Consider the following 87,297-nt stretch of genomic DNA (forward strand, 5'->3'; position numbering starts at 1 on the left):
TCGTGCAGCGCGAGGTGCAGGACGTCGCGCAGTACGCCGAGCTGTGGCTCAGGGACGCCGGGGACCACCGCGAGGACCGGGTGGAGTACCAGTCGCGGTACGACGCGTGGCTGGACGAGTTCGAGGCGCGCAAGGTCAGGGCGGTCGGCTTCGGCTGGATCACCCTGCGCCGCACCGGCGCGGCCGAGCCCTCGGTCACCGTGGAGGAGTGGCCGCACCCGGTCGAGCAGCCTCTCGGGGACACCATCCGCGAGCACTTCGCACGCGTCGACCACCTGCGCGCGCACGACGACGCGTCCCTGCTGGAGGGGCACTTCCGGCTGGCCGCCGAGGTCGTCCAGGAGCAGGTCGGGCTGCCCGGCGCCGAGGACCCCGAGCATGTGGTGCTCCGTCAGAACCGTGGCATGCGGCGGGCGACGAAGGTGGACACCGTCGGCGCGGGCTTCGCCGGTGTGTGCGACGGCTCGCTGAGCGCGGGCGTCATCCTGGACGCCATCGCCCAGCTCGTCGGCGAGGACCCGGTGGTGCTGCGGGACCGCACGCCCGCGCAGATCCGGCTGCTGGTGGAGCAGGGCTTCCTGGAACCGGTGGGCTGAGCCGCCGGTCGCGGGGTACGGCGGCTGATCCGACTGTCGTACCCCACGTACCCGGAGCGGTGGACGGCCGCCCGGATCATCGTCGTATGCCGGGGGCACGGCCCGGAACGGCAAAAAGGCCGGAAAACGACGTGTGCCGCCCGGACGGCGGCAGAGGGGGCTCCGGCCGGCCCCCGTCGTTCACTCCGAAGTCGCTCTGACGTTCTCCTGGCGTGGCAGCCTCGCCGCGCTGGAAGAGGGCGGGCCGCGCCGAGGGCGCGGGAGGGGTGGACGGATCATGGAAAGCGTGCCGGCGGTGTTCGCGGGAGCGGTGTTCGCGCTGTTCGGAGGGGCTCTGATGGTGTGGACCGGGGTGCGGGTGAGCCGCGCCGAGCCGGTCGCCGTGGGTGTCGGGCGGATCACCTCGGCGGTGCTCGCGGGGGTCGCCGCGCTCGTCTCGCTCGGGCTGGCCGCGTACTGCCTGACGCGTCCCTGACCGGGGCGGCCGGGCCGGCGCGGCGGCGGGCGGAGCGGAGGGCTCCGGGCGTGGGGTCCGCGACCGGCGGGTACTCCGGGCGGCAGGAATGGCGGTAGTCGGGTTACCGTTCGAGTGGCCGTTGTGGGCTTTTCCCGTTTGACACGGGGGCGGGATGTACCGTCACACTCCGCAGCGTCACACCAGCCACAGCACGCCGCGACCCCAGGGACGAGCGCCTGGGGAGGAACCCAAGCGCCGACCGGAGAGAAGAGCGAAGTTGTCCCCGACCAGCGAGACCGCACAGGGCGGCCGCCGACTCGTCATCGTCGAGTCCCCTGCCAAGGCGAAGACGATCAAGGGCTACCTCGGCCCCGGATACGTAGTCGAGGCGAGCGTCGGGCACATCCGCGACCTTCCCAGCGGCGCCGCGGAGGTGCCGGAGAAGTACACCGGTGAGGTCCGCCGCCTCGGTGTGGACGTGGAACACGACTTCGCGCCGATCTATGTCATCAACGCGGACAAGAAGGCGCAGGTCAAGAAGCTCCGGGACCTGATGAAGGACTCCGACGAGCTCTTCCTCGCCACCGATGAGGACCGCGAGGGCGAGGCCATCGCCTGGCACCTCCAGGAGGTCCTCAAGCCGAAGATCCCCGTCAAGCGGATGGTCTTCCACGAGATCACCAAGGACGCGATCCGTGAGGCCGTCGCCAACCCGCGCGAACTGAACAAGAAGCTGGTCGACGCCCAGGAGACCCGCCGCATCCTCGACCGCCTCTACGGCTACGAGGTCTCGCCGGTCCTGTGGAAGAAGGTCATGCCGAAGCTGTCGGCGGGCCGCGTCCAGTCCGTCGCCACCCGGCTCATCGTCGAGCGCGAGCGTGAGCGCATCGCCTTCCGCTCCGCCGAGTACTGGGACCTGACCGGCACCTTCGCCACCGGCCGCGCGGGCGACACCTCGGACCCGTCGTCCCTGGTCGCCCGGCTCCAGACGGTCGACGGCCGCCGCGTCGCCCAGGGCCGCGACTTCGACTCCCTCGGGCAGCTCAAGAGCGCGAACACCCTGCACCTCGACGAGGGAGCCGCCCGCGCGCTCGCCGCCGCCCTGGAGACCACGCGGTTCTCCGTGCGCTCGGTCGAGTCCAAGCCGTACCGCCGCTCGCCGTACGCCCCGTTCCGTACGACGACCCTCCAGCAGGAGGCCAGCCGCAAGCTCGGCTTCGGCGCGAAGGCGACCATGCAGGTCGCCCAGAAGCTGTACGAGAACGGCTACATCACCTACATGCGTACGGACTCCACGACGCTGAGCGAGACGGCCATCGGCGCCGCCCGCGCCCAGGTCACGCAGCTGTACGGCGCCGACTACCTCCCGCCGCAGCCGCGCTCCTACGCCGGCAAGGTCAAGAACGCGCAGGAGGCGCACGAGGCGATCCGCCCCTCCGGTGACCGCTTCCGCACGCCCGCCGAGACCGGTCTGACCGGCGACCAGTTCAAGCTGTACGAGCTGATCTGGAAGCGCACCGTCGCCTCCCAGATGAAGGACGCGACCGGCAACAGCGTCACCGTCAAGATCGGCGGCACCTCCGCCGACGGCCGGGACGTCGAGTTCAGCGCCTCCGGCAAGACGATCACCTTCCACGGCTTCCTGAAGGCCTACGTCGAGGGTGCCGACGACCCGAACGCCGAGCTGGACGACCGCGAGCGCCGGCTGCCCCAGGTCTCCGAGGGCGACCCGCTGGCGGCCGACCAGATCACGGTCGACGGCCACGCCACCAAGGCCCCGGCCCGTTACACCGAGGCGTCCCTGGTCAAGGAGCTGGAGGAGCGGGAGATCGGCCGCCCGTCGACGTACGCGTCGATCATCGGCACGATCCTGGACCGCGGCTACGTCTTCAAGAAGGGCACGGCCCTGGTGCCGTCCTTCCTGTCCTTCGCCGTGGTCAACCTGCTGGAGAAGCACTTCGGCCGGCTCGTCGACTACGACTTCACCGCCCGTATGGAGGACGACCTCGACCGCATCGCGCGCGGCGAGGCCCAGTCCGTGCCGTGGCTCAAGCGCTTCTACTTCGGCGAGGGCCTGGACACCGGTGCCGCCGCGGACGCGGGCAACGGTGACGGCGACCACCTCGGCGGCCTGAAGGAACTGGTCACCGACCTGGGCGCGATCGACGCCCGCGAGGTCTCCTCCTTCCCGGTCGGCGACGGCATCGTGCTGCGCGTCGGCCGCTACGGCCCGTACATCGAGCGCGGCGAGAAGGACACCGAGCAGCACCAGCGCGCCGACGTCCCCGAGGACCTGGCGCCGGACGAGCTGACCGTCGAGCTGGCCGAGGAACTGCTGGCCAAGCCCAGCGGTGACTTCGAGCTGGGCCCCGACCCGGTCACCGGCCACCAGATCGTCGCCAAGGACGGCCGCTACGGCCCCTACGTCACCGAGGTGCTCCCCGAGGGCACCCCGAAGACCGGCAAGAACGCGGTCAAGCCGCGCACGGCGTCCCTCTTCAAGTCCATGTCGCTCGACACGGTCACCCTCGAGGACGCCCTGAAGCTGATGTCGCTGCCCCGCGTGGTCGGCACCGACGCCGAGGGCGTGGAGATCACCGCGCAGAACGGCCGCTACGGCCCGTACCTGAAGAAGGGCACGGACTCGCGCTCGCTCACGGCGGAGGAGCAGCTCTTCACGATCACGCTGGAGGAGGCGCTGGCGATCTACGCCCAGCCCAAGCAGCGTGGCCGGGCCGCCGCCAAGCCGCCGCTGAAGGAGCTGGGCGAGGACCCGGTCTCCGGCAAGCCGGTCGTGGTCAAGGACGGCCGCTTCGGTCCGTACGTCACCGACGGGGAGACCAACGCCACTCTGCGCTCCGGCGACAGTGTGGAGGAGATCACTCCGGAGCGCGGCTTCGAGCTGCTCGCCGAGAAGCGGGCGAAGGGGCCCGCCAAGAAGACGGCGAAGAAGGCCACCGCCAAGAAGACGGCTCCCGCGAAGAAGACCGCCGCGAAGAAGACGGCGGCCAAGAAGACGACGGCGGCCGCCAAGAAGACCACGGCGAAGAAGACGACCGCGAAGAAGACCACGGCGGCGAAGGCGGCGGGCTCCGGCTCGGAGGACTGACCCCCGCCTCGCGCGGCCTCGCGCTTCCGCGTTTGCGAACACCCCGGTACCGGCCCTGGTACCGGGGTGTTCGCGCTCCGGCGTGCGCCCCTTAGGGGATCGGGGGGCGAGGACCGGGGAAGGGGTGGGGACAAGGGGGGCATGGGTGTGGGTGGCTGCGGATAGGCTGAACGCATGACGCGAGCCGAGCAGCCAACGGCCCCCCAACCAGCACCGGACGACGCATTGGTCGCGGATTCCCGCGAACGCGCCGTCCGTTCACTGCTGCGCCGCCCCGACCTGCGCCGCCTGTGGAGCGCGCAGCTCGTGAGCGGTGTCGGTGACGCCCTCGCGCTGCTCGTGCTGGTGGTCCTCGTCCTCCAGACGGCCGTCGCCGAGGCATCCTTCGGCGGTGGCTACCGCGGCGCGGCGTTCGCAGTGGCGACGGTCTTCGGCGCGCGTGTGCTGGCCACCGTGCTCTTCGGCGCCGTGCTGCTGGGCCCGCTGACCACGCTCACCTCCCAGGACGGCCCGCTCGACCGGCGCTGGACCATGGTCGGCGCCGACGGCGTGCGCGCGGCGCTGCTGATCGTGGCGCCCCTGTGGATCGACTGGACGCCGGACAACGCCCTGACCGTCCTGCTCGCCACCGCCTTCGTCACCGGTATGGCCGAGCGGCTGTGGACGGTGTGCAGGGAGAGCGCGGCCCCCGCGCTGCTGCCCACCCCGCCCCCCGAGGGCGCCTCGGTGCGGCCGCTCCCGGACCACCTGGACGCGCTGCGCCGTCTGTCGCTGCGCACCGGTTTCGTCGCGCTGCCGCTGGCCGCCGCCGTGCTGGTCACCGCCTCCCTGTTCAACAACCTGCTGGGCACCGGCATCGCCTGGTTCGACCAGCACCACGCGGCCCTCGCGGCCTACGTCGCCGCCGGTCTGTTCGCCGCGTCCGTGTCCGTGCTGACAGCCCTGAAGCTGCCCGGCACGCGCACCCCGCGCCCGCGTTCGCCGCTGGAGGGCCTGCGCCGCCCGCGCACCGGCACCGGCGTCGACAAGGGCCGCACGGGCGCCGTGCTGCTGCTGGTCGTGGCCTGCGCCGCCGTGGCCGGGGCCATCTCCGCCGCCGTCGCGGTGTGCGTGCTGCACGCCTCCGACCTGGGCGGCGGCCCGGTCCTGTACGGCCTGCTGGTGCTGGGCCTGACCGGCGGTGTGGGCGTCGGCATCCGCACCGCGCCCGCGCTGCTGCCCTCGCTGTCCCGGCGCAGGCTGCTCGCGCTGGCCATCGCGCTCACCGGCATCGCCCTGCTGGCCGCCGGCCTCGTCCCGGACGTCACGACCGTCCTGCTGATCCTGACCCTGGCCGGTGTCGGCGCCGGCATCTCCGCCAACACCGGGCACGCCCTGCTCGACCAGGAGACCGAGGACTCCCGCCGCGCACGTGTCACCGAGCACCTGCACGCGGTCGTCCGGGTCTTCATGGCGCTCGGCGCCCTGATCGCCCCCGTCGTCGCCGGTCTCATCGGCCGCCACCGCCTGGAGAACGGCCGCTTCGTCTTCGCGCACGGCGGCGCCTCCTTCACCCTGATGCTGGTCGGCGCCCTGCTGCTGCCGGTGGCCGTGCTGGTCCTCGCCAAGGTCGACGACCGCTCCGGTATCCCGCTGCGCCAGGACATCAAGGACGCCCTGCTGGGCGGCGACGACCCGGTCACCGCCCCCGCGACGAACGGTTTCTTCATCTCGCTGGAGGGCGGCGACGGCGCCGGCAAGTCCACCCAGGCCGAGGCCCTCGCCGAGTGGATCCGCGCCAAGGGCCACGAGGTCGTGCTGACCCGCGAGCCGGGTGCCACCCCCGTGGGCAAGCGGCTGCGCTCGATCCTGCTGGACGTGTCCGAGGCCGGGCTGTCCCACCGCGCGGAGGCGCTGCTGTACGCCGCCGACCGTGCCGAGCACGTCGACACCGTCGTACGGCCCGCGCTGGAGCGTGGCGCGGTCGTCATCTCGGACCGGTACATCGACTCCTCCGTCGCCTACCAGGGCGCGGGCCGTGACCTGTCGCCGACCGAGATCGCCCGCATCAACCGCTGGGCCACCGGCGGTCTCGTCCCGCATCTGACCGTCCTGCTGGACGTGCCGCCGGAGGTGGCGCGCGAGCGGTTCACCGAGGCGCCGGACCGGCTGGAGTCGGAGCCGGCCGAGTTCCACGCGCGCGTGCGGGCCGGCTTCCTCACCCTCGCCGCCGCCGACCCCGGCCGCTATCTGGTCGTGGACGCGGGCCAGGAGCCCGAAGGCGTCACCACCGTGATCCGGCACCGGCTCGACACCGTGCTGCCGCTCTCCGAGGCCGAGATCCAGGCCCAGGAGGAGGCCCGGAAGAAGGCCGAGGAGGAGGCCCGCCGCAAGGCCGAGCTGGAGGCCGCCCGCAAGGCCGAGGAGGAGCGGGTCGCGCGCGAGCGCGAGGAGCAGCTTGCCCGCCTGCGCGCCGAGGAGGAGGAGCGCAAGCGCCGGGAGCTGGAGGAGGCGCAGCGCCGCGAGGCCGAGCGGCAGGAGGAAGAGGCCCGCCGTCGCGCCGAGGAGGCGCACCGCCGTGCCGAGGAGGAGCGTCAGCGTCTCCTCGCCGAGGAGAAGGCCCGCGCCGAGGAGGAGGTCCGCCGCAGGGCCGAGGAGGAGCGGCGCCGCAAGCAGGCGGAGGAGGAGGCCAGGCAGCGTGCCGAGGCCGAGGCCCTGCGCCTGGAGAAGCAGCGCAAGGCCGAGGACGCGCTGCTGCGCGCCGAGGAGGCCCGCAAGCGCGCGGCCGAGGCCGCCCAGGAGGCCGACACCGCGGCACGCAAGCCGTCCGAGCGGGAGCGCGCCGTCCCGGACGCCCCCGCGTCCCGCGCCGCCGACGACACCGCTGTGCTGCGCCCCGTGCGTGACGGCGGTTCCGAGTCGGAGGTGACGGCCGAGCTGCCGCAGCCGTCCGCCCCCGAGGGCACGGCGGACGAGACGACGCTGCTGCCGAAGTGGTCCGACCGGGCCGCCGACGAGACCGCCGTGCTGCCCCCCGTCGGCTCCGCCGAGGAGACGGCCGTGCTGCCGCCCGTCCGCGACGAGCGGCCCGGGGCGCACGACGTGGAGGACCGCACCCGCGAGATCCCGCAGGTCGGCGCGGACGGCCGGCCGCGCCGCCCGCGGTCCGACTGGGCCGAGGAGACCCCGCTGGACGACCTCCCCTCGCTCGCGGACGAACTCCTCGGGTCGTACGACGAGCAGGACCACGACGACCGGGGCCGCACCGGCCGCGACCGGCGCGGCTGAGACGGCAGGACCAGGGGGCGGTGTCCGCCGGAGCGCTCAGGCGCTCGGGCGGGTGCCGCCCTTCGCCGTGCGGGGCGGGCGCTGTCGGTGCCCGCCCGCACAATGGACGACGGAACACGAAGTGACGGAAAGGGCGGCGTGACCCATGAGCGTCTGGGACGACCTCGTCGGGCAGGAGAAGGTGAGCGCGGTGCTCGAGGCGGCCGCGCGGGACGCCGACGCGCTCGTCACGGCCGCCGCGGCCGGCCAGCCGCCGCCCGAGGCCTCGAAGATGACCCACGCCTGGCTGTTCACCGGCCCGCCGGGCGCGGGCCGCAACCAGGCGGCGCGGGCCTTCGCCGCGGCCCTGCAGTGCGTGAGCCCGGACCGCGCCCTCGGCGGCACACCCGGCTGCGGCTTCTGCGACGGCTGCCACACCGCGCTGCTCGGCACCCACGCGGACGTCTCCTCGGTCGCAGCGGTCGGCGCGGAGATCCTGGTGCGGGACATGCGGGACACGGTCCGCAAGTCGTTCACCAGCCCGGCGAACGGCCGCTGGCAGATCATCCTGGTCGAGGACGCCGAGCGGCTGAACGAGAAGTCGGCCAACGCCGTCCTCAAGGCCGTCGAGGAGCCCGCGCCGCGCACGGTGTGGCTGCTGTGCGCGCCCTCCATCGAGGACGTACTGCCGACCATCCGCTCCCGCTGCCGCCACCTGAACCTGCGTACGCCGCCGGTCGCCGCCGTCGCCGACATGCTGGTGCGGCGCGACGGCGTCGAGCCCGAGGTCGCCGCTTCCGCGGCCCGTGCCACCCAGGGACACGTCGAGCGGGCCCGGCGGCTCGCCACCGACCCGGAGGCCCGCCGCCGCCGCGCCTCGGTGCTGAAGCTGCCGCTGCGGCTGGACGAGGTGGGCGGCTGCCTCAAGGCCGCCCAGGAACTGGTCGACGCCGCCGCCGAGGACGCCAAGCAGCTCGCCGAGGAGATGGACGTCAAGGAGAGCGACGAGCTGAAGGCGGCGCTCGGCGCCGCGCAGGGCGGACGGCTGCCGCGCGGTACGGCGGGTGTGATGAAGGACCTGGAGGACATGCAGAAGCGGCGCCGTACCCGCACCCAGCGCGACAGCCTGGACGTCGCCCTGGCCGACCTCACGGGTTTCTACCGCGACGTGCTCGCCCTCCAGCTCGGCTCCCGCGTGGCCATCGCCAACGAGGACGCCGAGGACGCCCTCCAGCGCATCGCCCAGGCGGCCTCGCCGGAGGCGACCCTGCGCCGTATCGAGGCCATCGCCGCCTGCCGCGACGCCCTCGACCGCAATGTCGCCCCGCTGCTGGCGGTGGAGGCGATGACGATGGCCCTGCGCGCGGGGTGAGTACGGCCCGCACCGGTTGACGCCGGGCTCCCTCGTACGACGCCACGATCGGGACGCACGGCATCCGTGCCGTCGCGCAGGGTTACGCTCGCCCGATGGACACCAGGCAATCCCCGTCGCCCTCGCCCGCCCGGCCGCCCCTCCGGGCGATCTGGACCCCGGCGCGCCGTCCGTCGCGGCCGCGCCCGGCCCGCGTCACGGCCCGGGTGGCCGCGTCCCTGCTCGCGGCGTCTGCGCTGCTGGTGTCCGGCTGCGCCCCCGGCGGCCGGAGCCCGGCGGCGGACGGCACGGTGACGGCCGCGCTGGCCGCGCTGCCGCGCTCGACCCCCTCGGCGCTGTCGCCGTACTACACGCAGAAGCTGAGCTGGCGGAAGTGCGGCGCCCCCGGTTTCGAGTGCGCCACGATCAAGGTGCCGCTCGACTACGACAAGCCCGGCTCGGGCGACATCGAGCTGGCCGTCTCCCGCAAGAAGGCCACCGGCAAGGGGAAGCCGCTCGGCTCCCTGCTGGTGAACCCGGGCGGCCCGGGCGGCTCGGCGATCGGCTACCTCCAGAGCTACGCGGCCATCGGCTACCCCGCCGAGGTGCGCGCCCGCTACGACATGGTCGCCGTGGACCCGCGCGGGGTGGCCCGCAGCGAGCCGGTGGAGTGCCTGGACGGGCGCCAGATGGACGCGTTCACCCAGACGGACATGACCCCGGACGACGCCCGGGAGGTGGACACGCTGGTCGGCGCCGACCGGAAGTTCGCCGAGGCCTGCGGGAAGCACTCCGCACGGCTGCTGCGCCACGTCTCCACCGTCGACGCGGCCCGTGACATGGACGTCCTGCGCGAGCTGCTCGGCGACGACAGGCTGAACTACGTGGGCGCGTCGTACGGCACGTTCCTCGGCGCGACCTACGCCGGTCTGTTCCCGCACCGCACCGGCCGGCTGGTGCTGGACGGCGCCATCGACCCCTCGCTGGACGCCCGGCAGGTGAACCTGGACCAGACGGCGGGCTTCGAGACGGCCTTCCAGGCGTTCGCCGAGGACTGCGTCCAGCAGGCCGACTGCCCCCTGGACGGCAAGGACGCGACGCCCGCGCAGGTCGGCGACCGCCTGGAGAGGTTCTTCCGCGCGCTGGACGCCCACCCGATCCCGGCCGGCGACGCGGACGGCCGGCTGCTGACCGAGTCGCTGGCCACCACCGGCGTGGTCGCGGCGATGTACGACCAGAGCAGCTGGGAACAGCTCCGCGAGGCGCTGAACTCCGCCCTGGACGAGAACGACGGCGCGGGTCTGCTGTCCCTGTCCGACAGCTACTACGAGCGTGACGCCCGCGGTCACTACAGCAACCTGATGATGGCCAACGCGGCCGTGAACTGCCTGGACCTCCCGCCCGCCTTCGAGGGCCCCGAGCAGGCGGCGGGGGCGGTGCCGGAGTTCACGAACGCGTCCCCGGTGTTCGGCCCCAGCCTGGCCTGGGCGTCGCTGAACTGCTCGTACTGGCCGGTGCGGGCCACGGGCGAACCGCACCGCATCGAGGCGAAGGGCGCGGCGCCCATCGTGGTCGTCGGCACCACCCGCGACCCGGCGACCCCCTACCGCTGGGCCCGCTCCCTGGCCGGCCAGCTCTCCTCCGGCCGCCTGCTCACCTACGAGGGCGACGGCCACACCGCCTACGGCCGCGGCAGCTCCTGCGTGGACTCCGCGATCAACACCTACCTCCTCCGCGGCACCCCGCCCGCCGAGGGCAAACGCTGCACCTGACGGGCGCCGAAGCCCCGCCCCCCGTACCGGTCCCGGCCCCGGGGCCGGTACGAACCACTCTCCGAACCTGTGTAGACTTACCGACGTTGCCGATCGCACCCCGGTGCGTCCAACACGCCGCTTTAGCTCAGATGGCCAGAGCAACGCACTCGTAATGCGTAGGTCTCGGGTTCGAATCCCGAAAGCGGCTCCGAGGAGAAACCCCAGGCCGACGGCCTGGGGTTTTCTGTTGCCTGGCACGGACCGACCCGGACCGGCGCAGCGCGGACGAGTCCGGGCGCGGGTCAGTGCGCCAGCTTCAGTCCCGCCACGCACGCGATGATCCCGAGCAGCAGCAGGATCTTGACGGTGCTCGCGGGTTCGCCGTCGAAGAGCATCGCGTAGGCCGCGGTGAGGGCCGCGCCGATGCCGACCCAGACCGCGTAGCCGGTGCTGACGGGGACCGTGCGGAGGGCGAAGGCCAGGCCGGACATGCTGAGCAGCAGGCCGACCACGAAGACCACGGACGGCACCGGGCGGCTGAAGCCCGCCGACTTGCCGAGGGCTGTCGCCCACACCGCTTCCAGCATTCCGGACAGTACGAGCGCGATCCATCCCATGGAGAACTCCCACGCGCCGTCTTGTCGTGTGCTGGGTACGGCGCACCTCGTCCAGGAGCCGATCGAAGCTCTGCCGGCCATGGTCGCACAGACGGTGGGCGCTCACTTCGCGTCCGCGTAGCACTCCACCACGGCCGTGCTGAACGGGAAGCGGACCGGGGTGTCGCCGAAGGTGAGGCGTGCCGCCAGGGCGGACGCTTCCCGGATGGCCGCGGCGACCTGCTCGGCCTCCTCGGCGGGGCAGTGCACGATGACCTCGTCGTGCTGGAAGAACACCAGCTCGGCGGCGAGGTCCGCGCACGCGCGGCGCAGCGCCGCGAGCAGCAGCAGGGTCCAGTCGGCCGCGCTGCCCTGGACGACGAAGTTGCGGGCGAAACGGCCCCGGCCGCGGTCGCCCGGCGTGCCCCCGCCGGACACCTCCTCCTCGCCGAGCGGGATACCCGCCTCCTCCGCCGCGTCCGCACCGGCCACCGGCGGGCAGGTGCGGCCGAGCCAGGTGCGGACCAGCCGGCCCTCCTCGCCCGCGCGGGCCGCCTCGTCGACGTAGGCCACGGCCTTCGGGTAGCGGCGGCGCAGCGCGGCCAGGTTCTTCAGACCGTCGCCCGAGGTCTGGCCGTAGATCGCGCCGAGCACGGCCAGCTTGGCCTGGTCGCGGTCGCCGGAGAAGGCGCGGTCGGAGACGGCCTGGTAGAGGTCGCTCGCCCGCCCGGCCACCTCCATCAGGCCGGGGTCGCGGGAGATCGCCGCCAGCACCCGGGGTTCCATCTGGTCGGCGTCGGCCACCACCAGCCGCCAGCCGGGGTCGGCCACGACCGCGCGCCGGATCACCTTGGGTATCTGCAGCGCGCCCCCGCCGTTGGTGACCCAGCGCCCGGTGACCGTGCCGCCCGCGAGGAACTCGGGACGGAACCGGCCCTCGCGCACCCAGTCCCGCAGCCAGGACCAGCCGTGCGCCACCCAGATCCGGTACAGCCGTTTGTACTCCAGCAGCGGGGCCACGGCCGGATGGTCGAGGGACTGGATCTCCCAGCGGCGGGTGGAGGCGACCTTGATCCCGGCCCGCGCGAAGGCCCTGACCACGTCGGCCGGGAGGTCGGGGCGCACCCGGTGGCCGAAGGCCGCGGACACCTCGTCGGCCAGCTCGGCCAGGCGGCGCGGTTCGCCGCCGCCCGCGTACCGCTCGCCCAGGAGGTCGGTGAGCAGGGCGCGGTGCACGTCCGCGCGCCAGGGCAGTCCCGCGCGGTTCATCTCGGCGGCCACCAGCATGCCCGCCGACTCCGCGCTGGTCAGCAGGCGCATCCGGTCGGGGTGCGCGGTCCGCTCGTGTCTTCGCTGCTGCTCGGCGTAGACCGCGAGCAGGTCGGTCAGCGGCATCCGGGTTCCGGACGGCTCGAACAGCGAGGGCTGGCCGCCGGGGTCCGCCGCGCGCTGCGGCGGGTCGGGCGGCACGGGGCCGCCCCGGAGACGGGCCAGGGCGGCGGCGGCCGAGCGTGGTTCGCCGTACCGTCCCTCGTGGCCCAGGAGCAGGGTCTCGGCGTCCTCGATGTCGTAGCACCGCTCCACTCGCACCCCCGTGGCGAGCAGTCGCGGGTAGACCTCGGCGGTCGACCTCCACACCCAGCGTCCGGTCTCCGGGCGGCTCCGCACCGCCTGGGCGAGATCGCTCTCGCGCCGGACCGGACCGGCGGGCAACCCGTCCCGGCCGAGTGGGGCGACGTCCACGCCACCGTCCTCGGCCGGGGCGAGGGCCCACCGGTCGGTCATGCGTTTGAGTGTGGCAGGGGGGTCTGACAACGGACCCGGACCGAGGCTCCGCCGCGCGGGGGCAGCTATCCCGCTTGTCAGCCCTCCCGTTCCTCGTCGTCAGGGTGAGTGGCGGCCTCCTGGGCCGCGCCGGCGGCCTTCTTCTGCTCCAGGAGCAGCGCGAGCACACGGTTCACGTACTCCTCGGTGCCCTCCTTGGTGATGCCGAGACCGCTGAGGACGCCCTCGCCGTTCTCCTGCTCCAGCAGGGCCAGCAGGATGTGCTCGGTGCCGATGTAGTTGTGCCCGAGCCGGAGCGCCTCGCGGAAGGTGAGCTCCAGGGCCTTCTTGGCCTCGGGACCGTAGGGGACCAGGTCGGGGGTGGTTCCGGTGGCCGCGGGGAGCGCGGCGGTCGCGGCCTGCCGTACGGCTTCGGCCTCGACGCCCTGCGCGGCCATCGCCTTGACCGCGAGGCCCTCCGGCTCGGCCAGCAGGCCGATCACCAGGTGCTCGGGGCGGCCCTCGGCGTTGCGCGCGGTCACCGCCGCGTTGTGGGCCGCCATGACGACGTTGCGGGCGCGGGGGGTGTAGCGGCTGAAGCCCTGATTGGGGTCGAGGTCGGCCGACTCCTTGGAGACGAACCGCTTCTGCGCCGCCTGCCGGGTCACGCCCATGCTCTTGCCGATGTCGGTCCAGGACGCGCCCGAGCGGCGGGCCTGGTCCACGAAGTGTCCGATGAGGTGGTCCGCCACGTCGCCCAGGTGGTCCGCGGCGATCACCGCGTCCTGGAGCTGTTCGAGGGGCTCGGCGTGGGCGGTCTTGATGGCCTCGATGAGATCGTCGAGGCGTACGGATGCCGTGATGTTCGGGTTGCTCGCCATGTGACAACCGTAGGTTGACAGTCGAGGGGTGTCAACTGATGGTTGACAGTGAATTCCGGCCCGGCGTCAGAAGTGAATTCCGGCCCGGCGTCAGAAGGGAGAAACGGCCGACCGGGCCGCCCGCCGCCAGGACTGTCCACAGGCTGTGGACGACTTTCGCCGAGCGTCGGCGGCCCGTGGCACGATCGACCACGTGACCAGCACTGCCAGCACCGTCGAACGCGCCTTCGCGGCCGCTCTCTACGACGACACCGACCCGGGACTCGACACCGGCGCGTCCCTGCTCGCCGCCGACCCCGCGTCCGACGCCGAGCTGACGCGGCGCGGTGAGGAGTTCCTGGCCACCGCCTGGCAGCGCGGGTGGCAGCCCGCCGACGTGGTCCGGCTGGTGCGCCGGGAGCTGGAGGACGATCACCTCGGTCTCACCGCCGCGCTGATCCGCGCCCAGGCGGGCCGCGACCGGCCGCGTGGCCCCCGCTGGACCGCTCAGCTCGACTCCCTCGCCGACCTGCCGGACGCGCGCGCCACCGACCGCTTCTCGCACGCCACCACCACGCTGGAGCTGTACCGGCTGCTGCTGCGGCTGCCCGCGCTGGAGCCGCTGGAGGAGCCCCGCCGGCCCGCCGGACCGGGCACGTCCCGCACGCTGGGCCGTATCCGCGCCCTGCTCGCCAAGGCCGAGCGCACCGGGTATCCGGAGGAGGCCGAGGCGCTCACCGCAAAGGCGCAGGAGCTGATGGCCCGGCACAGTGTCGACGAGGCGCTGCTCGCCGCCTCCGCCCCGGCGCCGGACGCGCCCGGCGCCTGCCGGATAGGCGTCGAGCCGCCGTACGAGCAGGCCAAGGCCGTCCTGCTGGACGCGGTCGCCCGCGCCAACCACTGCCGCGCGGTGTGGAACGAACCGTTCGGCTTCTCCACGGTCGTCGGGTTCGAGGCCGACCTGGAGGCGGTCGAGCTGCTGCACACCTCGCTGCTGGTGCAGGCCACGCACGCCATGGCCAAGGCGGAGGCGGCCCAGCGGGCCGGGGGGCGCAAGCGGACCAAGACCTTCAGGCAGTCCTTCCTCGCGGCCTACGCCCACCGGGTCGGCGACCGGCTCGCGGCCGCCGCCGAGAGCCAGGTCAGCGAGGACCTGCTGCCGGTGCTGGTCACCCGCGAGGCCGCCGTCACCGACCGGATGGACAGCATGTTCCCGCAGACCACCACCACCCGGCTGCGCGGCATCAGCGACGAGGCCGGGTGGACGGAAGGAGCGCGGGCGGCGGACGAGGCCCAGGTCAGATCCCGCCCGAGGCTCCCGTGAGCCCCGCGCCGCCCCGGCTGCCCCCAAGAAAAGAGGGAGCTGGTCGCCAGAAAGGAGGGAGTTAGTCGCCGACCTGCTGGAAGGCGCTCACCGACGCGTCCAGGCCGTCCGCGCCCTTGGCCGCGACCGGGCCGAACTTCCAGGGGAAGCTCTTGGAGTCCCCGCCGCCCGGCAGGGTGACCTCCAAGGTGCTCGCCTTCATGGCCTTGGCGTCGCCGTCCGCGCCGCGCACGTAAGAGATGGTGAAGGTCGCCGAGGCGCCCTTGGCCAGCTTCAGCGTCTGCGCCTGGGCGCCCTCGCTCACCGGCAGCTTCACCGACCGGTCGCCCTGGTGCAGGGTGACGCCGGGGAAGTGGTCCAGGGTGCAGGGGGCGCTCTGGTTGGTGATGCTGACGGGCACCTCGCCGCTGTCGCCCGCCGCGGGGGCCACGCTCGCCGAACCGACCTCCAGGGCGACCGCGCCGGTCGCGCAGCCCGAACCGGTCTTGCTCTTGGCGCCGTCCGTACCGCCGCTGTCGCCGTCGGAGCAGGCGGTCAGGGCGAGGGCGGCAACGAGAGCGGTGAGGGTGAGCGGAATGACGCGGCGCATGTACTGATCCCATCGAGGTCGTGACGTCTCCCCGCATCATGGCGCCTCGGCGGGCGGCGCGGGCACGCACCCCCGCCGATTCACCACTTCAGGCGGTGCGATGGCGCGGGCGGAGCCGGGGGAGCGGCGCGGGCGGCGGGTCTACGACGGCTGGAGAGCCGTGGGCAGCCCGGTGGGCAGCTTGCCGCCTTCCGCCCTGGTGTACGACTCCGACCCGGCACCGCCCTTCCAGGTCACCTTCAGCGACTCGGCGCCGACCGAGTCGACCGTGCCCTCGGCCCGGCTGTCGTCGCCGCCCTGACAGGTGAGCCTGATCACGCCCTTGCCCGCCTGCTCGGCCGCCGTGCCGCTGCACACCGTGCCGCCGGTGACGAAGAGGCCCGCCTGCTTCCCGGTGATCACCAGAGCGACGATCTTGCCGCCGCCGGTGGTGACCCAGCTCCCCTGGAGCGGATCGGACGCAGAGGACCCCGAGGTGCCCGCGTCGCCGCCGGAGTCCGCCGAGCCGGAGGGGGCCGGGGCCGAGGTGCTCGTGGCCGGCGGGCCGTCCGGCGAACTGTCGCCGCCGCACGCCGTCACGGTCAGCGCGAGCGCGCTCACCAGCCCCGCCGCCGCAGCGGCCCGAACTCTTGCGGTCGCCGTCGTCACGTCAAGCTCCCAACCAGTAGCCGGTCGCCCCGCCGGCCGTGCGCGAGGCCCCCCTGAGCCGGAGGTCCGCAGCAAGTTACCAGCCGTTACCCGGGGGAAGCCGGGACACCGGGGAACAAGGACGGCCCCGTTCGCCGCTCCGCCCTGAGCCGGGAGGTTCCGATCCGGACTACCTGGCGCGGAAGCGCGGGCGTGGGGCGCGTTCGCGCATGCCCGGAGCCGCATCGGGGCAGACGCGTCAACACCGCACGCCCCGGGGCCCGGGTAAAGCGGACGTCAAACCTGTAACCGCGGGAACACCCGCCGTGCACGTGCATCTGCCCATTCATCTGCACATGAACAAGGTTATGATCCGGGTCGATCGACCTGTGCGACATCGATCAGTACGACATCGACCAGAGCATCCATGGCCACATCAGACAGTGCACAGCGGGGAGCGACCTGTGGACCGCTACGTTGACAGCGTGTACGGGGGGTACGACGTGTACAACGGCATGGCTGCCACGCAGTTGGACGGCGTGGCCTGGCAGAAGAGCCGCCACAGCAACTCCCAGGGTTCCTGCGTGGAGTTCGCGCGGCTGCCCGGCGGCGAGGTCGCCGTACGCAACTCGCGCTTCCCGGACGGTCCCGCGCTCGTCTACACCCGCGCGGAGATCGAGGCGATGCTCCTCGGCATCAAGGACGGCGAGTTCGACCACCTCATCGTCGGCTGACCCGAAGGGCGGCGGCTCGGGCGGCGGTTTCTGGCAACGATGTCAACGGCCGTGCCCGGCAGGCGGGTTCCGGACTATCGGCCGGCGCTCTCCAGCCGGAACAGCGCCCACACCAGCTTTCCGCGGACGTCGCCCGGGACCGGGTGCCAGCCCCAGCCGTCCGCGAAGGACTCCACCAGCAGCAGCCCCCGCCCCGACTCGGCGGAGAAGTCGTCCTCCGTCTCGCGCGGTACCGGCGTCTCCTCGCTGGGGTCGCGCACCGCGCACACCAGCCGCTCCGGCCAGCGCAGCAGGTGCAGCCGGACCGGCGAGCCGTGTCCGGGGCCGGTCCGCGGTTCCTCGGGCAGGGCGTGGCGCAGGGCGTTGGTGACGAGTTCGGAGACCACGAGGGCGATGTCGTCGAAGCGGTCGCCGACGTCCCAGGGTTCGAGGGTGGACCGGGTGAAGCGCCGCGCCTCGCCGACCGCCTCGTAGCGGGCGGGCAGGGCGCAGGAGGCCGCTTCGCACACGGCCGAGGGGTCCAGTGGCGGAAGGCCCTGCCGTAACGGCTTGAGCATGGTCGATCCATTCGTCCCCATGCGAGGCACTCCCGGAATTCGCGGTCGTTGCGAGGCAGCGGTGGCGCGGCACCATGGTTTCGGATGCGCACAGCAGATGCAAGGGCAGATGCACGTGCACGCGGCCGAAATCGCCCCTCGCGTACCGCTTCTTGGCCATTTTTTCCGCCATCGGGGCGCGGTCGGCCGCCAATGGTCGTGACCTGTGGTGGGCAGAAACGGTTCAGCTCTTTCCGTTTCCGTAACCGTACGAGTACTGCTTGAAGTGTTTTAGTGGCAGACTCAGGCACTTGAGGACGGTTGGGGAGGCTGACGAACGTGAGCGCGGGAGAGCCCGGATCGGTGGTGCGGCGGATGCTGCTCGGCTCGCAACTCAGGCGGCTGCGTGAGGCTCGGGGGATCACACGCGAGGCGGCGGGTTACTCGATCCGCGCCTCCGAATCGAAGATCAGCCGGATGGAGCTGGGCCGGGTGAGCTTCAAGACCAGAGACGTGGAAGACCTGTTGACGCTCTACGGCGTCGACGACGAGGCGGAGCGCGAGTCCCTTCTCTCCCTCGCCCGGGAGGCCAACGTGGCGGGCTGGTGGCACAGTTACTCGGACGTGCTGCCCAGCTGGTTCCCCACCTATGTGGGTCTGGAGGGTGCCGCGCACCTGATCCGGGTCTACGAGGTGCAGTTCGTGCACGGCCTGCTCCAGACCGAGGGGTACGCCCGCGCGGTGGTCCGGCGCGGGATGCGCGGCGCGAGCGCGGAGGACGTGGAACGCCGGGTCGCCCTGCGGCTGGAGCGGCAGAAGCACCTGCTCGGCGAGCACGCGCCCGAGTTCCACATCGTGCTCGACGAGGCCGCCCTGCACCGCCCGTACGGCGACCGCGAGGTCATGCGCGGGCAGCTCCGGCACCTCGTCGAGGTCTCCGAGCGGCCCAACGTGCGGCTCCAGGTCATGCCGTTCGACTTCGGCGGCCACTCGGGCGAGAGCGGTGCCTTCACCCTGCTCAGCTTCCCCGAATCGGACCTGTCCGACGTGGTCTACCTGGAGCAGCTCACCAGCGCGCTCTACCTGGACAAGCGCGAGGACGTCGCCCAGTACGAGCACGCCCTCAAGGAGCTCCAGCAGGACAGCCCCGGTCCCGAGGAGAGCCGCGCGCTCATCGAGAGGATCGCTCAACGCGTCTGATGAGCAAGTGAGTTGAGGAGTGACGGACTCCTCGGCCGCCATGGCTCACCAGTACGATGGCCCGTGATCAGCACCTGGCGTGACTCAGCCGTACGCTCACGATTGAGGGATCACATGGCGGCCTTTTTCAGCGACCTCGCCCAGCAGTACATCGACGGCGAATGGCGGCCGGGCACCGGCTCCTGGGACGTCATCGACTTCAACCCCTACGACGACGAGAAGCTGGCCTCCATCACCGTGGCCTCGGTCGACGAGGTGGACGAGGCGTACCGGGCCGCCGAACGCGCGCAGCGGGAGTGGGCGCGCACCAGCCCCTACACGCGCCGCGCGGTGTTCGAGCGGGCCCTCGCGCTGCTTCAGGAGCGCGAGGAGGAGATCGCCGGGCTGATCGTCGCGGAGCTGGGCGGAACCCGGGTGAAGGCCGGCTTCGAGATCCACCTCGCCAAGGAGTTCCTGCGCGAGTCGGTGCACCTGGCGCTGCGCCCCGAGGGCCGCATCCTGCCCTCCCCGGCGGACGGCAAGGAGAACCGCCTCTACCGGGTCCCGGTCGGCGTGGTGGGCGTGATCAGCCCCTTCAACTTCCCCTTCCTGCTCTCCCTGAAGTCGGTCGCCCCGGCGCTGGCGCTCGGCAACGGCGTGGTCCTCAAGCCGCACCAGAACACCCCGATCGCGGGCGGCACCCTCATCGGCAAGCTCTTCGAGGACGCGGGCCTGCCCGGCGGGCTGCTCAACGTGGTCGTCACCGACATCGCCGAGATCGGGGACGCCTTCATCGAGCACCCGGTGCCCCGGGTCATCTCCTTCACCGGCTCCGACGGCACCGGCCGGCACGTCGCCACCGTGTGCGCGGCGCACTTCAAGCGCGCGGTGCTCGAACTCGGCGGCAACAGCGCCCTGGTGGTGCTGGACGACGCCGACATCGACTACGCGGTGGACGCGGCCGTCTTCAGCCGGTTCGTGCACCAGGGGCAGGTCTGCATGGCCGCCAACCGGGTGCTGGTGGACCGCTCCGTCGAGCGGGAGTTCACCGAGAAGTTCGTCGCCAAGGTCCGCTCGCTGCCGGTCGGTGACCCGAGCGACCCCCGTACCGTCATCGGCCCGGTCATCAACTCCACCCAGGCGAACGCACTTTCCCAGGTGGTCGAGCAGGCGCTCGCCGAGGGCGGTACGGCCCTGGTGCACGGCTCGGTGAAGGGCAACCTGGTCGCGCCCAGCGTGCTGACCGGGGTGCCGGAGGGGTCGGAGCTGCTGCGGCAGGAGGTCTTCGGGCCGGTGGTCTTCCTCGTGCCGTTCGACGGCGAGGAGGAGGCGGTCCGTCTCGTCAACGACACCCCGTACGGCCTCAGCGGGGCCGTGCACACCGCCGACATCGAGCGCGGGGTGGCCTTCGCCCAGCGGATCGACACCGGGATGTTCCACGTCAACGACGGGACCGTGCACGACGAGCCGATCGTCCCCTTCGGCGGGGAGAAGCACTCCGGCATCGGCCGGCTGAACGGCGAGACGACGCTGGAGGCGTTCACCACCACCAAGTGGATCTCGGTGCAGCACGGCCGCAGCGGCTTCCCCTTCTGAGCCCGTCGCTGGGGCGCTTCCGGGCCGCCTCTGAGCCGCTTCCGGGCCGCGCGGGAGATCCCTCCGGGTGACTTCCGATGTCACGGGCCATTGAGGACAGCATCTGACCTCGATGGCCCGTAGCGTCGTCGGGGCCGGGATGAACCGGACCGGCGGTACGTCAGGAGAGGTGGACGGTCATGGTCACTCATGTGGGAGCCGAGGCGCCGGGGGACGAGCGCGGGGCGCTGCTGGCCTTCCTGGAGGAGCAGCGCGGGGGCATCCGCCGGGCCCTGCTGGGCGTGACGGAGGAGCAGGCGCGGACCCGGCCCAGCGCCAGCGAACTGTCGCTGGGCGGACTGCTGAAGCACGTCGCCGAGATGGAGCAGACCTGGCAGGCGCGAGCCCGCCAGGAGCCGCCGGCGGTGCACCGGGACGAGTCGAACTGGAGCGAGTGTTTCCGGCTCACCGACGACGAGACGGTCGCCGGGCAGCTCGCGTACTGGGAGCAGGTCGCGGCCGGGACGGAGGAGCTGATCCGCTCCGCGCCCAGCCTGGACGACACCTTCCCGCTGCCCCAGGCCCCCTGGTTCCCGCCGGAGGGCCGGGTCTCGCTGCGCTGGGTCGCTCTGCACCTGATCCGCGAGACGGCCCGGCACGCCGGGCACGCCGACATCATCCGGGAGTCCCTGGACGGGAAGACGGCGTTCGAACTGGTCGCGCTGGAACAGCAGCAGTCCGCGTCATAGGGGCTTTCAGTGGTGGAACCCCGTGGCCGCGTCCTTCTCGCCGCTCGGCCCCTGCTGGCGGCGCAGGCCGGGCAGGGCGCGGGTGAGGTCGGCGAGGAAGAGGTCGGCCAGGTCGTGGGAGAAGCCGTTGCGGCACACCACCCGCAGCACGGACAGGTCCTCCCGGTCGGCCGGGAAGGTGTACGCGGGCACCAGCCAGCCCGCCTCCCGCAGCCGCCGGGAGACGTCGAACACGTCGTACGCGGTGACGTGGCCGGCGGTGGTGAAGGCGAAGACCGGCAGCTCGTCGCCCCGCGTCAGCAGGCGGAAGTCGCCGAGTTCCTCGATCTTCGCCGCCAGGTAGGTCGCCACGTCCCGGGTGGAGCGCTGCACCGCGCGGAAGCCCTCGCGGCCCAGGCGCAGGAACGTGTAGTACTGGGCCGCGACCTGGGCGCCGGGGCGGGAGAAGTTCAGCGCGAAGGTCGGCATGTCGCCGCCCAGGTAGTTGACGCGGAACACCAGCTCCTCGGGCAGGGCCTCCTTGTCCCGCCACAGGGCCCAGCCGACGCCGGGGTAGACCAGGCCGTACTTGTGGCCCGAGGTGTTGATCGAGGCCACGCGCGGCAGCCGGAAGTCCCAGACGAGGTCCTCGTCCAGGAAGGGGGCGATCATCGCGCCCGAGGCGCCGTCCACGTGCACGGGGACGTCGAGGCCGGTGCGTTCCTGGAGGGCGTCCAGCTCGGCGCACAGCTCGGCGACGGGCTCGTAGGAGCCGTCGAAGGTGGAGCCGAGGACGCCGACGACGCCGATGGTGTTCTCGTCGCACAGCGCGGCCGCCGCGCGGGGGTCGAGGTGGAAGCGGTCGCCCTCCATGGGGACCAGCCGGGGTTCCACCTCCCAGAAGTCGCAGAACTTCTCCCAGCAGACCTGGACGTTGACGCCCATCACCAGGTTCGGGCGGGCCCCGGGGTAGCGGTCGGCGTTCCGCTTGGTCCAGCGGCGCTTGAGCGCCATCCCGGCGAGCATGCACGCCTCGCTGGAGCCGGTGGTGGAGCAGCCGATCACGGCCGAGGGGTCGGGGGCGTTCCACAGGTCGGCGAGGATCGCCACGCAGCGCCGCTCCAGCTCGGCGGTGCGCGGGTACTCGTCCTTGTCGATCATGTTCTTGTCCAGGCACTCCGACATCAGCACCCTGGCCTGCGGCTCCATCCAGGTGGTGACGAAGGTGGCCAGGTTCAGCCGGGCGTTGCCGTCGAGCATCAGCTCGTCGTGCACCACCTGGTAGGCCGTGTCCGGGGCCAGCGGGACGTCCGGCAGGCGGTGGGTGGGCGGGGCCTCGGTCATCCCGCAGACGGGGTCGGCGCCCCCGAAGAACGGGTTGACGGATATACGGCGTTCCCCGTGCTTGCCGGAACCTCTGTGCAGCGCCATGGGCCATGCCTCCATCAGGGGGAGTTCGGTGGGAATCCGGAAGGAATTCAGCGGAGCGGGGTCCCGTCCGGGCGCAGCTGCATCTGCGGCCGTCCGGTCACCAGCAGCCACGCGGGCAGCGAGCCGATGCACAGCAGGGTGATGACCGCGGGCGAGGAGACCAGTACGGCGGCGGTGAACAGGCTCACCCAGCCCTGCCGGGTGATCGCCAGCAGCATCCCCAGCACGCCCGCGGCCACCCCGACCGACGGGTGCACGGCGGGGACCAGCGCGTGCGCGCACAGACCGAGCGCGGCCCCGATGAACACGGACGGGAAGATCCGGCCGCCCCGGAACCCGCACGAGGCCGCCACCACCAGCGCCGCCAGCTTCACCACCGCCATCACCGCGAACTGGCCCGCCGACCAGCCGTCGGGGTCCCGCGCCAGCTCCCCGACCTCGGTGAGCCCCTTGAACAGCGTCAGGTGGCCGCCCGCGGCCGCCAGCGCGCCCAGTACGAGCCCGCCCGCCGGAAGCATCAGCATCGGGTGCCGCAGCCGGCCGAAGGCCCGGTGGACGTAAGGGAAGACGTAGACCCCGCACATGCCGAGCAGCGCGGCCGCCGGGGCGATCACCAGTGCCGCCACGATGTCGCCCCACCGGGCGTGGCCGAAGGGCGGCAGCCCCAGGTCGAAGGTGGGCCGTGCCACCAGGGTGGTCGTGACGGCGCCGCACGCGGCGGCGGTCAGCGGGGCGAAGAGGTTGTCCCAGAGCCGTCCGCGCAAGGGGCGTCCGGCCAGGGCCTCGGATATCACCAGCGCCGCCGCGACCGGTGTGCCGAACAGCGCCCCGATCGTGCCCGCCTCGGCGAGCACCGGCCACAGCGAGTCCGGCGTCCTCGGCACCAGCTTCTGCCCGAGCCACATGGCGAGGCCGACGTTGACCGCGATGATCGGGTTCTCCGGGCCGAGGCTGGGGCCGCCCGCCAGCATCAGCCCGACCGCCAGCACCAGACCGGGCAGCACCACCGGCGGCAGCACCGGCGCGTTCAGGCCGAGGGTGGCCGGGTCGGGCCCGGCGTGGCCGGGGACCTTCCACACCACCAGGCCGACCGCCACACCGGTGGCGAAGAGCATCACGAACATCCACAGCACCGAGTACCGGCCCACCCCCAGCGCGTCCGGCAGCGGCCCCCACAGCACGTGCTGGAGCTTTTCGGCGGCCGTGCTCACCCCGACGAAGACGAGGCTGGCGGCGATCCCCACCGTCACGGCGGGCAGGATCAGCGGCAGCAGCGCGCGTGCCGGGGCCGTGGGAGCGGTCGGAGGCGGCTGCCGCGCGGTGTCCTGGGCCACGGGCTCACCATAAGCGGACAAGTCGGACGCAACATCCCGTAGGAGAATCCTTCTTGCACCTCACCCGGCGTGAGGGCGCAGCGTGGACCCCGAACCGGCGGCGCACCCCCGCGCCCCGGACGACAAGGAGCGAGAACGTTGAGCCACTCCGTGGGACAGGTCGCGGGGTTCGCCGGGATCACGGTGCGCACCCTGCACCACTACGACGAGATCGGCCTGCTCGTGCCCGGCGGGCGCACGCACGCCGGGCACCGGCGCTACACGGACGCCGACCTCGACCGGCTCCAGCAGATCCTGTTCTACCGCGAGCTCGGTTTCCCGCTCGACGAGGTCGCCGCCCTGCTCGACGACCCGGACGCGGACCCGCGCGCCCACCTGCGCCGGCAGCACGAACTGCTGACCGCCCGGATCGAGAGGCTGAGCCGGATGGCGGCGGCCGTGGAACACGCCATGGAGGCACGCACGATGGGCATCGACCTCACCCCCGAGGAGCGCTTCGAGGTCTTCGGGGACCACGACCCCGAGACCCACGCCGAGGAGACCGAGCGCCGCTGGGGCGGCACCGCGGCGTACGCGGAGTCCCAGCGCCGCGCCGCCCGCTACACCAAGGCCGACTGGCAGCGGATGCGCGCCGAGTCCGACGACTGGAACGCGCGTTACGCCGCCCTGGTGGCCGACGGCACCCCGCCGGGCGACGGGGCGGCCATGGACCTCGCCGAGGAGCACCGGCGGCACATCGGCGCCTGGTTCTACAAGTGCCCGTACGCCATGCACCGCTGTCTGGGTGAGATGTACGTCGCCGACGCCCGCTTCACCGCGTACTACGACGCTCTCGGCCCCGGTGTCGCCGCCCATCTGAACGCGGCCATCGCCGCCAACGCCGACCGGCACGAGGCGTAGGGGCAGGGCGGCGCCGGTCCTGGCTCACTCGCGGGCCAGGACCACCGCCGTGCCGTAGGCGCACACCTCGGTGCCCAGGTCGGCCGCCTCGGTGACGTCGAAGCGGAAGGCCACCACCGCGTTGGCGCCACGCGCGCGTGCCTGCTCCACCAGGCGCTCCATGGCCTGGTTGCGGGTCTGCACCAGGGTCTTGGTGAGCCCCTTCAGCTCGCCGCCGATCATCGATTTCAGCCCGGCGCCGATCTGGCTGCCGAGGTGGCGCGACCTGACGGTGAGGCCGAAGACCTCGCCGAGCACCCGCTCCACCCGGCGTCCGGGCACGTCGTTCGCCGTCACCACCAGTACGTCCGGCTCGGGCCCCTGGCCGCCGCCGTAGTCGTCGAGTCCCATGGCTCACAGCTTTGCCCCGCTCGCCCCGCAGTGCATTCTGGGACGGCCGGTGGAACCTGGGCCGGTCGCGACGCGTTGATAGTTTGGGCGGCCGCACATGGACGCCGTAGCCGCCCTCTTCCCCCCTCAGGAGCCCGGACCCGTGATGACACTCGCCCTCGGCCCGAGCTGGCTCGATCCCAACTACCTGCTGCAGACGTACAGCATCTGGGGTCTGCTGCTCATCGTCTTCGCCGAGTCCGGCCTGCTCATCGGCTTCTTCCTGCCGGGTGACTCGCTGCTGTTCACGGCCGGTCTGCTGATCACCTCCGGACAGCTCGACTTCCCGCTGTGGGGGGCCATCGCGCTCATCTGCCTCGCCGCGATCCTCGGCGACCAGGCGGGCTACATGTTCGGCAAGAAGGTCGGCCCGTCCCTCTTCAACCGGCCCGACTCGCGCCTGTTCAAGCAGGAGAACGTCACCAAGGCGCACGAGTTCTTCGAGAAGTACGGCCCCAAGTCCCTGGTCCTGGCCCGCTTCGTGCCCATCGTGCGCACCTTCACGCCGATCATCGCGGGCGTCAGCGGCATGCGGTACCGCTCGTTCCTGACCTTCAACATCATCGGCGGCGTCCTGTGGGGCGCCGGGGTGACGCTCCTCGGCTCCTGGCTCGGCAACATCGGCATCGTCAAGGACAACATCGAGGCGATGCTCATCCTCATCGTCCTCATCTCGGTGGTGCCGCTGATCATCGAGTTCCTGCGGGCCCGGGGCAAGAACAAGCGCGCGGAGCGGCAGGACGACGCCCAGCGGGCCCCGTACGAGCACCAGCAGGCCCCGGTGATGGACGACTCCACCACCCAGCTGCGCCGCATCGAGCCCGAGCAGCCCTACGGCCAGCAGCAGTACGGCCAGCGGCCCGCCCCGCAGCAGCAGCCCCACCCCCAGCAGCACTGGCAGCAGGGCTACGACCAGCCCGGCCACGACCAGGGCTACGGCGACCAGGGCCAGGGCTACGGGCAGCAGCAGGACCCGTACTACGGCCAGCAGCCCCAGCAGCCGGGTTACGACGGCTACGGACGGCCGCAGCAGCCGCAGCAGCACTACCCCTACGGGTACGACCAGGGGCAGGGCCGCTAGAAGCCCCTGGTCCGCTTGGCCGCCCTGCGCTTCCCGGCGGAGCCGATGCGCAGGGTGAGCCGGGAGATCTCCGCACCCAGGTTCACCCCGATGGCGATGGCCATGGCCAGCGACACGGCCTTGGCCAGCGACACCAGCCCCTTGTCGACCTCGCTCTGCGCGATGGACAGCAGACCGAAGTACGTGGCCGAACCGGGCAGCAGCGGGCCGATCGCGGCCGTGGTGAACGGCAGCGCGGACGCGAACTGATACCGCGACAGCAGCTGCCCGAACAGGCCCACCAGACCGGCCGCCACCGCCGTGGACGCCACCGGCGAGATGCCCGCCGTGTAGTGCAGCGCGCCGTACACCGACCAGGCGACACCGCCGTTGAGCGTCACCCACAGCACGGTGGAGCGCTCCTGCTGGAGCAGCACCGCGAAGGTCAGCGACAGCACCATGGACGCCAGGATCTGCAGCACCGGCCGGGATTGGATGTTCATCAGCGCGTCCGGGTTCAGTTCGCCGCCGATCTGCACGCCGAAGTACAGGATCGTCAGCACGCCGATGACGATGCCGACGAAGAAGTACATGACCTCCAGCAGCCGCGCGGAGGCGGTGATGTAGAAGCCCGTCAGACCGTCCTGCACGCCCGCCACCAGCGCCCGTCCGGGCAGCAGCGCGAAGAGTCCACCGGTGATCACCGCGGACGCCTTCACGTCGACGTGGGCCAGCGAGAACGCCACCCCGATCGCGGCGGGCGGCATCGCCGCCACCGTGAACTGGTAGAACTCCGGCAGGCCGCGCCCCGCGCACAGCCACGCCAGCCGGTCGCCGAGCATCGCGCCCAGCGCCGCCGCGATGAACACGATCACGTCACCGCCGACCAGCACCGAGGCCGCACCGGCCAGCAGCCCGCTGGCCAGGGTCAGCGCCCAGCCGGGGTAGGGGTGCCGGTTGCGCCGCATCTCCGCCAGCCGGCCGTACGCCTCCTCCAGGGAGACCTGCGTCTCGGCGTCCGTGAGGTCGTCCACCAGCCGGAAGACGGCCGCCAGGCGGGTGTAGTCGGTGCCGCGCCTGCGGACCGTCCGGGAGGCCGTCACCGGGTCCTCCACCAGCGAGGGCTGGTGGGTGATCGACAGCAGGGTGAAGGTCACCGTCGGCTCGCAGCGGTCCAGCCCGTAGGACCGGCACACCGCGAACATCGCGGCCTCCACGTCCTCGGCGCCCTCGCCGCCCGCGAGCAGCAGCTCGCCGATACGCAGGGTCAGGTCGAGCACGCGCGGGACCGCGGGGCCCTCGTCCTCGGAACGCACCACCGGTTCCAGGGCCGGACGGTCCGCCACCGGCATGCGCAGCATCGTGCGCATCCGGTCCTGCCAGGGCGCGTCCGTGATCAGCGTGATCATCGGGACGCCCGTGGCGGGGGTGAAGGCGGACGGCGCGTCCTTGACGCTGTACGTGCGCGGCATGTTGAACGCCGAGCCCTCCGGCTCGGCCTCCGCCTGCGCCGCCTCCAGCCCCTTGGGCATGGCGAACTCGGACGTCGTCTCCGCCTCGCCGCTTCCCCGCGCGACGGCGAGCCCCTCCGGAATGGCGAACTCGGAGGTGATCTCCGGGTCGTAAGTGGCCCGCGCCTCGTCCGACCGGGGCTTGCGGTCCTCCGCCTCCGACACCTTGCACCGCTCCCTGAACGACACGTTCCGATTACGCCTCAGTATGCGCGTGAAAGCGCGAGCGGGCCGCACCACCCCCTCCGGGATGGCACGGCCCGCTCAGTGCTGGAACGGCAGGTCAGTGACCGCCCTGCTCCTCCAGGCGCTTGTAAGAGCGCTCGATCTCCGCCTCGGCCTCCTGGCGGCCCACCCAGTTGGCGCCCTCGACCGACTTGCCCGGCTCCAGGTCCTTGTAGACCTCGAAGAAGTGCTGGATCTCCAGGCGGTCGAACTCCGACACGTGGTGGATGTCGCGCAGGTGCTCCACCCGCGGGTCCGTCGCCGGGACGCACAGCAGCTTGTCGTCGCCGCCGGCCTCGTCCGTCATGCGGAACATGCCGATGGCGCGGCACTTGATGAGGCAGCCCGGGAACGTCGGCTCGTCAAGGATGACAAGCGCGTCCAGCGGGTCGCCGTCCTCGCCGAGCGTGTTCTCGACGAATCCGTAGTCGGTCGGGTAGGCGGTCGAGGTGAAGAGGCGACGGTCCAGGCGGATCCGACCGGTCTCGTGGTCCACCTCGTACTTGTTCCGCGAACCCTTCGGGATCTCGATCGTGACGTCGAACTCCACCGGTGGCTCCTCCATGATCAGCGCATAGTTCTGGTGGTTAAGTGTCCCTCACGCAGGTGTGTGGATGCGAAAGGGGCTGGTGGTAGTGCCGGAGCTGGGACCTTTGCGGTCCGTCGGACCGCGTGTGAAGCGGCTCACGGACGCCCTACGACCGAGTCTGGCGCACGCGGCGGCCGTCGTGAAACCGCGTCTCGCGCGGTTGACGGACGCCGGGCGGCCGGGACCCGGCCGATCCGGTCCCAGGCCCCTGCGGACCTGGTACTTCACCGCCTCGGCGGCCACCGCCGGACTGGCGCTGGCCGTCGGCGCCGTGGCCGTGGCCGGCCCGTTCGACGGCGCGGGTCAGCGTACGGCCGAGCGGGACCGCGCGGCCGCCCTCACGCTCGCACGTGGCGCAGATCACGACGGCGGAAGGGGTACGAGCGGCGTCCGTGCCGTCCCGAGCGCCCCGCCCGTGCTGCGCGAGCTCGGCGGCGCCGCGGAGCCCGTGAAGTCCGGGAAGATCCCGCCGAGCGGCATCGCGGGCGTCCTGGACCCCCTGCTGGCCGACCCCGCCCTCGGCTCCGGGCAGGCGGCGGCCGTCGTCGACGTCGCCACCGGCGCCCGCGTCTACGGCGCCCGCTCCGGCCAGGCGTTCACCCCCGCCTCCACCACCAAGATCGCCACCGCCGTGGCCGCGCTGTCCGCCCTCGGCCCCGACCACCGCCTCAGCACCCGCACCGCGTTCGAACCCGACACCGGTGAACTGGTCCTGGTCGGCGGCGGCGACCCCACCCTCACCGCGCACAAGGCGAGCGGCGGCTGGGCGAGCCTGCGCACCCTGGCCGCCGGCACCGCCGCCGCCCTGCACGAGCGCGGCGTGGAGAAGGTCAAGCTCTCCTACGACACCACGCTCTACTCCGGCCCCGCCCTGCACCCCATCGGCGTCAACGACAACCTCGCCGTCGTCAGCGCCCTCACCGCCGACGAGGGCCGCGCCGACGACTCCGACAGCGGCCCCGCCGCCCGCGTGGCCGACCCGGCCGCCGAGGCCGCCCGGAGCTTCGCCGGCTTCCTGAAGGACGCCGGGATCACCACCACACCGCCCGGCCCTTCCAAGGCCACCGGCCGCGCGACGACCCTCGCCGCCGTCTCCTCGCCCCCGTTGTCCGACGTGGTCGAGCGGATGCTCACCAACAGCGACAACGACATCGCCGAGGGCCTGGCCCGCCAGACCGCCCTCGCCTCGGGGCAGCCCGGCAGCTTCGCGGGCGGCGCCAAGGCCATCGGCAACCGGCTGACCAAGCTCGGACTGCCGATGCGCGGCGCCTCCTTCCACGACGGCAGCGGCCTGAACCGCGAGGACCGGCTCACCGCCGACCTCCTGACCTCCCTGCTTGCCACCGCCGCCGACCCGGCCCGCCCGGGACTGCGCCCCGTCCTCACCGGACTGCCCGTCGGCGGGTTCACCGGCACCCTCGCCGAGCGCTACGCCGACGGCGGCGCGGCCGGCATCATCCGCGCCAAGACCGGCACCCTGACCGGCGTCAACTCCCTGGCCGGCACGGTCGTCACCAAGGACGGCCGCCTGCTGGCCTTCGCCTTCCTCGCCTCGGGCACCACCGACCCCCAGTCGGCCCAGTCCGCGCTGGACCACACGGCCACCACCCTGGCCGACTGCGGCTGCGCGTAGGAGGGTTCCGCAGGGTTCCGTTCCGGGCGCGGACCCTCCCGGACACCGGCCGCCGGGGCCGTCCCGCCCGTCCCGCGGAGCACCGCGCACGGACTGCCCGGACGGGCGGGGCTCACGTACGGTTGACGCATGACGAGCTTCGGTGGCACCGCTTCTCAGGGGATGGTCGACTGGAACCTCGCGGCGGCGACCGCGACGCGGCTCGTGCGGCCGGGTCCCGAGATCAGCCGGGAGGAGGCGCGGGAGGTCGTCGCCGAACTGCGCCGCCACGCCAAGGCCTCGGAGGAACACGTCCGGGGCTTCACTCGTATGGGGACCGAGGACATCCACGACACCCCCGTGCTGGTCGTCGACCGGCCCGGCTGGGTGCGGGCCAACGTCGCGGGCTTCCGTGAACTGCTGAAGCCCCTGCTCGACAAGATGCAGGAGCGGCGCGGCCCCGGCGCGGGCAACGCCGTCCTCGGCGCGGTCGGCGGCAAGGTGACCGGCGTCGAGCTGGGCATGCTGCTGTCGTTCCTGTCCTCCCGCGTCCTCGGCCAGTACGAGACGTTCGCCCCCGCCGCCCCCGACCTGCCCTCGGGCACCGCCCCCGGCGGCGGCCGGCTGCTGCTCGTCGCGCCGAACATCGTCCACGTCGAGCGCGAACTCGACGTGGACCCCCACGACTTCCGGCTCTGGGTGTGCCTGCACGAGGAGACGCACCGCACCCAGTTCAGTGCCGTGCCCTGGCTCCGCGACCACCTGGAGGGCGAGATCCAGGCGTTCCTCGCGGAGACCGAGGTCGACCCCATGACGTTCCTGGAGCGCGTCCGGGACGCCGCCCAGTCGCTCGCCGGGGGCCGCCCCGAGGGCGAGGAGGAGGACGGCGGACGCTCCCTGGTGGAGCTCGTGCAGACCCCCGCCCAGCGGGAGATCCTCGGCCGCCTCACCGCCGTGATGTCCCTGCTGGAGGGCCACGCCGACTTCGTCATGGACGGCGTCGGCCCCGCGGTCGTGCCGAGCGTCGCCGAGATCCGCGAGAAGTTCCAGCAGCGCCGCGCCAAGGGCGCCTCCCGCCTCGACCTCGCGCTGCGCAAGCTCCTGGGCCTCGACGCCAAGCTGCGCCAGTACCGCGACGGCGAGCGGTTCGTCCGCGCGGTCGTCGACGAGGTCGGCATGGACGGCTTCAACCGGGTGTGGACCTCGCCCAACACGCTGCCCACCAAGGCCGAGATCTCCGACCCGGCCGGCTGGGTCGCGCGGGTGCACCGCAGGACCGATTCCTGACCCCGGAGCCGAGCACCGTGCCACACATCCGGCTCACGGCAGACGAACGCCCCTCCTATCACCCGTCCGAGGGACCGTCAGCCATGCGTAGGCGTGCAATGCTCGGGGAAGGGCCCGCTTCTGTCACCATCGACGCACTCTGAGTGACCGGACTTCGGGCTCGTCCCCCGAAACTTCATGAAGGGAACCGGACATGGGTCCCCATCCCGCGGTCGCGGCGATACGCCTGGCGGTCCGCCGCGTCCTCCACGACATCGCCACCGGCCAGGCCGCCGAGCACGGCACCACCGGACACGGCTCCGTGGCCGTAGCCCGCCGCACCACCGGCCCGAGCACCGCGCAGCGCCACCGGGGCCCGGCCCCCGCCACCGCCCCGCTCGTGCTCGTCGCCTGCTCCGGCGGCGCCGACTCCATGGCGCTCGCCTCCGCCCTCGCCTTCGAGGCCCCGCGCCTCGGCCTGCGCGCCGGCGGCGTCACCGTCGACCACGGCCTCCAGCCCGGCTCCGCGCTGCGCGCCGAGGAGGTCGCCCTCAGGCTGCGCGAGCTGGGTCTCGCGCCCGTCGAGTCCGTCGCCGTGACCGTGGGCCGCGAAGGCGGCCCCGAGGCGGCCGCCCGCGACGCCAGGTACGCGGCCCTGGACGCCGCCGCCGAACGCCACGGCGCCACGGCCGTCCTGCTCGGCCACACCCGCGACGACCAGGCGGAGACCGTCCTGCTCGGACTCGCCCGCGGCTCCGGCATCCGCTCCCTGTCGGGCATGGCCGCGGTCTCGGGGGCCGACGGCCGTTACCGGCGCCCGTTCCTCCAGCTCGACCGGCAGACCGCCCGCAAGGCGTGCCTGGTGCAGTCGCTGCCCGTCTGGGACGACCCGCACAACACCGACCCGGCCTACACCCGCTCCCGGCTGCGCCACGAGGGCCTGCCCGCGCTGGAGAAGGCCCTCGGCAAGGGCGTCGTGGAGGCCCTCGCCCGCACCGCCCAGCTCTCCCGCGACGACGCCGACGCCCTGGACGCCTGGGCCGGACAGGCCGAGTCCTCCGTACGCGACGCCGACGGCGTGCTGGAGTGCGCCAAGCTCTACGCGCTGCCCCCCGCCGTCCGCCGCCGGGTGCTGCGCCGGGCCGCCATCGAGGCCGGGGCGCCGGCCGGTTCCCTCTTCGCCCGCCACGTCGAGGAGATGGACCGCCTGATCACCGGCTGGCGCGGCCAGGGAGCCATCAATCTGCCGGGCAAGGTAGTCGCCCAGCGGCAGGGTGGCAGACTGGTGATTCGGCAAGGCTGAAATCCCGGCCCGCGGAGCGACCCTCCGCCGGGCCGGGTCTGCCGGTGGCCGCCGGCGCGGCCATAAGTGCGGGACGACCGAAAGTGATGCGGGTGGACGCGAAAGACATGGGTGCCGACCTCCAGCGGGTGCTCATCACCAAGGAAGAGATCGACGCGAAGCTGGCCGAGCTGGCCGCGAAGATCGACGCGGAGTACGAGGGCAAGGACCTGCTGATCGTCGGCGTCCTCAAGGGCGCCGTCATGGTGATGGCCGACCTGGCGCGGGCGCTGTCCACCCCCGTCACGATGGACTGGATGGCCGTGTCCTCCTACGGGGCGGGCACCCAGTCCTCCGGTGTCGTCCGCATCCTCAAGGACCTCGACACCGACATCAAGGGCCGCGACGTCCTGATCGTCGAGGACATCATCGACTCCGGCCTGACCCTGTCCTGGCTGATCAACAACCTCGGCTCGCGTGAACCCTCCTCCCTGAAGGTGTGCACGCTGCTGCGCAAGCCGGACGCCGCCAAGGTCGCCATCGACGTGGAGTGGGTCGGCTTCGACATCCCGAACGAGTTCGTGGTCGGCTACGGCCTCGACTACGCCGAGAAGTACCGGAACCTCCCGTTCGTCGGTACGCTCGCGCCCCACGTCTACGGCGGCTGACCCGACCGGGCCACACCGCCGGGGAAGATCGGGAACCCCGGCGGGCTCCGTGACGTTGGAGCATTGGAAGACGGGCCGTGGTCCGTCCGGACCGCCGAGTGCGGCTGCGGACGTCGAGGCTGGGGTACCGTCAGAAGAACTGTCTTATCAAACTCACTATGGCAGGAGGGACGGGGCGTCACCGCTCCGTGTGGATGGACGTGAAGCGATACTTCCGTGGGCCGGTCATGTGGATCGTGCTGGCCGTCCTTGCCGTGGTCGTGTTGATGCAGGTCGTCGGCAATTCCGGCGGCTACAAGACGGTGGACACCGGCCAGGTCGTGCAGGCGATCAACGACAACAAGATCAAGTCGGCCAAGCTGACCACCGGTGACGAGCAGACCATCAAGGTCACGCTCAAGGACGGCGTCAAGGTCAAGGACAGCTCGAAGATCCAGGCGAGCTACATCGGCGACCAGGGCGTGGCACTCGCCCAGACCCTGCAGAACAAGTACCAGGACAAGCAGATCACCGAGGGATACACCGTCTCTCCCTCGAAGCAGAGCCCGTTCGTCGGCGTGCTGCTCACCCTGCTGCCCTTCGTGCTGATCGTGGTCGTGTTCCTGTTCCTGATGAACCAGATGCAGGGCGGTGGTTCGCGGGTCATGAACTTCGGCAAGTCCAAGGCGAAGCTGATCACCAAGGACACGCCGAAGACCACCTTCTCCGACGTCGCCGGCTGCGACGAGGCCGTCGAGGAGCTCCACGAGATCAAGGAGTTCCTCCAGGAGCCGGCCAAGTTCCAGGCCGTCGGCGCCAAGATCCCCAAGGGCGTGCTGCTGTACGGCCGCCCGGGTACCGGCAAGACCCTGCTGGCGCGTGCCGTCGCGGGCGAGGCCGGGGTGCCGTTCTACTCGATCTCCGGTTCCGACTTCGTCGAGATGTTCGTCGGTGTCGGTGCCTCCCGAGTGCGTGACCTGTTCGAGCAGGCCAAGGCGAACGCCCCGGCGATCGTCTTCGTCGACGAGATCGACGCGGTCGGCCGGCACCGTGGTGCCGGACTCGGTGGCGGTCACGACGAGCGCGAGCAGACCCTGAACCAGCTCCTGGTCGAGATGGACGGCTTCGACGTGAAGGGCGGCGTCATCCTGATCGCCGCCACGAACCGGCCCGACATCCTCGACCCGGCCCTGCTGCGGCCCGGCCGCTTCGACCGGCAGATCGCGGTCGACCCGCCGGACCTCCAGGGCCGTATGGAGATCCTCAAGGTCCACCAGAAGGGCAAGCCGGTCGCGCCCGACGTCGACCTGGCCGCCGTCGCCCGCCGGACCCCCGGCATGACCGGTGCCGACCTGGCCAACGTGCTCAACGAGGCAGCGCTGCTCACCGCCCGCGGTGACCAGAAGCTGATCGACAACAAGGCGCTGGACGAGGCGATCGACCGTGTGGTCGCGGGCCCGCAGAAGCGGACCCGGATCATGTCGGACAAGGAGAAGAAGATCACCGCGTACCACGAGGGCGGACACGCCCTGGTCGCGGCGGCCTCGCCGAACTCCGACCCCGTCCACAAGATCACCATTCTGTCCCGCGGCCGTGCCCTGGGCTACACGATGGTGCTCCCGGACGAGGACAAGTACTCGACCACGCGCAACGAGATGCTCGACCAGCTCGCCTACATGCTGGGCGGACGCGCGGCGGAGGAACTGGTCTTCCACGACCCGACCACCGGCGCCGCCAACGACATCGAGAAGGCCACCAACGTGGCCCGCGCGATGGTCACCCAGTACGGCATGACCGAGCGGCTCGGCGCCATCAAGTTCGGCGGCGACAACAGCGAGCCCTTCCTCGGCCGTGAGATGGCCCACCAGCGCGACTACTCGGAAGAGGTCGCCGGGCTGGTCGACGAAGAGGTCAAGAAGCTCATCGAGACCGCGCACAACGAGGCGTGGGAGATCCTGGTCGAGAACCGGGACGTGCTCGACAACCTGGTCCTGGCCCTCCTGGAGAAGGAGACCCTGGGCAAGGAGGAGATCGCCGAGGTCTTCGCGTCGATCCACAAGCGCCCGCCGCGCCCGGCCTGGACCGGCTCCTCGCGCCGTACGCCCTCCACCCGCCCGCCGGTGCTCTCCCCCCGGGAGCTGGCACTGACGAACGGTGCGAACGGCGCCACGCCCGCGATCAGCACGGTCAAGTCCACGACGGCCGAGCACGGCCCGGTCCCGGAGCAGGCCCCCGAGGACCGTCCCGAGAGCTGACGCTCCCTCGGCCACCTGGCCGGAATGTATGCCGCGCCCCCCGGGTTCTAGCCTGGGGGGCGCGGCATTTCACCATGCCCGCGCGCTGGACGTACAGGAACGAGGCACCACATGACCGACCCCGTGACGCTGGCCGGAGACGGCTCCATCGGCGAGTTCGACGAGAAACGCGCCGAGAACGCCGTCCGCGAGCTCCTGATAGCCGTCGGCGAGGACCCCGACCGCGAGGGCCTCCTGGAAACCCCGGCACGGGTGGCGCGGGCCTACCGGGAGATCTTCTCCGGGCTGCGTCAGCGGCCGGAGGACGTGCTCACGACGACGTTCGACCTCGGGCACGACGAGATGGTCCTGGTGAAGGACATCGAGGTGTACAGCACCTGTGAGCACCATCTGGTCCCCTTCCGGGGCGTGGCGCACGTGGGCTACATCCCCTCGGTCACGGGGAAGATCACGGGGCTGTCGAAGCTCGCCCGGCTGGTGGACGTGTACGCGCGCCGCCCGCAGGTGCAGGAGCGCCTCACCACGCAGATAGCGGACTCGCTGATGGAGATACTCGAGCCGCGCGGCGTGATCGTCGTGGTCGAGTGCGAGCACATGTGCATGTCCATGCGGGGCATCCGCAAGCCGGGCGCGAAGACCATCACCTCGGCCGTGCGCGGCCAGCTGAGGGACGCGACGACCCGCAACGAGGCGATGAGCCTCATCATGGCGCGCTGACCGCGCCCTCCCGCGCCGACCGGACCGGTGGCCCTCAGGCCGCCGGTTCCGTGCCCGTAGGGGGTGTGTCGTCGTCCTCGGGGAGGCGGCAGATGCGTTCCAGGAGGAGGGCGGCCGCTATGACGGCGAAGCCGGCCAGGACCGCGAAGCCGGCGTAGATGGCCTGGTCGCGGCGGGCGGGGATGTCGAGGAGTTCCAGCAGGAGGACGCCCGTGCCGCCGTAGACGCCGCTGACGAGGGCGGCGACCAGGGCGCTGGCGTGGCCGAAGACGACCGCGCGGGCGGCCATCATCGGGTCGACGCCCTTGGCGTCGGGGCGGCGCTCGCGCTGGGCCTTGAAGCGGGCCCGCAGGGAGAGTGCCGTGGCGAACAGGACCACCGCGATCAGGGCGAGCACGATGGGCGCGGCCACCGGGACGCTGGGCAGGCTCCCGAGCGAGTTCCACAGGCGGGCGCCCGCCCAGGACAGGACTCCGGCGACGACGAACACGCCTGCCAGCACCCTGATGCGCAACTGTTTCACGGTGTCCCTTCAGCTCCCCCGGACCCGTGCCGGGCCGTGCTCGTGTCGACCTTAACGACTACTCGGGCAGTCGGAGTTCCAGATCGGCGCGGGGCTCGACCCCTTCGCGGGTGACGGACGACAGCAGGCCGGCCACCGCGCCCTGGCCGGGCAGCTCGGCGGCGGGGTCCACGTCGTGCCAGGGGGCGAGGACGAAGGCCCGCTCGTGGGCGCGCGGGTGGGGGAGGGTGAGCCCGGGGTCCTCGGAGGTGAGGTCGGCGTAGGAGACGATGTCGACGTCCAGGGTGCGCGGGCCCCACTGCTCGTCGCGCACGCGGTGGAACGCCTCCTCGACGGCCTGCGCCCGCTCCAGCAGGGAGGACGGCGGCAGGGTGGTCTTCAGGACCACGACCGCGTTCAGGTACGAGGGCTGGCTGCCGGGCTCGACGCCCCACGGCTCGGTCTCGTACACCGGGGAGACCGCCTTGACGCGGACGCCCGGGGTGTCCTCCAGCGCGTCCACGGCGCCCTGGAGGGTCTCCAGGCGGTTGCCGAGGTTGGAGCCGAGGGAGAGCACGGCCCGCTGGGGGTTGTGCAGGGTGGAGTCGGCGTCGTCGACCTTCTGGACCACGGACGCGGGCACCGGCTGGACGGTCGGGTCGCTGTGACCCTTGGTGAAGGGGCGGGTCATGCTCGGCTCCGGAGGATGGTGACGGTCACGTCGTCGAAGGGGACGGTGATCGGGGCGTCCGGCTTGTGGACGCAGACCTCGATCTCCTGGACCCCCTCGTGCTTCAGGCAGGTCTGGGCGATCCGCTCGGCGAGGGTCTCGATCAGGTTGACCGGCTCGCCCTCGACCACGGCCACGGCCTCCTCGGCCACGATGCCGTAGTGCACGGTCCTGGTGAGATCGTCGCCGGCCGCGGCGGGACGGGTGTCCAGGCCCAGGACGAGGTCCACGATGAAGGTCTGGCCCTCCTCGCGTTCCTTGGGGAACACCCCGTGGTGCCCACGGGCCTTCAGGCCCCGCAGCGCGACACGATCCACGCGAATCACTCCTGCAATCGTCGGGAACGGCCGGTCGATGCCGCACTCGGACGGCACACCGGCCCTGGACGAATCTACCTGCGCGCACGGACACCGCCGGGCCACGGGGGTGTGGCCCGGCGCCGGTACCGGGAGGGTTCACCGGATGTTTGCCCAGCGGGAACCGGTAGTGCCGTCGACTGGTAGCCGCACTTACCCCGGCGAAGGTGATTCCAACCACGTCCCGGTGGTGCGGGGCCCGCCCGCGCGCCCCTCGCGGGCCCCCGGGTCAGGCGAGCGTGCCGTCGTCGGGGCCGACGCCCTGGTCTCCGTCCTCGTCGTCCTCCTCGTCGTCGGCCGTGGCGAGGACCGGGGAGGCGTGGTGGGACCACAGCTTCCAGCCTTCGGGGGTGCGCCGGAACACGTTCGTGGCGACGACGAGCTGCCCGACCAGCGGCCCCAGCTCCTCGCCCTCCTCGGGCGCGGGCCCGCCGCTGAGGATGTTCTCGGTGCAGCTCACCAGCGCCGTGTTCCCGGTGACGGAGACGTGCACGTCGGTCAGGAAGAACTGGATGTAGTCGGTGTTCGCCATGATCAGCGCGTACGACCGGAGGACCTCGCCGCGCCCGGTGAGCACCGGCCAGCCGGGGTGCACGCAGGAGACGACCCCGGTGTCGGCGGGGTCGTGGTACTCCTCGTCGACGCCCAGGTCGGCGGGGGCCAGCCAGAGCCCGGCCACCTCCTCGAAGTCGCCGCGCTCCATCGCCTCGTAGTAGGAGCGGTTGGCGGCCGAGACGTTCTCGACGTCGACGTCCGCGGCGCTCACCGGGCGCCCCCCGCGGTGGCCCCGGCCGCCGGGGTCCCGGCGCGGGCGCCTTCCACGGCGCGGGCCACGCGTACCGCGTCCGCGGTGGCGCGGACCTCGTGGACGCGGACGGCCCAGGCGCCGGCCGCGGCGGCGAGGGCGGAGACGGCGGCGGTGGCGGCGTCGCGTTCGCGGGCCGGCGGGGTGACGCCCCCGGGGCCCGCGAGGACGTGGCCGAGGAAACGTTTGCGGGAGGCGGCGACCAGGAGCGGGTGGCCGAGCGCGCGCAGCCGGTCCAGGTGGGCGAGGAGGGCGAGGTCGTGCCCGGCCTCCTTGGAGAAACCGAGACCGGGGTCGACGACGACACGGTCCGGGGCGACGCCCGCCTCCAGGACGGCCTCCACGCGCGCGTGCAGCTCGTCGCAGACCTCGGTGACGACGTCCTCGTAGACGCCCCGGACGTTGCCGCCCTCCAGGAGGCCGCGCCAGTGCATGACGACGAAGGGGGCGCCGGCCGCGGCGACCGCGGGCAGCATCGCGGGGTCGGCGAGGCCGCCGCTGACGTCGTTGACGAGGACGGCGCCCGCCGCGAGGGCCTGCTCGGCGACGCGGGCGCGCATGGTGTCCACCGAGACCGTCACGCCCTCGGCGGCGAGTCCGCGGACGACGGGGACCACGCGGCGCAGCTCCTCGGCCTCGTCGACGCGGGTGGCGCCGGGGCGGGTGGACTCGCCGCCGACGTCGACCAGGTCGGCGCCCTCGGCCGCGAGGTCGAGCCCGTGTTTGACGGCCGCCGTGGTGTCGAACCAGCGTCCGCCGTCGGAGAAGGAGTCGGGGGTGACGTTGACGACGCCCATGACCGCGCAGCGGTCCCACGTCGGAAGACCCGCCACTTCGCCGCGCCCGCTGAGGTTCTTCATACGTTCAGCGTAGGCCCCGGGGGGCACCCCGAATGTGCGCGGGTCCGGACGGAAGGGCGCCTTCCGGACCGCCTCGGCGGGGCGGTCCGGGGCCTGGAGGCGGGTCCGTGCCGGGCGCGCCGCGTTGGTCCGGCCGGGTCAGGCCGCCCGTACGCCGCGCTCGTGGGAGGTGTGCGCGCAGGGGCGGCCGGCCGCGCTCCGGCGGCGCCGCAGGAAGCGCGGCAGCGGCAGGGCCAGGTCGACGAAGCCCTCGGCCTGCATGGCGGCGAAGCCGATGCGGGGCAGGTCGGCGGAGGCGCGGTAGACGACGAAGCGGGGTTCCCAGCGGGGCTGGAACTTGGCGTTGAACTTGTACAGCGACTCGATCTGGAACCAGCGGGAGAGGAACACCAGCAGTCCCCGCCAGGCGCGCAGCACCGGCCCGGCGCCGATCTTCTCGCCGCGTGCGAGGGCGGCGCGGAACATGGCGAAGTTGAGCGAGATCCGGGTGACGCCGAGCTTGGGGGCGGCCTGGAGGGCGGCGACGATGAGGAGTTCGTTCATGCCGGGGTCGGCCAGGCGGTCGCGGCGCATGAGGTCCAGTGAGACGCCGTCGGTGCCCCAGGGCACGAAGTGCAGGACCGCCTTCAGGTCGCCGTGGGGGCCGGGGGTCTCGTCCTGTTTGTGGGCGGTGGCGATCAGGCAGTCGCCGTCGGCGGGGTCGCCGACGCGGCCGAGAGCCATGGAGAAGCCGCGTTCGTTGTCGGTGCCGCGCCAGTCCTCGGCGGCCCGCCGCACCCGCTCCAGTTCGGCGCCGGTGAGGTCACGGACGCGCCGTACGCGGGTCTCGTAGCCGGCCCGCTCGATGCGCTTGACCATCTGGCGCACATTGCGCATCGCGCGTCCGGCGAGCGAGAAATCCGCCACGTCGACCACCGCCTCGTCGCCCAGCTCCAGGGCGTCGAGGCCGGTCTCGCGGGTCCACACCTCGCCGCCCGTCTCCGAGCAGCCCATGACGGCGGGGGTCCAGGAGTGGGCCTTGGCCTCGTCCATGAAGCGCTCGATGGCACCGGGCCACGCCTCGACGTCACCGATGGGGTCGCCGCTGGCGAGCATGACGCCGGAGACGACGCGGTAGGTGACGGCGGCCTTGCCGCTGGGGGAGAAGACGACGGCCTTGTCCTGGCGCAGCGCGAAGTGGCCGAGGGAGTCGCGGCGCCCGTGCTTCTCCAGCAGGGCGCGCAGCCGGGTCTCGTCGTCCTCGGTGAGGCGGGCGGCGGGGTGTTCGGGCCGGAAGGCGAGGTAGCTGGTGGTGGCGGCGGTGAGCCAGCCGAGGGCGCCGAGGGAGAAGGCGACCGTCCAGGAGGTGCTGCCCCGGTAGTCGACGGGGCCTTCGAAGCCGATCAGGCCGTAGACGACGTGGGTCAGCCGGTCGGCCAGGCTGGGGTCGCCGACGGTGCGGCCGGGGTGGACGCTGACGATGACCAGCCCGAGGGCGAGGGAACCGGCGCTCATGAGGACGAGGTTGGCCAGGGCCCGCCAGCGGCTGCGCGGGTCGGGCAGCGCCGCGAACTCGGAGCGGTGGCGCAGCAGCGGCACCAGGAGTGCGACGGAGATGAGCACGCCGAGCAGCGAGTGCCGGTAGACGAACTCGGCGACGGCACCGGCCGGCAGCAGTACGACGGCCGCCCGCCAGGCCCGGCGTTTACGGCGTTTGAGCCCGTGCGCGAGCAGAAGCAGCAGCACCCCGGCGCTGAGCGAGAGCGCGGCCGCGAACGGCCCGAAGGAGCCGGGCAGTGCCTCGGCGATGGCGTGCATACGGCTGTGACGGAAGCGCGGGAACACTCCCGCCGCGATGTCGAGCAGGCCGACGAGGGCGCACGCCCGGCCGATCAGGGTGGGCACGGCCTCGGGCCGCGGGCCGCGCAGTATGCGCCGCGCCCGGCCGGAACCCCGCGGAACCCCGCTCGACAATTCCCCATCTATCCTGACAGACATCGCATCCCGTAGTTCTGCGAGAGACCTTGATACCCGGTGCCGATCGGGCATCCGGTGACATTGCGCCCTCTAGGACGGTGTCTTCGGGAGAGAAGTTCCTCCCCCTCCGGAAAGTCGGATCAAAGGTCAAGGAAAGTCCAGGGCAAATCCGTGCCACCGCACGGGTGTCCGGGGCGGAAAGCGCAGGCAGGGACACCCATGGGTCTCACGAGCAACTCAACTCTGGCGGTGGCGGTGGCGGTCGCCGTGGTGCTGTTCGGCCTGACGCTGTGGCTGTGGCCGCGTCTGGCCCGGCGCGGCTGGCGGGCGCTGGGCGGCAGGGTGAGCCTGCTGCTCGCCACCCAGACGGCCCTCATCTGCTCGCTGGCGGTGGCCGCCAACCAGACCTTCGGTTTCTACGCCAACTGGGACGACCTGCTGGGCCGCGAGACCGACCAGGGGGTCCTCGTCGACCACTCGGCCACCGTGGCCGCGAGCGGCCCGCTGCGGGTGGTGAGCGTCAAATCGCCGCCGGGCGGTGTCGGTTCGCGGGCCTCGACGGTCGGTCAGGTCCAGAAGGTCGACATCGTCGGCCGTGTCTCCCGCATCGCCACCCCGGCCTACGTCTATCTGCCGCCGGAGTACTTCCAGCCCGCGTTCCGCACCCGTACGTTCCCGGTCTCGGTGGTGCTGACCGGTTACCCGGGCACCGCGCAGGCGCTCGTCACGAAGCTGAAGTACCCCGCCACCGCGCGGAAGCTGGCCAAGGACGGGCGGATGCGGCCGATGATCCTGGTGATGATGCGGCCCACCGTGGCGCCCCCGCGCGACACCGAGTGCGTGGACGTGCCGAAGGGTCCGCAGACGGAGACCTTCTTCGCCCGGGACCTGCCCGAGGCGGTCCTCGCGCACTACCGGGCCGGTTCGCGCCCCGGCGGCTGGGGCATCATCGGGGACTCCACCGGCGGTTACTGCGCCTTGAAGATCGCCATGCGGCATCCCGGCGCGTACGCGGCGGGCGCGGGCCTGTCGGCGTACTACAAGGCGCCCGTCGACCCGACCACGGGCGACCTCTTCCACGGCGACCGGAACCTGCGTGATCACGCCGATCTCCACTGGCTCCTGGCGCACGAACCGGCGCCGGACACCGCGCTGCTCGTCACCAGCAGCAAGATCGGCGAGCACAACTACCAGGACACCCTCAAGTTCCTGGCGGAGGTGCGCGCCACCGGCCGGACCAGGATCTCCTCCGTCATCCTGGACAGCGGGGGCCACAACTTCAACACCTGGCGGCGCGAGATCCCGACCGCCCTCCAGTGGCTGAGCGGACACCTGGACGACCGCTGAGGGGGCCGGGCCGAACCCCGGTGAAGCCCTTGGCGTGGCCGGGTTTTTGCCCCGCGGGGGCCCATGAGACGCCTACGCGCGGTAAGTTTCTGGCCATGCCACGTGGACGCCACCGCCATTCCCCGCCTCTGCACCGGCTGTTGCCTCCGTCCGCGATCGCCGGTGTCGCCGTCGTCTGCGCGCTGGCCCCGTGGGTGTTCTCCGGCCTCGGCGTGCTGCGCGCGCTGGCCGCCGTCGCCGCGCTCACGGCGGTCGGCGGCGCGGTCGTGATGCGCCAGTGGGACGCCCAGGCGGGCAAGCAGGTCGCCGAGCTGTCCCGCGCGCGGGTCAGCGACGAGTGGCGGTACGACGAACGGATCGCCGAACTGGAGACCGATCTGGAGGAGTCGCGCGAGCTGCGCGCCAAGCTGGAGCGCCGCCTGCGGGCCAAGCGCACCGAACTGGCCGGGCTGCGCAACGAACACGCTTCCCTGCTGCGCCGGTACGCCACGGCCGAGACCGAGCGCGCCACGGCCCTGGAGGGGCGCCGCCTGCTGGAGATCGAGGCGGTCCCGGCGTCCGGCACGCTCGCCCTGCCGCCCGCGCCGAGCGCGGAGACGGTCGCCGAGGCTCCGGTGGCAGAGCCCGCGGCCGCGTTCTCGGCCAGGGGTGCGGAGCTGTACCTGAGGGCGGCGACGGCACTGGCGCGCCTGGAGCCTGCGGAGCCGGAGCCGGAGCCGGAGCCCGGCGAGAGCGTGACGGCCGGGGCGGCGGAGAGCGGGGCCGAGGCCGTTGCCAAAGGAGCCCCGGACAGCGCAGACAGCGCGGACAGCGCCAAAGGAGCCCCGGACAGCGCCGAAGGAGCCCCGCGCGGTGAGGGCACCCGCGACACCGGGCACACCGACCCCGCCGGGCGGGCCGTCCAGGCCGCCGAGGGCGTGGGACCCGTGGACGCCGAAGGCGAAGTGACCGAGGCGCACACGACCCCGGACGAGACGGACGGGCCGGTCGCCGAGGACGCGCAGCCGCACACCACCGGCACGGCCGTGGTGCCGGCCCAGGCCGCCGGACAGCGGCCCGCCGGGCACTTCACCGTGCCGACCGCCGTCGCCGTCGTACCGGCGGCGCCCGCGCTGCGTCCGCTCGTGCAGGGCGGGTTCGACTTCTTCGGCACGCAGAAGGACACCTCCCAGGCGATGGACGTGCGCAACGAGGACCTGGCCGACGTGGTCGGCCAGGAGGCCCTCGCGCTGCACAAGGCGGACGCAGAGTCCGGCTACAAGCCCGCCGGGGCGCACGGCGCGGGCCAGGTCATCGACCTCACCGCGCACGACGAGACCGAGCACATCGACGTGGAGGGGCTGCGCAGCGCGGTCTCCTGATCCGCGCCCCGCCCCGGCGAGCCCGGCCCTCCCGCGAAGGGAGCGCCGGGCTCGCCCGTTTCCGTCCCCCGCGCGCGCGTAGGGGAGACTGGGACGCATGACTGCCACGGAGACCACGGTCGGGATCGGCGGTGCCGCCGAGAGCACCGACATGGTGCTCAACATCGGCCCCCAGCACCCGTCCACGCACGGCGTGCTCCGGCTTCGGCTGGTGCTGGACGGCGAGCGCGTCCAGCGCGCCGAGCCGGTGATCGGCTACATGCACCGGGGAGCCGAGAAGCTCTTCGAGGCGCGTGACTACCGGCAGATCATCATGCTCGCCAACCGCCACGACTGGCTCTCGGCGTTCTCCAACGAGCTGGGCGTGGTCATCGCGGTCGAGCGGATGCTCGGCATGGAGGTCCCCGAGCGCGCGGTGTGGACCCGCACCCTGCTCGCCGAGCTGAACCGGGTGCTCAACCACCTGATGTTCCTTGGCTCCTACCCGCTGGAGCTGGGCGGGATCACGCCCGTCTTCTACGCGTTCCGGGAGCGCGAGGTGCTCCAGAACGTGATGGAGGAGGTCTCCGGCGGGCGCATGCACTACATGTTCAACCGGGTCGGCGGCCTCAAGGAGGACCTCACCGACGGCTGGACCGGACGCGCGCGGGAGGCGGTGGCCGCGGTCCGCTCGCGCATGGACGTCTTCGACGACCTGGTGCTGGGCAACGAGATCTTCCGGGGGCGCACCCGGGGCGTGGGGGCGCTGACCCCGGAGGCCGTGCACGCGTACGGCGTGAGCGGGCCGGTCGCGCGCGCCTCGGGCGTCGACTTCGACCTGCGCCGCGACGAGCCGTACCTCGCCTACGGGGACCTCCAGGACACCCTGAAGGTCGTCACCCGCACCGAGGGCGACTGCCTGGCCCGCTTCGAGGTGCTGCTGGAGCAGACCCACAACGCCCTCGACCTCGCGGACGCCTGTCTGGACCGGCTGGCCGAGCTGCCGCCCGGCCCGATCAACCAGCGCCTGCCCAAGGTGCTGAAGGCGCCCGAGGGGCACACCTACGCCTGGACCGAGAACCCGCTCGGCATCAACGGCTACTACCTGGTCAGCAAGGGCGAGAAGACCCCATACCGGCTGAAGCTGCGGTCGGCCTCGTACAACAACATCCAGGTGCTCGGCGAGCTGCTGCCGGGGACGCTGGTGGCGGACATGGTGGCGATCCTGGGGTCGCTGTTCTTCGTGGTGGGAGACATCGACAAGTAGGTCACAGCGGTGGCTCGGGGAGGCCGGCCGGCTGGAGGAGCCAGCCGAAGTCGCCGAGGCCGCCCGGTGCGGTGAGTTCGGCGGCGGCTCCGGCGCCCGCGAGGGCGCGGACGTAGGCGGCGGGGTCCGTGGTGGCGAGGCTGAGCGGGGGGCGTGCGCCGGTGACGTCCAGCGCGCGCAGGGCCTCGCGCTGGGTGAGCAGGCGCGGGGTGCCGCGGTCGTCGGCGGCCGCGGCGCAGGCGTCCAGGGCGACATGCGCGGTGATGTCGCACGTCCCGTCGGGCACCGGGGCGGTCTCCCGGCCCGCCCGGAACCCGGTGAGCGTCCCGTACGGCGGGCGGGTGTCCAGGGTGTGCGCGTAGTCCACGGCCACCGCGAGCCCCCGCTGAACCCGGCGTACGGCCGCCGCCCACGCCCGGTCCCTCGGCAGCCCGATCTCCGCCCGCAGCCCCTCCTCGGGCGCCAGGGGCCACCACCGGGCCAGCCAGTCCGCCTCCGCGCCCGTGACCGGCTCCCCGAGGCGCTCGGTGCCGTCCGGCGTGACCAGGACGTACCGGGGCACGCCCGCGCGGTCCACCTCGGCCACGTCCACGGGCACGTTGTCCAGCCACTCGTTGGCGAAGAGCAGCCCGGTGACGGTCTCCGGCGGCTCGGCGCGCCACTCGATCCGGCCGTCCAGTCCACCGGGACGGTCCGCGATCTCCACGGCGTACGCCCGCGTGCGGTCCGCCACCCCGGCGGGCAGCGCGGCCAGCACTCCCCGCGTCAACTCGCCGCGCCCGGCCCCGACATCGACGAAGTCCAGCACCGCGGGCCGTCCCAGCGCCGCGTCGACCCGGCACAGCAGCCCGGCCACGGCGGCGGCGAACAGCGGCGAGGCGTGCACGGAGGTGCGGAAGTGCCCGGCGGGCCCCTCCGGCCGCCGGTAGAACCCCCCGGGGCCGTACAGCGCCTGCTCGGCGGCGTCCCGCCAGCCCTGCTCCGATGTCTTTGGCACCGGGCCAGACTAGGCGCACCATCATCTTCGGCTAAGGCCTGTCTTCCGGATCAGGCCGGCTCCGGCCGACGGCGCCTTGTCGGCCGACCCGAGCGGGGTCTGGTGCGTGCGGCTGCAAGGCGGAGGAGGGAGTCGACGCGGAGCGTCGGCGAGTGACGACAACGCCGCAGATGTGCGTGCCAGGGCCCGCGCCCTCGGCAAGATCCGGAAGACAGGCCTTAGGCGTACAGAGGACCGGGGCATCCACCTTGCGGCGTACGTGTGCCGGGCATGGATCGCCCCTTCGGCTGACCCGGGCGCGCGTCGGGTTTCCCTACGCTGATGACGTGCAGCGTCTCTATGACTTCCTCCGCCGCCACCCGACGTGGGTCGACTGCTTCTGGGCCGTCGTCCTGCTCGGGCTCTCCGGTGTGAGCGTCGTGAACGTGGACGGCACCCCGGACGGGCACGGCTCCTTCGCCGCGGCCTGGGCCGTCTCCGTCGCCCTGTGCGTGATCCTGGCGCTGCGCCGCCGCCTGCCGGACCTCATGCTGCTGGCGGTGCTCGCCACCGGACTGGCGCAGCTCGTCCTGGACGTCGGGCCGCTCGTCGCCGACTTCGCGATGCTGGTGATCATCTACACGGTCGCCGCGACCGGCGCCCGCTGGGCCTCCCGGCTGTCGCTGCTCACCAGCCTGGTCGCTGCCACGCTCGCTCAGCTGCGCTGGCCGAACGAGCAGGTCAGCGGGCTCGGACAGGTCGCGCTCGCGGTGTTCCAGACCGTTCCGTTCGCGCTCGCCTGGGTGCTCGGCGACTCCATGCGCACCCGCCGCGCCTACTTCGCCCAGCTGGAGGAGCGCGCCGCCCGGCTGGAGAAGGAGCGGGAGGCGCAGGCCAAGGTCGCGGTCGCCGCCGAGCGGGCCCGGATCGCCCGTGAGCTGCACGACGTGGTCGCGCACAACGTCTCGGTGATGGTGGTGCAGGCCGACGGCGCCGCCTACGTCCTCGACGCCGCCCCCGACCAGGCACGCCAGGCCCTGGAGACGATCTCCTCCACCGGCCGCCAGGCCCTCGCGGAGATGCGCCGCCTGCTGGGCGTGCTGCGCACCGGCGAGCACCAGGAGGGCGGGGAGTACGTCCCGCAGCCCGACGTGCAGCAGATCGACGAGCTGATCGAGCAGTGCCGTGACGCCGGACTGCCCGTCGACTTCAAGATCGAGGGCACCCCGCGCCCGCTGCCCAGCGGGGTGGAGCTGACCGCGTACCGGATCGTGCAGGAGGCGCTCACCAACACGCGCAAGCACGGCGGGCCCGAGGCGGGTGCGAGCGTGCGGCTGGTGTACTTCGACGACGGACTCGGCCTGCTGGTCGAGGACGACGGCAAGGGCGCCCCGCACGAGCTGTACGAGGAGGGTGGCGCGGACGGCCAGGGACACGGCCTGATCGGCATGCGCGAGCGGGTCGGCATGGTCGGCGGCACCCTGGACGCCGGGCCGCGCCCGGGGGGCGGCTTCCGCATCAGCGCGCTGCTCCCGCTCAAACCGGCGCACTGACACCTGTCACGAACGCCCCGCACACCCGCAGAAGGACACGGAAGAGGACCCCGATGGCGATCCGCGTGATGCTCGTCGACGATCAGGTGCTGCTGCGCACCGGCTTCCGGATGGTGCTCGCCGCCCAGCCGGACATGGAGGTCGTCGCGGAGGCGGGCGACGGCGTCGAGGCGCTCCAGGTGCTGCGCACCACCCCCGTCGACGTGGTCCTGATGGACGTGCGCATGCCCAAGCTGGACGGGGTGGAGACGACCCGGCGCGTCTGCGCGGAGCCCGAGCCGCCGAAGGTGCTCATCCTGACCACGTTCGACCTCGACGAGTACGCGTTCTCCGGGCTGAATGCGGGCGCCTCCGGCTTCATGCTGAAGGACGTTCCGCCGGGCGAGCTGCTCAGCGCGATCCGCGCGGTGCACAGCGGCGACGCGGTCGTGGCCCCCTCCACCACGCGCCGGCTGCTGGACCGGTTCGCCCCGATGCTGCCCTCGGCCGCGCAGGAGCCCCGCCACGCGGAGCTGTCCCGGCTCACCGAGCGCGAGCGCGAGGTCATGATCCTGGTCGCCCAGGGGCTCTCCAACGGCGAGATCGCCGCCCGCCTGGTCCTCTCCGAGGCCACGGTGAAGACCCATGTGGGCCGCATCCTCACCAAGCTGGGCCTGCGCGACCGCGTCCAGGTGGTCGTGCTCGCCTACGAGACCGGCCTGGTCCGCGCGGGCGGCCGCCCCTGAGCCCTCGCCCGGCTCAGCGCAGCACGCCCTCGATGAAGTCGCTGCCCAGGCGGGACACGGCGGCCAGGTCCAACTGGTGCTGGACGTACCGGCCGCGCCGGCAACTGGTGATCAGGCCCGCCTTCTTCAGCACCGCCAGGTGCCGGGATATCTCCGGCGCCGACATGCCGTGCGCGTCGGCCAGTTCGCTCGTGCTGTGCGGGGCGCGCGCCAGATGGCGGCACAGGCGCAGCCGCGTCGGGTGGGCGAGGGCCTCCATGCGCAGCGTGAGCTGTTCGACGGTGGGCGCCTTGGGCCGGGTGGCCTTGGCGGGGTAGGTGATCACGGGCTGCCAGCCGTACCGGTGCAGCACCATCACATGCGGCCAGCCGAGGCTGGTCGGCACCAGCACCAGGCCGCCGTCGCCGGTGGTGCCCCGGCCCACCAGGAGCTTGTCGACCGTGATGAGCGCGGCCTCCTCGTCCAGCGACACCGCGCCGGACAGCGAGGAAAGGGCCTCGGCGGGCCCCTTGCGGCGCAGAAGCTCGGTCTTGTGCCGTGCGTCGGCGGCCAGTTGGGGCTGGAGCCGGGCCCAGGTGTCGGCGAAGAACGCCTCGTCGCAGTCGAGCACCAGCTGCCGGAACCAGGCGCGGACCGCCGGCGGGTCCTGGAGCAGCCGGTAGGCGAACCGCTCCTGCACCGGCCCCCGCGCGGCGGCCAGGTCCAGGGCGCGGCGGCGCAGCTCCGCGTCACCCAGCGGGCCGAGGGTCCGCTGCGAGTACTGGGAGTGGCAGGTGAACTCCAGAGCCGCGTCCACGAACTGCTCGTCCGTCAGCTTGTCGAGGATGTCGAGTTCCTCGGCGAGCGTCCCGCCCGGCAGGCCGCGCCGGCCGGGGAGCCCGGCGAACGGGGCGAACACGTCCGAGAACGTCGTACGCCACAGGAAGTCCGCCTCGCACAGCCGGTCGGCCAGGCAGGGGTCCAGGCGGCTGGAGACCGCGGTCACCCAGCCCTGCAGGTCCGGGTGGTGACCCGGCTCGCTGAGCGCGTGCAGGGCCATCCCCAGTTCCGCCAGCGGTGAGGGCACCACGGAGACGCGCTCCGCCGGGAGCCCCTTGATGTCGATGGTCACGGCCATGCCCTCATGGTGCCTCCCACCACCGACAGCGCCCCCTGGATTGACGGCAGCCGTCAATCGGCGGGCAGCCGCCGGGCGAAGTCCTCGGCCGCGTCCCGCACGTCCTGTGCCGTCCAGGCGAGGCCCGAGGCGCGTACACCGGTCTCGGTGACGGCGAGGCCGGGGCCCCGGGAGTTCCAGGGGTCGGCGAACAGCAGGGTGCCGGTCTCCTCGGCCTGCCGTACCGCCGCCTCCGCCAGCACCTCGGCCTCGAACGGCAGCCAGACCTGGAAGTCGTGCGTGTGCGGCACCTCGGGGTGCACCCGCGCCCACGGCAGCCCCGCCGCGGCGAACCCCTCGCGCAGCGCGGCGGCGACCACGCGCGCGTGCCGCACGTACTCGGGAAGCCTCGGCAGCTCCTGCTCCAGCCCGATCAGCGCCGCCAGCGCGGTCGGGAACTGCTGGAAGACCATGCCCCCGTACCGGTGCCGCCAGGCCCGCGCCTCCTCGGCGAGGTCCGCCGGGCAGGCGAGCGCGGCGCCGCCGAGGCCGCCGAGCGACTTGTAGAACGACACGTACACGCTGTCGGCCAGGGCCGCGATCTCGTCCAGCGGGCGGCCGAGGTGCTCGGTGGCCTCCCACAGGCGGGCGCCGTCGAAGTGCACCACCGCCTCCCGGTCCCGCGCGGCCTCGACGACCTCGGTCAGCTCCTCCCAGGTGGGCAGCAGGAACCCGGCGTCGCGCAGCGGGAGTTCCACCATGAGGGCGCCGAAGGGCTCGTCCAGCTCGCGCACCTCGGCGGCCGTCACCGGGTGCGGCTCATGGCTCACCGTGACCGGGCGCAGGCCGCTGACCTGGCTGAACGCGTGCCGTTCGTGCACCTCGGGATGGGACAGGGCGTGCAGCGCGACCGCGGGGTTCTGGGTGCGGGCCGCCCAGCAGCGCATGGCCACCTGCTGGGCCATCGTGCCGGTGGGGAAGAACACCGCGGCCTCGGTGCCGAGCAGGGCGGCGACCCGGCTCTCCAGCGCGGCCACCACCCCGTCGCCGTAGAAGTCGGTGGGCTCGTCCAGGTCGTACACCTCGGGCGCGGCCTCGGTCAGCCGCGTCAGGCGCTCGCGGAGCGTGCCGCGCCAGCCCCCGCGCGACAGCACGCGCGGCGCGCTGCGTATGGCGGCCCGGCGCCGCAGGCGTATGGAGGGCCGCTGTTCCTGTTCGTCACCGCTCGTGTCACTCATGCGGGGGATCATGCCGCGCCGGGCCGCGCGGGGGCACCCGGTTTCCGCGCGGCCCGGTGCCGCGGCCCACAGCCTGTGGACGGCCGGGGGCCCGGTCACCGGATAGCGTTAACATGACGAGAAATCGTCCGGTACCCAGATGCGGACTGGAACGGGAAGGCCACGGTCGCGTGAGTACAGTCCATCCCTCTGACAGCACAGACAGCACAGACGTCCAGGACCGCCCCGCGCGGCTCACCGTCGGCGTCGTCGGCGCCGGACGCGTGGGCCCCGCGCTGGCCGCGTCCCTCCAGTTGGCCGGGCACCGCCCGGTGGCCGTCTCCGGTGTCTCCGACGCCTCGCGCAGGCGCGCCGAGAAGATGCTGCCCGGCGTGCCGCTGGTGCCCCCCGCCGAGGTGCTCCGGCGCGCCGACCTGGTGCTGCTCACCGTCCCCGACGACGCCCTGCCCGGCCTGGTCACCGGCCTCGCCGAGACCGGCGCCGTCCGCCCCGGCCAGCTCCTCGTGCACACCTCGGGCCGGTACGGCGTCTCGGTGCTCGACCCGGCCCTGCGCGCGGGCGCGCTGCCGCTCGCGCTGCACCCGGCGATGACCTTCACCGGCAGCCCCGTGGACGTCCAGCGGCTCGCGGGCTGCTCCTTCGGCGTCACCGCGCCCGGGGAGCTGCGGCTCGCCGCCGAGGCCCTGGTCATCGAGATGGGCGGCGAGCCGGAGTGGATCAGCGAGGAGAGCCGCCCGCTCTACCACGCGGCCCTCGCCCTCGGCTCGAACCACCTGATCACCCTGGTCGCCCAGTCCATGGAGCTGCTGCGCACGGCCGGGGTCGGCGCCCCCGACCGGATGCTCGGCCCGCTGCTCGGCGCCGCCCTGGACAACGCCCTGCGCTCCGGTGACGCCGCCCTCACCGGCCCCGTCTCGCGCGGGGACGCGGGCACCGTCGCCGCGCACATCGCCGAGCTGCGCGAGCACTCCCCGCAGACCGTCGCCGGCTATGTGGCCATGGCCCGCGCGACCGCCGACCGCGCCCTCGCGCACGGCCTGCTCAAGGCCGAGCTGGCCGAGGACCTGCTCGGCGTGCTCGCCGACCAGGGCGGCGCCGACGGCACCGGCCCCGCCCCCGGCGGGGACGACGAAGAGAACGGCCCCGAGGGGAACGAGCGATGACCACCGCCCTGCTGAGCACCGCCGACGAGCTGTACGCGCGCGTGCGGCGCGGCCGCCGTGCCGTCGTGATGACCATGGGCGCCCTGCACGAGGGCCACGCCACGCTGATCCGCGCCGCCCGCGAGATCGCCGGGGCGGACGGCGAGGTCGTCGTCACGGTCTTCGTCAACCCGCTCCAGTTCGGCGCGGGCGAGGACCTCGACCGCTACCCGCGCACCCTGGACTCCGACATCGCCCTCGCCGGGCGCGCGGGCGCCGACGCGGTGTTCGCCCCGGCCGTGGACGAGGTCTACCCCGGTGGCGAGCCCCAGGTGCGGATCACCGCCGGCCCCATGGGCGGCCGCCTGGAGGGCGCCACCCGCCCCGGCCACTTCGACGGCATGCTCACCGTCGTCGCCAAGCTGCTGCACCTCACCCGGCCCGACGTGGCCCTGTTCGGGCAGAAGGACGCCCAGCAGCTGGCACTGATCCGCCGCATGGTCCGGGACCTCAACTTCGGTGTGGACATCGTCGGCGTGCCCACCGTCCGCGAGGAGGACGGGCTCGCCCTGTCCAGCCGCAACCGCTACCTCGGCCCCGGCGAGCGCTCCACCGCCCTCGCCCTGTCCCGCGCGCTGTTCGCGGGCCGCGACCGGCACGCGGCCCAGGAGGCGCTGCGCGCGCGGGCCATGGAGGTGCCCTCCACGCACGCGCGCGCGGAGGCGCTGAGCGCCATAGGCGAGTCGCGTGCGGCGGCCGACGCGCACGCCGTGGCCACCGCGGCCCCCGGCGGCCCGGCGGCCGTCCGCGCGGCCGCCCGCCAGGCCCTGGACGAGGCCGCCCGCTTCGACCCGCCGCTCGCCCTGGACTACCTGGCCCTGGTCGACCCCGCCGACTTCACCGAGATCGCCGACGACTTCACCGGCGAGGCCGTGCTGGCCGTCGCCGCCCGGGTCGGCTCGACCCGCCTGATCGACAACATCCCCCTCGCCTTCGGCAGCCCTGGAGCCGCCTTGTGACCAGCACCGGAATACGACTGCACGCGCCCGCCCCCGGCTGGGCCGTCCAGGCCGACGTCGTGATCGTCGGCTCCGGCGTGGCCGGCCTGACCGCCGCGCTGCGCTGCGAGGCGGCCGGCCTTACGACGGTCGTCGTCACCAAGGCCCGCCTGGACGACGGCTCCACCCGCTGGGCCCAGGGCGGCATCGCGGCCGCGCTGGGCGACGGCGACACCCCCGGCCAGCACCTGGACGACACCCTGGTCGCCGGCGTCGGCCTGTGCGACGAGGAAGCCGTGCGCCTCCTGGTCACCGAGGGTCCCGGCGCCGTGCGGCGGCTGATCGACACCGGCGCCCGGTTCGACACCGACGCGGCGGGCACCATGGAGCTCACCCGCGAGGGCGGCCACCACCGCCGCCGCATCGTCCACGCGGGCGGCGACGCGACCGGCGCGGAGGTCTCCCGCGCGCTGGTCGACGCCGTCCGCGCGCGGGGGCTGCGCACCGTCGAGAACGCGCTCGTGCTGGACCTGATCACCGACGCCGAGGGCCGTACCGCCGGCGTCACCCTGCACGTCATGGGCGCGGGGCAGCACGACGGCGTGGGCGCCGTGCACGCGCCCGCCGTGGTGCTCGCCACCGGCGGCATGGGCCAGGTGTTCTCCGCGACCACCAACCCCTCGGTGTCCACCGGCGACGGCGTGGCGCTGGCGCTGCGCGCGGGAGCCGAGGTCAGCGACCTGGAGTTCGTGCAGTTCCACCCGACGGTGCTGTTCCTCGGCCCGGACGCCGAGGGCCAGCAGCCGCTGGTCTCCGAGGCGGTGCGCGGCGAGGGGGCCCACCTGGTCGACGCCGACGGCACCCGTTTCATGATCGGGCAGCACGAGCTGGCCGAGCTGGCCCCGCGCGACATCGTCGCCAAGGGCATCACGCGGCGGATGCAGGAGACGGGCGCCGAGCACATGTATCTCGACGCCAGGCATTTCGGCGCCGAGATGTGGGAGAACCGCTTCCCGACCATCCTGGCCGCCTGCCGCGCCCACGGCATCGACCCGGTCACCGAGCCGATCCCGGTCGCCCCGGCCGCCCACTACGCCTCCGGCGGCGTCCGCACCGACGGCCGCGGCCGGACGACCGTCGCGGGCCTGTACGCGTGCGGCGAGGTCGCCTGCACCGGCGTGCACGGCGCGAACCGGCTCGCCTCCAACTCGCTGCTCGAAGGGCTCGTCTACGCCGAGCGGATCGCCGCCGACATCGTGGCCGAGCACGCCGCGAACGGCTCGCACGCGCGCGTGCCCGTCCCCGTCCCGCGCCCCGGCACGCCCCTGCACCCCCTGCTGGCGCCCGAGGACCGGTTCGCCGTGCAGCGGATCATGACCGAGGGCGCGGGCGTGCTCCGCTCGGCCGGCTCACTCGAACGCGCGGCGCGGCGGCTGGAGGAGCTGCACGCGCGTGCCAGCGACACCCTGGACGGCGAGGGCAAGACCGCCGAGCCCGGCGTCGACACCTGGGAGGCCACCAACCTCCTGGACGTGGCCCGCGTCCTGGTCGCCGCGGCGGCCCTGCGCGAGGAGACACGGGGCTGCCACTGGCGCGAGGACCACTCCGACCGCGACGATCTCCACTGGCGCCGCCATCTGGTGGTGACCCTGCGCGCGGACCGTTCGCTGGCCGTACGCACCACCGACAGCGCAGACTTCCCCCCTGCCCGGTGACATCTCTGTCCACCGGGTGAACCCGCGTCCCCAGGAGCAGTGACGAACGTGAGCACCGACGACCTTCCCCTCGCCCCGACCGGCGGCTGCGGCGACGGCTGCGCCTGCGGCGCGGAGGAGGAGGGCGAAGAGCAAATGGAGTGCGGTCTCGACCCCGCGCTCGCCGCCCTGCTGGCCGACGCCGGGCTCGACCCCGTCGAGATCGAGGACATCGCCAACATCACCGTCCAGGAGGACCTGGCCGGCGGCGTGGACGTGACCACCGTGGCGACCATTCCCGAGGACGCGGTGGCCACCGCCGACTTCGTCGCCCGCGAGGCCGGTGTGGTGGCGGGCCTGCGGATCGCCGAGGCCGTGCTCTCCGTGGTCTGCGAGCACGAGTTCGAGGTCGAGCGGCACGTCGAGGACGGCGACACCGTCGAGGCCGGGCAGCGCCTGCTGTCGGTCACCACCCGCACCCGTGACCTGCTCACCGCCGAGCGCAGCGCCCTGAACATCCTGGGCCGCATGTCCGGCATCGCGACCGCCACGCGCGCGTGGGCCGACGTGCTGGAGGGCAGCCGCACGCGCGTGCGCGACACCCGCAAGACCACCCCGGGCCTGCGCTCGCTGGAGAAGTACGCGGTGCGCTGCGGCGGCGGCGTCAACCACCGCATGTCGCTGTCCGACGCCGCCCTGGTCAAGGACAACCACGTGCTCGCCGCGGGCGGCGTGGCCCAGGCGTTCAAGGCCGTACGGGAGACCTTCCCGGAGCTGCCCGTCGAGGTCGAGGTCGACACCCTGCACCAGCTCCGCGAGGCCGTGGACGCGGGCGCCGACCTGATCCTGCTGGACAACTTCACCCCCGGCGAGTGCGCCGAGGCCGTCGCCATCGTGGGCGGCCGCGCCGAGCTGGAGGCGTCCGGGCGGCTCACCCTGGACAACGCCCGCGCCTACGCCGAGACCGGCGTGGACTTCCTGGCCGTCGGCGCCCTCACCCACTCCTCGCCGGTGCTCGACATCGGCCTGGACCTGCGCCCGGCGGAGTGAGGCGGATGCTGCTCACGATCGACGTCGGCAACACCCACACCGTCCTCGGCCTGTTCGACGGCGAGGACATCGTGGAGCACTGGCGCGTGTCCACCGACCCGCGCCGCACGGCCGACGAGCTGGCGGTGCTGCTCCAGGGCCTGATGGGCACGCACCCGCTGCTGGGCGAGGAACTGGGCGACGGCATCCACGGCATCGCGATCTGCGCCACGGTGCCCTCGGTGCTGCACGAGCTGCGCGAGGTCACCCGCCGCTACTACGGCGACGTGCCCGCGGTGCTGGTCGAGCCCGGCGTCAAGACCGGGGTGCCGGTGCAGTTCGACAACCCCAAGGAGGTCGGCGCCGACCGCATCATCAACACGGTCGCCGCCAACGAGCTGTACGGCGGCCCGGCGATCGTGGTCGACTTCGGCACCGCGACGACCTTCGACGCGATCTCCGCGCGCGGGGAGTACGTGGGCGGGGTCATCGCCCCGGGCATCGAGATCTCGGTGGAGGCGCTCGGCGTCAAGGCCGCGCAGCTCCGCAAGATCGAGGTGGCCCGCCCGCGCAACGTGATCGGCAAGAGCACCGTCGAGGCCATGCAGTCCGGCATCGTCTACGGCTTCGCCGGCCAGGTCGACGGGGTGGTCGGCCGGATGGCGCGCGAGCTGGCCGACGACCCCGACGACGTCACCGTGATCGCCACCGGCGGCCTGGCGCCGATGGTGCTCGGGGAGTCCTCGGTGATCGACGAGCACCAGCCCTGGCTGACCCTGATCGGCCTGCGCCTGGTCTACGAGCGCAACGTGCCGCGCAGGTAGCGGGGCGCGAGGGCGCAAGAGCGCGAGGCCGCGAGGTCGCGGCGGCGGACCCAGGGCCGGGCGGGGGAACCCTGGGTCCGACACGCGTTACACAACGCCCCATTCCGTAACTTTTGTCCGATTAGCGGTAGCGTCGCCGCATGCCCACGCCATACGGAACCCGCGGCGGCATGGCGTTCGGAGCGGAGGAGCTGCGTGTGCTCCGTCGCGCCCTCGCCCTCGCCCTCCACCCCGGCACGGCCTCCGCCGAGGACGTGCAGGACTGCTTCCGCCTCGCCGAGTCGGTCGACGAGGCACTGGACGAAGCGGCTCGCCTGCGCGCCTTCCTGCTGGCCGACCTGGAGCGCTACCGCGCCGCCCTGCCCGGCACCGCGGCCGGCTATCTCGCGCTCCTCAAGGAGGCGCTCGGCGCCGGGCACCGGCCCGTCCCGGACGACCTCGCCGCACTGCGCGCGCTGCGCGGCAACCCGGTGGCCGCCGCGCTGCTGGCCCACTGCCAGGGCCTGGTCGAGCGGAGCGTACGGGCCCGCTTCGCCTCCGGTGCGCCCACCGTCCCCGCGCCCGCCGCGCCACCCTCCCGTGCCCGCCTGCTGGCCCTTCCGGGCGGTGCGGGACGGTCCGGACCCACCGGGGCCGACGAGTCCGGCGAAGCCGCTCAGAAGCCCGCCGAGGAGCCTTCACGGCCCCCGTCCCCGCGCCCCGGCGAGCGTCCCGCCACGCCCGCGGCGCCCAAGCGCCCCGTCCCCACCCCAGGCGAGGTCTTCCCGCGCCGCAAACCGCAGTCGCCGCCGTCCGCGCGGCACGCCGCCCGCCGGCTCGCCGCGGGCTGACCTGGCCGTACGCCGCGGGGAGGACATTGCGTCCACCCCGCCCCGGCCCGGCCGCCCCGCGTGGCTACTCTGGGGGCATGGACTACGTCTCCGCCCTCGTGCCCCCGTTCGTCATGGCCGCCTTCTTCATCGGTGTGGTCAGGGTGATCGTGAAGACCCAGGGCGGGGCGGCCAAGGGCAAGGAGGACGCGGCCGTCGACGCCGCCCTCGCGCGCGCCGAAGGCGTCCGCCAGGCCGCCCCCGGCGACGCCTGAGCGAATCCCCTCGACGACCCTCACGGGCGCACGGCTTCCACGCCGTGCGCCCTTTTTGCTCACTTTGGCGGCGAACGCGCACGTCGGCGTCGTTTTGCCGGGATCTCCTCCTATTATTTGAGTTGTGCCTCGCCCCTTGGGAGATCTCGAAGACGCCGTCATGTCACGGGTGTGGAAGTGGAACCGCCCGGTGACCGTCCGGGAAGTCCTGGAAGACCTCCAGCAGGAACGCTCCATCGCCTACACCACCGTCATGACGGTTTTGGACAATCTCCATCAGAAGGGCTGGGTCCGCCGTGAGGCGGAAGGCCGCGCCTATCGATATGAGGCCGTCTCCACCAGAGCCGCCTACGCGGCCGCGCTCATGAACGACGCCTGGTCGCAGAGCGACAACCCGGCCGCCGCTCTCGTCGCCTTCTTCGGGATGATGAGCGAGGAACAGCGCCAGGCGCTCAGCGACGCCGTCCGTATCGTCGAAGGGCCGCAAACGCGGGAAGCGCCGCAAGAGGCGCGCATCCCGCGAGAGGAGAACCCCGGCTCGGCGGAGGGGCCCGCCGGGCGATAGCGTCCGCTCATGTCAGCGAAGAGCCCCGAAGTCTCCGCGAAAGCCGTCACCGTCCGGCGGGCCCGGACCAGCGATGTTCCCGCTGTACGCGGACTCCTCGACGCCTACACCCGCGACCGCATCCTGCTCGACAAAGCCACGGTCACGCTTTACGAGGACATCCAGGAGTTCTGGGTCGCGGAACGCGAGGACAACGCCGAGGTCGTCGGCTGCGGAGCCCTGCACGTCATGTGGGAAGACCTCGCGGAAGTCCGCACTCTCGCGGTGAACCCCGCCCTCAAGGGTTCGGGAACGGGACACAGGCTGCTGGAGAAGTTGCTGGAGACCGCGCGCCTGCTCGGCGTTCGCCGCGTTTTCTGTCTGACCTTCGAAGTCGACTTCTTCACCAAGCACGGCTTCGTGGAGATCGGTGAGACACCGGTCGACACCGATGTGTACGCGGAGCTCTTGCGCTCCTATGACGAGGGCGTCGCGGAGTTCCTCGGTCTCGAACGAGTGAAACCCAACACCTTGGGCAACAGCCGGATGCTTCTGCATCTGTGATCGCCAATGCCCCGGTTCCCTATGTCCGAAACGCGCATGTTTCCGGACGGGAGAGGGGCCGGAGTCCCTCCCTGAAGGTTTGTGTTTTTCCGGCAAAAGCGGTTTGCTTTCCGGCGTACTGCTGCACTGCATATAACAGGGGCGGCTAAACGGCGTACGCCGCAGACCTCCCCGCCCTCACGTTTTCGATGAAAGGAAATCCGGTGGCACAGAAGGTTCAGGTCCTTCTTGTCGACGACCTCGACGGCGGCGAGGCTGACGAGACCGTGACGTTCGCGCTGGACGGCAAGACGTACGAGATCGATCTCACGACCGCCAATGCGGACAAGCTGCGTGGTCTTCTCGACGCATATGTGAAGGGCGGCCGTCGTACCGGAGGGCGTTCCTCGGGCGGACGCGGCAAGACCCGCGCCGCTTCCGGTGGCAACCAGGACACCGCGGCCATCCGCGCCTGGGCCAAGGAGAACGGCTATGACGTGAACGACCGCGGTCGCGTTCCCGCGTCCATCCGCGAGGCCTACGAGAAGGCCAACGGCTGATCACGCCCCCGCACGGACGGCTCGGCGCCCCGCCGCAGCCGGACCCGATGGCACTGCGCTGCCACCGTGTCCACCAGCCGTACGAGATCGGGGGCGCCCGCGACGCCCTCGAAGGACGGCAGCGCGGGCAGCGCCGCCTCCACATCGCGCCCCGGCTCGGGGGGCCGCAGCCACACGGCGGCCCCCTGTCCGGTCCCGGCGCCCGGCCCCGCGCCGGGACGCGCCGCCGAGCCCACGGCCCGTACGGGCGGCTCCGGCGCCTCCAGCAGATCCCCCGCGCCCAGCGCCCGCAGATCCAGCGCCAGCGCACCCCACTCCAGCCAGTCGAGCAGCCCCGGCAGCTCCTCCGCGGCGCCCGCGGCCACCAGCAGCCGCATGCGGCCGCCCGCCAGGGCCACCGGGGAGGCGGGCCCCAGGTGCCGCAGCGCCACCGCGCCGGCCTCGGCCGGCACGTCCAGTACGTCGAAGCGCACCCCCGTGACCAGCCGCAGCGGCGCTCCGGGCGCCGTCGCCCAGCCCAGCACACGTTCGTACCAGTGCCGGGCCGCGTCCTCGGGGGCCGGGCCGAGCGGACGCCTCGGCCGCGGCAAGGGGAGCGCGGACGACGCCGGGGGAATTGAGCCAGCCATGCCAGGTGCAACCGCCGAAGCCGTCCGGGAGTTACGCTGAGCGTCCGGAGGGTCACGTTCCGTGTACCGAGGGGGAGTGCATGGGCGCGCGAGGAGTCGTGAGGTTGTTCGCCCATAGCGGAGGGAACCGGTGCGCGCGGCATGGACCGCCGGTCTCCGCGGGTAAGACATGCCTAGTGGGAGGGGGCGACACGCAGAAAAGGCCGTCTCACGTTCGCCATCGGCGGAACGGCGAGTGGGGTAACTGCCTGGCCTGCGGGAACATCGTCTCGCACCATCGAGTTGGAGCAGATGTCGGCGTTCGGGGTCAGGAGGCCATCGACGGTGTCGGCAGTTGGAATGAGCGGTCCCCGCTTGCGGGACTAAGCTGCGGAAGGACAGGGAGGGGAAGTTCCCCCCACTGCCTGACCGCTCTGAGGAGCGATTAACGATGTTCGAGAGGTTCACCGACCGCGCGCGGCGGGTTGTCGTCCTGGCTCAGGAAGAAGCCCGGATGCTCAACCACAACTACATCGGCACCGAGCACATCCTCCTGGGTCTCATCCACGAGGGTGAAGGTGTCGCCGCTAAGGCCCTGGAGAGCCTCGGCATTTCGCTTGAGGCGGTCCGTCAGCAGGTGGAGGAGATCATCGGTCAGGGCCAGCAGGCCCCGTCCGGTCACATCCCCTTCACCCCCCGTGCCAAGAAGGTCCTGGAGCTCTCGCTCCGCGAGGCCCTTCAGCTCGGCCACAACTACATCGGTACCGAGCACATCCTGCTCGGCCTGATCCGTGAGGGCGAGGGCGTCGCCGCCCAGGTCCTGGTCAAGCTCGGAGCGGATCTCAACCGGGTGCGCCAGCAGGTCATCCAGTTGCTGTCCGGTTACCAGGGCAAGGAGACGGCCGCCGCCGGCGGCCCGGCCGAGGGCACCCCCTCGACCTCTCTCGTCCTGGACCAGTTCGGCCGGAACCTCACCCAGGCCGCTCGTGAGACCAAGCTCGACCCGGTCATCGGGCGCGAGAAGGAGATCGAGCGGGTCATGCAGGTGCTGTCCCGCCGCACCAAGAACAACCCGGTGCTGATCGGTGAGCCCGGCGTCGGCAAGACCGCCGTCGTCGAGGGCCTCGCCCAGGCCATCGTCAAGGGCGAGGTGCCCGAGACCCTCAAGGACAAGCACCTCTACACCCTCGACCTCGGTGCCCTGGTCGCCGGCTCCCGCTACCGCGGTGACTTCGAGGAGCGCCTGAAGAAGGTGCTCAAGGAGATCCGCACCCGCGGCGACATCATCCTGTTCATCGACGAGCTGCACACGCTCGTCGGCGCGGGTGCCGCCGAGGGCGCGATCGACGCCGCCTCCATCCTCAAGCCGATGCTGGCCCGCGGTGAGCTCCAGACCATCGGTGCCACCACGCTGGACGAGTACCGCAAGCACCTGGAGAAGGACGCGGCCCTCGAGCGCCGCTTCCAGCCCATCCAGGTCGCCGAGCCGTCCCTGCCGCACACCATCGAGATCCTCAAGGGTCTGCGCGACCGGTACGAGGCGCACCACCGCGTCTCCATCACCGACGAGGCGCTGGTGCAGGCCGCCACCCTGGCCGACCGGTACATCTCGGACCGCTTCCTCCCCGACAAGGCGATCGACCTGATCGACGAGGCCGGCTCCCGGATGCGCATCCGCCGGATGACCGCGCCGCCGGACCTCCGCGAGTTCGACGAGAAGATCGCCGGTGTCCGCCGGGACAAGGAGTCCGCGATCGACTCGCAGGACTTCGAGAAGGCCGCCTCCCTGCGCGACAAGGAGAAGCAGCTCCTGGCCGCCAAGGCCAAGCGGGAGAAGGAGTGGAAGGCCGGCGACATGGACGTCGTCGCCGAGGTCGACGGCGAGCTGATCGCCGAGGTCCTCGCCACGGCCACGGGCATCCCGGTCTTCAAGCTGACCGAGGAGGAGTCCAGCCGCCTGCTCCGCATGGAGGAGGAGCTGCACAAGCGGGTCATCGGCCAGGTCGACGCCGTCAAGGCGCTGTCCAAGGCGATCCGCCGTACCCGTGCCGGCCTGAAGGACCCGAAGCGTCCCGGTGGCTCGTTCATCTTCGCCGGTCCGTCCGGTGTCGGTAAGACCGAGCTGTCCAAGGCGCTCGCCGAGTTCCTCTTCGGTGACGAGGACGCGCTGATCTCCCTCGACATGTCGGAGTTCAGCGAGAAGCACACGGTCTCCCGCCTCTTCGGTTCGCCCCCCGGTTACGTGGGCTACGAAGAGGGCGGCCAGCTCACCGAGAAGGTGCGCCGCAAGCCGTTCTCGGTCGTCCTCTTCGACGAAGTCGAGAAGGCCCACCCGGACATCTTCAACTCGCTGCTGCAGATCCTGGAGGACGGTCGCCTGACCGACTCCCAGGGCCGGGTCGTGGACTTCAAGAACACGGTCATCATCATGACGACCAACCTCGGCACGCGGGACATCTCCAAGGGCTTCAACCTGGGCTTCGCCGCCTCCGGCGACACGAAGACCAACTACGAGCGCATGAAGAACAAGGTGTCGGACGAGCTCAAGCAGCACTTCCGCCCCGAGTTCCTCAACCGCGTCGACGACGTGGTCGTCTTCCCGCAGCTCACGCAGGCCGACATCCTCCGGATCGTCGACCTGATGATCAGCAAGGTGGACGAGCGCCTGAAGGACCGGGACATGGGCATCGAGCTCTCCCAGTCCGCCAAGGAGCTGCTCTCCAAGAAGGGCTACGACCCGGTGCTGGGCGCGCGTCCGCTGCGTCGCACGATCCAGCGCGAGGTCGAGGACACCCTCTCGGAGAAGATCCTCTTCGGCGAGCTGCGCCCCGGCCACATCGTGGTCGTGGACACGGAGGGCGAGGGCGAGGAGCAGACCTTCACCTTCCGCGGCGAGGAGAAGGCGGCCCTCCCGGACGCCCCGCCGATCGAGCAGGCGGCGGGCGGCGGCCCGAACCTGAGCAAGGACGCGTAACCCTCCGGGGGTTCGCGTAGGCCCGAAGGGGGCCGGTGCTTATCGGCACCGGCCCCCTTCGGCATGTGTCAGGGGGCGAAAGGACGCGATCTCGGTGCCGTCACCACGACCCCGGGAAAGTCCTCGGCGTACGCGCTCAGGTCGAGAGCCATTCCGTACTGCGTGACGAGAGCGGCGGTGCGCAGCCCTTGCAGGACACCTGTCGACATCGCTTCGCCATTCAGGCCGAGTCTGCGCAGCTGGGGGTTCTCCGAGAAACCGTCTTTCCGCAGGCTTCCGGGGACGAGATGTTGAGGGAGAAGATTCCGGAGTCGATCTCGGCCAGTACTTCGTCGGCGTATGCGGGGGCTTCGAAGCGGCTCCAGGGGCCGGGGGAGACCGGGCCGGTCAGCCGCAGGGGCTTGGGGACCAGCCCGGCGCCGGGGAACACCTTCTTCGGCCGTCGGGTCAGGACAACTGACCGCCGTAGTCGGGGAGTTTGAAGGTCTTGTCCGCGTGGCCGCCCGTCAGGTCGGAGGTGCTGTTGCCGATGTTGGCGATGATCTCGTAGCCGTGGTTCTCGATGTCGGCGCGCTGGGCGGTCTTGTAGGCGGCCACGTCCTTGAAGAGGTCGAAGAGGCCGCGTACGCGCAGGTCGGTGACCCGGTAGCCGTCGTGTTCGAGGTTGTAGGACGTGGGCCAGTGCAGGATGCCGGGCCGGGCCGTCACGAAGAACAGGGCCACGCCGTGGGTCTGGGCGTACTGCGCGACCTCCAGTACGGGGCGGTTGGCCGGCTGCGGGTACTGGAAGCCGAAGTCGGTCTCCAGGGTGGTGTTGTCCACGTCCAGGACGATGGCCTGCTTCTCGCCGGAGGAGGAGGCGATGCGGTCCTTGAGGTAGGGGAGGGCCTCGTTCATCACCTGCCGGCAGTCCTGCTGCCAGGTGGCGTAGTCGACGGCGGCGGCGCCGGTGACCGTCGTGGCGGCCTCGGCGGGGGCGGCGAGCGCGGTCAGCGCGGCGGTGGAGACGCCGATGGCGGCGATCCGGCGCACTAAGGGGCGTCTGGTCATGGAGGGGTCCTCTCGCGTCCGTACGGTGCAGTGCATGCTCTGCGGAGCGGGTGGCGCGAGGGGAACCGTAGGGTTACCAGACGGTAGGTTGCTAGAGGCGCGCGTCACATTTATGGGGTCCGGAGCCGGGCCCGCCGGTGACATGCCGCACAGGGGAAATGTCCGGTACTAACCGGGATAGTGGTTTTCCAAAAGGGGACAGAACCGGACGTACGCGCAGAAACCGTGAGTGATACCGGCAGGCCGTACCGCCTGGTGTCGCCGGGGTGCCCGACCTGTCAAGAGATGCCCGATTTTCGGATACTTCTACTACCTCGTGCCGTAGATAGGCCCTTTGTGCCCGGATGGGGTGAGGGGTTACCAATGTGGAGTCCCGCCCGGAGCACGGTGAAACATCCGTACGCCGGGTGGCTCTCTGTCTCCGACTTCACGAGGTATCGATGTTCAAGCGTTCCACGTCTGTCCGTACGTCCGCGCTCCGCACCCGCGTGGCCGTCATGGCCGCCGCTGTCGGTGGCGCGGCCGTGCTGGGTGGCGGGGTTGCCAGCGCCGCCTCCGCCTCCGCGACCTCCTGGGTCGACCCGGTGAAGAAGTACACCCTCTCCGCCAGCTTCGACCAGGGCGGCAGCCACTGGGCGCACAAGCACAGCGGTCAGGACTTCGCGGTGCCCACCGGCACCGAGGTCCTCGCGGCCCACGGCGGCACCGTCGTCAAGGCCGGCCCGAACGGCGCCGGTGACGGCCCCGCGTACGGCAACGCCATCGTCATCAAGCACGGCAACGGTCTGTACTCGCAGTACGCCCACCTGTCCCGTGTCGACGTCAAGATCGGCCAGGTCGTCAAGACCGGTCAGCACATAGCCAAGTCGGGCAGCACCGGTAACTCCACCGGCCCGCACCTGCACTTCGAGATCCGCAAGACGCCGAACTACGGCTCGGCCGTCAACCCGGTGACCTTCCTGAAGGCCCACGGCGTCCGCGTCTGAGCCCCTGGGCCACCGCCCCCGGCCGTGAACGGCCACCGACGGTAGTCCGGACCGCGGATGTCCGGACTACTTCCTGCCGCGGGCGCCCTCGTGCGCCTGCGTCACCAGATCCACGGCGACTTCGAGAACCGCTTCGCGCTTCTTCTCGGGGTCGCCTTCCAGGTCCGCCATCACGAACATCCCGGCGTGCAGGGTGAACAGCGCGCTGATCGAGCGGACCTGGTCCACCATCTCCGCCTCGGGGTCGACGATGATCTCCCTGAGGCCCTTCATGCGTTCCTTGAACGTGTCCCCGATGCGCAGTTCCCGCACCGTCGCCTGGTTCTCCTGCATGAACCGGAAGAGCGGCTGCGCCCCGGCCAGCGCCGCGCTGTAGCGCCGTACGATCTCCTGCTTGGTCTCCAGGGTGTGCGGCTGGCTGCGGCCCCACTCGATCAGGTCCTCGATCGGCTGCGTCAGATCCGCGAAGAGGCTGACGATGATCTCTTCCTTGGTCTTGAAGTGGTAGTAGAGCGCCGCCTTGGTCACGTCGAGGTGCTCGGCGATCTCGCGCAGCGAGGTCTTCTCATAGCCCTGTTCCGCGAAGAGTTCGAGCGCGACGTCCTGGATGCGCTGGCGGGTGTTCCCGCGGCGCTGCTGCTTGGTGCCGTCCATGGTGTCGCCCATCCTCGTACTCCTCCCGCTCCCGCGGAAACTTACTTGACGCCCGGCTAGTAAACGGGCTACCTTCCAGTGTAGTGAACTAGCCGGGCGGCAAGTAAGTACCTGCCGCCAGGGGGAGTGGGAGAAATGGCGGACACGCAGACGGCCGACACGGGCCCGGCGGAGCCCGAGCAGTCGGAGAAGCAGCCGAAGAGCGTACGAGTGGTTCTGCTCGCGCTCATGATCGCCATGATGCTGGCGATGCTGGACAACATGATCGTCGGCACCGCGATGCCCACGATCGTGGGCGACCTGGGCGGTCTCGAGCACCTGTCCTGGGTCGTGACGGGGTACACCCTCGCCACCGCGGCCTCGACCCCGGTCTGGGGCAAGATCGGTGACATGTACGGGCGCAAGGGCGCCTTCCTGGGCTCCATCGTGATCTTCCTGATCGGCTCCGCGCTCAGCGGCATGGCCCAGGGCATGGGTGAGCTGATCGCGTTCCGTGCCGTCCAGGGCCTGGGCGCCGGTGGTCTGATGGTCGGCGTCATGGCGATCATCGGCGACCTGATCCCGCCGCGCGAGCGCGGCAAGTACCAGGGCATGATGGCCGGCGTCATGGCGCTGGCGATGATCGGCGGCCCGCTGGTCGGTGGCACCATCACCGACAACTGGGGCTGGCGCTGGTCCTTCTACATCAACCTGCCGCTCGGCGCGGTCGCGCTCGCCCTGGTCTCCGCGGTGCTGCACCTGCCGAAGAAGCGGGCCAAGGCCGGCATCGACTACCTGGGCGTCACGCTGCTCACCGTCGGCATCACCGCGATCGTCCTGGTCACGACGTGGGGCGGCACCGAGTACGCCTGGACCTCCGCGCGCATCATGGAGCTGACCGCCCTCGGTGTGGTCGCCCTGGTCGGGTTCGTGTTCTGGCAGACCAAGGCCGCCGAGCCGGTCGTGCCGCTGCACATCTTCAAGAACCGCAACTTCACCCTGATGTCCCTGATCGGCTTCATCACCGGCTTCGTGATGTTCGGCGCGACGCTCTTCCTGCCGCTGTACCAGCAGGCCGTGCAGGGCGCGTCCGCGACCAACTCCGGACTGCTGCTCCTGCCGATGCTCGGCGCGATGCTGGTGACCTCGATGGTCGCGGGCCGGGTCACCACGGGCAGCGGCCGCTACAAGGTCTTCCCCATCGTCGGCGGTGTGCTGATGATCGCCGGGCTGTACCTGATGTCGCTGATGGACACCGGGACGACCCGGCTGACCTCCGGCATCTACATGGCCGTGCTCGGCGCGGGCATGGGCTGCCTGATGCAGATCACCATGCTGGTGGCGCAGAACAGCGTGGAGATGAAGGACATGGGCGTGGCGTCCTCCTCCACCACCCTGTTCCGCACGCTCGGCTCGTCGTTCGGTGTGGCCGTCATGGGCGCCCTGTTCAACAACCGGGTGCAGGACGTCATGAGCGAGCGCGCCGGTGCGCTGGGCAAGGGCATCACCGAGAAGTCCGCCCAGCTCGACGCGGCCAGCCTCGCCAAGCTTCCGGCGGCGGCGCGGGAGGCCTACCAGCACGCGGTGTCCGCCGGTACGCACTCCGCGTTCCTGCTCGGCTCGGCGATCGCCGTCCTGGTCCTGATCGCGGCCTTCTTCGTCAAGGAGGTCCCGCTGCGCGGCGGCCCCCAGAAGCCCTCGGCCGACTCCGACTCCGAATCCGACTCCGCGGGCGCGGTCCCGGCCCCGGTGATAGAGGCGGTCTGACCGGACTCTCCGAAGGCCCCCCGTACGGCACTGCGCCGCGCGGGGGGCCTTCGGCCGTTCCGGGGCCGGGTGGGCCTGGCCGCGCCGGGCCGGCGTGCTCAGCCCCGCAGGTTCGGGGGCACCGGGTAGCTGCCGGTCGCCGTCGGGGCGTGTTCGGGGAGCCAGAGGACCGCCACCGCGCCCTCGGCCGGGAGGTGGGCGGGGGTGCCCGCGGGGCGGATGTTGCGGAAGGTGAGGCGGGCGCCGAGGACGCGGGCCTGACCGGCCGCGATCGTCAGGCCGAGGCCGTGCCCCTGGCCGGCGCGGTCCTCGCTGCCGGTGCGGAAGCGGAGCGGCCCCTCCGCGAGGAGCTGCTCGGGGAAGCCGGGGCCGTGGTCGCGTATCCGGATGACCCGGCCCTCGACGGTCACCTCGACCGGGGGCCGGCCGTGCCGGGCGGCGTTGGTGAGCAGGTTGAGCAGCACCCGCTCCAGCCGGCGCGGGTCGGTGGTGACCTCCGACTCGTGCACCACCCGTACGGCGATGTCCGGGTCCTTGGCCGCCACGCGCCGGGCGACGAACTCGCCCAGCATGATGTCCTGCAGCTCGGCCCGCTCGGAGGCGCCGTCCAGCCGGGCCACCTCCAGGACGTCCTCCACCAGGGTGCGCATCGCCTTGGCCCGGTCCAGGACCAGTTCGGTGGGGCGCCCGGGAGGCAGCAGCTCGGCCGCCGTGAGCAGCCCGGTGACCGGGGTGCGCAGCTCGTGCGCGATGTCCGCGGTGACCCGCCGCTCCGCCTCCAGCCGCTGCCGCAGGGCGTCCGCCATCGCGTCCACCGCGCGGGCCAGGTCGTCGGCCTCGTCCCGTACGACTCCGCCGATGGCCTCCCGTACCCGTACGTCGGTCTCGCCCGTCGCCAGCCGGTTCGCGGCGGCCGCCGCCTTGCGCAGCCGCCGGGAGAGCTGGCCGCCGATCACCACGCCGAGCGCGCTGCCGCCGAGCACCACCGCGATGGAGCCGATGAGCAGCGCCTGGTCGAGGTCGGCCAGCACGTCGGCCGACCTGTCGGGGAAGGCGCCGTGCAGCGAGAGGACGTGGCCGTTCTTGACCGGCACCGCGGCCCAGATGTCCGGCTCGCCGCTGCCGGTGTCGCTGACGTAGCTGGCCCGGCGGCCCTCCTCCACCTTGTCCCGCAGCTCGGCCGGGAGCGCCGGGTCGTCGATCTTGATGCTGGGGAAGTTGGGGCGCCCGGCGAGTTCGTAGTTGCGCTGGGCGAGCTGGACCCGCTGGTTGGCCAGGTCACGGGCGTTGTCCAGCATCGAGACCCGGGCCGCGTTGTGCACGACCAGGCTCAGCGCGATCGCCACCAGACCCGCGACCAGCGCGATGGCCGCACTGAGCTTCCACCGCAGATTGGTGCGCAGGCCCACGCCCGCCACCCGCCGTACCGGCCGGCCGAAGAGACTCCGCATGACCGCGCTCAGCCCCGCAGCTTGTAGCCGAAGCCCCGGACCGTCTCGATCCGGTCCTGGCCGATCTTCTGCCGCAGCCGCTGCACATGCACGTCGACCACCCGGGTGTCCCCGCCCCAGCCGTAGTCCCAGACCCGCTCCAGCAGCTTGTCGCGGGAGAGCACGGTGCCCGGCGCGCCGGAGAACTCCAGCAGCAGCCGCATCTCGGTCGGGGTGAGCGCCACCGGCTGTCCGGCCCGCCGCACCTCCATGCCCTCGGTGTCCACCTCCAGCTCGCCGAAGGTCAGCACCCCGTCCGTGGCCGCCGGGCCGTCCGCCCCGGCCCGTCCCGGATGCCCGGCGTGCCCGAAGCGGCGCAGCACCGCCCGGATGCGGGCGACCAGCACCGCGCCGTCGAACGGCTTGGTGACGTAGTCGTCGGCGCCCGCCTCCAGGCCCAGCACCACGTCGATGGAGTCCGCGCGGGCCGACAGCATGATCACCGGCACGGTCGACTCGTCCCGGATGCGGCGGCACAGGCTCACCCCGTCCAGCCCCGGCACCATCACGTCCAGCAGCGCGATGTCGGGCCGGTCGGCGCGGAACGCCTCCAGCCCCGAGAGGCCGTCGGGCATGGCGGTGACCGCGAAGCCGTCCCGCTCCAGGGCGAGCTGGGTGGCCTCACGGATGACGTCGTCGTCCTCCACGAACAGGACGTGGGTGTGCTCTGGCATCCGGGTGCTCTCAGTCCTCGGGTTCCTCGGGGGCTCGGTGTCGCGTCAGTCGGCGGGCACGGCGGACGGCTCGTGGCCCACCGAACCGCTGTAGTCGGTGTGCACGGGCTTGCCCGGCGTGAACCGGCCCGTCTTCCACTTGTACGGGATGACGTCCTCGCCCGACGGGCTGGAGATGGGGTCGCCCTTGCTGTACACCTGCTTCGTCACGGTCAGCACGCCCTGGTCGATCTCCGCGTAGACCGGCGACTCCTCGGCCTTGAACACGTTCCGGTACGAGCCACCGGCTTCCCGGTAGACGTACGCGCCGATCCCCACCGCGTCGGCGCAGGTCAGCACGTTGATCACGACATCGGTGCGGTCCGAGCCGGTCAGATCGCCGTAGGAGACGTCCACCGGGTAGTCGTCACCGCTGCCGCACGGCTTCAGCTCGTGCTTGACGGCGGCCGAGACCGCCGGGTCCCGCTTCAGCAGGCGCACCGCGTCGACGCGCCGGTAGCCGTTCGCCGGGCCCGGGGAGGGGGAGGCGGCCGCCGCCCCGGCCACCGCGGAGACGCGCGCCGGGCCCTCGTCCCGGGCCCCGGTGCCCCCGGCACCGCAGGCGGTGGCGGAAAGGCCGACAGCGGCGATCCCGGCCACCGCCGTGATCACCGCTCCTGCGCCCCGGACACGTCCGGGCCCGCCGTTCAGGCCGCGCAACGCTCCCGCTCCTCACGCTCCAGCGCGCGCGCATCCAGATCACGGGCCTCCAGCTCCTCGCGGAGCCGGGCGAGCGCCCGGTGCAGCGTGCTCTTGACCGTGCCCGCGGACATGCCGAGGGCCGCGGCCGTCTCTTCCGTGGACATCTGCTCCCAGTGTCGCAGCACCACGACACTGCGCTGCTTGGGAGCCAGCACCTTCAGTATGTCCATCAGCAGGGCGCGGTCGGCGTACTGCTCGGTGGAGTCCGCCACGCTGGCCTCGGGGAGCTGCTCGGTCGGCACCTCCTCCAGCTTGCGCGCCCGCCACCACTCGGTACGGGTGTTGATCATGACCCGGCGCAGATAGGCGTCGGCGAGCCGCTTGTCGGCGATGCCCTCCCAGCGCCCGTACGTCCGGGCCAGCGCGGTCTGGAGCAGGTCCTGCGCGTCCACCGGGTCGGGCACCAGACGGCGGGCGCTGCGCAGCAGCGCGTCCTGCCGGGTCCGCACGTACTCCTCGAACTCGAGCACCTCGCCCTGCGCCATGACCGACCGCCTTCCGTCTCCCCGTCGCCCCGGCTCCGCGCACCGGGTCCTCATCTCGCCGGCCCGGTGGTCCGCCGGGCACGGAACGAAATTACGGAGCTGTTGTCACGGGGTTGTCCGAGGCAGCCAGCGGCCTGCACTCGGCTGTCCGTCGGTTGTGTAACGGAAGTAGGTACGGGGTAAAGGAGGCGCCCGTCATGTCTGGTTATGGGGCATCTTGTCGGGCGCGCGGGTCCGTGACACCGGACCCGCGCGCTGTGACCTCGCTGTGCTTCAGCTCAGCGGCAGCCGGTACATGCCGCCGGGCAGCGGCTCCACCAGGCCGTCGGTGACGAGCCCGTCGAGCGCGCGGGCCCGCTGCACCGGCTCGTGCCACACCCGGTCCAGGCTGGTCTGCGGCACCGGCACATGCGCGTCCCGCAGCACCGCGAGCAGCTTCCCGCGCACCTGGCGGTCGGTGCCCGCGTACGTCTGCCCGCGCCGGGGCGGCCCCTCGTGCTCCGGCTTCCCGGCGAGCCGCCAGGCGCACTGCGCGGCGATCGGGCAGCGGTGGCACTCCTCGTTCTTCGCCGTGCACACCAGCGCGCCCAGTTCCATGGACGCCGCCGCCCACCGGGCCGCCGTGCTGTCCTCGTCGGGCAGCAGCTCGCGGGCCAGCCTGCGTTCGGCGGCCGTGGTCGCGTTCGGCGGGTAGCGCACACCGGTCACCGCCCGCGCGAACACCCGGCGGACATTGGTGTCCAGCACCGGGTGCCGCTGCCCGTAGGCGAAGGAGGCCACGGCCGCCGCGGTGTACTCGCCGATGCCGGGCAGCGCCAGCAACTGGGCGTGGTCGGTGGGCACGTCACCGCCGTGCCGCTCCGTTATGGCGACGGCGGCACCGTGCAGGCGCAGCGCGCGGCGCGGGTAGCCGAGCCGGCCCCAGGCGCGCACCGCCTCGCCCGGCGGCTCCTTCGCCAGGTCGGCCGGGCGGGGCCAGCGGGCGAGCCACTGCTCGTAGACGGGCAGCACCCGGCTCACCGGGGTCTGCTGGAGCATGAACTCACTGACCATCACGCCCCACGGCCCCGCTTCCGGGCGGCGCCAGGGGAGGTCGCGGGCGTGGCTGTCGAACCAGTCGATCACTGGGGCGTGAAGCTTCTCAGTCATGGCCTTCCGATCCTGCCACGCCCGCGGCGGACCGGGTGGGTCACCGCCTGTGCACGGAGCGTCGCACTCGGCGCAAGATGCGCGTGTGAGGGGGAAGTTACCGGGATGATGATCCGGAAAAGTTGATGCGAGGGCGGCGGGGGACGCCAGTCGGGGGCATGATCTCTCGTAGAGTTTCCGCGTGGGATCTCTGCGCAATCCGGTCGGGCCGCTTCCCTCCTCCATCTACTGGCGACGGAGGGTCGTCATCGTGTCCGTGGTCGCCCTCCTGGCGCTCGTGGTCACCTGGATCGTCGTGTCCGGCGGCGGGGGAGGCAAGAACGGCGCCGAAGGCCCCGACGGCAAGAATCCCGCGTCCACGATCACGCCGGGTCCCTCCTCCTCCGGTCCCGCGATCAGCCAACACCCCGGCGGCCGGGACGAGTCGGGCTCGGGCGGCTCCGGTGACACGGGCTCGGGCGACGGCTCCGGCGCGGGCGGCTCCGGCGGCGACGGCACGGGCGGCGACTCCGGCTCGGGTACGGGCGGCTCGGGCGGTGCGGGTTCCGCCGCGGGCTCGGGCGGCGGGAACGTCGGCGAGGGTGACGCGCTGGCCGCGTCCTCACCGCTCCCCGTCTGCGCCCCCGGCAAGGTCACGGTGAGCCTGCGCAGCAAGCGCAACTCCTACTCGCCCGACGAGACCCCCACCTTCGAACTCGTCGTGCGCAACACCTCGTCCGGCGACTGCAAGGCGGACCTGGGCCCCGAGCACGCGGTGCTGGCGGTCACCCCGGCCGACGGCGACGACACCTTCTGGGCCTCGGACGACTGCCCCAAGGGCGCCAAGAGCCTGGTCTTCCGGGTTCCGGCCGGCGAGAGCATCACCTACACCGTGAAGTGGGACCGCCGTCCGAGCGCCCCCGAGTGCGCCACCCCGCCCGCGGGCAAGGCCAAGCCCGGCACCTACCTCCTGGAGGCGAAGCCGGCGGGCTTCGCCAGGACACAGACGTCGTTCGTCCTGTCGGCGGACTAGACGTACCGCTCGAGAATCGAGGACTCCGCCAGCCGCGAGAGTCCCTCGCGCACGCTACGGGCCCGAGCCTCCCCGACCCCGTCGACAGCCTGAAGATCATCCACGCTGGCCGCGAGCAACTTCTGCAGCCCGCCGAAGTGCTCCACCAGCCGGTCGATGACGGCCCCCGGCAGCCGGGGAACCTTCGCCAGCAGCCGGAACCCGCGGGGCGACACCGCCGAGTCCAGCGACTCGGGAGACGCGGTGTACCCCATCCCCCGTGCCACGGTGCCCAGTTCGAGCAGCTCCGCGTGGCTCAGCGCGTCCAGCTCGAACAGCGCCTCCTCCACCGTGCGCGAACGCTTCGCCGTCGGCTCGGGCACGTAGTCCCGCACGACCAGCTCGCGGTCGGGCTCGACGCCCGCGATCAGCTCCTCCAGCTGGAGGGCCAGCAGACGGCCGTCGGTGCCCAGTTCGACGACGTACTCCGCGATCTCGGTGGCGATGCGCCGGACCATCTCCAGGCGCTGCGCGACCGCCGAGACGTCCCGGACCGTCACCAGGTCCTCGATCTCCAGCGCCGACAGCGTGCCCGCGACCTCGTCCAGGCGGAGCTTGTACCGCTCCAGCGTGGCCAGGGCCTGGTTCGCGCGGGACAGGATCGCCGCCGAGTCCTCCAGCACCCTGCGCTGACCGTCGACGTACAGCGCGATCAGCCGCATCGACTGGGACACCGAGACCACGGGGAAGCCGACCTGCTTGGAGACGCGGTCCGCGGTGCGGTGCCGGGTGCCGGTCTCCTCGGTGGGGATCGTGGGGTCCGGCACGAGCTGGACGCCGGCGCGCAGGATCTTCGACAGGTCCGAGGACAGGACGATGCCGCCGTCCAGCTTGCACAGCTCGCGCAGGCGGGTCGCGGTGAACTCCACGTCCAGCACGAAACCGCCGGTGCACATCGCCTCGACCGTCTTGTCCCAGCCGAGCAGGATCAGCCCGCCGGTGTTGCCGCGCAGGACCCGCTCCAGACCGTCGCGCAGGGCCGTGCCCGGAGCCACGGCACTCAGCGAGGCGCGCATCAGGCCATCGGCACCGGCACTCCCACCGGACTTTCCGGGAGCTGCTGCCCGGTCGTTGGCTGCCACTGCACTCCTCCGGTCGCAGGTTCTGACGCGCTTCCGTCACGGCACGCGTTTCGCACGGACGGGCGAGACCTGCGCAAAGTCTACCGGCGGTCCTCCGTCTCCCGCGGGGCCTCTCGCCGACGGGAGCGGGGCAGCACCCGCAGCGCGTCGCCCACGTCGGCGACCTCGACGACCTTCATCCCGGCCGGGACCTTGCCCGGATCGCCCGGCACCAGCGCGTGGGTGAAGCCGAGACGGGCCGCCTCCGAGAGCCTGCGCTGAACGCCCGTGACCCGTCTTACCTCGCCCGCGAGACCCACCTCACCGATGGCGACCAGGTTCTTCGGCAACGGGGTGTCGCTGGCCGCCGAGGCGAGCGCCAGCGCGATGGCCAGGTCGGCCGCGGGCTCGGAGAGCTTCACCCCGCCCACGGTCGCGGAGTAGATGTCCCGCTTGCCGAGCGCGCTGATCCGGCCGCGCTGCTCCAGCACCGCGAGCATCATCGAGACCCGGGAGGTCTCCAGCCCCGAGGTGGTGCGGCGCGGGGAGGGGATCTGGGAGTCCACGGTGAGCGCCTGCACTTCGGCGACCAGCGGGCGGCGCCCCTCCAGCGTCACGGTCAGGCAGGTGCCGGGCACCGCCTCGGCGCGCCGGGTCAGGAACAGGCCGCTGGGGTCGGCGAGGCCGGTGATGCCCTCGTCGTGCAGCTCGAAGCAGCCGACCTCGTCCGTCGCCCCGTACCGGTTCTTCACGCCGCGCACCAGGCGCAGCCGGGCGTGCCGGTCGCCCTCGAAGCTCAGGACGACGTCGACCAGGTGCTCCAGCAGGCGGGGGCCCGCGATGGCGCCGTCCTTGGTGACGTGGCCCACCAGCAGGGTGGACATGCCGCGTTCCTTGGAGGCGCGGATCAGGGCGCCGGCCACCTCGCGGACCTGGGCCATGCCGCCGGGTGCGCCGTCGATCTCGGGGGAGGCGATCGTCTGCACGGAGTCCAGGATCAGCAGGGAGGGCTTGACCGCGTCCAAGTGGCCGAGCACGGCGGCCAGATCGGTCTCGGCGGCCAGATAGAGGTGGTCGTCCAGGGCGCCGATGCGGTCGGCGCGCAGCCGGACCTGGCTCGCGGACTCCTCGCCGGTCACATAGAGGGTCTTGTGCTCCTCGCTCGCCGACTTCGAGGCCACGTCGAGCAGCAGCGTGGACTTGCCGACGCCCGGCTCGCCCGCGAGCAGCACCACCGCGCCGGGCACGAGTCCGCCGCCGAGCACCCGGTCCAGCTCCGCGACTCCGGTGGAGCGGGCGGTCGCCTGGCGGCCGTCGACCTGGCCGATGGGCAGGGCGGAGCTGGTGACGCGGCCGGGGGCCGTCGTACGGACCGCGGGCGCGCCGTACTCCTCGACCGTGCCCCACGCCTGGCACTCGGGGCAGCGGCCGAGCCATTTCGCCGTCTGCCAGCCGCATTCGGTGCAGCGGTAGGACGGACGGTCCTTGGCGGTCTTGGTACGCGTGGCCATGCGGAAACCGTAGCCGCCGCCACTGACAACGCCCGCCGCGCGCCGGGAAGGCGCGCGCTCAGGGGCGCACGCCGGGGTTTCGGGGCGCACGCGGAGGGGTCGGTTCCGCACGGCGTGTGCCGGGTGCACGCTTCGGCCCCGGGGGCCGGTGTCCCCTTATGAGGGATCGTTTCACCCGTACGGATTAAAAGTGCTCAAGGTGCAAGAAGGCGTACTCACTCGACGCCTACGGTCGCACAGGTGACGAGCAGCACTCCGGACACCTCGACCCGCACCACCGGCGCACACCGGGCGCAACGGGCGCACCGGGAGTCGCGCGACCGATCCGCCGCGCGGAACATCGCCCAGCGGGCGTCGTCGCGCCACGAGGCGTATCTGGACGGCCTGTTCACCTACTGCCTCTCGGTGCTGTGCGACCACGACGCGGCCACCGCCGCCCTCGGTGAGGTCCTCGTCCTCGCCGAACGGCGCGGCCGGCGCGACCCGCAGACACCCGGCGACCGCCGGGCCTGGCTGTACGCCCTGGCCCGCTGGGCCTGTCTGCGCGGCCTCGCCAAGGCCCGGCAGCAGGGCCAGGCTGCTCACGCCGGCCGTCCCGCCCCCGGGGCCCGGGCGTCCGGGCCCGCGCCGGACCCGGAGACGCGCGAGCTGCGGCGGCGCGAACTCGCCCTGCTGGCCTGGCCGGAGGCGGCCGGGACCACGCCGGAGCAGCGTGAGGCGCTGGAGCTGGCCGTCCGGCACAAGCTGTCCGCCCCCGAGGTCGCCGCCGTGCTCGGCCTGGAGGCCGCCGCCGCGCGGGAACTGCTGGCCGCCGCGGCCTGCGAGGTCGAGCGCACCCGCGCCGCGCTCGCCGTCGTCGAGACCGGGGGCTGCCCGAGCGTGGCCCACCTCACCGGCGACAGCCGGCTGATGCTGAGCGCGGCCCTGCGCCGCGAGCTGGTCCGGCACGTCGACGACTGCCCGCGCTGTCGCCGCACCGCCGAGCGCGCGGTGCCCGGCCGCTGGCCCGGCGCCGCGGTCACCCCCGCCGAGCTGCCCGTCCTCCCGGCGCCCCGCGCCGCCCTGCACACCGCCCTCGCGCACCGGCCGCGCGCCCGGTCCGCGGCCGTGCCGCGCTTCAACCGGCGCGGTTTCCCGATGGACCCCAAGGACCGCGCGGCCCGCCGCGACCGGCTGCGCGCGCGTGCCGTGACCACGACCGTCGTCGCCACCGTGGTCGCCGCGCCCGTGTTCGCGCTGTGGGCCGCCTACCGGGGCGGCCCCGCCGTCGACGGGGACGGCGGCCCCTCCACGGCCCGCGAGCTGGAGGGCCCCGGCGCACTCGGCGGCGACCCGGCCGGCGGCTACGAGAACACGGGCAACGCCGACGCGGAACCCGGCACCCGGCACGCCCAGGACGGCGGGCCGGACGTCTCCGTGGCGGTCGTGAGCGTCGACGGCGCCGCAGGGAAGAGCGCCGGCCGGCTCGCGGTCACCGCCGCCCACCGCGGCGACACCACGCTGATCACCCTCAGGGCCTCCGGCGACGCCCCGGTGCGCTGGTCCGCGACCACTCCGGCGTCCTGGCTCTACCTCAGCCGGTCCTCCGGCACCCTGGAACCCGGCGACACGGTGACCGTGAAGGTGTACGTCGACCATCTGCGCGAGCCCTCGGGCCGCTGGCGGGCCCGCGTGGCCGTCGCCCCGGCCGGAGCCGTCGTCACCATCGACGGACACGGCCCGGCCCCCTCGAAGCCGTCGGGCCCGACGCCCGGCTCACCGAGCCCGGACCCGACGACACCGACCGCGCCGCCCTCGTCCACGCCGCCCAGCCCGTCACCGCCGCCGTCCAGCACCCCACCGAGCCCGGACCCCGAGCCGTCCGACCCGTCCCCGAGCGACCCGCCGGAGTCGTCCCCGCCGCCGGGCGACGAGGACACCCCCACCCCCACCGACAGCTAGGGCTCGGCTCCTGGCCGACGGTCAGCCGGTCAGCTGGGGTCCGCCGGGTGCGGGGCCACCAGCGGCAGCTGGGACGCCAGCCGCTGCTCGCACAGCTCGGCCAGGCGGTCGTAGCCCGCCTTGCCCATCAGCTCGGTCAGCTCGGCCCGGTAGGAGACGTAGACCGGGTCACCCGCGCCGTGCGCCGAGGTGGCCGAGGTGCACCACCAGTGCAGGTCGTGCCCGCCGGGGCCCCAGCCGCGGCGGTCGTACTCCCCGATGGACACCTGGAGCACGCGCGTGTCGTCCGGGCGGTCGATCCAGTCGTAGGTGCGCCGGACCGGGAGCTGCCAGCACACGTCCGGCTTGGTCTCCAGCGGCTCCCGGCCCTCCTTGAGCGCCAGGATGTGCAGCGAGCAGCCGGCGCCGCCCGCGAAGCCGGGCCGGTTCTGGAAGATGCACGAGCCCTCGAAGGGGCGCGTCTGCCGCGAGCCCTCCTCGTCCTCGGAGACCCAGCCGCCCGCCAGACCCTCGTCGTGGTGCTGCCAGATGTCCGGGGTGAGCCGGGCCACGTGCTCGGCGACCCGCTTCTCGTCGTCCTCGTCGGAGAAGTGCGCGCCCAGCGTGCAGCACCCGTCGGCCGCGCGGCCCGCCTGGATGCCCTGGCAGCCCTGGCCGAAGATGCAGGTCCAGCGCGAGGTCAGCCAGGTCAGGTCGCAGCGGAAGATCTGCTCGTCGTCGGCGGGATCGGGGAACTCCACCCACGCCCGCGCGAAATCGAGCCCCTTCTCGTCGTTCCTTGCGGCGTTCTTGGCGGCCTTGTCGGCTTTGCCCGGCTTGGCGGGCTTGTTGACCTTCGCCTTTTTCGTCTTTGGCACCCGTCCAGGGTAAGTCGCCGGCCGGCCGTCCCGGCACCGCGGAAGGGGGTCGGGGCAGTAGCGTTTCGTCCATGAGACTCGGTGTCCTGGACGTGGGCTCGAACACGGTGCATCTGCTGGTGGTGGACGCCCACCCCGGCGCCCGGCCGCTGCCCGCCCACTCCCACAAGGCCGACCTGCGGCTCGCCCAACTCCTCGACGACAGCGGCGCGATCGGCGACGAGGGCATCGAGAGCCTCGTCGCCGTCGTACGGGACGCGCTCCAGGCCGCCGAGGACAAGGGCGTCGAGGACCTGCTGCCGTTCGCCACCTCCGCCGTGCGCGAGGCCCGCAACGCCGACGACGTCCTCGCGCGCGTCGCCGAGGAGACCGGCGTCCGCCTCCAGGTGCTCAGCGGCGCCGAGGAGGCCCGGCTCACCTTCCTCGCCGTCCGCCGCTGGTTCGGCTGGTCCGCCGGGAAACTGCTCGTCCTGGACATCGGCGGCGGCTCGCTGGAGATCGCGTACGGCATCGACGAGGAGCCGGACGCGGCCGCCTCCCTGCCGCTGGGCGCCGGGCGCCTCACCGCCGGCTGGCTGCGCGCGGACCCGCCGGAGGCCGACGAGGTGCGCGCGCTGCGCCGCCACGCGCGCGCGGAGATCGCCCGTACCGTCGGGGAGTTCAGCCGCTTCGGCGACCCCGACCACGTCGTCGCCACCTCCAAGACCTTCAAGCAGCTCGCCCGGATAGCGGGCGCCGCGCGGGACGCCGAGGGTCTTTACGTGCAGCGCGAGCTCAAACGCGAATCGCTGGAGGCGTGGGTGCCCCGGCTCGCCGCGATGTCCAGCAGGCAGCGCGCCGAACTCCCCGGCGTCTCCGAGGGCCGGGCCGGACAGATCCTCGCCGGCGCCCTGGTGGCCGAGGGCGCGATGGACCTGTTCGGGGTGGAGAGCCTGGAGATCTGCCCCTGGGCGCTGCGCGAGGGGGTCATCCTGCGACGCCTGGACCACATGGGACCGGTGTGAGGCGCGGGCCAGGTGGGAGCAGTGCGAGGCGCGGACCGGGCGGGACCGATGAGAGGCGCGGGCCAGGTGGGAGCAGTGCGAGGCGCCGTCGATGGCGAAGCTCACACCGCCCGGAGTCGCCCCTCGCCCTGCGTGTCCGACCCCGTAAGGTGGCCGCGTGGCTGAACCAAGGGACGTAAAGGTCGCCCTGTCGACGGCCTCGGTCTACCCGGAGTCGACCGCGACGGCCTTCGAGATCGCCGCGCGCCTCGGCTACGACGGCGTCGAGGTCATGGTGTGGACCGACCCCGTCAGCCAGGACATCGAAGCGCTGCGCCGCCTCTCCGACCAGCACGGCGTGCCGATCCTCGCCGTGCACGCGCCCTGCCTGCTGATCACCCAGCGGGTCTGGTCCACCGACCCCTGGACCAAGCTGCGCCGGGCGCAGTCGGCCGCCGAGAAGCTGGGCGCCTCCACCGTCGTCGTCCACCCGCCCTTCCGCTGGCAGCGGCAGTACGCCCGCGAGTTCGTCGACGGCATCTGGCGCATGGCCGACGAGACCGACGTACGGTTCGCCGTCGAGAACATGTACCCCTGGCGCTACCGCGACCGCGAGATGCTCGCCTACGCCCCCGAGTGGGACGTCACCAAGGACGACTACCGGCACTTCACGATCGACCTCAGCCACACCGCGACCGCCCGCACCGACGCCCTCGGCATGATCGACCGCATGGGCGACCGGCTCGGCCACGTCCACCTCGCCGACGGCCGCGGCTCCGCCAAGGACGAGCACCTGGTGCCCGGCCGCGGCACCCAGCCCTGCGCCGAACTGCTGGACCGCCTCACCCGCACCGGCTTCGACGGCCACGTCGTCATCGAGGTCAACACCCGGCGCGCCATGTCCAGCGCCGAACGCGAGGCCGACCTCGCCGAGGCCCTCGCCTTCACCCGCCGCCACCTCGCGGCCGGCGCGCGGGTACCCCGGCCGTGACCGAGCCCACGCCGCGGCGCCGGGGCCGGCCCCCGCGCGCCGAGTCCGGCGACACCCGCGACCGCATCCTCGACGCCGCCCGCGCGGAGTTCTCCGAACGCGGCTACGAGAAGACGTCCGTACGCGGCATCGCCAAGGCCGCGGGCGTCGACTCCGCGCTCGTCCACCACTACTTCGGCACCAAGGAGCAGGTCTTCGAGGCAGCCGTCTCGGTCGCCTTCGCACCCGCCCTCGCGGCACCGGAGGCCATCGCCGAGGGGCCGCTGGACGGGGTGGGGGAGCGGCTGACCCGCTTCGTGCTCGGCGTCTGGGAGAACCCGGCCACCCGCACCCCGCTGCTGGCCATCGTCCGCTCCGCCGTCAACAACGACACCGCCGCCGCCGTCTTCCGCCGTCTGATCGCCGCCCAGCTGCTGCGCCGCATCGCCGAGCGGCTGGACGTGCCCGACGCCGAGCTGCGCGCCGAACTGGCCGCCGCTCAGCTCGTCGGCACGGCCATGCTGCGGTACGTGATCAAGGTGGAGCCGCTGGCCTCGGCCGACCTGGAACGGATCGTGGCCCGGCTGGCACCGGTGGTGCAGGGGCATCTCACGGGGGAGTGACGCGGGTCCGGCGCAAGACGTCCGTCCCGCATTCCGGACACATCGTCCCGCCCCGTGGATGACCGGCGTACGCTCGGCACAGTCAGGAGTATGGCTGACCCCGTCTTCTCAGAAGGAGCGAGCGACGATGCCCGAGCTGAGGTCCCGCACAGTCACCCACGGCCGCAACATGGCGGGCGCCCGCGCCCTTATGCGCGCCTCGGGTGTACCTGGCGCGGACATCGGCCGCAAGCCCGTCATCGCGGTCGCCAACTCCTTCACCGAGTTCGTCCCCGGCCACACCCACCTCCAGCCGGTCGGCCGCATCGTCAGCGAGGCGATCCGGGAGGCGGGCGGCATCCCGCGCGAGTTCAACACCATCGCCGTGGACGACGGCATCGCCATGGGCCACGGCGGCATGCTCTACTCCCTGCCCTCCCGCGACCTGATCGCGGACTCGGTGGAGTACATGGTCGAGGCCCACTGCGCCGACGCCCTGGTCTGCATCTCCAACTGCGACAAGATCACGCCGGGCATGCTGATGGCCGCGCTGCGCCTGAACATCCCGACCGTGTTCGTCTCCGGCGGGCCCATGGAGTCCGGCCGCGCCACCCTGGTCGACGGCACCGTGCGCACCCTCGACCTGGTCGACGCGATCTCCGACGCGGTGAACGACAAGATCTCCGACGAGGACATCCTCCGCATCGAGGAGAACGCCTGCCCCACCTGCGGCAGCTGTTCCGGCATGTTCACCGCCAACTCGATGAACTGCCTCACCGAGGCCATCGGCCTCTCCCTGCCCGGCAACGGCTCGGTCCTCGCCACCCACACCGCCCGCCGCGCCCTGTACGAGAACGCGGCCCGCACGGTCATGGACATCACCCGCCGCCACTACGAGCAGGACGACGAGACCGTCCTGCCCCGCGCCGTCGCCTCCTTCGAGGCCTTCGAGAACGCGATGGCGCTGGACATCGCCATGGGCGGCTCCACCAACACGATCCTGCACCTGCTGGCCGCCGCCCAGGAGGCGGGCGTCCCCTTCGGCCTGCCCGAGATCGACGCCGTCTCCCGCCGGGTGCCGTGCCTGGCCAAGGTCGCCCCCAACGTGGCGAAGAACCGCACGTACTACATGGAGGACGTGCACCGCGCCGGCGGCATCCCGGCCCTCCTCGGCGAACTGCACCGTGCCGGACTCCTCAACGAGGACGTGCACACCGTGCACAGCCCGTCCCTGTCCGACTGGCTCAAGACCTGGGACGTGCGCGGCGGCTCCCCGTCCGCCGAGGCCGTCGAGCTGTGGCACGCGGCCCCCGGCTGCGTCCGCTCCGCCGAGGCCTTCTCCCAGTCCGAGCGCTGGGACTCCCTGGACGTCGACGCCGAGGGCGGCTGCATCCGCTCCGCCGAGCACGCCTACTCCGCGGACGGCGGCCTCGCCGTCCTCAAGGGCAACCTCGCCGTCGACGGCTGCGTGGTGAAGACCGCGGGCGTCGACGAGTCGGTGTGGACCTTCGAGGGCCCGGCCGTGGTCTGCGAGTCCCAGGAGGAGGCCGTCCAGCGCATCCTCACCCAGGAGGTCAAGGACGGCGACGTGGTCGTCATCCGCTACGAGGGCCCCAAGGGCGGCCCCGGCATGCAGGAGATGCTCTACCCGACCTCGTACCTCAAGGGCCGCGGCCTCGGGAAGACCTGCGCCCTGATCACCGACGGCCGTTTCTCCGGCGGCACCTCCGGCCTCTCCATCGGCCACGCCTCCCCGGAGGCGGCCTCCGGCGGCACGATCGCCCTGGTCCAGGACGGCGACCGCATCCGCATCGACATCCCGGGGCGCAGCATCGAGCTCCTGGTGGACGAGGCCGAACTCGCCCGGCGCGAGCGCGAACTGAACGGCGTCTACGCCCCGGCGAACCGCACCCGCAAGGTCTCCACCGCCCTGCGCGCCTACGCGGCGATGGCCACCAGCGCCGACAAGGGCGCCGTCCGCGACGTGTCCCTCCTCGGCTGACCCGGGCGGACCGTCCGGCGGCCGGTGCGCGAAGCGCTCACCAGGCCGCCGGATCGGACGCGTCCACCGCGAACACCGAGCCGTCCGGCGCCCCCGCGTACACCCGGCCCCGCGCCGGCACGGGCGGGGGCAGACCCACGGTCATCCGCTCCGCCCGCGCGCCGAGCCGGGGGCGGGTCTGGCCGGCGAGGGTGCCCTCGCGGGCGTCCACCGCGATCAGCCGCCCGTCGGCCGCCGAGAAGTACACCCGGCGCCCGTCCGTCGCGGGGGCCGAACCGTGGTTCACCGCGGTCTCCAGGTGCCACAACGCCCTGCCCGCGCCCATGTCCACCGCGTCCAGCCCGCCGTCGGCCGCGAGCAGGTACACCACGCCGTCCCGCACGGTGGCGTGCGCGTCCGAACGCGAGGTCCCGAGCGGGACCCGGCGCGTGGAGCCCGACTTCACCTCGTACCGCACCAGCGCCCCGGTGCCCCCGTAGACCGGATCTTCCGCCAGGAAGTACACGAACCCGCCCTCGGCGCCCACCGGTTCGAGCACCCCGGTGATCCGGTCGCTCCACCGCGCGGCCCCCGAAGCGGGATCGAACGCCGTGACCCGCGTACTTCGCGAGTCCGGCAACGTCACCGTCGCGTAGCCGTCCGACCCGGTGCCGAAGGAGTCGATGCGCGGTCGTATCCCGTCCGGCAGCGGCAGCCGCCACCTCTCCTTCCCCGACCCGCTGTCCGCCCCCACGACCACCCCGTCCGCGCGGGTCGTCACGAGCGTGTCCCCCAGGTACCGCGTCTGGGTGTCCCCGGACACCCTCCGCTCCGCTCGCGTACGCCCCGTACCCGGCTCCAGGGCCGTCAGCCGCCCCCTCTGATCCCGCAGCAGCAGCGACCCGCCCGCTGGCACGGGCGGAGCGGTCCACCGTGCCCCCTCGAACGTCCGCCGCCACACCACGGAACCGTCGGCGGGGTCCAGAGCGAAGACCGCCCCGTCGGCCGTGCACAGCACCTTGCCCGTGCCGAGCACGCACCACGGCGCACCCGGCACCCCGGCCACCCGCTCCGACCGCCACCCGCCGGACCCCGCGGCCGTCACCGCCGGAGCCGCCGACTGCCGCGCCCCCGGCCCCGCTCCGGAACCGGCCCACTGCGCCGAGGCCACCACTCCGCCCGCAGCCAGCACCGCCGCCGTCACCGCCGGCACCGCCCACCGCGAGCGCCACGGCCGCCGCCCGGGCGCGACCGGCTCGGACGGCCCCCGCGACTCCTCCCGCACCTCCGGTCCTGCGAGGTCGGCAGGGTCAGCCGGTCTGGCGGCTTCGGCGGCTTTGGCGGGGTCGGCGGACCCGGCCCCGCTCGCGTCTTCCTCCGCCCGCGCCTCCCGCTGGGCCGGTATGAAGGCCTGTGTGTCGTAGGAGGCCGCCACCGTGCGCAGCGCCAGCATCAGCTCGTCCGGCGTCGGCCGGTCCTCCGGCTCCTTGGCCAGACACCGCCGCACCAGGGGCGCCAGACTCTCCGGCACCCCGGTCAGCTCGGGCTCGTCGTGCACCACCTGGTAGGCCACGACGTACGGACTGTCCGAGTCGAACGGCCCCCGTCCGGTCGCCGCGTGCACGATCACCGACCCCAGCGCGAACACGTCCGCCGCCGGCCCCACCTCCCGGGGCCGCCGGAACTGCTCCGGCGCCATGAACGGCGGGGTGCCGATCAACTTGCCCGTCTCGGTGCGCAGTTCGCTGTCGCTCGGCCGGGAGATCCCGAAGTCGATCACCTTCGGCCCGTCATCGGCGAGCAGGACGTTCCCCGGCTTGAGATCCCGGTGCACCACACCGACCCGGTGGATGTCCCGGAGCGCCTCGGCCAGCCCCGCCATCAGCCGCCGTACCTGCGCGGGCGCCATCGGCCCGTTCCGCTTCACCTCCTGCGACAGGGTCGGACCGGGGATGAACAGCGTGGCCATCCACGGCCGGGCCGCCTCCGGGTCCGCGTCCACCACCGGCGCGGTGAACGCACCGCTCACCCGTCGGGCGGCCGCCACCTCCTGCCGGAACCGCCCCCTGAACTCGGGGTCACGCGCGAACTCGGCGTGCACCACCTTCACCGCGACCCGCATCCCGGAGGCTCCGCGGGCCAGATGCACCACACCCATCCCGCCGGAGCCGAGCCTCGACTCCAGCCGGTAGTGACCGGCGTACTCCGGAAGTTCCGCTTCCGCGCCCGCTCCGGTGCTGTGCCGTGGCGCCATGGACCACCCCCGTGCTCTTCGGCCGCGCGCGCGACCCACGGAGCCTATTCGATTGCCCGTACGACACCGAGGCGGCTTGCTAACCTCCGCCTGCGAGTCGCGCGCAGCCGCGGCCGCCCGCCCGCCCGGCACCCGTACGTGATGCCCGGCGAGCGGTGTCATCCACCCCGTGGCGGCCACGGGGTGTCACGGGGGAGGTATCTCATGTCCGAAGACCAGACGCTCACGACCACGGCCGAGCCGGCGGCCGCCGCCGCCGCACTCCGCTTCCCGACGGCGCCGGGCGTCGCCCTGAACGTCCGCAGCGGCCCCGGCACCGGCTACGGCATCATCCGTGTGCTGCCCGCCGGCTCCAGCGTCACCATCTTCTGCCAGTCGCCCGGCACCACCGTGACCGGCCCGTACGGCACCTCGAAGATCTGGGACAACATCGGAGCCGGCGAGTTCGTGGCCGACGCCTATGTCCACACCGGCAGCGACGGTTACGTCACCGGCCGCTGCGCCTGACGCCCCGCCCCGGAGCCCGTCGGACGGCGCAGCCATAATCGACGCGTGAGCGACGAGAGCGGCACCAAGGCCATCCCGGCGGGCTCCTCGGGCGGCGGACCCCGCCCCGAACCCCTCCGCTTCTTCGGCACGTCCTGGGTGGACCACTCCGACGGCTACACGGCCCGCCGCGCCGCCGTCGCCCTCGGCGCGCTCGTCGCGGCCGCCGCCTCCTGCCTGGTTCTGCGCCTCGCCTACCAGGGGCTCCAGATCGCCGGTACCGGTTCCTTCGTGACCGTCCTCGTCATCGTGATGTTCGCGGTGTGCAGCGCGCTCGCCTTCCGCAACACCTGGGACAACTTCGGCCGCCGCCCCGACCCCGAGCGCCAGGCCCGCCTGCGCGGCCTGCTCGCCGTCGGCTTCGTCGGCACGCTCCTCGCCTGGTCCGCCCGCTCCTGCACGGAGGCGCCCGGCGAGGGACTGCACCGCGCCGAGTACGACACCGCGCGCGCCGAGTACGAACGCACCCACTCCCGCCGCACGGGCAACCCGGCCAAGGCCCGCAAGAAGCGCCGGGGCTGACCGCAGCCGCGGCACCCGGGGAAAGCCCGCGGCGACGGCCGCGACAACCCGTTCGGAAACCCCTTTTCCACGCTCCCCACGCCGAGCACCATGATCGGCATGGACACACCCGAGGCCACCACAGCGCGCGCCCACTCCTTCAACGCGGCCGCCGCCCAGTACGCCGAGAACCGCCCCTCCTATCCCCCCGCGCTCCTCGACGCCGTCGAGGAACTCAGCGGCCGCCCGCTCACCGGCGCACGGGCCGTGGACGTCGGCGCCGGCACCGGGATCGCCACCGCGCTGCTGCACGAGCGGGGTGCCGAGGTGCTGGCCGTGGAGCCGGGCGCGGGCATGGCCGCCGAGTTCCGCCGCAGGCACCCGCACCTCCCGCTGGTCCGGGGCACGGGCGACGCCCTCCCCGTGGCCGACGCCCACGCCGACCTCATCACCTACGCACAGGCGTGGCACTGGACGGACCCGGCCCGCTCGGTGCCGGAGGCGCTGCGCGTGCTGCGGCCGGGCGGCGCGCTCGCCCTGTGGTGGAACACCGACGACACGGAGGTCGACTGGATCGCCGCGGCCGCCGCGCGCTCCGCCCGCTTCTTCGGCGTGCCCAGGCACACCGAGCAGCGCGCGGCCGCCGACCGCGCCGCCGCCGACCCCAGCGGCCGGCTCCGCTTTGCCCGTCGCTCGGTCCGCTGGAGCCGGCACGTGCCGCTCGAGACACACCTGGCCAACATCGGCAGTCATTCCGCTTTCCTCCTCACCCCCGAGGCCGACCGGACCGCCTTCTTCGACGCCGAGCGCGACCACCTGATCAAGGTCTTCCCCGACGGCCTGGTCGAGGAGATGTACGAGGTGTTCCTGCTCGTCGCCACCACTCCGGAACCCCTGAGCCGCCCCTGACGCACCCCTGAGCGGACCCGGAGCCGAAACGGCGCGACCCTGACACGGCCCCTTGACGGCGCCCTGGCTCGGGGCCCAAAAAAAAAAACGGATAATTAAATTTCGCCAGCCCCAAAAACCC

Annotated in this window: 78 protein-coding genes, 1 tRNA gene and 1 riboswitch (1 of these 80 running past the window's edge); of the genes, 47 read left to right on the forward strand and 32 right to left on the reverse strand. The window is 72.6% G+C overall.

The features are described 5' to 3' along the window. The 7 genes from ABZ898_RS21380 to ABZ898_RS21410 all read left to right on the forward strand — a co-directional run. Positions 1–596: the final stretch of a class I SAM-dependent methyltransferase gene (locus ABZ898_RS21380; RefSeq protein WP_361661047.1), read on the forward strand. The gene continues 925 nt to the left of window position 1, outside the view; only the last 596 of its 1,521 coding nucleotides appear in the window; its start codon lies off the left edge, out of view; the stop codon is at positions 594–596. Between the two features lie 277 nt (positions 597–873). Beyond that, a complete protein-coding gene (locus tag ABZ898_RS21385) occupies positions 874–1,071 on the forward strand; it encodes a hypothetical protein (protein WP_361661049.1) in 198 nt (65 codons plus the stop codon). Positions 1,072–1,330: 259 nt separating this feature from the next. Further along, positions 1,331–4,162 (forward strand): type I DNA topoisomerase, encoded by a 2,832-nt coding sequence (gene topA / locus ABZ898_RS21390; RefSeq protein WP_361661051.1) that lies wholly within the window; start codon positions 1,331–1,333, stop codon positions 4,160–4,162. Between the two features lie 174 nt (positions 4,163–4,336). After that, positions 4,337–7,429, forward strand: coding sequence for a dTMP kinase (gene tmk, locus ABZ898_RS21395; RefSeq protein ID WP_361661054.1), 3,093 nt, complete (start codon positions 4,337–4,339; stop codon positions 7,427–7,429). A gap of 145 nt (positions 7,430–7,574) precedes the next feature. After that, entirely contained in the window at positions 7,575–8,780 is a 1,206-nt protein-coding gene (locus ABZ898_RS21400; protein ID WP_361661057.1) for a DNA polymerase III subunit delta', read from the forward strand. Between the two features lie 95 nt (positions 8,781–8,875). After that, positions 8,876–10,531 carry an alpha/beta hydrolase gene (locus ABZ898_RS21405; protein WP_361661059.1) on the forward strand — a complete coding sequence of 552 codons (1,656 nt, stop codon included), beginning with the start codon at positions 8,876–8,878 and terminating at the stop codon, positions 10,529–10,531. A 116-nt stretch (positions 10,532–10,647) separates the two neighbouring features. Beyond that, positions 10,648–10,721 (forward strand) — tRNA-Thr (locus ABZ898_RS21410). A 94-nt stretch (positions 10,722–10,815) separates the two neighbouring features. On the opposite strand, the gene ABZ898_RS21415 is transcribed toward ABZ898_RS21410, so the two are convergent. The 3 genes from ABZ898_RS21415 to ABZ898_RS21425 all read right to left on the reverse strand — a co-directional run bounded on the left by ABZ898_RS21415 (position 10,816) and on the right by ABZ898_RS21425 (position 13,754). Next, positions 10,816–11,130, reverse strand: a complete 315-nt coding sequence (locus tag ABZ898_RS21415) for a multidrug efflux SMR transporter (protein WP_361661062.1) — start codon at positions 11,128–11,130, stop codon at positions 10,816–10,818. 10 nt (positions 11,131–11,140) lie between these two features. Continuing rightward, positions 11,141–11,204, reverse strand: a riboswitch (guanidine-III (ykkC-III) riboswitch). A 28-nt stretch (positions 11,205–11,232) separates the two neighbouring features. Beyond that, complete coding sequence (locus tag ABZ898_RS21420) at positions 11,233–12,894, reverse strand: bifunctional 3'-5' exonuclease/DNA polymerase (protein ID WP_361661065.1); 1,662 nt, start codon at positions 12,892–12,894, stop codon at positions 11,233–11,235. A gap of 77 nt (positions 12,895–12,971) precedes the next feature. Next, positions 12,972–13,754 carry a Clp protease N-terminal domain-containing protein gene (locus ABZ898_RS21425; RefSeq protein WP_361661068.1) on the reverse strand — a complete coding sequence of 261 codons (783 nt, stop codon included), beginning with the start codon at positions 13,752–13,754 and terminating at the stop codon, positions 12,972–12,974. Positions 13,755–13,947: 193 nt separating this feature from the next. On the opposite strand from ABZ898_RS21425, the gene ABZ898_RS21430 reads away from it, so the two are divergent. Next, positions 13,948–15,057, forward strand: coding sequence for a DUF2786 domain-containing protein (locus ABZ898_RS21430; RefSeq protein WP_361661071.1), 1,110 nt, complete (start codon positions 13,948–13,950; stop codon positions 15,055–15,057). A 61-nt stretch (positions 15,058–15,118) separates the two neighbouring features. Here ABZ898_RS21430 and ABZ898_RS21435 read toward each other — a convergent pair whose 3' ends face one another. Together ABZ898_RS21435 and ABZ898_RS21440 are read right to left on the reverse strand one after the other, a co-directional pair. Further along, complete coding sequence (locus ABZ898_RS21435; RefSeq protein WP_361661074.1) at positions 15,119–15,646, reverse strand: DUF4232 domain-containing protein; 528 nt, start codon at positions 15,644–15,646, stop codon at positions 15,119–15,121. Between the two features lie 141 nt (positions 15,647–15,787). After that, on the reverse strand, positions 15,788–16,294 hold the full coding sequence (locus ABZ898_RS21440) for a hypothetical protein (RefSeq protein WP_361661077.1): 507 nt from the start codon (positions 16,292–16,294) through the stop codon (positions 15,788–15,790). Between the two features lie 494 nt (positions 16,295–16,788). Between ABZ898_RS21440 and ABZ898_RS21445 the strand changes: the two genes are divergently transcribed. Continuing rightward, a complete protein-coding gene (locus ABZ898_RS21445) occupies positions 16,789–17,007 on the forward strand; it encodes a DUF397 domain-containing protein (protein ID WP_234306599.1) in 219 nt (72 codons plus the stop codon). A 74-nt stretch (positions 17,008–17,081) separates the two neighbouring features. Here ABZ898_RS21445 and ABZ898_RS21450 read toward each other — a convergent pair whose 3' ends face one another. Next, complete coding sequence (locus ABZ898_RS21450) at positions 17,082–17,585, reverse strand: ATP-binding protein (RefSeq protein WP_361661079.1); 504 nt, start codon at positions 17,583–17,585, stop codon at positions 17,082–17,084. Between the two features lie 333 nt (positions 17,586–17,918). Between ABZ898_RS21450 and ABZ898_RS21455 the strand changes: the two genes are divergently transcribed. The 3 genes from ABZ898_RS21455 (at position 17,919) to ABZ898_RS21465 (ending at position 21,046) form a co-directional block, all read left to right on the forward strand. Continuing rightward, the gene (locus tag ABZ898_RS21455) at positions 17,919–18,743 is read left to right on the forward strand and encodes a helix-turn-helix transcriptional regulator (protein WP_361661263.1); all 825 of its coding nucleotides are present in this window, start codon (positions 17,919–17,921) and stop codon (positions 18,741–18,743) included. 114 nt (positions 18,744–18,857) lie between these two features. Beyond that, positions 18,858–20,318, forward strand: a complete 1,461-nt coding sequence (locus ABZ898_RS21460; protein WP_361661082.1) for an aldehyde dehydrogenase family protein — start codon at positions 18,858–18,860, stop codon at positions 20,316–20,318. A 179-nt stretch (positions 20,319–20,497) separates the two neighbouring features. Next, positions 20,498–21,046, forward strand: coding sequence for a DinB family protein (locus ABZ898_RS21465; protein WP_361661085.1), 549 nt, complete (start codon positions 20,498–20,500; stop codon positions 21,044–21,046). A gap of 6 nt (positions 21,047–21,052) precedes the next feature. Here ABZ898_RS21465 and ABZ898_RS21470 read toward each other — a convergent pair whose 3' ends face one another. Then, a complete protein-coding gene (locus tag ABZ898_RS21470; protein ID WP_361661088.1) occupies positions 21,053–22,456 on the reverse strand; it encodes a glutamate decarboxylase in 1,404 nt (467 codons plus the stop codon). 47 nt (positions 22,457–22,503) lie between these two features. Next, the gene (locus ABZ898_RS21475; RefSeq protein ID WP_361661091.1) at positions 22,504–23,790 is read right to left on the reverse strand and encodes an ion channel protein; all 1,287 of its coding nucleotides are present in this window, start codon (positions 23,788–23,790) and stop codon (positions 22,504–22,506) included. 138 nt (positions 23,791–23,928) lie between these two features. Here ABZ898_RS21475 and ABZ898_RS21480 point away from each other — a divergent pair, with 138 nt between their 5' ends. Next, on the forward strand, positions 23,929–24,690 hold the full coding sequence (locus ABZ898_RS21480; protein ID WP_361661094.1) for a MerR family transcriptional regulator: 762 nt from the start codon (positions 23,929–23,931) through the stop codon (positions 24,688–24,690). Positions 24,691–24,714: 24 nt separating this feature from the next. On the opposite strand, the gene ABZ898_RS21485 is transcribed toward ABZ898_RS21480, so the two are convergent. Next, positions 24,715–25,080, reverse strand: coding sequence for a YbjQ family protein (locus ABZ898_RS21485; protein ID WP_161149100.1), 366 nt, complete (start codon positions 25,078–25,080; stop codon positions 24,715–24,717). 142 nt (positions 25,081–25,222) lie between these two features. Between ABZ898_RS21485 and ABZ898_RS21490 the strand changes: the two genes are divergently transcribed. Beyond that, entirely contained in the window at positions 25,223–26,200 is a 978-nt protein-coding gene (locus ABZ898_RS21490; RefSeq protein ID WP_361661097.1) for a VTT domain-containing protein, read from the forward strand. On the opposite strand, the gene ABZ898_RS21495 is transcribed toward ABZ898_RS21490, so the two are convergent. Beyond that, on the reverse strand, positions 26,197–27,855 hold the full coding sequence (locus tag ABZ898_RS21495) for a threonine/serine exporter family protein (RefSeq protein ID WP_361661101.1): 1,659 nt from the start codon (positions 27,853–27,855) through the stop codon (positions 26,197–26,199). The two genes, ABZ898_RS21490 and ABZ898_RS21495, sit on opposite strands and share 4 nt — an antisense overlap. Before the next feature lie 118 nt (positions 27,856–27,973). Further along, entirely contained in the window at positions 27,974–28,465 is a 492-nt protein-coding gene (locus ABZ898_RS21500; protein WP_031182757.1) for an inorganic diphosphatase, read from the reverse strand. A 64-nt stretch (positions 28,466–28,529) separates the two neighbouring features. Here ABZ898_RS21500 and dacB point away from each other — a divergent pair, with 64 nt between their 5' ends. From dacB to folE, 6 genes are all read left to right on the forward strand, one after another. Continuing rightward, positions 28,530–30,137: a D-alanyl-D-alanine carboxypeptidase/D-alanyl-D-alanine-endopeptidase gene (gene dacB, locus ABZ898_RS21505; RefSeq protein WP_361661103.1), complete on the forward strand. Its 1,608-nt coding sequence runs from the start codon at positions 28,530–28,532 to the stop codon at positions 30,135–30,137. A gap of 129 nt (positions 30,138–30,266) precedes the next feature. Continuing rightward, a complete protein-coding gene (locus tag ABZ898_RS21510) occupies positions 30,267–31,403 on the forward strand; it encodes a zinc-dependent metalloprotease (protein ID WP_361661106.1) in 1,137 nt (378 codons plus the stop codon). Positions 31,404–31,596: 193 nt separating this feature from the next. Beyond that, positions 31,597–32,685 carry a tRNA lysidine(34) synthetase TilS gene (gene tilS / locus ABZ898_RS21515; RefSeq protein WP_361661109.1) on the forward strand — a complete coding sequence of 363 codons (1,089 nt, stop codon included), beginning with the start codon at positions 31,597–31,599 and terminating at the stop codon, positions 32,683–32,685. Between the two features lie 86 nt (positions 32,686–32,771). Then, positions 32,772–33,332 (forward strand): hypoxanthine phosphoribosyltransferase, encoded by a 561-nt coding sequence (hpt, locus tag ABZ898_RS21520; protein WP_361661112.1) that lies wholly within the window; start codon positions 32,772–32,774, stop codon positions 33,330–33,332. Between the two features lie 194 nt (positions 33,333–33,526). Beyond that, positions 33,527–35,566, forward strand: coding sequence for an ATP-dependent zinc metalloprotease FtsH (ftsH, locus tag ABZ898_RS21525; RefSeq protein ID WP_361661115.1), 2,040 nt, complete (start codon positions 33,527–33,529; stop codon positions 35,564–35,566). A 111-nt stretch (positions 35,567–35,677) separates the two neighbouring features. Next, positions 35,678–36,283, forward strand: coding sequence for a GTP cyclohydrolase I FolE (gene folE, locus ABZ898_RS21530; RefSeq protein WP_361661118.1), 606 nt, complete (start codon positions 35,678–35,680; stop codon positions 36,281–36,283). A gap of 34 nt (positions 36,284–36,317) precedes the next feature. Here folE and ABZ898_RS21535 read toward each other — a convergent pair whose 3' ends face one another. The 6 genes from ABZ898_RS21535 to ABZ898_RS21560 form a co-directional block, all read right to left on the reverse strand. After that, positions 36,318–36,806, reverse strand: a complete 489-nt coding sequence (locus ABZ898_RS21535; protein WP_361661121.1) for a DUF3180 domain-containing protein — start codon at positions 36,804–36,806, stop codon at positions 36,318–36,320. Positions 36,807–36,864: 58 nt separating this feature from the next. After that, on the reverse strand, positions 36,865–37,476 hold the full coding sequence (folK, locus tag ABZ898_RS21540; protein ID WP_361661124.1) for a 2-amino-4-hydroxy-6-hydroxymethyldihydropteridine diphosphokinase: 612 nt from the start codon (positions 37,474–37,476) through the stop codon (positions 36,865–36,867). Then, entirely contained in the window at positions 37,473–37,832 is a 360-nt protein-coding gene (folB, locus tag ABZ898_RS21545) for a dihydroneopterin aldolase (RefSeq protein ID WP_361661127.1), read from the reverse strand. The genes folK and folB overlap by 4 nt, the downstream gene beginning before the upstream one ends. A 268-nt stretch (positions 37,833–38,100) precedes the next feature. Beyond that, the gene (locus ABZ898_RS21550; RefSeq protein WP_361661130.1) at positions 38,101–38,637 is read right to left on the reverse strand and encodes a nuclear transport factor 2 family protein; all 537 of its coding nucleotides are present in this window, start codon (positions 38,635–38,637) and stop codon (positions 38,101–38,103) included. Next, on the reverse strand, positions 38,634–39,536 hold the full coding sequence (gene folP, locus ABZ898_RS21555; protein WP_361661133.1) for a dihydropteroate synthase: 903 nt from the start codon (positions 39,534–39,536) through the stop codon (positions 38,634–38,636). The genes ABZ898_RS21550 and folP overlap by 4 nt, the downstream gene beginning before the upstream one ends. 138 nt (positions 39,537–39,674) lie before the next feature. Further along, on the reverse strand, positions 39,675–41,489 hold the full coding sequence (locus ABZ898_RS21560; RefSeq protein WP_361661136.1) for a phosphatidylglycerol lysyltransferase domain-containing protein: 1,815 nt from the start codon (positions 41,487–41,489) through the stop codon (positions 39,675–39,677). A gap of 222 nt (positions 41,490–41,711) precedes the next feature. On the opposite strand from ABZ898_RS21560, the gene ABZ898_RS21565 reads away from it, so the two are divergent. The 3 genes from ABZ898_RS21565 to ABZ898_RS21575 all read left to right on the forward strand — a co-directional run bounded on the left by ABZ898_RS21565 (position 41,712) and on the right by ABZ898_RS21575 (position 45,446). Further along, a complete protein-coding gene (locus tag ABZ898_RS21565; protein WP_361661139.1) occupies positions 41,712–42,839 on the forward strand; it encodes an alpha/beta hydrolase-fold protein in 1,128 nt (375 codons plus the stop codon). A gap of 95 nt (positions 42,840–42,934) precedes the next feature. After that, entirely contained in the window at positions 42,935–44,200 is a 1,266-nt protein-coding gene (locus tag ABZ898_RS21570) for a hypothetical protein (protein WP_361661142.1), read from the forward strand. 97 nt (positions 44,201–44,297) lie between these two features. Then, a complete protein-coding gene (locus tag ABZ898_RS21575) occupies positions 44,298–45,446 on the forward strand; it encodes an NADH-quinone oxidoreductase subunit D (protein ID WP_361661145.1) in 1,149 nt (382 codons plus the stop codon). Position 45,447: 1 nt separating this feature from the next. Here the strand turns inward: ABZ898_RS21575 and ABZ898_RS21580 are convergent, their stop codons facing one another. After that, complete coding sequence (locus tag ABZ898_RS21580) at positions 45,448–46,443, reverse strand: SAM-dependent methyltransferase (RefSeq protein ID WP_361661148.1); 996 nt, start codon at positions 46,441–46,443, stop codon at positions 45,448–45,450. 326 nt (positions 46,444–46,769) lie between these two features. Between ABZ898_RS21580 and ABZ898_RS21585 the strand changes: the two genes are divergently transcribed. Beyond that, complete coding sequence (locus tag ABZ898_RS21585) at positions 46,770–47,975, forward strand: sensor histidine kinase (protein ID WP_361661151.1); 1,206 nt, start codon at positions 46,770–46,772, stop codon at positions 47,973–47,975. A gap of 53 nt (positions 47,976–48,028) precedes the next feature. Further along, a complete protein-coding gene (locus tag ABZ898_RS21590; protein ID WP_361661154.1) occupies positions 48,029–48,700 on the forward strand; it encodes a response regulator transcription factor in 672 nt (223 codons plus the stop codon). Between the two features lie 13 nt (positions 48,701–48,713). Here the strand turns inward: ABZ898_RS21590 and ABZ898_RS21595 are convergent, their stop codons facing one another. Continuing rightward, the gene (locus ABZ898_RS21595; RefSeq protein ID WP_361661157.1) at positions 48,714–49,817 is read right to left on the reverse strand and encodes a DUF5937 family protein; all 1,104 of its coding nucleotides are present in this window, start codon (positions 49,815–49,817) and stop codon (positions 48,714–48,716) included. Between the two features lie 53 nt (positions 49,818–49,870). Further along, positions 49,871–51,034, reverse strand: coding sequence for an aminotransferase class I/II-fold pyridoxal phosphate-dependent enzyme (locus tag ABZ898_RS21600; protein ID WP_361661160.1), 1,164 nt, complete (start codon positions 51,032–51,034; stop codon positions 49,871–49,873). A 170-nt stretch (positions 51,035–51,204) separates the two neighbouring features. Between ABZ898_RS21600 and ABZ898_RS21605 the strand changes: the two genes are divergently transcribed. From ABZ898_RS21605 to ABZ898_RS21650, 10 genes are all read left to right on the forward strand, one after another. Next, positions 51,205–52,197, forward strand: a complete 993-nt coding sequence (locus tag ABZ898_RS21605) for a DUF2520 domain-containing protein (protein WP_361661163.1) — start codon at positions 51,205–51,207, stop codon at positions 52,195–52,197. Further along, on the forward strand, positions 52,194–53,195 hold the full coding sequence (gene panC, locus ABZ898_RS21610; RefSeq protein ID WP_361661166.1) for a pantoate--beta-alanine ligase: 1,002 nt from the start codon (positions 52,194–52,196) through the stop codon (positions 53,193–53,195). Before ABZ898_RS21605 ends, panC begins: the two co-directional genes overlap by 4 nt. Next, positions 53,192–54,889, forward strand: coding sequence for an L-aspartate oxidase (locus tag ABZ898_RS21615; protein WP_361661169.1), 1,698 nt, complete (start codon positions 53,192–53,194; stop codon positions 54,887–54,889). The genes panC and ABZ898_RS21615 overlap by 4 nt, the downstream gene beginning before the upstream one ends. A 48-nt stretch (positions 54,890–54,937) precedes the next feature. Next, positions 54,938–55,918 carry a carboxylating nicotinate-nucleotide diphosphorylase gene (gene nadC / locus ABZ898_RS21620; protein WP_361661172.1) on the forward strand — a complete coding sequence of 327 codons (981 nt, stop codon included), beginning with the start codon at positions 54,938–54,940 and terminating at the stop codon, positions 55,916–55,918. Between the two features lie 5 nt (positions 55,919–55,923). Beyond that, on the forward strand, positions 55,924–56,721 hold the full coding sequence (locus ABZ898_RS21625; RefSeq protein ID WP_030811239.1) for a type III pantothenate kinase: 798 nt from the start codon (positions 55,924–55,926) through the stop codon (positions 56,719–56,721). 170 nt (positions 56,722–56,891) lie between these two features. Next, the gene (locus ABZ898_RS21630; RefSeq protein WP_361661266.1) at positions 56,892–57,551 is read left to right on the forward strand and encodes a hypothetical protein; all 660 of its coding nucleotides are present in this window, start codon (positions 56,892–56,894) and stop codon (positions 57,549–57,551) included. 77 nt (positions 57,552–57,628) lie between these two features. Further along, positions 57,629–57,805, forward strand: coding sequence for a hypothetical protein (locus ABZ898_RS21635; protein WP_361661176.1), 177 nt, complete (start codon positions 57,629–57,631; stop codon positions 57,803–57,805). 124 nt (positions 57,806–57,929) lie between these two features. Further along, positions 57,930–58,370, forward strand: a complete 441-nt coding sequence (locus ABZ898_RS21640; protein ID WP_361661180.1) for a BlaI/MecI/CopY family transcriptional regulator — start codon at positions 57,930–57,932, stop codon at positions 58,368–58,370. Between the two features lie 9 nt (positions 58,371–58,379). Next, on the forward strand, positions 58,380–58,913 hold the full coding sequence (locus tag ABZ898_RS21645; RefSeq protein ID WP_361661182.1) for an amino-acid N-acetyltransferase: 534 nt from the start codon (positions 58,380–58,382) through the stop codon (positions 58,911–58,913). A 203-nt stretch (positions 58,914–59,116) separates the two neighbouring features. Continuing rightward, a complete protein-coding gene (locus ABZ898_RS21650) occupies positions 59,117–59,452 on the forward strand; it encodes an Lsr2 family protein (protein ID WP_161147472.1) in 336 nt (111 codons plus the stop codon). Here the strand turns inward: ABZ898_RS21650 and ABZ898_RS21655 are convergent. Then, complete coding sequence (locus ABZ898_RS21655; RefSeq protein ID WP_361661185.1) at positions 59,431–60,081, reverse strand: SCO3374 family protein; 651 nt, start codon at positions 60,079–60,081, stop codon at positions 59,431–59,433. The two genes, ABZ898_RS21650 and ABZ898_RS21655, sit on opposite strands and share 22 nt — an antisense overlap. A gap of 430 nt (positions 60,082–60,511) precedes the next feature. On the opposite strand from ABZ898_RS21655, the gene ABZ898_RS21660 reads away from it, so the two are divergent. Beyond that, on the forward strand, positions 60,512–63,034 hold the full coding sequence (locus ABZ898_RS21660; RefSeq protein ID WP_361661188.1) for an ATP-dependent Clp protease ATP-binding subunit: 2,523 nt from the start codon (positions 60,512–60,514) through the stop codon (positions 63,032–63,034). Between the two features lie 447 nt (positions 63,035–63,481). On the opposite strand, the gene ABZ898_RS21665 is transcribed toward ABZ898_RS21660, so the two are convergent. Continuing rightward, positions 63,482–64,084, reverse strand: coding sequence for an HAD family acid phosphatase (locus ABZ898_RS21665; protein WP_361661191.1), 603 nt, complete (start codon positions 64,082–64,084; stop codon positions 63,482–63,484). 440 nt (positions 64,085–64,524) lie between these two features. On the opposite strand from ABZ898_RS21665, the gene ABZ898_RS21670 reads away from it, so the two are divergent. Continuing rightward, positions 64,525–65,070 carry a M23 family metallopeptidase gene (locus ABZ898_RS21670; RefSeq protein ID WP_361661194.1) on the forward strand — a complete coding sequence of 182 codons (546 nt, stop codon included), beginning with the start codon at positions 64,525–64,527 and terminating at the stop codon, positions 65,068–65,070. Between the two features lie 66 nt (positions 65,071–65,136). On the opposite strand, the gene ABZ898_RS21675 is transcribed toward ABZ898_RS21670, so the two are convergent. Beyond that, positions 65,137–65,736, reverse strand: a complete 600-nt coding sequence (locus ABZ898_RS21675; RefSeq protein ID WP_361661197.1) for a TetR/AcrR family transcriptional regulator — start codon at positions 65,734–65,736, stop codon at positions 65,137–65,139. A 123-nt stretch (positions 65,737–65,859) separates the two neighbouring features. Between ABZ898_RS21675 and ABZ898_RS21680 the strand changes: the two genes are divergently transcribed. Continuing rightward, positions 65,860–67,470: an MDR family MFS transporter gene (locus tag ABZ898_RS21680; protein ID WP_361661200.1), complete on the forward strand. Its 1,611-nt coding sequence runs from the start codon at positions 65,860–65,862 to the stop codon at positions 67,468–67,470. A 98-nt stretch (positions 67,471–67,568) separates the two neighbouring features. On the opposite strand, the gene cseC is transcribed toward ABZ898_RS21680, so the two are convergent. From cseC to ABZ898_RS21705, 5 genes are all read right to left on the reverse strand, one after another. Continuing rightward, positions 67,569–68,921, reverse strand: a complete 1,353-nt coding sequence (gene cseC, locus ABZ898_RS21685; protein WP_361661203.1) for a two-component system sensor histidine kinase CseC — start codon at positions 68,919–68,921, stop codon at positions 67,569–67,571. A gap of 8 nt (positions 68,922–68,929) precedes the next feature. Continuing rightward, a complete protein-coding gene (gene cseB / locus ABZ898_RS21690) occupies positions 68,930–69,634 on the reverse strand; it encodes a two-component system response regulator CseB (RefSeq protein WP_361661206.1) in 705 nt (234 codons plus the stop codon). A 45-nt stretch (positions 69,635–69,679) separates the two neighbouring features. After that, entirely contained in the window at positions 69,680–70,285 is a 606-nt protein-coding gene (locus ABZ898_RS21695; protein ID WP_361661209.1) for a hypothetical protein, read from the reverse strand. A gap of 35 nt (positions 70,286–70,320) precedes the next feature. Beyond that, entirely contained in the window at positions 70,321–70,860 is a 540-nt protein-coding gene (locus ABZ898_RS21700) for a SigE family RNA polymerase sigma factor (RefSeq protein WP_361661212.1), read from the reverse strand. Positions 70,861–71,133: 273 nt separating this feature from the next. Beyond that, positions 71,134–72,009, reverse strand: coding sequence for an A/G-specific adenine glycosylase (locus tag ABZ898_RS21705; RefSeq protein WP_361661215.1), 876 nt, complete (start codon positions 72,007–72,009; stop codon positions 71,134–71,136). A gap of 181 nt (positions 72,010–72,190) precedes the next feature. On the opposite strand from ABZ898_RS21705, the gene ABZ898_RS21710 reads away from it, so the two are divergent. Next, entirely contained in the window at positions 72,191–73,021 is an 831-nt protein-coding gene (locus tag ABZ898_RS21710; protein WP_361661218.1) for a hypothetical protein, read from the forward strand. On the opposite strand, the gene disA is transcribed toward ABZ898_RS21710, so the two are convergent. Together disA and radA are read right to left on the reverse strand one after the other, a co-directional pair. Further along, complete coding sequence (gene disA / locus ABZ898_RS21715) at positions 73,018–74,142, reverse strand: DNA integrity scanning diadenylate cyclase DisA (protein ID WP_361661220.1); 1,125 nt, start codon at positions 74,140–74,142, stop codon at positions 73,018–73,020. The two genes, ABZ898_RS21710 and disA, sit on opposite strands and share 4 nt — an antisense overlap. Before the next feature lie 80 nt (positions 74,143–74,222). After that, entirely contained in the window at positions 74,223–75,632 is a 1,410-nt protein-coding gene (gene radA, locus ABZ898_RS21720) for a DNA repair protein RadA (RefSeq protein ID WP_361661223.1), read from the reverse strand. Between the two features lie 240 nt (positions 75,633–75,872). Between radA and ABZ898_RS21725 the strand changes: the two genes are divergently transcribed. After that, positions 75,873–77,573, forward strand: a complete 1,701-nt coding sequence (locus ABZ898_RS21725; protein ID WP_361661226.1) for a hypothetical protein — start codon at positions 75,873–75,875, stop codon at positions 77,571–77,573. Between the two features lie 29 nt (positions 77,574–77,602). Here the strand turns inward: ABZ898_RS21725 and ABZ898_RS21730 are convergent, their stop codons facing one another. Further along, on the reverse strand, positions 77,603–78,430 hold the full coding sequence (locus ABZ898_RS21730) for a hypothetical protein (RefSeq protein WP_361661229.1): 828 nt from the start codon (positions 78,428–78,430) through the stop codon (positions 77,603–77,605). Between the two features lie 71 nt (positions 78,431–78,501). Here ABZ898_RS21730 and ABZ898_RS21735 point away from each other — a divergent pair, with 71 nt between their 5' ends. The 4 genes from ABZ898_RS21735 (at position 78,502) to ilvD (ending at position 82,987) form a co-directional block, all read left to right on the forward strand. After that, positions 78,502–79,434, forward strand: a complete 933-nt coding sequence (locus ABZ898_RS21735) for a Ppx/GppA phosphatase family protein (RefSeq protein WP_361661233.1) — start codon at positions 78,502–78,504, stop codon at positions 79,432–79,434. Positions 79,435–79,591: 157 nt separating this feature from the next. Continuing rightward, positions 79,592–80,404: a sugar phosphate isomerase/epimerase gene (locus ABZ898_RS21740; protein ID WP_361661236.1), complete on the forward strand. Its 813-nt coding sequence runs from the start codon at positions 79,592–79,594 to the stop codon at positions 80,402–80,404. Further along, positions 80,401–81,006, forward strand: a complete 606-nt coding sequence (locus ABZ898_RS21745) for a TetR family transcriptional regulator (protein WP_361661239.1) — start codon at positions 80,401–80,403, stop codon at positions 81,004–81,006. The genes ABZ898_RS21740 and ABZ898_RS21745 overlap by 4 nt, the downstream gene beginning before the upstream one ends. Before the next feature lie 127 nt (positions 81,007–81,133). Then, the gene (ilvD, locus tag ABZ898_RS21750; protein ID WP_361661242.1) at positions 81,134–82,987 is read left to right on the forward strand and encodes a dihydroxy-acid dehydratase; all 1,854 of its coding nucleotides are present in this window, start codon (positions 81,134–81,136) and stop codon (positions 82,985–82,987) included. A 37-nt stretch (positions 82,988–83,024) separates the two neighbouring features. Here the strand turns inward: ilvD and ABZ898_RS21755 are convergent, their stop codons facing one another. Further along, positions 83,025–85,220 carry a PQQ-binding-like beta-propeller repeat protein gene (locus ABZ898_RS21755; RefSeq protein ID WP_361661245.1) on the reverse strand — a complete coding sequence of 732 codons (2,196 nt, stop codon included), beginning with the start codon at positions 85,218–85,220 and terminating at the stop codon, positions 83,025–83,027. A gap of 204 nt (positions 85,221–85,424) precedes the next feature. On the opposite strand from ABZ898_RS21755, the gene ABZ898_RS21760 reads away from it, so the two are divergent. From ABZ898_RS21760 to ABZ898_RS21770, 3 genes are all read left to right on the forward strand, one after another. Beyond that, positions 85,425–85,727 carry an SH3 domain-containing protein gene (locus ABZ898_RS21760; protein WP_361661248.1) on the forward strand — a complete coding sequence of 101 codons (303 nt, stop codon included), beginning with the start codon at positions 85,425–85,427 and terminating at the stop codon, positions 85,725–85,727. 45 nt (positions 85,728–85,772) lie between these two features. Further along, entirely contained in the window at positions 85,773–86,288 is a 516-nt protein-coding gene (locus ABZ898_RS21765) for an EamA/RhaT family transporter (protein ID WP_361661251.1), read from the forward strand. Between the two features lie 90 nt (positions 86,289–86,378). Then, a complete protein-coding gene (locus ABZ898_RS21770; RefSeq protein ID WP_361661254.1) occupies positions 86,379–87,176 on the forward strand; it encodes a class I SAM-dependent methyltransferase in 798 nt (265 codons plus the stop codon). The last annotated feature ends 121 nt before the right edge of the window (positions 87,177–87,297 follow it).

The sequence above is a fragment of the Streptomyces sp. NPDC046860 genome, from assembly GCF_040645115.1.
GTDB lineage: Bacteria > Actinomycetota > Actinomycetes > Streptomycetales > Streptomycetaceae > Streptomyces.

Coding starts and splice junctions, on each gene's coding strand:
- ABZ898_RS21675 (WP_361661197.1), bottom strand. CDS start 65,736: ATGGGCGACACCATGGACGGCACCAAGCAGCAGCGCCGCGGGAACACC.
- ABZ898_RS21400 (WP_361661057.1), top strand. CDS start 7,575: ATGAGCGTCTGGGACGACCTCGTCGGGCAGGAGAAGGTGAGCGCGGTG.
- ABZ898_RS21670 (WP_361661194.1), top strand. CDS start 64,525: ATGTTCAAGCGTTCCACGTCTGTCCGTACGTCCGCGCTCCGCACCCGC.
- ABZ898_RS21625 (WP_030811239.1), top strand. CDS start 55,924: ATGCTGCTCACGATCGACGTCGGCAACACCCACACCGTCCTCGGCCTG.
- ABZ898_RS21445 (WP_234306599.1), top strand. CDS start 16,789: ATGGCTGCCACGCAGTTGGACGGCGTGGCCTGGCAGAAGAGCCGCCAC.
- ABZ898_RS21755 (WP_361661245.1), bottom strand. CDS start 85,220: ATGGCGCCACGGCACAGCACCGGAGCGGGCGCGGAAGCGGAACTTCCG.
- ABZ898_RS21600 (WP_361661160.1), bottom strand. CDS start 51,034: ATGAGTGACACGAGCGGTGACGAACAGGAACAGCGGCCCTCCATACGC.
- cseB (WP_361661206.1), bottom strand. CDS start 69,634: ATGCCAGAGCACACCCACGTCCTGTTCGTGGAGGACGACGACGTCATC.
- tilS (WP_361661109.1), top strand. CDS start 31,597: ATGGGTCCCCATCCCGCGGTCGCGGCGATACGCCTGGCGGTCCGCCGC.
- ABZ898_RS21635 (WP_361661176.1), top strand. CDS start 57,629: ATGGACTACGTCTCCGCCCTCGTGCCCCCGTTCGTCATGGCCGCCTTC.
- radA (WP_361661223.1), bottom strand. CDS start 75,632: ATGGCCACGCGTACCAAGACCGCCAAGGACCGTCCGTCCTACCGCTGC.
- folP (WP_361661133.1), bottom strand. CDS start 39,536: ATGAAGAACCTCAGCGGGCGCGGCGAAGTGGCGGGTCTTCCGACGTGG.
- ABZ898_RS21455 (WP_361661263.1), top strand. CDS start 17,919: ATGCTGCTCGGCTCGCAACTCAGGCGGCTGCGTGAGGCTCGGGGGATC.
- ABZ898_RS21760 (WP_361661248.1), top strand. CDS start 85,425: ATGTCCGAAGACCAGACGCTCACGACCACGGCCGAGCCGGCGGCCGCC.
- ABZ898_RS21660 (WP_361661188.1), top strand. CDS start 60,512: ATGTTCGAGAGGTTCACCGACCGCGCGCGGCGGGTTGTCGTCCTGGCT.
- ABZ898_RS21630 (WP_361661266.1), top strand. CDS start 56,892: ATGGCGTTCGGAGCGGAGGAGCTGCGTGTGCTCCGTCGCGCCCTCGCC.
- ABZ898_RS21595 (WP_361661157.1), bottom strand. CDS start 49,817: ATGGCCGTGACCATCGACATCAAGGGGCTCCCGGCGGAGCGCGTCTCC.
- ABZ898_RS21680 (WP_361661200.1), top strand. CDS start 65,860: ATGGCGGACACGCAGACGGCCGACACGGGCCCGGCGGAGCCCGAGCAG.
- dacB (WP_361661103.1), top strand. CDS start 28,530: ATGCGAAAGGGGCTGGTGGTAGTGCCGGAGCTGGGACCTTTGCGGTCC.
- folK (WP_361661124.1), bottom strand. CDS start 37,476: ATGACCCGCCCCTTCACCAAGGGTCACAGCGACCCGACCGTCCAGCCG.
- ABZ898_RS21450 (WP_361661079.1), bottom strand. CDS start 17,585: ATGGGGACGAATGGATCGACCATGCTCAAGCCGTTACGGCAGGGCCTT.
- panC (WP_361661166.1), top strand. CDS start 52,194: ATGACCACCGCCCTGCTGAGCACCGCCGACGAGCTGTACGCGCGCGTG.
- ilvD (WP_361661242.1), top strand. CDS start 81,134: ATGCCCGAGCTGAGGTCCCGCACAGTCACCCACGGCCGCAACATGGCG.
- ABZ898_RS21470 (WP_361661088.1), bottom strand. CDS start 22,456: ATGGCGCTGCACAGAGGTTCCGGCAAGCACGGGGAACGCCGTATATCC.
- ABZ898_RS21735 (WP_361661233.1), top strand. CDS start 78,502: ATGAGACTCGGTGTCCTGGACGTGGGCTCGAACACGGTGCATCTGCTG.
- ftsH (WP_361661115.1), top strand. CDS start 33,527: ATGGACGTGAAGCGATACTTCCGTGGGCCGGTCATGTGGATCGTGCTG.
- ABZ898_RS21655 (WP_361661185.1), bottom strand. CDS start 60,081: ATGGCTGGCTCAATTCCCCCGGCGTCGTCCGCGCTCCCCTTGCCGCGG.
- cseC (WP_361661203.1), bottom strand. CDS start 68,921: ATGCGGAGTCTCTTCGGCCGGCCGGTACGGCGGGTGGCGGGCGTGGGC.
- ABZ898_RS21435 (WP_361661074.1), bottom strand. CDS start 15,646: ATGCGCCGCGTCATTCCGCTCACCCTCACCGCTCTCGTTGCCGCCCTC.
- ABZ898_RS21570 (WP_361661142.1), top strand. CDS start 42,935: ATGCCACGTGGACGCCACCGCCATTCCCCGCCTCTGCACCGGCTGTTG.
- ABZ898_RS21385 (WP_361661049.1), top strand. CDS start 874: ATGGAAAGCGTGCCGGCGGTGTTCGCGGGAGCGGTGTTCGCGCTGTTC.
- ABZ898_RS21510 (WP_361661106.1), top strand. CDS start 30,267: ATGACGAGCTTCGGTGGCACCGCTTCTCAGGGGATGGTCGACTGGAAC.
- ABZ898_RS21485 (WP_161149100.1), bottom strand. CDS start 25,080: ATGGGACTCGACGACTACGGCGGCGGCCAGGGGCCCGAGCCGGACGTA.
- ABZ898_RS21590 (WP_361661154.1), top strand. CDS start 48,029: ATGGCGATCCGCGTGATGCTCGTCGACGATCAGGTGCTGCTGCGCACC.
- ABZ898_RS21770 (WP_361661254.1), top strand. CDS start 86,379: ATGATCGGCATGGACACACCCGAGGCCACCACAGCGCGCGCCCACTCC.
- ABZ898_RS21565 (WP_361661139.1), top strand. CDS start 41,712: ATGGGTCTCACGAGCAACTCAACTCTGGCGGTGGCGGTGGCGGTCGCC.
- ABZ898_RS21575 (WP_361661145.1), top strand. CDS start 44,298: ATGACTGCCACGGAGACCACGGTCGGGATCGGCGGTGCCGCCGAGAGC.
- ABZ898_RS21465 (WP_361661085.1), top strand. CDS start 20,498: ATGGTCACTCATGTGGGAGCCGAGGCGCCGGGGGACGAGCGCGGGGCG.
- tmk (WP_361661054.1), top strand. CDS start 4,337: ATGACGCGAGCCGAGCAGCCAACGGCCCCCCAACCAGCACCGGACGAC.
- ABZ898_RS21405 (WP_361661059.1), top strand. CDS start 8,876: ATGGACACCAGGCAATCCCCGTCGCCCTCGCCCGCCCGGCCGCCCCTC.
- ABZ898_RS21665 (WP_361661191.1), bottom strand. CDS start 64,084: ATGACCAGACGCCCCTTAGTGCGCCGGATCGCCGCCATCGGCGTCTCC.
- ABZ898_RS21415 (WP_361661062.1), bottom strand. CDS start 11,130: ATGGGATGGATCGCGCTCGTACTGTCCGGAATGCTGGAAGCGGTGTGG.
- ABZ898_RS21705 (WP_361661215.1), bottom strand. CDS start 72,009: ATGACTGAGAAGCTTCACGCCCCAGTGATCGACTGGTTCGACAGCCAC.
- ABZ898_RS21425 (WP_361661068.1), bottom strand. CDS start 13,754: ATGGCGAGCAACCCGAACATCACGGCATCCGTACGCCTCGACGATCTC.
- ABZ898_RS21460 (WP_361661082.1), top strand. CDS start 18,858: ATGGCGGCCTTTTTCAGCGACCTCGCCCAGCAGTACATCGACGGCGAA.
- ABZ898_RS21700 (WP_361661212.1), bottom strand. CDS start 70,860: ATGGCGCAGGGCGAGGTGCTCGAGTTCGAGGAGTACGTGCGGACCCGG.
- ABZ898_RS21420 (WP_361661065.1), bottom strand. CDS start 12,894: ATGACCGACCGGTGGGCCCTCGCCCCGGCCGAGGACGGTGGCGTGGAC.
- hpt (WP_361661112.1), top strand. CDS start 32,772: ATGCGGGTGGACGCGAAAGACATGGGTGCCGACCTCCAGCGGGTGCTC.
- folE (WP_361661118.1), top strand. CDS start 35,678: ATGACCGACCCCGTGACGCTGGCCGGAGACGGCTCCATCGGCGAGTTC.
- ABZ898_RS21645 (WP_361661182.1), top strand. CDS start 58,380: ATGTCAGCGAAGAGCCCCGAAGTCTCCGCGAAAGCCGTCACCGTCCGG.